The sequence below is a fragment of the Streptomyces sp. NPDC093600 genome (assembly GCF_044764755.1).
GTDB lineage: Bacteria > Actinomycetota > Actinomycetes > Streptomycetales > Streptomycetaceae > Streptomyces.
Genome location: NZ_JBIWIU010000001.1, coordinates 109190 through 221612, shown reverse-complemented (window position 1 = coordinate 221612; position 112423 = coordinate 109190). Strand labels below are relative to the sequence as shown.

Here is a 112423-nt window from a genome sequence, read left to right as displayed (position 1 = left end):
GGTGGGCGGCGCGGGCGAGGCGCTCGTGGAGCTCGGGAAGCAGCCCCTCGTCGACCTCGCCCATGAAGGCGAGGGTGAAGTGCCAGCCGGGCCGGGCGGTCCAGCGCAGCCGCTCCGCGCCGGGGATGCGGCCCAGCCGGTCGACCACGCGGGCGAGCTCGTCGGCCTGGGCGCGGGGCAGCGGGACGGCAGCGAAAAGCCTCATGGGGAAAGTCTGTCAGCCTCCCGGCGGCATGCGCCGGAGCTCCCGGCCCGACTGCCGGCGCCCCGCCCCCGCGGGCTCTACGCCGCCGTCGCCAGGCGTTCGCGCGCCACGAAGCGGACCTGCGGGTGGCCGTGGTGCCAGGCGAAGGCCATCTTCAGGCCGCCGACCCGCGCCAGGATCAGGCCGACGACGCCGGCCGCCGCCAGGGAGATCACGCCGCCCGTGGCGAAGCCGACGCGGGCGCCGTAGGTGTCGGTGATCCAGCCGAGGAGCGGCGCTCCGATCGGGGTGCCGCCGGCGAAGACCATCATGTAGAGGCTCATGACACGGCCCCGCATGACCGGGTCCGTGGCCAGCTGGACGGCCGAGTTGGCGGTGATGTTGACGGTCAGGCCGAACATGCCGATGGGGACGAGCAGCAGCGCGAAGAGCCAGAACGACGGCGAGAAGGCGGCCGCGATCTCCAGGAGGCCGAAGACCGCCGCCGCGCCCACCACCATCCGCAGCCGGGAGCTGCCGCGCCGGGCCGCGAGCAGGGCGCCCGCGAGCGAGCCGGCCGCCATGAGGGTGTTGAGGAAGCCGTACGTCCCGGCGCCGACGTGGAAGACGTCGTCGGCGAAGGCAGTCAGCCAGATCGGGAAGTTGAACCCGAAGGTGCCGACGAAGCCCACGAGGACGATCGGCCAGATCAGGTCCGGCCGCGCCGCGACGTACCGCAGCCCCTCGCGCAGCTGGCCCTTGCCGCGCGGCGCGCGCTCCACCTTGTGGAACTCGGCGGGGCGCATCAGCAGCAGGCCGGTGAGCGGGGCGAGGAAGAACAGGCCGTTGAGGAGGAACGACCAGCCACTGCCGACGGTGGCGATCAGCAGACCGGCGACGGCCGGGCCGACGAGCCGGGCGGACTGGAAGTTGGCGGAGTTCAGCGACACGGCGTTGCGCAGCTGGTCGGGGCCGACCATCTCGGAGACGAAGGACTGCCGGGTCGGGTTGTCGACGACGGTGACCATGCCGAGCAGGAAGGCGACGAGGTAGACGTGCCAGACCTGGACGTGGCCGGAGAGGGTCAGGGCGGCGAGCGCGAGTCCGCAGAGGCCGAGGGCGGCCTGGCTGATCAGGAGGATGCGCCGCTTGGGGTAGCGGTCGGCGATGACACCGCCGTACAGGCCGAAGAGCAGCATCGGCAGGAACTGCAGCGCCGTGGTGATGCCGACGGCGGCGGCGGAGCCGGTGAGGCTGAGGACCAGCCAGTCCTGGGTGATCCGGGCCATCCAGGTGCCGGTGTTGGAGACGATGGCGCCGGTGAAGAACAGCCGGTAGTTGCGTATGCGGAGTGAGGAGAAGGTCCCCCCGCGCCCGCGGGTGTCGGTGTCGGTTTTGTGGACGGGTGCGGAGTCTGCTCCGGGTCCCGTACTCAAAGTGCGTCGCCTCCTCGGCGTCGGGATGTCTACAGGGCTGCCTACAGGTGCGCGAGCTTCTCCAGGACGGGGGCGGCGGCGCGCAGCTTGGCCCACTCGTCCTCGTCCAGGCCTTCGGCGATGGTGGCCAGCCAGGCGTTCCGCTTGCGGCGGGACTCTTCGAGCATGGCCTCGGCCCGCTCGGTCTGGCTGACGACCTTCTGCCGGCGGTCGTCGGGATGCGGCTCCAGCCTGACCAGGCCCTTGGCTTCGAGGAGTGCGACGATCCGGGTCATCGACGGCGGCTGGACGTGCTCCTTGCGGGCCAGCTCGCCGGGGGTGGCGGAGCCGCAGAGCGACAGTGTGCCGAGCACCGACATCTCGGTCGGGCTCAGTGATTCGTCTACGCGCTGGTGCTTGAGGCGTCGGCTCAGCCGCATGACGGAGGAGCGGAGCGCGTTCACGGCCGCGATGTCTTCCGCGGTGCCGTGGGACAGGTCAGGCATGTTCATTAGCATAACTCATTACTCTGGCTAAATACCACCCGGAATGGGGGTGCCCACTTGTGTCACCCGAACGAGTGAGATGCATCCGGAAAGTGACGCGGCGGGCCCGTCCGTACGGCGACCCTGACGGGCATGGGATCGACCGTGCTCAGCCTGCGCATCGACGGTGAGCTGCTCGACCGGCTCAGGGGACATGCCGCCAAACGCGGAATGAGCGTCCAGGACTATGTGGTCCGGACGCTCATTCGCGATGACTTCGACGAGCGGTTCCAGACCGCCGTCGACGAGACGGAGAAGTTCTACGGGCTGACGCGGCCCACGTGACCGCGAGCGCGCTGCGGGGTACGGGCTCGGGCTACGTGAGGCCGAGCGCCGGCATCGCGTAGTAGAAGACGAACACCGCCGACACGACGTACATCGCCACCGGGACCTCGCGGCCCCGGCCCGCGGCGAGCCGCAGCACACTGAAGGCGATGAAGCCGATGCCGATACCGTTCGTGATCGAGTACGTGAACGGCATCATCACCATCGCCAGGAACGCCGGCACCGCGATGGTGAAGTCGCTCCAGTCGATGTCCTTGACCGACCCGGCCAGGATCAGGAAGCCGACCGCGAGCAGCGCGGGCGTCGCCGCCTGGGAGGGGACCATCGTCGCCAGCGGCGTGAGGAACAGCGCCACCGAGAACAGGCCGCCGGTCACCACCGAGGCGAGACCCGTGCGGGCGCCCTCGCCGACGCCCGCCGTGGACTCCACGAAGCAGGTGGTGGCCGAGGAGGAGGTCGCCCCGCCGGAGGCGACCGCCAGGCCGTCCACCAGCAGGACCTTGTTGATGCCGGGGAAGTTGCCGTCCTCGTCCACCAGTTTCGCCTCGTCGCCCACACCCAGGATCGTGCCCATGGCGTCGAAGAAGCAGGACAGCAGGACGGTGAAGACGAAGAGGCAGCCGGTCAGGACGCCGACCTTCTCGAAGCCGCCGAACAGGCTCACCTCACCGACCAGGCCGAAGTCGGGCGAGGCGACCGGGTTGCCGGGCCAGGTCGGGGTGGTCAGGCCCCAGGACGGGACGGTGGCCACGGCGTTGATCACCATCGCGGCGATCGTCATCACGACGATGGAGATGAGGATCGCGCCCGGCACCTTGCGGATGATCAGGGCGAGGGTCAGCAGGGCGCCCAGGACGAAGACCAGGACCGGCCAGCCGGTGAGGTGGCCGCCGCCGCCGAGCTGCAGCGGGACGGTGGTGTGCGCGGCGTCGGGGATACGGGAGACGAAGCCCGAGTCGACGAGGCCGATGAGCATGATGAACAGGCCGATGCCGATCGCGATGCCCTTGCGCAGGCCGAGCGGGACCGCGTTCATCACCCGCTCGCGCAGCCCCGTGGCCACCAGCAGCATCACGACGATGCCGGCGAGGACGACCATGCCCATCGCGTCGGGCCAGGACATCCGGGGCGCGAGCTGCAGGGCCACGACGGTGTTGACGCCGAGGCCGGCCGCGAGCGCGATCGGAACGTTGCCGATCACACCCATGAGGAGCGTCGAGAAGGCCGCCGTGAGGACGGTCGCGGTGACGAGCTGGCCGCCGTCGAGCTGATTGCCGTACATGTCCTTGGCGCTGCCGAGGATGATCGGGTTCAGCACGATGATGTAGGCCATCGCGAAGAAGGTGGCGAAGCCGCCACGGACCTCGCGGGCGACGGTCGAGCCGCGCTCGGAGATCTTGAAGAAGCGGTCGAGCCCCGACACCGGCCCCTGGGGGGTGCCTGGCTCGGGGGCGGTGGCCTTGGCGGCGGCCGTGGTGCTCATGTGGGGGGTTCCTCTTCGAGGGTGCTATTTGGCGGTTCGTACAAAGGAAACCCGCCAGAGGCAAACCGTTTCAGTATGAACACATGAACGAACGGGCGTCCATCTCCGCGCGTAGACCCCGCGAGCGGACACCTACACTGACTGGCATGGCGAAGTGGACCCCCAAGCACGAGGCACCGGAACCCCTTGAGGGGCCCGTCGTCGGCACCATCACCGGCGGCACGATCCTCTGGTTCGTGCTCTTCCTCGTCCAGGTCCCCTTCTACGGCTGGTTCGACGACCGCGACCTGACGTGGTGGATCTGGACCTGTCTGGCCGGCGCGGGGCTCGGCCTGATCGGCATCTGGTACGTACGCAAGCGCGAGGCGGCCATCAAGCGGGCAGAGGCGGGACGGGACCAGGAGGCGTGACCCCGAGCCCCCTGACGGCGTGCCCCCGACCCCGCTGACGGCGTGACCCGGAGCCCCCTGACACCGGGCCGCCGGGTCTCACCTACGGGCACCCCGTAGTACCGCCGGACCATCCCCCGTCCTCCCCCGGTCTGATCTTCGGGCTCTCGGCGGGTGAACGCCCCATTCCGGCCGTACCGTCGGAACCATGACTCAGCGGGCGAAGATCGATACCGGCACGGGCGGCGGCGAGAGCGCGGCGACAGCGCCTCCCGTCGTGCACCGCGCCGCCGGACTGACCTCCGCCGAGGTCGCCGAACGCGTCGCCCGCGGCGAGGTCAACGACGTACCCGTCCGCTCCAGCCGCTCCACCACGGACATCGTCCGCGGCAACGTCTCACCCGCTTCAACGCGATCATCGGCGTGCTCTGGGTGATCATGCTCTTCGTCGCACCGATCCAGGACAGCCTCTTCGGCTTCGTGATCATCGCCAACACCGCGATCGGCATCATCCAGGAGCTCCGCGCCAAGAAGACCCTCGACGGACTCGCCGTCATCGGCGAGGCGAAACCGACCGTCCGGCGCGACGGGGTCACCGCCGCCGTCTCCACCTCCGAGATCGTCCTCGGCGACCTGATCGAACTCGGCCCCGGCGACAAGGTCGTCGTCGACGGCGAGGTGGCCGAGGCGGACAGCCTGGAGATCGACGAGTCGCTGCTCACCGGCGAGGCCGACCCCGTCGTGAAGAAGCCCGGCGACCCCGTGATGTCGGGCTCGTTCGTGGTCGCGGGCGGCGGCGCGTTCACCGCCACCAAGGTCGGCCGCGAGGCGTACGCCGCCCAGCTCGCCGAGGAGGCCTCCCGCTTCACGCTCGTCCACTCCGAGCTGCGCTCCGGCATCTCCACCATCCTCAAGTACGTGACCTGGATGATGGTCCCGACCGCGATCGGCCTCATCATCAGCCAGCTCGTCGTGAAGGACACCAACCTCAAGGACTCCATCGCCCGGACCGTCGGCGGCATCGTCCCGATGATCCCGGAGGGGCTCGTCCTGCTCACCTCCGTCGCCTTCGCGATCGGAGTGATCCGCCTCGGCCGAAAGCAGTGCCTCGTGCAGGAGCTGCCCGCGATCGAGGGCCTCGCCCGCGTCGACGTCGTCTGCCTCGACAAGACGGGCACGCTGACCGAGGGCGGCATGGACGTCACGGAGCTGCGCCCGCTGAACGGCGCGGACGAGGAGTACGTACGCAAGGTCCTCGGCGCCCTCGGCGAGTCCGACCCCCGCCCCAACGCCTCCCTCCAGGCCATCATCGACGCCTACCCGGACGCCGAGGAGTGGCGCTGCACCGAGGCGCTGCCCTTCTCCTCCGCCCGCAAGTACAGCGGCGCCGCGTTCAGCGAGGGCAACGGCGAGAGCTCCTCCTGGCTGCTCGGCGCGCCGGACGTGCTCCTGCCCGTGGGAGACCCGGCCCTCGCCGAGATCGACCACCTCAACGAACAGGGGCTCCGCGTCCTGCTCCTCGCCCGGACGACCCGCGAGCTCGACTCCCCCGCCGTCGCCGACGAGGCGCGGCCCACCGCCCTCGTCGTCCTGGAACAGCGGCTGCGGCCCGACGCGGCCGACACCCTCGCCTACTTCGCCGACCAGAACGTGGCCGCCAAGGTGATCTCCGGCGACAACGCGGTCTCCGTCGGCGCGGTCGCCGGAAAGCTCGGCCTGTCCGGCGCCGAGAACACCGTCGACGCGCGGCGGCTGCCCGCCGAGCGGGAGGAGATGGCCAAGGCGCTCGACGAGGGAGCGGTCTTCGGCCGGGTCACCCCGCAGCAGAAGCGGGACATGGTCGGCGCCCTCCAGTCCCGCGGGCACACCGTCGCCATGACCGGCGACGGCGTGAACGACGTCCTCGCGCTCAAGGACGCCGACATCGGCGTCTCCATGGGCTCGGGCTCCGAGGCGACCCGGGCCGTGGCCCAGATCGTCCTCCTGAACAACTCCTTCGCCACGCTGCCGTCGGTGGTGGCCGAGGGCCGCCGGGTGATCGGCAACATCACGCGCGTGGCGACCCTCTTCCTGACGAAGACCGTCTACTCGGTGCTCCTCGCCATCCTGGTGGTCTGCTCCCAGGTGGAGTACCCGTTCCTGCCGAGGCACCTGACCCTGCTGTCCACGCTCACCATCGGCGTGCCCGCCTTCTTCCTCGCGCTGGCCCCCAACAAGGAGCGGGCGAGACCGCACTTCGTGAGGCGGGTGATGCGGTACGCGATCCCGGCCGGCGTCGTCGCGGCGGCGGCCACCTTCACCACGTATCTGCTCGCCCGCTCCCACTACACCGGCCCCGGCGCCCTCGACGCCGAGACGAGCGCGGCGACCCTGACCCTCTTCCTGGTCTCCCTGTGGGTCCTCGCGATCGTCGCCCGCCCCTACACCTGGTGGCGGCTGTGCCTGGTCGCCACGATGGCCGGCGGCTTCCTGCTGGTCCTCGTGGTGCCCTGGCTGCAGGACTTCTTCGCGCTGAAACTGGTGGGCGTGACGATGCCGTGGGCCGCGGTGGGCGTCGCGGCGGCGGGAGCGGGCGTGCTGGAGTTCGCGTGGCGCTGGATGGACCGGAAGGTCCCGGCGTGACGGGGTCCTGCCGGGTCGGCTGACGGCCGGCCGCCGGGACTCAGTCGAACCAGCGGTCCCGCGCCAGTTCCGCCGTACGGGACGGGTCCTCCAGGAGCGCCGCGACCTCGAAGCGGCGGGGCCACTGGCCCGCCGCCCAGGCGAGGCCGGCCGCCACGCCCTCCAGCGTCGCCGCGTGGATGGTGCCGTCCGGGGTCTGGCGCCAGTCCAGTTCGACGCCACCGGCGTGGAGCTCCTCGTGCTCGATGTACGAGTCCGGGGTCGCCGGGCCGAGGAGAGCGTGGACCGGGGGCGGGACGTGGTGCTCCTCGCCCACCGTGGTGACCTCGGCGTCGACGGCCTCGCTCAGACGGCGGACCTGGAACAGCTCCGCCAGGTCGGCCGCCCGGGACGGGGAGACCGGCAGCAGGGGCAGGCCGGCGGTGAGCGGCAGCAGGTCGGGGGCGTCGGCGACCAGGGCGTCGGAGGCGTCCACGACCACGAGTTCGCCGTCCACGACCGCGCGCAGCTCGTCGGGGAGGGTGACCTGGTCGGGGTCCAGGTCGGCGAGCGCGGTGTAGAGGGCGTGCAGCTGGGCGCCGCTCACCTCGCGCTCCGGGTCGGCGAGGCGGGCCAGGAGCTCGGCCGCGCCGCCCGGCTCGTCGAGGAGCGCGGCGACCGAGGTGCGTACGCCCAGGGCCCGCAGGACCTGCTCGTCCTCGAAGCCGGTCGCGTCGGCGGAGTCGTACAGGCCGATGAGCAGCGGGTCCGTGCCCGCGGCCCGCAGACCCGCCGGGCGGCGGCCGCCCAGGACCGGGTGGTCGCGCAGCCACCACGCGGTGTACGGCCGTACGGTCTCGGTCGTCCCGTCCGGCATCAGCACCCGTACTGGCTGGGTGAGCGCGTCCCGCAGCGGCGGCCGGGCGAGCAGGGCGAGCGCCTGCGGCCAGGCGTCGTCGTCGACCAGGTCCAGGTCCCGTACGGCGACGATCTCGGTCGCCACCGGGGGCACCGGGGAGTCGGGGAGCCGGTCGAGGACGTCCTCGCACCACACGTCGACCGCGTCGAGCAGTCCGGCGTCGTCGGGCTCGGCGAAGTCGCCTTCGCGGGGCTCCAGTTCGTCCGGGTCGAGGACCAGGTCGGTGGCCCGGACGAGGGCGAAGTTCGCGAGCACCCCGCAGGCGGCCAGCGGCTGCTCGCCCCAGCGTTCGGCCAGCTCGGCGTCGCAGAGGGCGAGTTCACCCTCGCGCATCACGGCGGCGAAGGGGCTTCCGGGCAGCACCAGTTCGCCCGCGGGCGCCATCTCCCCGTCTTCGTCGGGCAGCGCCAGCGCGCCGAGCCACGGCTCGTCGCCCGGTTCCAGCTCCGCGTCCCGTACGAGAGCGAGGACCGTCTCGGCCAGCTCGTCGGCGTCCAGGGTGTCGGCGTCCTCGTCCCAGATCTCCCCCGCGTCCAGGGAGGCGGCGACCGCAGCCCTGACCTGCGGCGTCGTCAGCACCGCGCGAGGCGTGGCGGGCAGGGCGCCGAGCTTCTCCAGGAGGGGGTGGGCGGCCTCGGGGTGGGCGACCTTGAGCCCGAGGCGGGTGAGGTCGGCGGGGGTGCGGTCCTGGGGCAGCAGGACGTGCCGGGGCCCGATGGTGGTCCGCACCCGCGCCGCGGGCGCGGCCTGCGCCTCCGAGTCGGTGCCGTACCCGTGCGGGCTCGCGGTGTCGTACGCGTCCGGGCTCGGGGCGCCGTACCCCTCCCGGCTCGGAGTGCCGGCCTCGGTGGGGCCCGCAAGCGGCACGGGCAGGCCGGTCAGCCGGTCCGGGTCCACGCCCGCGAGGGAGTCGTACAGCCGCCACCACCACGACGGCGCCCGGTCCACCCCGGCGAGCCGGTCGATGGCCTCCGTCAGCGGCACCCGCCCGACGCCCAGGTTGCGCAGCTCGGGCCGCCGCTCCAGGCCGGCCGGCAGCAGCGTGGGGAAGACCTCCGAGAGCACGGCGACGGTGTCCGCGCCCGCGCCCTCCACCACCTCGGCCTCCACGGGCCGCAGCGCGGGCAGCTCCTCGGAGGGGGCCGCGGGCGCCAGGAACGCCACGCGCGGCAGCCGCCGCAGGATCGCGGCGCGCAGCTCGCCGTCCAGGGCACCCTTGCCGAGCGGGCCCGGCACCAGGTCGATCGTGGCGACCGTCACCGGCTGCCAGTCGGCGAGGAGTTCGGCGTACGCGTCGGCCGCACGCTCGACCAGGAAGTCGGTGAGCGGGCCGGGCGCCGGGTGGCGCCGGGCGGTGTCCAGCGGCAGCGAGGCGATCAGCAGGGCGGGCAGGCCGAGCGGTTCGTCGGTGGGGGTCGGGGCGTGGACGACGGACGCGGTACGGGGGAACTGCGGGGCGCCCTCGCCGTCCACGGGGACGGCCCAGGTCACCGTCCAGAACGGGCGCAGCCGTTCCTCGACGGGCCGGTCCTTGAGGAGGGCCGGGTCGAGGGGCCCGTCGTGGCTGACGGTCCGCCAGCGGTGGACACCCGCCGGGGAGGCGGTGTCCTCGATGCGGACGTACCCCTCCTCCTCGGAGCGCTTGAGGACCCGTACGCCCTCGCCGGTCTCCACAACGATCTCGGCGAGGCCGGGCAGGGTGAGGAGCAGGGCGTCGTCGATGGAGTCGAGGAGCCGCTCGGCGAGGTCGACGGCGGCCGCGTCGCGCAGCGGCAGGACGACGACGGTGTCGTAACCGTCGGGGGCGGTGCCCTCGGCGGGCAGCGGAAGCCGCAGCAGGGGCACGTGGCCGTCGCGGCGGCGCAGCTCGTCGCCGAGGCCGGGGCTGTGGCGAGCGGCGTCGGCGGCCAGTTCGCGGGCCTCGGCGAGGGACCAGCGGACGCCGCCGTGGCGGCCGAGGACGGCGGGCTCGTCGCTGACCGCGAGGACGGCGGCGAAGCCGACGCCGAAGCGGCCGACGGCGGTGGTGTCGTGCTCGCGCTTGGCGGAGGCGCGCAGGGTGGACAGCGACTCGACACCCGTGGCGTCCAGCGGCGCACCGGTGTTGGCGGCCGCCAGGACGGCGGGGGCGTCGGGGCCCGCCGGGTGGAGCGTGAGGCGGAGACGGCCGGTGACGCCCGCGCGGCGGGCGGCGTCGGCGGCGTTCTGGGCGAGCTCGACGACGAGACGGTCGCGGTAACCGCCGAGGGCGAGATCCTCCTCGGCGTTGGCGTCCTCCCGGAACCGGGCGGGCCCGGCACCCCAGGCATCGAGCACGCCCCGCCGCAGCCGCGCGGTACCGAAGGGGTCGGCTCCGTCGGTCGACGTCCTGACGCTGACGCTCACGTCTGACTCCACTCTGCGGAACGGTATGGGGCTGGGGCCCGAAGGTACCGCGACCAGCGCCGGTCCCGTGCCGAGGGCCGCCCCGGCGGGACGCATGCCCGCGACGGGTGCGGGCGGGAGGGCCCGCGCCCGGCTGGGGCCTACGAGTGGCCCAGGTCCTCGGGGGTGCCGTCCGGTTCCGTGACCGAGCCGGAGTCCTTGGCCGGCCGGAGCGGGAACTCGTCCGTCGCCATCGAGTCGTGCACCGGCGGCGCCGGGCGCGGAGGCTTCGGCATGACCGCCGCCTCGGAGTGCCCGCCGCAGCCGTACGAGAGGGACACGACCCGCCCGTCCGCCGGGGAGAACTCGTTGGCGCACACGCCGAACGCCTGCTTCAGGGAGCCGGGCAGCGGCAGCAGGAACCCGCAGGACTCGCAGGAAGCCGGGGCGGCCTGCGCCATCGGCGTCTTCGCGCCGAAGGACTCCTCCCAGCGGTCCGCCGCGACATGCAGCCCGTACCGGGACAGCACGCGCGCCCGCCGCATGCCGAGCTCCTCGGCGACGGCGGCGATCGCGCCCCGCGAGGGCGTACGGGAGACGATCTCGGCGTCCTCGACGTCGAGGTGCTCCGCCATGTCCTCCGAGACGACGGAGTTCGGCGGCGGGGCGTCCTCACCGGTGTAGCCGGGCTCCAGGCGCAGGTCGTCCTGTTCCGTGGGCAGCAGGTCGCCCGGCCCCATGTCGCCGGGCCGCAGACGCTCGCTCCACGGCACCCACTCGGGTGCGAGAAGCGCGTCAGGGCCGGGCAGCAGGACGGTCTCGTCGAGGGTGACGTTCTTGGCCCGGGAGGCGCGGGTGACCGTCACCGCCCAGCGCCAGCCGCGGTAACCGGGCTCCGCGCACTCGAAGAAGTGCGTGACGACCCGGTCGCCCTCGGCGACGACCTCGACATGCTCCCCCACGATGCCGGGGGCGGCGGCCTCCTCGGCGGCCTCCCTCGCGAGGTCTACCGCCTCGGCGCACAGGCGGTCGGGGGTACGCGGGGTACGGCTTCGCGTCGTCGCAGCACTCACAGGTCTCGCTTCTCTCCTACGCCGTCTCACGGGTGCGCCGGCCGAGGAGCGGGAGCGATATCACCGGGCGGCGGGCGGAGCGGACCGGGGGGCCGCATCGACGTCCGCACCCGACATGTCTCGCGTGTCTCGGGCACACCTATCGTCATCCATTCTGCGGGATGCCGAAGAGGCGCGCGGCCGAGAACTTCCGCCGGTGGCGCGCTACGCACGCTACCCCCTCCGCCGCCCGCCGCCCACCTGCCCGTCCCAAGTGGCCCGTATCGCGGACGCCGGGACGGGCCCGAAGAGGACCGAAGAAGACCGCCGGGGGCCCGGAGAGGACCCGAAGAAGATCGCCGAGGGGGCTCGGAGAGGCCCGAAGAAGATCGCCGGGCCGCGCTTCGGTTCGTACGGGAGGGGCGTGGGGCACTATGACGGAGTGGCAGCCGCACGGTCGACCGCACGATCCCACGATCATGCCGGGCCGCTCCGGAGAGCGGGCCGGTCGGTCGGGCGCGCCCTGCACCTGCCCTTCACCGGCACGGCGAAGGGGATCCGGAAGGCGACCCACGCGCACGGCGCGGGCGAATCGGGCCTGGGCAAGCTGATCGAGCTGCACGCGGTGAACGGCGCCGGTGATGTGATGATCACCGTGGCGCTGGCTTCCACGGTCTTCTTCTCCGTACCGACGGACGAGGCACGCGGCCGGGTCGCGCTCTACCTGGCGATCACGATGGCCCCCTTCACCCTGCTCGCCCCGGTCGTCGGCCCCCTCCTGGACCGCATCCCGCACGGCCGGCGGGCGGCGATGGCGGGGGCGATGCTCACCCGGGCGGTCCTCGCCCTCACCATGTCCGCGGCGGTCGCCACGGGCGGCATCGAGCTGTATCCGGCGGCGCTGGGCGTCCTCGTGGCCTCCAAGGCGTACGGCGTGGTCCGCAGCGCGGTCGTGCCACGCCTGCTGCCGCACGGCTTCTCGCTGGTCAGAGCCAACTCCCGGGTCACGCTCGCGGGGCTCCTCGCGACCGGGATCGCCGCGCCGGTGGGCGCGGGGCTGCAGCAGATCGGGCCCGCGTGGCCGCTGTACGGAGCGTGCGCGCTGTTCCTGCTGGGCGCGTTCTGGGCGTTCCGGATGCCGCACAAGGTCGATTCGGCGAAGGGTGAGCGCCGGGCGCACCTGCTGACGCACGGCGAGAAGAAGCCGAGCCTGCGCACGGTCGGCCCGTCCGTGCTGCACGGCCTCCAGGCCAACGCGGCCCAGCGGATGCTCGCCGGGTTCCTGATCTTCTTCCTGGCGTTCCTGCTGCGCGAGCATCCGCTCGGGGACCAGAGCGCCGCGGTGTCGCTTGCGGTGGTGGCCGTGGCGGCGGGCGTCGGGAACGCGTGCGGCACGGCGGTCGGCTCGCTGCTGCGTGAACGCGGCCACGGCCCGGAAGTGATCATCGCCACGATGATCACGCTGGTGCTCGGCGCGGCGATCTGTACGGCGGTGTTCTTCGGCGGCGTGATGGTGGCGGTCCTCGGCGCGGTGGCGGGACTCACGCAGGCGCTGTCGAAGCTCTCGCTGGACGCGCTGATCCAGCGGGACGTGCCGGAGGTGGTCCGCACGTCGGCGTTCGCCCGCTCGGAGACGCTGCTCCAGATGGCGTGGGTGGTGGGCGGCGCGATCGGCATCGCGCTGCCGCTGAACGGCACGGTGGGCATGTCCGTGGCGGCGGGCATCCTGGCCCTGGGCGCCCTTCTCGCGGTCCGCGGCCTCCTCGGTGCGGCCCGCAGACCGCTCCCGCTCCGGCGCCCCGCGTGAGGCGGGTCGGGCGGTGGGGCGGGGCGGCCCGGCGGTGGAACCCGGTGGGCCGGGCCGCGGGGCCGGGCGGGACGGAAAACGCGGCGCGCCGCACCCCCGCGTGGCGCAGCTCGACACGCCCGATAGCCTTCGGGCCATGACCGTTGCGTTCTTCACCGGCTCGCGCCGCCGGGCCGCCGTCGCCCTCGGGGCCGTCTCCGCCGGGCTCCTCGTACTCTCCGCCTGCGACAAGCCGACTCCGCTCGCGACCCTGACGGTCGGGACCGACTCCGTCCACTCCGAGGCCGCCTGCTACAACGACGGCGAAGCCATCAAGGAGTCGCAGATCCAGCAGTGCCTCAACAAGAAGGCCGAGAAGACCCTCACGGTCTCCATGGACGACAAGATCCGGTTCGGCGTCGACCCGGAGATCGCCGAGAAGGGCTGGACCATCTTCCTCGGCGGCCAGGCGGCCGAGCAGGAGCCGTACAAGAAGACGTACCGGACCATTCCGGCCAGCGCCTTCTTCTCCAGCCAGACCGGCGAGGCGCCCAACGAGACCCAGGTCACCCTGGTCGAGACGGACGGCAAGAAGCTGACCGGCATCTGGCACTTCGCGCTGAAGAAGGAATCCTGATCCTCCGGTGTTCCGCCGGATCCTGATCGTGACGGCCGTGGCGGCGGAGGCGGACTCCGTCGCCCGCGGCCTCCCCTTCGGCGGCCCGGGCTCGGGCGACCACCCGCTCCCGGGCGGCTTCGTCCTGCACCGCCACGCGGACACGGCCCCGAGACCGGGCGCGGGGGCGATCGAGGCGTTCCGCTCGCCGGGCGCGGGGCACGTCGAGGCGTCCCGTACCCCGAGCGCGGGGCCGATCCCGGCGCCGGTCGCCGAGTCGCGTACGCGTGCCGCGGGCGCGGGGCCGGTCGACGGATCCCGTACGCCGGGCGCCGGGCCGGTCGAGGCGCCGTTCGCCGGATCCCGGTCCGAGCCGGGGCCCGGGGGGTCCCTCTCCGGAGCGCCCGCGTACGCCCCTCTCCGGCCCGTCGTCGACGTCCTCGTCGCCGGCGTCGGCCCGGCAGCGGCCGCCGTCGCCACCGCGACCGCCCTCGCCTGGGCCTCCCGCGAGGAGGCCCGGCCGGGAGGACCTGACGGGACGGCCCCGTGGGCCGCGACGCCCGCCCCGATCGCCGGCCCGGAGGGCCCCGCGCCCGCGCCCGGCGCGACCCCGCCGGGGGTTCCGGCTGCCGCACCTGCATCGCCTGGCTCCGCCCCCGCACCCCCGCCCCCCGGCCCGTACGACCTCGTCGTCTCCGCCGGGATCGGTGGCGGGTTCCAGCCGGGCGCGCCGCTCGGGGCGGTCGTCGTGTCCGATGTGATCGTGGGGGCCGATCTCGGGGCGCAGACGCCCGACGGGTATCTGGCCGTCGAGGAGCTCGGCTTCGGGCGGTCCGTGCACCGGGTGCCGGCGTGGCTGACCGCGCGGATCTCCGCGGCGCTCACCGGCGGCGCGCAACGCCACACCGTCGGGCCCGTGCTCACCGTCTCCACCGTCACCGGCACCGCCGAGCGCGCCGCCGAACTGGCGAGCCGTCACCCCGGCGCCGCCGCCGAGGCGATGGAGGGCTTCGGGGTGGCCGAGGCGGCCGCCGCCCACGGCGTGCCCGTCGTCGAGATCCGGGCCGTCTCCAACGCCGTCGGACCGCGCGACCGGGCCGCCTGGCGGATCGGCCAGGCCATGGACTCGCTGCGGTACACCTTCCAGCTGCTCAGCCACTCCGTCTTCGTGGAGCCCGCCCCATGACGCCCAAGCTCAAGATCGCGTACTCGCCCTGCCCGAACGACACCTTCGTCTTCGACGCCTGGGCCCACGGCCGCGTCCCCGGCGCGCCCCGGCTCGACGTGACCTTCGCCGACATCGACCTCACCAACGGGTGGGCGGAGAGCGGCTCGTCCCCGTACGACGTGCTGAAGGTCTCGTACGCCGTGCTGCCCTGGGTCCTCGACGAGTACGCGCTGCTGCCCTGCGGCGGCGCGCTGGGCCGGGGCTGCGGCCCGCTGGTCCTCACCCGCGAGCCGGGTGTCGACCTCACGGGGAAGACGGTGGCGGTGCCGAGCGAGCGCTCGACCGCCTATCTGCTCTTCCGGCTGTGGGCCGCCGACGTGGTCCCGGAGGGCGTCGGCGAGATCGTGGTCCTGCCGTTCCACGAGATCATGCCGGCCGTACGGGACGGCAAGGTCGACGCGGGCCTGGTCATCCACGAGGCCCGGTTCACCTACCAGAACTACGACCTCCACGCGCTCGCCGACATGGGCGCGCACTGGGAGGAGACCACCGGCCTGCCGATCCCGCTCGGCGCGATCATCGCCAAGCGCTCGCTGGGCGCGGACATGCTGCGGCGCCTCGCGGACGCGGCCCGCGCGTCGGTACGGATGGCCTGGGACGACCCGGCCGCCTCCCGCCCGTACGTCCTGGAACACGCGCAGGAGATGGACCCGGCGGTGGTCGACCAGCACATCGGGCTGTACGTCAACGAGTTCACCGCCGACCTCGGCGAGCACGGCTACGCGGCGGTCCGCGGTCTGCTCACGCGCGCCGCGGCCGAGGGGCTCGTACCGCCCCTCGGCCCGGACGCGCTGGCGTTCCCCCAGGACTCCTAGGCCCTCCTAGGGCCTCTCGTCCGGATCGGGCCGGGGGTCTCAGACGTCGAGCTGGTCGGCCACCGCTCGCAGCAGGCCCGCGATCTTCTTGCCCTGCACCTTGTCGGGGTACCGGCCGCGCTCCAGCATCGGCGTGATGTTCTCCAGGAGCGTCGTGAGGTCCTGGACGATGGACGCCAGTTCGTCGGGCTTACGGCGCTGCGCCGCGGCGACGGACGGGGTCGGGTCGAGGACCGTGACGGAGAGCGCCTGGTCGCCGCGCTGACCGGCCACGACCCCGAACTCCACACGCTGCCCCGGCTTCAGGGCGTCGACTCCGGCAGGGAGCACCGACGAGTGGACGAAGACGTCGCCGCCGTCGTCGCGGGAGAGAAAGCCGAAGCCCTTCTCGCTGTTGAACCACTTGACCTTGCCGGTAGGCACGTCTGTCCTCGTCCTCGTACTCGATGGGTGCGCCGGGATTCCGGCCTGGAGAGCGATACAGCGGGTCTCCCGACCCGCCGGCACCAAGGCTAATGGGCTTCCGGCTGCTGACAAGACGTCGCCGGTTTGTTCCTTCGGCCTGGGAACTACCCTGGCCGAATGCGTAATGAAACCCTTTCGGCCCCGGCGGGCGACACCGCTCCGGGTGACGGGCTCGTCCGCGCCGGTGCGATCGTCTTCATCATCGGCGCTGTCGCCACGCTGGTCACCGTCGCCCCGCTGTTCCTGGGAACCGATCCCTTCCCGCCCGTCGCGTACGCGGTGTGCATGCTGATGGGCGTCGGTTTCCTCATCGCGGGCGCCGGTCTGCTGCGCTCGATCGCGGCCCAGCGCCGTCAGGCGAGGACCGTGTCCGCTCAGGGCAGGTAGGACGCCTCCCGGGCCCGGTACCCCGCCAGCCAGGCACGGAACTCCGTCAGGTCGGGCAGGACGACGTCCGCGCCGGCGGCCCGCAGCTCCGCCTCGTCGCACGGCCCGGTGGCCACGGCCACCGACACGGCGCCCGCGCGCGCGGCGCCGCGCACGTCGCCGGTGTGGTCGCCGACGTACACCCCCGCGCCGTGCTCGCGCAGCGCCTCCGCCTTGCCCTCGGCCCACAGGCCGCCGATGACGGCGTCCGGGTCGATGCCGAGGTGGGTGAGGTGGAGCCTGGCGTGCGGCTCGTTCTTGGCGGTGACGACGATCGCCCGGCCGCCGGCCTCCCGAACGGCTTGAATCGCATCCCGGGCGCCGGGCATCGCGAGCGTCGGCGTGATCGCGTACGTCGGGTAGAGCGCCCGGTACTGCACGACCCTCTCGTCGATCTCCTCGGCCGGGAACCAGTGCGCCAGCTCGTGCTGGAGCGGCGGACCGAGCCGCGAGACGGCCAGATCGGCGTCGATCGCGACGCCCGTCTCGGCGGAGAACGCCTGGTAGGCGGCCTTGATGCCGGGGCGGGAGTCGATCAGCGTCATGTCGAGGTCGAAGCCGACGGTGAGCGCGGTCAGCGAGGCGGAAGGGGTGGAAGGGGCGGAAGTCATGCGGGCCATTGTGCCCGGATGTTCGAATCCGGCCGCTGCTTAGACTGAGCCGAGCCAAGCCTCACCTGCGTACGCACGTCTTCCGATAGGTCTCGATGACAGCCGCTCCCCCCTCCCGACGCGTTCTCGCGACCGCCGCCGCTGTCACCGCCCTCCTCCTCGCGATCCTCCTGAGCCTCGCCATGGGCGCCCGCGCCGTCGCGCCCTCCGCCGTCCTCGACGCGCTGCTGCACGGCGGCACGGGCGACGACGCCCAGGTCGTACGCGAGCTGCGGGTGCCCCGGACGCTGATCGGGCTGATGGTCGGCGCCGCGCTGGCGCTCGCCGGCACCGCGCTGCAGGGCATCACCCGCAACCCGATCGCCGACCCCGGCATCCTCGGCATCAGCCAGGGCGCCTCCGTGGGTGTGGTCATGGCCATCGCCTTCGCCGGGGTGCACACGCTGACCGGCTACGTGTGGTTCGCGTTCGCGGGGGCGGCGATCGCCTCCGTGGCGGTGTACGCGATCGCCTCCAGCGGCCGGGGCGGCGCGACGCCGGTGAAGCTGGCGCTCGGTGGCGCCGCGATCAACGCGCTGCTGCTCTCGGTGACGACCGGGATCCTGACGACCCAGGCCTCGGCGCTCGACGAGTTCCGGTTCTGGCAGATCGGCTCGATCGACGGCCGGAACACCGAGGTCGTGGGCCAGATCTGGCCGTTCCTGCTGGTCGGCGCGGTGCTCGTGGTCTCGGTCGCCCGGGGCCTGGACGCCCTCGCGCTCGGCGAGGACGTGGCGAAGGGCCTCGGCCAGCGGGTCGCGACCGTGCGGATCGTGGGCGGCGTGGGGGCGACCGTGCTGACCGGTGTGGGCGTGGCGGCGGCCGGACCGATCGCGTTCGTGGGCCTCGCGGTCCCGCACATCGCGCGGGCGATCGTCGGCGGCGACCACCGCTGGGTCCTGCCGATGGCGGCACTCGTGGGGCCGGTGATGCTGCTGGTGTCGGATGTGATCGGCCGCGTGCTGTTCCCGCCGGGCGAGGTGCCGGCGGGGGTGATGACGGCGCTGATCGGGGTGCCGTTCCTGGTGACGCTGGTGCGCCGGAAGGCGGTGCCGGCATGACGGCGACGACCTCCGTGCGTCCGGCCGGGTACGGGATCGTCCGCGCCGGGGGCGGATCGTTCCTGCTGCATCGGCGCTCGGCTCTGGTGGCCGCCGGTCTGTCGGTCCTGCTGGCCGCCGTCTGCGTCGCGTACCTCTGTGTCGGCGAGAGGTTCGTCGCACCGTCGGAGGTGCTGCGGGTGGTCTTCGGGCACCCCTCCCCGTCCGCGTTCGTCGTCGGGGACCTGCGCCTGCCGCGCCTCGCGGTCGGGCTGATGGTCGGCGCCGCGTTCGGGGTGGCGGGGGCGCTCGTCCAGACCGTCGCCCGCAACCCGCTCGCGAGCCCGGACATCATCGGCATCAGCCAGGGCGCGGGAGCGCTGACGGTCGGCGCGATGACCTTCGGTCTCGCGTCGTACACCGTTCTGCCGTACCTGTCGATCGCCGGCGGGATCGCCGCGGCGGCGCTCGTGTACGTGTTCGCGTGGCGCGGCGGGCTGCACGCGACCCGGTTCGTCCTCATCGGCATCGGCTTCGCGATCGCGCTGCGGTCGCTGATGACCCTCTTCATGACCAAGGGCGACTATCTGGTCGCCCAGCAGGCCCAGATCTGGATGACGGGCTCGCTCAACGGGCGCGGCTGGGACGAGGCTCTGCCGCTGCGCTGGACGCTGCTCGTGCTGCTGCCGGCGGTCCTGTGGGCGGCCCGCGCGCAGCGGATGGTGTCCCTGGACGACGACACGGCGACGGCGCTCGGGGTCCGGCTCGGCCGGGTCCGGCTGGGGCTCGTCCTGATCGGCGTCGTGCTGGCGTCGGTGGCCACCGGGGTGGCCGGGCCGGTGGACTTCGTGGCGCTGCTCGCGCCGCAGATCGCCCGCCGGATGACACGTACCGCGCAGATCCCGTTACTCTGCTCGGCCCTGACGGGCGCGTTCATCGTCGTCGCGGCCGACCTCCTGGGGAGGCGGCTGTTCTCGCCGACCGAGCTGCCGGTGGGCGTACTGACGGCGGCGGTCGGCGCCCCGTATCTGATCTGGCTGATCGTGCGCGGGCGCACAGGAGGAAAAGCATGAGCAGGCTGACCGCGCGCGAGCTGACCCTCGCCTACGAGGACCGCACCGTCGTCCACGGGCTGGACCTCGCCGTCCCGGACGGGAAGGTGACGGTGATCGTCGGTCCGAACGCGTGCGGGAAGTCGACGACGCTGCGGGCGCTGGGACGGCTGCTGAAGCCGGCCGGCGGGGCGGTCCTGCTCGACGGCGAGTCGCTGGCGAAGATCCCGACGAAGCGGATCGCGCGGGCGATCGGGCTGCTGCCGCAGACGCCGGTCGCACCGGAGGCGATCACCGTCGCGGACCTGGTGTCACGCGGGCGGCAGCCGCACCAGGCGTGGTGGAAGCAGTGGTCGGAGGAGGACGAGCGGGCGGTCGTCGACGCGATGGAGCGTACGGACGTGGCCGCCCTGGCCGACCGGTCGGTGGACGAGCTGTCCGGCGGGCAGCGGCAGCGGGTCTGGATCGCGATGGCCCTGGCACAGGAGACGGACCTGCTGCTGCTCGACGAGCCGACGACGTACCTGGACATCTCGCACCAGGTGGAGGTCCTGGACCTGGTGCGCCAGCTGAACCACGGGCGCGGCCGGACGGTCGTCCTGGTCCTCCACGACCTGAACCAGGCGGCGCGGTACGCGGACCACCTGGTGGCGATGAAGGCGGGCCGCGTGGTGGCGGAGGGCCCCCCGAGCGAGGTGGTGACGGCGGAGCTGGTCCGGGAGGTCTTCGGCCTGGACGCGGTGGTGGTCCCGGACCCGGTGACGGGATCCCCCCTGGTGATCCCGGGAGCACCGTGGCACGCGGATGCGGGGGCGGGGGCGGGGGTTTGAAACCGCCTCGCGGCGCGCGGGAGCGGAGGCCTCGGGGAGCCTCGCGGCGAGCGGGGCGGATGCCTCAGGGAGCCTCACCGCCAGCGTGAGCGGAAGCCTCAGGCAACCTCGCCGCGCGCGGGAACGGGAGCGGACATCCGAGGCAGCCTCACGGCGAGCGGAAGCGGACGGGCAGGCCCGAGTGGCCCCCGCGCGGGAGCGGACGCGGGTTGCCCGAGGCGGTTCCTCCGGCGCGCGGTGGCGGGCCCGGGCACCGCCGGGGCGCGCGGAGGCGGCCCCAGGCCCCCCGGCTCAGGCGTGGCGGCGGGAGCGCCAGAGGAGGAAGAGTGCCGAGGTGATCGCCGCCGTGCGCAGTACCCACGGCCAGGTCTCCGACAGTGCCGCGCCCATCGCCTCGCCGCCCGGTGCGATCGGGAGGCCCCAGCGGCCCTCGACCCGGCCCCAGAGCCAGACCGCGCCCGCCGTGAGCACGAGCCCCGGCAGGATGACGACCGCCCACCTGGCCTCCGTGCGGGAGAGCCGGCGGGAGGCGTAGGCGAGGAGCCAGCCCACCGCGAGGGCGATGAGCGAGCCGAAGGCGGCGCCCCCGAGCAGCAGCAGCGCGGCCAGCACGAGGACCGGGCTCCCGAGACGGAAGCGGCTGCGGCCCGCCGGTTCGGGCAGCGGTTCGGCGGCCGGCGCGAGGGCCTCGCGTCGCCGGAACCGTACGAGACGGGCGAAGCGGTTCCTCGGCGTCGGCTCCTCCGCCCCGGCCTCGTCGCCCTCCTCGTCCTCCTCGTCCTCGTCCTCGTCCTCAAGGGGTGGCTTCAGCAGCTCCGGGATCTCCACCCCGCCCCTGAACCCCGGCACCAGCTCGTCCCCGGGCCGCGCCCGAGGGACCTCGGTGCTCCACCAGTCCGGTTCGGTGTCGGCGGCACCGACCTCGTCCGTTCCCGCCAGATGCGGCGGGGTCGGCCACCCCTCCTCCGTACGGGGCGCCGGCACCACCGGCGGCTCCGGCGCCGTGCGCACCGGCGCGCTGCCCGCCGCCCGGTCCACCACCTCGTCGGGCGTGCCCAGCTCCCGGAGGATGCCGCGAACCGCCCCCGGAGTCTCCTCGCCGGACGTGACGCGCCGACGGTCGATCTCGTTCCGCAGGGACGCCACCAGCCGCATCCGCGCCCCCGACGGAAGCTGCCGCTGCTGAGCCAGATCGCCGACCCGGCTCAGATAGTCGAAGACAAGCTGGTCGCTCTCGATCCCCACAATGCCCCTCCACGGCCCGTACGCCCCGACGTTAGCGCCTGCGCAGGGGCTAACGTGGGGCGGATGGGGATCGGTGAGCTCGACCGGGAGGCGCACGTGCCCGCAGAAACCAGTGCCGCCGCCGCGCCGCGCACGCTCGCGGAGGCGCTGCGCGCCCGAGGCGACGAGGGGCTGGCCGCGCTGCTGCGCGCCCGGCCGGACCTCCTCTCCCCGGTGCCGAACGACCTGACCCAGCTCGCCACCCGGGCCGGTACCCGCGCCTCCGTGGTCCGGGCCCTGGAGCGGCTCGACCGGTTCACGCTCCAGACCGCCGAGGCGCTCGCCGTGGCCCCGGACCCCGCCCCGTACCCGGCGCTCCTCGCCCTGCTCACCGGCGACGACGGGGACCCGGAGATCGAGGCGGCGCTGCCGCGCGCGGTGGAGGCGCTGCGCGAGCAGGCGCTGGTCTGGGGCGAGGACGACCGGCTGCGGCTGGTGCGGACCGCGCGCGAACTCCTCGCGCCGTCGCCGCAGCACCCCTCGCCGACGGGCCTCGGGCCCACGGTCGCCGAAGCCACGTCCGGGATGTCGCCGGGCCGGATCCAGGAGATCCTCGCGGCGGCCGGGCTGCCGGCGACCCACGACCCGGTCTCGGCGGTGGCGGCGCTGACGCGGCTGTTCACCGACCGGGAGCGGATGGGCGCCCTGCTCGACACGGCGCCCTCGGAGGCGCTGGCCGTCCTGGACCGGCTGGTGTGGGGTCCGCCGTACGGCGAGGTGACGGCGAACCCGGCGCCGCCGGTGCGCTGGCTGCGCGACCGGGGCCTGCTGCTGCCCGCCTCGCCGCGCACGGTCGTGCTGCCCCGGGAGGCGGCGCTGCATCTGCGCGGAGGCCGGGCGCACCGGATGCCGGAACCGCATCCTCCGGCGCTGTCGGTGCTGCGCGAGTACCGTCCACAGGTGGTGGACAGCGCGGCGGCCGGCCAGGCGTACACCGCGCTCGCGACGGTCGAGGAGCTGCTGAAGAGCTGGAACCAGGGCGGGCCCGCGGTCCTGCGCGCGGGCGGCCTGTCGGTACGGGACCTCAAGCGGACGGCCGCCGCGCTCGACGTGACGGAGCAGGTCGCGGCGTTCTGGCTGGAGCTCTGTTACGGGGCGGGGCTGCTCGCCTCGGACGGCGAGGCGGACGAGCGGTACGCGCCGACGCCCGCGTACGACGACTGGCTGGACCTTCCGGCGGCGGAGCGCTGGGCCCGGCTCGTCTCGGTGTGGCTCACCGCGACCCGTACGGCGGGGTTGGTCGGCGGCCAGGACGCGAGGGGCCGCACGCTGTCCGCGCTGGGCCCGGACCTCGACCGCGCCGCGGCCCCGGAGGTGCGCCGCCGGGTCCTCACCCTGCAGGCCACCTTGCCGCCGGGCTCGGCGGCGGACCCGGAGACGCTGCTCGCCCGGCTGCGCTGGGAGCGCCCGCTGCGGACGGCGTCGAACGCGCCGGGTGCGGGCGGTTCGGGAGCCGGAGGTACGGGCTCGGGTGCGGGAGCCGGAGGTACGAGCTCCGGAGGTGCGGGCGGCTACGGGACCGGCACCGGCGGCCCGCGCGGCGCTCAGACCGGCGCTCACGGCCCCGCCCACTCCCCCGACCTCCGGTCCCGGATCGCGCTGTGGACCCTCACCGAGGCCGAGATGCTCGGGATCACCGGCCGGGGCGCCCTCTCCACCCCCGCCCGGGCGCTCCTCAACCTGCCCCTCGCCGAGGCGGCGCCGGAGTCGGTGACCGGTGGCGGGGTCGAGCTGTCCGTGGCCGCCGCGCGGGCCGCGACCCTGCTCGCGCCGCTGCTGCCCGAGGCCGTCGACCACGTGCTGCTCCAGGCCGACCTGACGGCCGTCGCGCCCGGCCCGCTCCAGCGGCCGCTCGCCGACATGCTCGCCGTCCTCGCGGACGTGGAATCGAAGGGTGGCGCGACGGTCTTCCGGTTCACGCCGGGCTCGGTGCGGCGGGCGCTGGACGCCGGCCGCAGCGCGTCGGACCTCCACGCGTTCCTGACGGCGCACTCCCGTACGCCGGTCCCGCAGCCTCTCGCGTACCTCATCGACGACGTGGCGCGGAGGCACGGCCATCTGCGGATCGGGGCGGCCTCGGCGTACGTGCGGTGCGACGACGACGCGCTCCTCGGCGAGATCATGGCCGACAAGCGGTCCGCGTCCCTGCGGCTGCGCCGGCTCGCGCCGACCGTCCTGGCCGCCCAGACGGAACCGGCGGCGCTGCTCGACGGGCTGCGGTCGATGGGGTACGCCCCGGCCGCCGAGTCGGCGGAGGGGGACGTTCTGATCACCCGGGCCAACGCGTACCGCACGCCCGCCCGCACCGCGCCCGCGCCCGTCCCGGAGGGGCCGCCCCTGCCCGACCCGACACTGCTGGGGGCGGCGGTCCGCGCGATCCGGGCCGGGGACCTCGCCTCGACGGCGGTACGGAAGGAACGCCCCGAGGCCGCCCCGCTCGCCGGCGGCGAACTGCCCCGCACGTCCCCGGCGGAGACCCTGGCCACGGTCCAGGCCGCCGCCATGACCGGCTCCGCGGTGTGGATCGGCTACGTCAACGCGGAGGGGGCCGCCAGCCAGCGCGTCATCGCCCCGGTCCGGGTGGAGGGGGGCTTCGTCACGGGCTACGACCACACGGCGGACGAAGTCCGTACGTACCCCCTGCACCGGATCACGGGCGTCGCGGAACTCGCGGAGGACCAGGTCTAGGACGTTGTGTCCTACGCGCGGACGTTCCCCGTCAGCAGCATGACGATCAGCACGATCCAGCCGACGGTGGCGAGCAGGAACGGGAACGCGAGCGCGAGCGCGCAGCCGGAGGCGGCGAGGCCGACGCGGGTCGCGCGGCGGCGCCGGGTGCGGGCGAGGAACCAGGTCGGCAGGATCAGCGCCAGGGAGGTCAGGAGGCTGCCGGCGAACATGAAGGAGCCGGGGGCGAAGAGGTTCTCCGCCCCGGACACGACGGCGGCGAGCAGCGGCGCCGCCACGGTCGCGACCAGCGGCGGCACCCACCACTGAGGATCCGGTGCGTCACCCCACGTCGCGGGCCGCGTCCACTGGGTCCAGGCGTTGTCGGTCATGCCCGCAGTCCATCCCGCCCCGCCCCGCCACCCCCACCGCGTACGTACTCATCCGCCCTCCGCGCGTACTCATACGCGGGGATGCGCGGTGGGGCCGGCGACGCGGGAACGTCAGCGGCTCGGGTTCACGAGCTGCCCGGGGTCCACCTTGATCACGAAACCCGGCCCCTCGACGAGCGTCGACTGCCCGGCCTCGGCCACCGTCCGCTCGACATAGCGGCCGTCCTTCAGCTCGGAGACGATCAGCGTCGGCGTCGGCTCCAGTTCGAGCCGCCACAGATGCTCGATGGCCGCCTCCGCGTAGTACGGCGGCTTGAGCAGCCGGTCGGTGCGGCGACCGGAGGATGACGGCGAGACGATCTCCACCACGAGCAGCACGTCGTCGGCATCGCACGTCACCGGGTCCTCGGCGGCGGCGGCCTCGACCACCACGATGTCCGGGATGAAGAGCCCGTCGGGCAGGACGAGATTGACGGCCTCCAGGACCTCCGCGGGAGCTCCCGCGGCCTGGATGGCGCCGTCCAGCAGAGACGCCAGCCGGAACGACGCCCTCTGGTGCTTGAATCCCGGAGCCGGAGACAGCACGAGCGCTTCCCCCGTCTTCAGTGTGGCAGGCCCCAGCGACAACGGCCGGGCGTCAGGCACACTGGACGTTTGGCCCGTGCGGAAGGGATGTACGTACGTGAACGGACCACTCATCGTCCAGAGCGACAAGACGCTGCTTCTGGAGGTCGACCACGAGCAGGCGGACGCCTGCCGTCGGGCCATCGCGCCCTTCGCCGAGCTGGAGCGGGCGCCCGAGCACATCCACACCTACCGGGTGACCCCGCTCGGGCTGTGGAACGCGCGCGCGGCCGGTCATGACGCCGAGCAGGTCGTCGACGCGCTGGTGGAGTTCTCCCGCTACCCCGTGCCGCACGCGCTGCTCGTGGACGTCGCCGAGACCATGGCCCGCTACGGCCGGCTCACCCTGTCCAAGCACCCCACGCACGGGCTCGTGCTCACCACCACCGACCGGCCCGTTCTGGAGGAGATCCTCCGGTCGAAGAAGGTGCAGCCGCTCGTCGGCGCGCGGATCGACGCCGACACGGTCGTCGTGCACCCCTCCGAGCGCGGGCAGATCAAGCAGACGCTGCTGAAGCTGGGCTGGCCGGCCGAGGACCTGGCCGGGTACGTCGACGGCGAGGCGCACCAGATCGACCTGGCCGAGGACGGCTGGGCCCTGCGCCCGTACCAGAAGCAGGCCGTCGAGGGCTTCTGGCACGGCGGCTCCGGTGTCGTCGTGCTGCCCTGTGGCGCGGGAAAGACGCTGGTCGGCGCCGGTGCGATGGCGCAGGCGAAGGCGACCACGCTCATTCTCGTGACGAACACCGTGTCCGCCCGGCAGTGGAAGCACGAGCTGGTGAAGCGGACCTCGCTGACCGAGGACGAGATCGGCGAGTACAGCGGTACGCGCAAGGAGATCCGGCCGGTCACCATCGCCACGTACCAGGTCCTCACGACGAAGCGAAAGGGCGTCTATCCGCACCTGGAGCTCTTCGACTCGCGGGACTGGGGTCTGATCGTCTACGACGAGGTGCATCTCCTGCCGGCGCCGGTCTTCAAGTTCACCGCCGATCTGCAGGCCCGGCGGCGGCTCGGTCTGACCGCGACCCTGGTCCGTGAGGACGGGCGCGAGTCCGACGTGTTCTCGCTGATCGGTCCGAAGCGGTTCGACGCGCCGTGGAAGGAGATCGAGGCGCAGGGGTACATCGCGCCCGCCGACTGTGTCGAGGTGCGGGTCAATCTGACGGAGTCGGAACGGCTCGCGTACGCGACGGCCGAGACCGAAGAGAAGTACCGTTTCTGCGCGACGACGGCGACGAAGCGGAAGGTGACGGAGGCGCTGGTGCGGCGGTTCGCCGGGCAGCAGATCCTCGTCATCGGGCAGTACATCGACCAGCTGGACGAGCTCGGGGAGCACCTGGACGCGCCGGTCATCAAGGGCGAGACGTCCAACGCGCAGCGCGAGAAGCTCTTCGACGCGTTCCGTCAGGGCGAGATCAGCGTCCTGGTCGTGTCCAAGGTCGCGAACTTCTCGATCGACCTGCCGGAGGCGACGGTCGCGATCCAGGTGTCGGGCACGTTCGGTTCACGGCAGGAGGAGGCGCAGCGCCTGGGCCGGGTGCTGCGGCCGAAGGCCGACGGGCACCAGGCGCACTTCTACTCGGTGGTCGCCCGGGACACGATCGACCAGGACTTCGCGGCGCATCGGCAGCGGTTCCTGGCGGAGCAGGGGTACGCGTACCGGATCGTGGACGCGGACGAGCTGCTGGCGGGTGACGGGCAGGCCGGCTGACCGGCCGGGGGGGCCGTCAGTCCATCAGGGCGAACAGCGGGGCGATCACGGCCAGCGTGTACTGGAGGAGGACGGCGCCCTTGCGCACGCCGTGCGCGAGCGCCGCGCGCGGCGGCACCGCGGCCAGGAGGCCGAGGACGGCACCGAGCCCCAGGGACCAGAACGCCGTGTCGACGGCCGAGCCCGCTCGGCCGTCGCCCGCGACGGCGTCGTTCAGCACGACGATCGCGGTGAGGACGAGCGAGGCGAAGAGGGCCAGGAAGCCTCCGAGGGCGGCGAAGCGCAGCGCGCGGGTGGAGGACGACGGGGCGGGCGCGCTGGATGCGGGTGCCGTGGGTGCGGTCGTGGTCGGTGCGGGTGCGGTGGGTGGCGTCATGGACCGATCACATCAGCCGTACGCGGTGGGGGCACCGGTCGGCGTACTCAGTCGGGGCCTCCCCGGTACTCAGGCCGGGGGTTCCTGACCCCCGCCTCCTCCGGGTACGCGCCGAGGACGACGACGCCGACGGCCGCGCCGCCGAAGGCGCGTATCGCCCGGAGGGCGGTGGACAGCGGGCGGACGTGGGGCCGGGCGGTGGTGTGGGCCGGGGTGAAGGTCGCTGCGGTCATACCACCATCATGAATTTCGGACATTCCGAACACATCGGCCTGGGGATGGAGTCGGGCTCCACCTTCCGTCGGAGCCCGTCCCCTACGGGTCGCCCGCCGTGGTGTCGGGGGTGAAAAACCATTCGCCTCCGTCCGCCGCACCCGTCTACAATCGCCGACTTCCCCGCCTCCCTGAGTGGAGAGCCGCCGTCCGGTCGGAAACCGGCGGCCGCCCCGTCATGTCCACATCTCCCGGAGGCACCGCCATGTCCGCTTCGGACGACCCGCTCGCGCGCGAGCGCGCCCATCTGACCGCGTCCCGCGCCGCGCTGCGCGCGATGCGCGAGGACGTGCAGGCGCTCGACATCAAGGACGTCACCGCGAACTGGGTCAACGCCGCGGTCCTGCAGGCGCAGATCGAGGAGCGGATCAAGGCGCTCGCCGACCTCTCCCACACCCCGCTCTTCTTCGGCCGGCTGGACTATCTGCACACCACGCAGGAGGGGCAGCGCTTCTACATCGGCCGCCGCCACGTCCACGACGCCGACGGCGACCCGATGGTGATCGACTGGCGTGCGCCGGTCTCCCAGCCGTTCTACCGGGCCTCGAAGAAGGACCCGCAGGACGTGGGGCTGCGGCGCCGGTTCGGCTACACGGGCGGCGAGCTCACCGCGTACGAGGACGAGCATCTCTCCGACCCGGCGGAGCTGGAGCGGACGAGCAAGCTGCTGCAGGCGGAGATCGAGCGCCCCCGCGTGGGTCCGATGCGGGACATCGTCGCCACGATCCAGCCCGAGCAGGACGAGATCGTACGGTCGGGCCTGTCCGGCACGGTCTGTGTGCAGGGCGGCCCGGGCACCGGAAAGACGGCCGTGGGCCTGCACCGGGTCGCGTACCTCCTCTACGCGCACCGCGAGCGGCTCGCCCGCACCGGCACCCTGGTCATCGGGCCGAACCGGTCCTTCCTCCACTACATCGAGCAGGTGCTCCCCGCGCTCGGCGAGTTGGAGGTCCAGCAGGCGACGGTCGACGACCTCGTCGGCCATGTCGAGGTCCGCGGCACGGACGAGGCGGCGACGGCGGTCGTCAAGGGCGACGCGCGGATGGCGGAGGTGCTGCGCCGCGCGGTCCGCTCGCACATCACCCTGCCCACCGAGCCGCTGATGGTCGTCCGCGGCTCGCGCCGCTGGCGGATCCCGGCGTACGAACTGGAGGAGATCGTCCGGGAGTTGCGGGAGCGCGACATCCGGTACGGCGCGGCCCGCGAGGCGCTTCCGCAGCGCATCGCGCACGCGGTCCTGGTGCGGATGGAGCAGGCGGGCGAGGCGCCGGACGACCGGGTGCAGGACGCGGTGGCGCGCAACGCGGCGGTGAAGGCGGTCGTGAAGGCGGTCTGGCCGGCGGTCGACCCGGCCAAGCTGGTCCTGCGGCTGCTGAGCGACGCCGACTTCCTCGCCGAGCACGCGGAGGGGGTGCTGAGCGCCGACGAGCAGAAGCTGCTGCTCTGGGCGAAGCCCGCCCGGTCGGTGAAGTCGGCGAAGTGGTCGGCGGCGGACGCGGTCCTGATCGACGAGGCGAAGGACCTGGTGGAGCGGACGCACTCGCTCGGCCATGTGGTCCTGGACGAGGCGCAGGACCTGTCCCCGATGCAGTACCGGGCGGTGGGCCGGCGGTGTACGACGGGTTCGGCGACGATCCTGGGCGACCTGGCGCAGGGCACCACGCCGTGGGCGACGGCGAGCTGGGCGCAGGCGCTGGGCCATCTCGGGAAGCCGGAGGCCGTGGTGGAGGAGCTGACGGCCGGTTTCCGTGTGCCGCGCGAGGTCATCGCGTACGCCTCCCGGCTGCTGCCGCACATGTCACCGGGGCTCGCGGCCGTCGAGTCCGTCCGGGAGAACCCCGGTTCGCTGACCGTCCGTCACACCGAGGACCTGGACGCGGAGGTGGTCGCGGCCTGCGTCGCGTCGCTCGCGCACGAGGGCTCGATCGGGCTGATCGCCGCCGACGCGCGGATCGCGCCGCTGGCGGAGGCGCTGACCGCCGCCGGTCTGACGTACCTCTCCCCGGGCGAGGAGACCACGGCCGAGTCCCGGCTGACGCTGGTCCCGGCGTCGCTGGCGAAGGGCCTGGAGTACGACTACGTGGTCCTGGACGAGCCGGCGGCCGTCGTCGACGGCGAACCGGACGAACGCACGGGCCTGCGGCGGCTGTACGTGGCACTCACCCGTGCCGTGTCCGGTCTCACCGTGCTGCACTCCGCCCCGCTGCCGGCACAGCTCGCGGAGGACCGGACCGGCTGACATCGAGACCGGTTGTCGCCTGCGCCGGACCCGCGTGGTCGCTTACCATCACCGTGTTCACAGAGCTATCAGCACGCGCGGCCGGCACTCACTGGGGGACCCGTGTCCGAACTGCTCCACATCTCGGCTGAACTCGCTCCTTACTTCGCCACCGCGGCCGGCGTCTTCGGCACGGCGCTGGCGACCACCGCCGCGCAGCGCATCACCGACGAGTCGGTGATGCGCGGGCCGGGGGTCTTCCGCAGGATCTTCCGGCGGGACGACGGTTCCGAGCCCGCGCTCGACCTGACCGACGGCCTGGAGGAGTCACGGGCCGACGAGCTGCTGAACGCCCTGGGCACGGCGGAGCGGGAGCAGCTGGCCCGTGCGCTGATCGCCTGGCTGAGGGAGCGGGACAGCGGTCTCGATCCGGACCGCCTCCTGGAGCTCGTACGGAGCGCGGCCTCCGGCACGACGCACACGACGACGTACAACGTCACGTCGCGCGGCGCCGGCTCGCTTGCGGTCGGCTCGGTCGGCGAGGGTGCCGTGTTCCACCTCGGTGGTGGCGGCGACCGGTCGAGCAGAGAGTCCTGAGCGTGTCCGGGGAGGAGTCACCGCCGCCGCACGTCACCAACGTCCAGGCGAACGGCGGGAATTCCGTCTCCGCCGGCCAGGTCGGCTCGCACGCCACGTTCAACTTCGGCACCCTGGCGAAGCCGGCGAGATGGCAGCGGTCGGTGGTCCTCGCGCTCTGCGCGTCGGTGGCGGTGGTGGGTCTGGTCGTCTACGCGTCGGTCACCTGGCCCGGCGGGCCCTGGCGCCAGTTCCTGGTGTTCCACGCCTTCGTCGTGGCCGCCTCCGCCGCCGCGCTGGCCGCGTGGGGCTTCGCACGCTCGCTGCGGACCACGCTCGCCCTCGCCTCCGTCCTCTGCTGCCTCCTGGGCCTGGTCGCCCTCGCACACGTCGACCGCAACGGCGAGATCCCGGTCGAGATCGATGTGCGGGGCGTCCAGCCGGTGGTGGGCTCCCGGGGCGGCACCCTCACGCTGGTGATGGCCCAGCCGGCGCCGGAGGACGTACGCAAGCGGCTGCGGATCGCGCTGACGGTGGCCGACGACGATCCGAGCACACCGACGTGTGTCCACAAGACGACGGCGACCCTCACGGCGCTCACCCCGGGCATCACCCCGGGCACGCTCAGGGTGCCGGCGGACGACGTCGTCGAGTTCGATCTCCACGGGCACCGGGGAGAGGTTCTCATCGGCTTCGCCGTGGAGACGGAGCCGAACTGCGCGATGAGGCTGGCGAAGGTGAGCGGAACGCTCCACAGCCGCTGAAGCGAAATCAATCGGTGCACGGCGAGGGGGGACATCACGTGAGGGCAAGCGCAGGGTTGCGGCGGCGCGGCGGGGTACGGGCCGCCGTCGCCGCCCTGGCGGCGGTCATGGCGGCCGTCGTCGCGGCCGGTTGCACGTCGCCGCCCGAGTCGATGTTCGGCGAGGGGAAGCAGGTCCGCGTCGGTACGAAGGGCGACCAGCCGGGCACGAGTTTCACGCGGCACGCCGGCGTGTACGACGGCTTCGACATCGCCGTGGCGAAGGAGGTCCTGGGCGGGGTGGGTGTGAAGGAGCCGCTCTTCACCGGGGTCCTGTCCAAGAACCGCGCCATCGACCTGCGCAAGGGGGCCGTCGACCTCGTCGTCGGGACGTACTCGATCACGAAGAAGCGCATGGCGCCGACGTCGGAGCCCAACGGCGAGGGCCTGGACTTCGTGGGCCCGTACGCGTCCACACCGCAGGGTGTCCTCGTACGGGCGGAGGAACGCGACCGCTACCACGCGCTCGACGACCTCGACGGCCGGCTGGTCTGCGTGTGGAAGGGCACGACCTCCGTGCAGGAGCTGAGCAAACCCGCCTACCGGCAGATCCGGCTCCATGAGGAGGAGGACGCGGCCTACTGCGTCAAGGCGCTGAAGGAAGGGAGGGTGGACGCCGTCTCCACCGACCAGATGATCCTCTACGGATTCATGGAGGCCGAGCCCGCGCTCACGGTCGTGCCGGGCATCGCCTTCGGCGCCACCAACGACTACGGCATCGCCATGGTCAAGGGCCACCGGGAGGACTGCGAACGGCTCCGCGAGGCCCTGAAGACGTATGTGTCCGGCAACGACTGGGACCGGGACTTCCAGAACAACCTGGACGTGATGCCGGCGGCCGAGCGCAACGAGGCCAAGCCCACGACGTCCGAGATCGACGCCGTGTCCTGCCGGGATCAGCCGGCCAACGCGAGCATCGACTGATCCCCGGACTCTGGCTTTTCGGGTCCGTCAGAACTCGGTGAGCGCCTCGGCGAGGGTGCGGCGGGCGACGGCGGCGAGGACGGGGTTGGTGACGCGGTAGTGGTGCTCCGTGACCACGCTCCAGCACAGCGCCCACCCGCGGCCGCGCGCCCAGGTCGCGTCGTCGACCTCGGCGGCCTCCCGGAACAGGGGCCGGGTCTCGGCGGTCAGGAGGGTCCAGGCGGCCATCATGTCGCAGGCGGGGTCGCCGACCCCGGCGCCGCCGAAGTCGATGACGGCGCTGAGCCGGCCGTCGCGGGTGAGCAGGTTCCCGGGGAGCAGATCGCCGTGGACCCAGACGGGAGGGCCGTCCCACTGCGGCAGCCGGAGGACGGACTCCCAGGCATCGGTCACGAAAGCGGCGTCGATCGTGCCGTCGGCGCCGAGGTCGCGGACGGCGCCCGCCATGGCCTCCCCGCCCCACTCGGTGACGTGTCCGCCGCGGAAGGAGGCGGGCCCTCCGGTCGCGTCCACGCGCCGCAGGGCCGCGCCGAAGCGGCCCAACGCCGTGGCGGCGTGGGCCAGGTCGGCGATCGGCTCGTCGAAGGCGTTGGCGCCGTCGAGCCAGCCGTACACCGACCAGGGCAGGGCGAAGCCCTCGGCCGGCACGCCCTCGCCCAGCGGTACCGGCACGGGCAGCGGGAGACGCGGGGCCAGGTGCGGGAGCCAGCGCTGTTCCTTGCCGACCTGGCGGGCGGCGCCGGGGACGCGGGGCAGCCGGACCGCCTTGTCGTCCCCGAGGCGGTACATGGCGTTGTCGGTACCGGCGGAGCGGACGGGGGTGACGGGCAGGCCGGCCCAGCGGGGGAACTGCTCGGCGACCAGCCGGGCGACGAGCGCGCTGTCGACGCGGACCTCGTCCGCGTGCGTCTCGGGAGCTGCCATGCGCGCGAGCGTAGGGGGGCGGGAGCGGGCGGGGCCAACGGATTTCGGATCATGGGGGTGGCGCGACGAGAAGGGTGTACGGATGACCAGCACAGCAGACCGGCCGGTGACGGTCGTCACCGGCGGCAGCCGAGGGATCGGGGCGGCGACCTGCGTCCGGCTCGCCTCCGGGGGACACGACCTCGTCCTCGGGTACGTGAGCGACGCCGACGCGGCCGAGAGGACGGCACGGGAGGTGCGGGCGGCGGGGGCGCGCTGTGTCGTGGTCCGGGCCGACACGTCCGTGGAGGAGGACGTGGAGCGGCTCTTCGACGCGGCGGAGGCGGAGCTGGGCGCGGTGACGGGCCTGGTGAACAACGCGGGGGTGACGGGGCCGCTGGGGCGGCTCACGGATGCCACGACGAAGAACCTGCGCCGGGTGGTGGAGGTCAACCTCCTCGGCTATCTGCTGTGCTGCCGCCGGGCGGCCCGGGACATGACCGCGCGGGGCGCCGGGGGCGCGATCGTGAACATCTCGTCCGCCGCGGCGACGCTGGGCAGCCCCGGCGAGTACGTGCACTACGCGGCGACGAAGGCGGCGACGGACGCGCTGACGGTGGGCCTGGCCAAGGAGCTCGGCCCGCAGGGCATCCGCGTCAACGCGGTCGCGCCGGGCACGATCGAGACGGACATGCACGCGACGATGGGCGACCCGGACCGCCCGGCGAAGGCCGCCCTGACCACCCCCCTCGGCCGCCCGGGCCGCCCCACCGAGATCGCGGCGGCGGTGTCCTGGCTCCTCTCCCCGGACGCCTCGTACACGACGGGCACGGTCCTCCGGGTGGCGGGCGGGCGGTGAACCGGGCGGGCACGGGCCGCTGAACCGAGCGCGCGGCCGCTGAAGGGCGCGCGGCCGCTGAACCCGGCGCCGCGCGAACCCCGCCCGCCCTCGCGCCCGCTGAACCGCGCCCGCCCGCACGGCCGTTGGGGCCCCGCCCGCCCTCGCGCCCGTGGGCCCCGCCCGCACCGAGGCGCGCGGGGTCCTGGGCGCTACGCGTCCAATGCCTCGCGCCAGGTGCTCACCGCGGTCGCCGTGACCGGGGAGGTCCAGCCGTGGGGGCGGGCCGCGCCGCCGATGTGGAAGGCGGTGAGGCCGGCCGCCCGGAGTTCCGGCAGGTGGTCCAGGCGCAGGCCGCCACCGACCAGGATCTGCGGCTCGTAGCCCGGCTCGCCCGAAGCCGCCCTCGCGGCCTCCGCCTTGAGGACCGCGAGGCCGTCGTCGACGCCGGTCGGCGCGCCGGCCGTGAGATAGGTGTCCAGGCCCGGCAGGTCCGCGAGCTGCTTGCGCAGGGCGTCGCGGTCGGCCGCCCGGTCGATGGCCCGGTGGAAGGTCCAGCGGCAGCCGTCCAGGACCGCGACCAGCCGCTCGACGGCCACCAGGTCCGGGTCCCCGTGCGGCGTCAGGAAGCCGAGGACGAACTCGTCCGCGCCCGCCGCCCGGAGCTCCGACGCCCGTGCCACCAGCGCGTCGATCTCCCCGGAGCCCCCCGCCGCGAAACCGTCGTGGAGCCGGAGCATCACCCGCAGCGGGATGTCCACCTCGGCACGGATCGCCCGGAAGCCGGCCAGGGACGGAGTGAGCCCGTCCGCCGCCATGTCGGTGACCAGTTCGAGCCGATCCGCCCCACCGGCCTGGGCGGCGACCGCGTCCCGCTCGTCGAGGGCGATCACCTCAAGGACTGCACGGTTGCTCATCGAGCCCATTCCTCCATGAATGACGGCTACAGGTCTAGTCCAATGACCAGCCTAGCCGTGCGAGTGACCGTCCGCATCGTGCGTGGCGCTCCCGGCCGGCGTCGGCGCCGTCGCGTGGCCCGGCCCCGCGTGGACCGTGAAGGCCGCCGTCCGCACCTTCCCGCCGTGCTGGAAGTCGAGGAACAGACGGTACGTGCCCGGGCTCGGCGCCGTCGCCGTGAACGAGACGTCCGGACCGGGACCGCCCTCGTTGGGGTGGACGTGCAGATAGGCGAGGTCGCCGTCGCGCAGGGCGACGAGGTGGCCGTACGCGCCGAGGTAGGGCTCCAGGTCGGTGACCGGCTTGCCGCCCTTGCTGACCGTGAGCTTCAGCTCGCCGGCCTTCCCGGGAGCGAGGGTGCCGCCCAGCGTGACCTGGTAGCCGTCGACCGTCGCGGTCGGCGCGGCGGCCGGCAGCGGCCGCGGCGCGTACGCGCCCGGCACGGACAGGTCCACGCCCAGGGTGATGCCCTTCGCGCCCGCGGCCGCCGGCTTGAAGTCGGCGAAGGCCTTGTAGCCGCCCGCGGCGGGCAGGTCGACCGGCGTCGACCAGGTCCCGTCGGCCGCCCGCACCGGGTGCAGATGGCGGTAGACCGTCAGGTCGCGCGAGGCCACGATGAAGTGGAGCTCCTTGCCGTGCTCCGTCTTGTACGCGGTGACCTTCCGGCCGCTCCCGTCCTTGATCGAGAACTTCAGGACACTCTTGCCGACGGCCGGCCTCGGCGTCTCCAGGGCCAGCGTGTAGCCGCCGTCCGAGACCTGGAGGCCCCCGGCCGCCGGGGCGGCGGCGCCGGCCTCGTGACCGGCGTGGCCGTCCCCCGCCCCGCCCGGCTCGGCGGCCGCGTGCTCGCCGTGGTCGGCCTTCTTCGGCTCCCCCACGGGTCCGACGCCCTTGCCGACCCCGTACGCGGTCCCGAAGGTCGCCGCGAGTGCGGCGGCAAAGGCGGTGATCTTCACTCCGGTGTTCATGGCAGCTCTCCCGTACATGGGTGACCGTTCCGTCCGATGCACTTCACGATACCCCCAGGGGGTATCAAGTCAAGTCGCGGTGCCCCTTGCACGCGATACCGCCGGGGGGTATACATTGATCCTAGCCAGATACCCCCCGAGGGTATGAAGGACCACCGACTCCACCGATCGAGGAGGAACCCATGTCTTCCTGCTGTACTCCTGACGGCAGCTGCTCGACCAACGCCGGCGAGGCCACGACCGCCACCGCCGTCGCGGACAGCACCACCACCGTCTACGCCGTGACCGGCATGACCTGCGGCCACTGCAGGACCGCCATCACCGCCTCCGTCAGCGCGCTGGACGCCGTCCTCTCCGTGGACGTCGACGTCGCCGGCGGCCTGGTGACCGTCACCACCGGCGGGGAGCCCGACGACGCCGCCATCGCCGCCGCGATCGACGACGCCGGCTACGAGCTCACCGGCCGCGCCTGACCGGCGCGCCCCACCCACCCCGGCCGCCGGGGCCCGTGCCTCCCAACACCCCCGGGCCCCGGCCCCCGCGCTCGACTGATCAAGGCCGGCCGCCACGAACAAGGCGAGTGAGCCGAAGGGCGCGCGGCTGCCGAAAGGGAGAACGCGCGCAGGTCCCGAGGAACGAGGGACCGAGCACGATCGACTGTCGGCAGACGCATAAAGCGCCCGGAGGCGAACCGAGCCTCGAAAGAGAAAGGTGTCTCATGACTACGACGACCCCCGGCGCCGCCCAGGTCGAGCTCGCCATCGGCGGCATGACCTGCGCTTCGTGCGCGGCCCGTATCGAGAAGAAGCTCAACCGCATGGACGGGGTCGAGGCCACCGTCAACTACGCCACCGAGAAGGCGAAGGTCACCTTCGACGCGGACGCCGACATCTCGGTCGCGGATCTGATCGCGACCGTGGAGGCGACCGGTTACACCGCCGCCGAGCCGCAGCCGGAGCGCACGGCCGCGGCGGGCGAGGAGGGGCCCACCGACGAGGAGAAGGCCGACGAGGAGCTGCGGCCGCTGAAGCAGCGGCTGATCACCGCCGTCGCGCTCGCCGTCCCGACCATCGCGATGGCGATGGTCCCGGCGCTGCAGATCGAGTACTGGCAGTGGCTCAGCCTCACCCTCGCCGCGCCCGTGGTCGTCTACGCCGCCTGGCCGTTCCACCGGGCCGCGTGGACCAACGCCAGGCACGGCGCGGCGACGATGGACACGCTGATCTCGGTCGGCACCATCGCCGCGTTCCTGTGGTCGCTGTGGGCGCTGTTCTTCGGCACGGCCGGTACGCCCGGGATGACGCACCCCTTCGAGTTCACGATCGCCCGCACCGACGGCGCCGGGAACATCTACCTGGAGGCGGCGGCCGGTGTCACCGCCTTCATCCTGGCCGGCCGGTACTTCGAGGCCCGCTCGAAGCGGAAGGCGGGCGCGGCGCTCAAGGCGCTGATGCAGCTGGGCGCCAAGGAGGTGACGGTCCTCAGGAACGGCCGCGAGATCACCGTACCGACCGCCGAACTGGCCGTCGGGGACCGCTTCCTGGTCCGCCCGGGCGAGAAGATCGCCACCGACGGGACCGTGGTCGAGGGCTCCTCCGCCGTCGACGCCTCCATGCTCACCGGCGAGTCCGTGCCGGTCGAGGTCGGTGTCGGGGACTCGGTCACCGGCGCCACGCTGAACGCCGGCGGCCGTCTGGTCGTCGAGGCCACTCGCGTCGGCGCCGACACCCAGCTGGCCCGCATGGCGAGGCTGGTCGAGGACGCGCAGAACGGCAAGGCCGCCGCCCAGCGCCTCGCGGACAAGATCTCGGCCGTCTTCGTGCCGATCGTCATCGCGCTCGCGCTCGGCACGCTCGGCTTCTGGCTCGGTACCGGCTCCGGTCTGACGGCCGCCTTCACCGCCGCCGTGGCCGTACTGATCATCGCCTGCCCGTGCGCCCTGGGCCTGGCCACCCCGACCGCCCTCATGGTCGGCACCGGCCGCGGCGCGCAGCTCGGCATCCTGATCAAGGGGCCTGAGGTCCTTGAGACCACCCGCAAGGTGGACACCATCGTCCTGGACAAGACCGGCACCGTCACCACGGGCCGGATGACGCTCATCAAGGTCCACACCGCCGCCGGTACGGACGAGACGGACGTGCTGCGGCTCGCGGGCGCCCTGGAGCACTCCTCCGAGCACCCGATCGCCCAGGCCGTCGCCACCGGCGCCGCCGCCAGGGTGGGCACGCTGCCCACGCCGGAGGACTTCGCCAACATCCCCGGCCTCGGTGTCCAGGGCGTCGTCGAGGGCCACGCCGTCCTCGTCGGCCGCGAGAAGCTGCTCACCGAGTGGGCCATGGAGCTGCCGGCGTCGCTGAAGGCCGCCAAGGACGAGGCGGAGAAGGCGGGGAAGACCGCGATCGCGGTGGCCTGGGACGGCGAGGCCCGGGCGGTCCTGGAGGTCGCCGACGCCATCAAGGAGACCAGCGCCGAGGCCATCAGGCGGCTGCGCGCGCTGGGCCTGACGCCGATCCTGCTGACCGGGGACAACAAGGCGGTCGCGGAGTCGGTCGCCGCCGAGGTCGGCATCGACGAGGTCATCGCGGAGGTCATGCCGCAGGACAAGGTCGACGTGGTCAAGAGGCTGCAGGGCGAGGGGCGTTCGGTCGCCATGGTGGGTGACGGTGTCAACGACGCCGCGGCGCTAGCCCAGGCCGACCTGGGGCTGGCGATGGGCACGGGCACGGACGCCGCCATCGAGGCCGGCGACCTCACTCTCGTACGCGGGGACCTGCGGGCCGCCGCCGACGCGATCCGGCTCTCCCGCAGGACGCTCGGCACCATCCGCTCCAACCTGTTCTGGGCCTTCGCCTACAACGTCGCCGCCCTGCCGCTCGCCGCGGCCGGACTGCTCAACCCGATGATCGCGGGCGCCGCCATGGCCTTCTCCTCGGTCTTCGTGGTCGGCAACAGCCTGCGCCTGCGCGGCTTCCAGGCCGCGGACCGCTGACATTCCCGCCGACATCCCCGCGGACATCCGAGGAGGCCGCCGTGGCCGGTTACGTACAGCACAAGGAAGACGTCATCAGGCGCCTGAGGCGCATCGAGGGTCAGGTCAGGGGGGTGCAGCGGATGGTCGACGAGGACGTCTACTGCATCGACGTCCTGACCCAGGTCTCCGCGATCAACGCGGCCCTCCAGTCCTGCGCCGTGGCCCTCCTGGACGAACACCTCAGCTGCTGTGTCACGGAGGCGATCGCCCAGGGCGGGGACCAGGCGAAGGTGAAGGTGGGCGAGGCGTCCAAGGCCATCGCCCGGCTGATCAGGACGTAAGCCTCCTTACGGGGGTCAACCGCCCTTGTGCGAAGGGCAGTCGGCGGACAGTCGGACGCTCAGGCGAAGACAGAGCCCGAGCGCCCGGCGGAGGAGCACCAGCTCCACCGAACCGGGCAGACCGGGGCCGCAGACCTTCGCGCAGGGGCCGTTCCTCATGAGGGTCGACATTCCGCCATAGTACCCCTAGGGGGTATATCGACACCGGGATGGCGGACCGTACGATGAGCCGCCCGAGGGGGAGGGGATGCGCGTGCGCCGGCTGGGAGAGCTGGAGGCCGAGATCATGGACCGGCTGTGGGCCTGGCGACGGCCCGCCACGGTCCGCGAGATCGTCGACGACATAAACCTGGGTCGCCGGGTCGCCTACACGACGGTGATGACGGTGGCGGACATCCTCCACCGCAAGGGCTGGCTGCGCCGCGAGAAGGCAGGGCGCGCCTGGCTGTACGAACCGGTGCGCACCCGCGAGGAGTACACCGCTGCCCTGATGCAGGACGCCCTCGGCGACAGCGCGGACCGGCCGGCGGCGCTGCTGCGCTTCGTGGAGACCATCTCCGACGAGGACATGGAGGCGCTGGACGCGGCCCTCCGCGCGGCACGCGGCACCCGCCCGGACGGCGGTGCCGCGTGAACCATCACGCCCTACCCCCGCTCGGACTCGCGCTGTCCTCCGGGCTCCTGGTCCCCTGGCTCCTGGTGCGGGCCCGCTGGACCCAGCAGGTGCCCCGGCTCGCCCTCGCCGTCTGGGCCGTGAGCGGCGCGGCGTTCGCCGCCTCGGCCGCCCTGCTCCCCGCCCAGCTCGTCCTCTCCGGCGAGAGCAGCCACCGGCTGAGCGACATGGTCCTCGGTCTGCGTCCGCCCTCCCCCGCCGACGTCCTCGACCTGACCGGCCGCGAATACGTGGCCCTCTCCCTGGCCCTCGCCGTCCTGGCGCTGCCCGCCGCCGGTTTCGTACGGGAGCTGCTGCGGGCCCGGCGGGCGCGGTTACGGCACGCGGGCGTCCTGCGTCTGGTCGGGCGTTACGACCCGGCGCTGCGGGCGACCGTGCTCGACCACGCGCGGCCCGCCGTGTACTGCCTTCCGGGCCGGTCGCGCCGGGTCGTCGTCTCCTCCGGCGCCGTGGACACGCTCACCGCGCCCCAGTTGGCGGCCGCGCTGGCGCACGAGCGGGCGCACATCGCCGGTCGGCACCATCTGCTGGTGGCGGCGGCGGAGTCGTTCGCGGCGGTGTTCCCGCGCCTGCCGCTCGCGCGGCACGGAGGCACGGCCGTACCGCTGCTCCTTGAGATGACGGCGGACGACCGGGCGCTGCGGCGCTGTACGCGGGACGCGCTGGCCACCGCGCTGTACGCGCTCGCCTCGGGGCAGGCGCCGCGCGAGGCGTTCGCGGCGGGCGGCCCGTCGGCGGCGCTGCGGATGCGGCGCATCCTCACGCCGTACAGCGCCGGGCATCCGGTCCTGCGGGGGCTCGCGACGATCGCCGCGGCCGCTCTCGCGGTGACGCCGCTGATCGTCGCGTGTTGTTCCTTCCCCGGCTAATTGGCCCGGCCACTACGCAATTACTAAGTGAATTCGTAGATTTCGCATCGGTCACACCGCTCCGAATTCCCGGCTATCTTGGGTATGTTGGCGTTCAGGCTCGGCACGTCGAAGGGTACGAACCAATGCAGCTGGCTGACGTGCGGACGGCTGCGGCCGCCGACGCGACGACGATATCCAGGCTGCTGGCGGACGTCATTCGGAGCAGCTACGCCGGAATACTCGGAGAAATCCCCGCGCGCCGGCTGGTCTCCACGCAATGCGCCCTTCCCCGTATCCGTGCGGAAATTGAAATTCCGGGTGGCGCGCCGGGCTGGCTCGGCTGGCTGGTCGCCACCGACACGGACGGCACGATCGTGGGCGCGGCCGCCGGCGGGGTCCCGATGCCGGGCGAGGGCGAGCTGTACGCGCTGGGCGTGGCGGAGGGGTCGCGGCGGCGCGGAGTCGGGACGGCGCTGCTCGCGGCGGCGACGGACCGGATGCGGGGGTTCGGCGCGCGGGAGATGCGCGTGACACTCCCGGCGGCCGAGGACCCGGCCCTGCCGTTCTACGAGAACCAGGGCTTCGGCCCCCTGACCCCGACGCGCTGGAGCCGCGGGCTCTGACGGGGTCTCAGGCTCAAGGGCTCGAAGCCCCTCCCGGCCCAGCCGCCCGTGGCCGATGTACGCCATCGCGTGTTCACGCCGTCCGATCCGCTGGATCACCCGGCCGCGGCCCCGCCAGGATGGACGCAGCGGCGCGGGCCCGGCGGCACGGGTGCCTCGCCCGGACGGCATGGACCGAGCGAGCCCCTGGAGGAGCGATGCACACACCGAGCGGCACTTCCCTGCCCGTCGTGCCCGCGGCGCTCGCGTCGGTCCTGCCGTCCCGATACGACAGCGCGCCCGGCTTCCCCGCCCCCGGGGCCGGGATCCGCGTCACCTCCGACCACCTCCCGGGCCTGGAGTCCGTCGCCCCCGGCGACGAGGACTCCGTCTGGCTCCACGACGCCCTCCTCGGCCCGCACAGCGCCGACATCGTCCGCTATCTCAGCCTCGCGCGCGCCACCGGCGGGCCCGTCCTCGATCTCGGTTCCGGCGCCGGCCGGCTCGCCGTCCCGTTCGCCCGGCACGGCTTCGCCGTCGAGGCCGTCGACCGGGACCCCTCCGCTCTTGAGCGGATCGACAGCTGGGCCCGGCGCATCGGTCCGCACGTCGCCGAGCTGATCGTGACCACCCGGGCCGACCTCGGCGACCTCCGGCTGCACGGCAGTTACCGCCTCGCCCTGCTCGCCGGGGCCATGGTGTCGGCCGTCCCCCCGAGGGCCCGCCCCGGGCTGCTGCGCGAGATCGCCGCGCACCTCGACACCGGCGGAGCCCTCGCCCTGGACTACACCTCCCACCTCCTGCCCGGACTGATCGCCGAGCCGCAGCGCACCTGGGCCTTCCAGGTGCCCCGGTTCGACGGCATCGACGAGTGGGTGGTGGCCCGGCAGGTCTTCGACCTGGGGGCGATGAGCGAGCGGATCACCTACTACGCCGCCCGCACCGGCAAGCTCTCCACCGAGCGGGCCGTCCTCACCACCGACAAATGGCTCGTCGACCCCGAACGCCTGGCGGCCGAACTCCACTCCGCGGGCCTGCACATCGAGGGCCGGCGGCGGCACCGCATCGACGAACGCACCGAGAGCGTGCTCCTGGTCTGCCGCCCGGACGACTGACGCGGACCAGTGCCTCACGCGTCCGAAGCGGGCGCCCTGACGGCGCGGTCGGCCAAGAGGTACGATGCCTACAAAAGTTTGAGCCGACCAGGCGACGGCGGGCGGGCGGAGAAGATGGCGGGCGTGGACGAGCTGACAGGACGCGAGGCGGTCATCCAGCGCCTGCGCGACGTCGGCCTGCGGGTCACGGGCCCGCGCCTGGAAGTGCTCACGGTGCTCGCGTCGGGCGGCCATCTGGACGTCGAGGCGATCACGGCCACGGCCCGCGAACGGCTGGGCACGCTCACCAGCCAGGCGGTGTACGAGATGCTCCGCCACTTCCAGGAGACCGGCCTCGTCGGCAAGTTCGACCGGCCCGGTCTGCCGGCCGTCTTCGAGATCGCGGGCCCCCCGCACCAGCACGCCCTGTGCGTGCGGTGCGGCCGCGTCGAGAACGTCGACACGGAGGCCCCGCGCCCGCCGCGCGGCACGCTGCGGGACTGGCGGATGAACGACGCCGAGATCGTCTTCAAGGGGCTGTGCCCCGACTGCGCCCGGTCCGCCCCCGCCCCCTGAGGCACCCCGCGCGAGGCGCGCGCAAGGCCCCGGCCGGGGCAGGGCCCGTACCGCCGAGGCCGGAGGGTCCTCCCGGGCGGGAGCGGACCGAGGCCGGATCAACACCGTGCGTCGCGTTCGATTTTGTGGCAGGGTCTAGCGGGGCGCTTCAACGGGATCCGCGAGGATCCGAGGGGAGTCTGCGGCGCTGTGACCAAATACGCCACCGGGACACGTACGGGAAACGATCACGCCCTCGCCGTCTACCTGGAGCTCCGTGCCCGCCCCGCCTCCGCCTTCGACGAGGTCGCGGACGGACTCGAACTCTCCGCCGAGGAGCGGGAGCGATGTCGCGGTGAACTCGCCACCCTCGGTCTGATCGAGCCGGACGACCCGGCCGGGACCCGCGTGCCCACGGTCGTCGACCCGGACATCGCGCTGGTCCGCCTCCTGCAGTGCGAGTGCGACCGGCTGGAGAACCGGCTCGCCGAGACCAGCCGGGCCCACACCAGCCTGGAGACCCTGGCCGGGCCCTTCCTCCGGGCCGGTACCGCCCCCCGCTCCGAGGTCGACGTCGAGATCGTCTCCGACCCGGAGACCATCCGGCGTGAACTCGCCGGTCTGACCGATTCCGTACGCTCCTGCCTGCACTCGATGCACACCGGTTCCGTCCGGCGCGAGGACATGGCCGACGAACTGGAGGGCGACCGGCGGAAGATCGAGCGCGGGGTGCGGGTCCGCGCCATGTACAGCCGGCGGGCCGGTGCGGTGCCGGAGATGGCGCAGCACCTGCGGGAGCGGGCCGCGCTCGGGGTGGAGCTGCGCTTCTCCGCCGTCGTCCCGATGAACATGGTGCTGGCCGACGAGAACTTCGCCCTGCTGCCCACCGATCCGCACGATCCCGACTCGTCCGCGATCCTGGCGCGCGGCCCGGGTCTCGTCCGGTCCTACCTCGCGCTCTTCGCGTACTGCTGGCACGCCGCCACCCCGTACGGCGACGAGGACCAGGCCGAACGCGGCGGTGGCGACGGGCTGTCCGAGCAGCAGCGGGTGGCCCTGCGGATGCTCGCCTCGGGCATCAAGGACGAGCAGATCGCGAAGAACCTCGGCGTGTCGCTGCGTACGGTCAGCCGGCTGCTCTCCGAGGTGATGCACGAACTCGGCGCGGCGAGCCGCTTCGAGGCGGGGGTGAAGGCGGCCCGGCTGGGCCTCCTGGACGGGGACGCACGCGACCCGGGCGTGTGAGCCGGGACGTCGGGGCGGCGGGACGAAGCGAAGATCGGTACGAGGACATCCGTCCCGCCGTGTGGCAGGGTGAGACGGGGAGACGCGGATCAACGAGGGGGGTCACTTCGCCATGGCCACGACGGGCGACGCCACCGGCAGACACGGAGCCGACGTGTTGCTGACCCTCTATCAGGAGCTGCGCGCCCGTGGTGTGTCGAGCTTTCACGAGGCATGTGGGGAGCTTCGGCTCGCGCCGGAGGAGTACGAGCGGTGCCGGGCCGAACTGACCTCGCTCGGGCTGATCGTGCCGACGACCAGCACCCACGCCACGATCAATGACGTACGGGACGCCAACTGGCGCCCCGACACGGACACGGTGGCCACCGTCGATCCGGAGATCGCGCTCCTGCGGCTGCTCGACCGCGAACGCGAGCGGCTGCGCGAGCACCTGGCCGAGGCCGACAAGGCGTACAGCACCCTGGAGACGCTGGCGGGGACCTTTCTGCGGGCCGGCTCGCTGACCCGCTCCGAGATCGCCGTCGAGGCCATCACCGACTACCGCCGGATCCAGCAGGCGCTCGAGGACATCATCGACGTCATGCAGGAGGACTCGGCCTCCATGTATCCGAGCGGGCCCACCCGGCAGATCCCCGAGCGGATCCTGAGCCGGGACCGCCGGCAGCTGGGCAACGGCGTGCGTGTCCGCGCCATCTACCACACGAAGGACGCCGGGGAGCCGGAGCTGGCCGACCTGTTGAGCCGGCGCGTGGCGCTCGGGGTGGAGGTGCGGCTCGCCCCCGTCATCCCGATGAACATGGTCATCGCCGACCAGCAGTACGCCATGGTGCCGATCCGGCCCGACGAGCCGCGCGAGGGGGCGATCCTGGCCCGTGGACCGGTCCTCGTCCGCTCGTATCTGAGTCTGTACGAGCACTGCTGGCACACCGCCTCCCCCTACGGGCACGACGTGGCCCCCGAGCGGGGCGGCGACGGGCTGTCGGAGCAGCAGCGGGCGGCGCTGCAGATGCTCGCCACGGGAATGAAGGACGAGAAGATCGCCCGGAATCTCGGGGTGTCCCTGCGGACCGTGAGCCGTATGCTCTCGGAACTCATGCAGGAATTGGGCGCGTCGAGCCGGTTCGAGGCCGGGGTGCGCGCGGTGCGCCTCGGCTGGCTGGACTGAGCGAACCCGGCGTGCGCCGAAATGGAAAGCGGCGAAAAGGAAAGCCCCGCGATCACCGTGCGGTGATCGCGGGGCTTTCTCCGTGGCCGGCTGATTGCCGCTGACTCCCCAGCCGAATTCAGCTCGTCCCGGTTCAGTTGGTCGGCGCGACCGGGGAGGGCGAGGGGGTGTTCGGCCAGTCGACCTCGGCGCCGGACGCCTGCTGGGGGACGGAGGCAGAGGTGGTGCCGGGGGCGGCGGCCAGGGCCGCACCGCCCGCGACGGCCATGCACGCCACAGCAGCCAGGGCGAACTGGCGGACGCTCTTGCGGATACCCGAGATACGCACAGCAGACATGTTTCCTCCAGGAGTTGGAATGTGAATTCCGTCTTCTGGGGGCCCGTGCCGCCGGGCGCTCCCTGAAGACATCTCTATTCTGGCCCGCCCCCGGAAACCGATCCAGAGTTTGTCTCTGCGTGGACTCGCCATGGCGTGGATGCGTCAACACGCCCTCAATGCACGCCGCTCGCAACGGAATTACTCGATCCGGAGCGTCCCATATCTTTGGTCGAACCAAAAGTGGTGCTAGACTTGTGCTACGGCCTTCTCGTTCCTCCAGGAGAGAGAGGCCGCCGGGGCAGGGGCGTGCCGCCGCCCCTGCCCCACCCTCAAGGCGTCCCGCCGCGCGGCCTCGTACACCTCGATCGTCCGCGCGGCGGAAGTACGCCAGCTCATCCCCCGGGCATGGCGGACCGCCGCCTCCCCCATCGTCACCCGCGCCGCCGGCTGCCCGGCCAGCCACAACAGCCGGCGGGCGTACTCCACCGGGTCGTGACCGGGCACGAGCAGCCCCGTCACCCCGTCCCACACCGCCGTCGGCAGCCCGCCGACCGCGGCCGCGAGCACCGGAGTCCCGCACGCCTGCGCCTCAAGTGCCACCAGGCCGAAGGACTCGCTGCGCGAGGGCACCACCAGCACGTCCGCCGCCCGGTACCAGTCCGCGAGCCGCTCCTGCGGTACGGGTGGGCAGAGCCGCAGCACGTCGGCGACGCCCAGCTCGTGCGCCAGCCGCCGGACCGTGCCCTGGCGGGACGCCCCCGAGTGGCCGCCGATCACCGGCACGACCAGCCGGTGGCGGAGACCGGGCGCGAGGCACAACAGCTCCGCGACCGCCCGTACGAGCACGTCGGGGCCCTTGAGCGGCTGGATGCGGCCCGCGTAGAGCGGCACGAAGGCGTCGGCGGGCAGCCCGAGTCGGGCACGCGCCGCCGCTCTGCCGTCGGCGGGACCGAAGGTCCGCAGGTCCACGCCCGGGGGGACGACCGCCGTGCGCGGTTCCTCCGCCCCGTACAGGGACCGCAGCGCCTCGGCCTCGTCGACGGTATTGGCGATCAGCCGGTCCGCCGACCCCACCACCTGGCGCTCGCCCCGGACGCGCAGCTCCGGCTCGGGGGTGTCGCCCTCGGCCAGGGCCGCGTTCTTGACCTTGGCGAGGGTGTGGGCGGTGTGCACCAGCGGTATCCCCCAGCCGACGGAGGCGATCCGGCCGGCCTGGCCGGAGAGCCAGTAGTGGGAGTGGACCAGGTCGTAGCGGCGCCGCTCCTTGAGCAGGGCCAGCGAGAACGGCACGACCAGGTCGGGCATGGCCTCCTTGGGGAGGGCCTGGCGGGGGCCCGCGTGCAGGTGCCGGACCCGGACGCCCGGCGCGAGATCGACCCGCTCGGGGCGGCCCTCGCCCCGGCAGCGGGTGAACAGGTCGACCTCGACGCCCTGTTCGGCCAGGGCGCGGGAGAGCTCGACCATATAGACGTTCATCCCGCCGGCATCCCCGGTACCGGGCTGGTGGAGCGGGGAGGTGTGGACGCTGAGCATGGCGACGCGCAGGGACACGGGGGGCTCCTGTGAGGGGCGGGCCGCGTGTCCCCGCGCGTCGCGCGCACGGCCACGCGGCAGGGATGGGGACTTACTTGTTCTACTGAGGTACTTAGTTGCTTAGTAGTTCAGGTCCTCAGAAACCGAAGACCGGACCCGACGGCGGGGCGAGCCGGGTTCCCGGCAGCGGGCCGGTCAGCGCGTGCCAGTCGACCGGCCGCCCCGGCTCGACCTGGAGCGCGGCCGCGAGGCGGCCCGCGCCCTCCGGCATCACCGGCCGCGCCCATGCCGAAAGCGCCGACGCGAACGCCAACTGGGCGGCGAGCGCCGGGAGGTGCCGGCAGGAGGTGGTCGGCCGGCAGCGCTCGTGGGCGTTGACGTGGCCGAAGTCGGCCACCGAGCGGACCATCTCGTCGAGGACGGCGACCGCGCGGCGCGGGTCGAAGGCGTCCGGACCGTAGGCGTCCCGCAGATCGTCCACGGCCCGGTGCAGCCGCCGCTCCAGGATCTCCCAGCCGGTGCCGCCGGGCAGCGCCTGCGGGGCGCGGCCGGCGCACTCCTCCCGTACGGACGAGAACAGCCGCGACAGCCAGCTGTTCCAGGACTCGTCCAGCTCCTGCCGTGCGGCGGCGAGCCGGTCGCGGGAGAAGACCGTACGGCGGCCCGTCGGACGGGCCTGGAGGACGTGCCGCCGCAGCGTGTCGGAGCCGTACTCGGTGAGCAGGTCCAGCGCCCAGACGTTGCCCTCCTGGACGCCCTCCTCGATGACGTACGACTCGTTGACGCAGAACTCCTGCGGCAGCTTGACGTCCTGGGCGAGGAGCAGCACGGGCAGCAGCACGGCGTGGCAGAAGGCGTGCCCGAAGCCGCAGAAGTGGATGGCGCGGCCGGGCAGCGGACCCTTGGTGTCGTAGCCGAACAGATGCATCGCCGCGGCTTCGAAGCAGCCGTCGATACGGTGGTCGGGGAAGCCCTCGACCGGCACCGCGAGACCCCACTCGGCCGGGTGGCCGACCGCGATGTCCGGCAGCCCGTCCTCGACGAGCGACTCGCACAGCGCGGCGAGCCGCGGCGGGAGCCCGGCCGTCGCCCAGTAGTCGGCGAGCGTGTCGCGGAACGGCTCCAGCGGGACGTACAGCCGGCGGCAGCGCTTGGGGAGCGCCGGGGTGTCGCAGAGCGAGCAGCGCGGCGCGATCAGATCGCCGCCGTCGTTGGGGCGGGCGCACTCGTGGCACATCCCGCCGTCGCTGGCCGCGCCGCAGTGCGGACAGGCGCCGGTGACGTGGGCGCCGTACAGCCACCGCTCGCAGGGTTCGCAGTAGGGCAGCAGCCGGGTGCGCGGGGCGATGACGCCCTGGGCGTAGAGGCGGCTGAAGAGCTCCTGCACCCAGCGGCCGTAGCCGCGGTCGCGGCGGGGCCGGACGATGTGGTCGAACTCCACGCCGGAGCGCAGCCAGTCGGCGGTGATCGCCGCGCGGTAGCCCTCGGCGACCTCCTCGGGCTTGCGGTGGTGGCGCAGGGCGCGGACCTCGACGGAGCTGGCGTGGTCGGCGGTGCCGGTGGTGAACCGTACGGCTTCGCCCTCGGCGCGCAGGTACCGGGTGAGGACGTCGGCGGCGACGTACGGCCCCGCGAGATGGCCGATGTGCAGTTCGCCGTGGGTGGCGGGAGGGGTGGCGGTGATCCAGACGGGCGTGCTCATGGGGACCTCCTGAGCGTCAGCGAGGTTCGAAGTGGAAGCTGCGGATGAAGCAGTCACGCGGCTGTTCGACGGCATAGACGATGCATTCGAAGAGCGCCTGGGTGGTGAGCTTCTCGTCGGGTGCTATTCCGTCCGGGTTGGCTCCGTCCCATTCGGCGACGCGTGGATCGGAGATGGAGAAATCCGGCGGGTAGAGGGAGAAGACGCGGACTCCGGAGGGGCGCAGCCGCCGGGAGAGAATGTCGGCGAAACCGGCCTGCGCGCTCTTCGCCGCCCAGAACGCCTCGTGCGCGGCGCCCGCGGTGGCGGCGGAGGCGCCCTCGGCGTCCCGCACCGCGACCATGTTGACGATGTCCGGGCGCAGCGAGCCGCGCAGCAGCGGCAGGAAGTGCTTCACCATCAGGACGGTGCCGCCGGCGGTCGACTCGATCGTCTCCACGATCTGGTCGTCGCTGGCCGCCTCCAGGTCCATGCCGTCGAGCCACCGTGCGCCGTTGTTGACCAGCAGGTCGACCCGGTCGGTGCGTTCACCGACCTGGGCGGCGAACTCCCGGATCTCGGCGGGCCGGCTCAGGTCGCAGCCGAAGGCGTGGATACGGTCACGGGCGGAGCCCATGACTTCGGTACGGGTGCGCTCTGCGGCCTCGACGGTGCGGGCCGACACATAGACCTCGGCGCCCAGATGCGCGAATCCGACGGCGAGCGCGCGGCCGAAATAGCGGGACGCTCCGGTCACGACGACACGCAGGTTCTCGAATTTCATGCTCGTCTGCTCTCCCCTGCCCGATGGGCGAATGCGGTCGGAATTCAGCGTGGCAGAGGAAACGGCGCGCAAGTCCGCTGAGAGCGGTGCGCGTTCACGCCGTTGCGTGGATACGCCAAGGCAGTTCGAGGCGTTCGAGCACGGTCGCGCGCTTGTGGTGGACGGCGACGTGGTGGGCGCCGCAGGAGACGGTGACCGGGCCGCCGGGGGTGGCCACGGGGCCGTCGAGGCGCGGTACGACGGTGCCTTCGGCGTACGCGGCGGCGGCGAGGGCGGCGGCTCCGGTGAGCGCGAGCCGGGGGTGCCAGCCGCCGACGGTGAGGGAGCGGACGGCGGTGCGCCCGCCGCCCGCGGTGAACATGGCGATCTTCGGCAGCGCGGAGTGCGGCGGGTGCCCGAGCCGGCGTGCGGCGTGCGCGCGCAGGGCGAGGAGCCGGCGCAGCGTCGCGTTCCCGGCCCGGAACAGCGCGTCGTCGGAGTGGATGCCGAGGTGCGCGGCGTCGACGAAGACGTACGGATTGCCGTACCGCACGAGGGAGACGGGCACCCCGCCGAGGACGTCGACGGGCCGCCCGGTGGGGAAGGTGCCGGGGGCGTCGGGTGCCTGGGGGAAACGCAGGGTGTACGGCGGGGGGGTGGGGACGTCGGGGCGGGCCTCCGTTCGGCCCTCCGGGCGGCACTGGACGTCGTCGCCCGTGGTGACCGCGTGCACGGTGAGGGGCCCGGGGCGTGCGGCGGCGACCACGCAGGCGAGCAGGGAGTGGCCGCAGCCGGTGCGGAAGTCGAAGCCGCCGTCGGGCAGGGCCTGGACGAAGCGGTAGTCGAGGTCGCTGCCGGGCCGGGCGGAGGGCCCGTACAGCGCGATCTTGCTCAGCCGCGCGTACGGCGTCCCGGCGAGGGCCCGCCGCAGGGCGACCAGCTCTCCGCGCGAGGCCAGGGCCCCACGGGGGAGCCGGTCCAGCTCGACGACGAGCGTGGGACCGGGCGCGTCCTCGGCCCGTACGACGGTGGCGACGACCCCGCTCCCCGACCCCGCTCCCCCGTGCGCCGCCCGCGCGGGCGTCACGCCGCACAGCCGACCGGGATCCGCATGCCCTGGACGACGTCGGTCCACAGCTCGTGCACCGCGAGCCCCCACAGGGCCAGCGCGTCGCGCTGCGAGGGGTGTTCGAGCTGGCGGGCGAGGAGCTTGCGGACGCGGTCGGCACGGACCTTGCCACCGAGGACCAGACGGGCCGGGGAGAGCAGTTCGCGGACCGTGTCGAGCAGCGGACCGCCCGGGGCCAGCATGGCCGCGATCGGCAGGGTGAAGGGCTGCTTGGGCCGGTTCAGGACCGGCGCGGGCAGCAGGTCGCGGCCCGCCTCGTACAGGGCGCGCTTGCCCCGCCGCGCCTCCGGCGGCAGCGAGCGCGCGTACGCCACGACGCCCGGCTGGCAGAACGGCAGTCGCGCCTCGACCCCCCAGGCCATCGAGAGGTGGTCCACGCGCCGCAGGTGGTAGGCGGGCAGCCGCCATCGCGTCTCGAACGCCGTCATCGCCGTCAGCCGGTCCGCCCCCACCGCCTCCGCCGACCGCAGCTCCTGCTCGATCCGGTCGGCGGCCGAGCCCTGCTCGGCGATGTACGCGCGGTACGCGGGCGTGTAGAGGTGCTCGCGCAGCATCCGGGGGGCCGCCGACAGCGCGTCCGCGTAGGCCCCCGCCCAGTCCGCGCCCGGCGGTGCGTCCAGTGCGGCGCGCATCCGGTCGTACCCGCCGAAGAGTTCGTCGGCGCCGTCGCCCGTGAGCGCGACCGTGAAGCCGTTCTCCCGTACTGCGCGGAACAGGGCGTAGGTGGAGAGCGCGATGGGGTCGGCGTTGGGCTGGCCGAGGTGGCGGACCGTACGGGTCAGGAGGGAGCCCAGCTCGTCGGGGTCGATCGTGACCTCGTGGTGCGTGGTCCGGGCCCGGCGCGCGACGGAACGGGCGTACGCGGCCTCGGAGTCGGGCCATGTGCCGCGGTAGGTGAGGTGGAAGGTGTGCGGCGGGGGCGCGTCCGCCTCGCGCGCGTACTCGGCGGCGAGGGCGGTGACGAGCCCGGAGTCGAGGCCGCCGCTGGTGATCGCGCAGACGGGCACCTCGGCGCGGGCGAGCCGCCGCACCTCGCGCCGCAGCACGTCCTGCGCGTCGCCCACCGGGGCGGCCGGCTGCAGTGCCCTGCGCCGGACGACGGGCGCGCACCCCGGCCGGACGACGGCGGTGGCGCCGGGCGGCAGCACGTCGATGCCGTCGAGCGCGGTGCGGGCGGAGAACGGCGTACGGGTGGCGAGGACGGTGTCGAGGGCGTCCTCGCGCGGGGAGATCCGTACGCCCTCGAAGGCGAGGAGGGCCGGGATCTCGGAGGCGAACCGGATCGAGCCGCCGTGGGCGTCGTGCGGGTCGTGGTGGAGGTGGATCGGTTTCATGCCCATGTCGTCGACGGCGAGGACGAGCCGGGTGTGCCCCGGCCGGAGGTCGAGGACCGCGACGGCGAACATGCCGTCGAGGTGCTCGGCGAAGGCGGGCCCGTACTCGGCGTAGAGGGCGGGGAGCACATTGCCGTCGCAGCGGTCGGGGAAGCGGTGGCCACGGGCGGCGAGGTGCCGGCGCAGCTCGGTGTGGTTGTAGATCTCGCCGTTGAGGACGGCGAGGATCCCGGGCAGGTGCGGCAGCCGGTAGGGCTGCTGCCCGCCGCAGGGGTCGGTGACGGCGAGCCGGTCGCACCCGAGCGACCAGCCGGGCCCGCTGAGCACTGCGTGCTCGTCGGGGCCGCCGTGGCGCTGGCGGGCGGAGACCGCCGCGAGCTCGGCCGGCTCGGGGCGGGCCGCCCCGGCGGCGAAGGAGCCGAAAATCCTGCACATTGCCGGTCGCCTCCGGTTCGTCCGCGGCCGCCGGTGATCCGGACCCGGCCGCACGTCTCATGTCGCACCCAATGATTTGAATCTACCAACTATTTGGGTGGCGCGTAAGTGCCATGTCCGGTTCACGCCACGAGATGGCCTTGCGACGCCCCCGCCACCCCAACAGGCTGGGCCCATGGAGGACTTCGCGACCGATCAGACAGACCGCAGCGCTCCCGCATCCCTGCTGGTGGTGGCCGCGCACCCGGACGACATCGAGTTCTGCGTGAGCGGCACGGTGATGCAGTGGGTCGAGCGCGGCACCCGCGTCACGTACTGCATCGTCACGGACGGCGGCGCCGGCGGTTACGACGAACAGCTCCCGCGCCAGGCGATGGCGGACCTGCGCCGCGCCGAGCAGGTCCACTCCGCCAAGCTCAGCGGCGTCGCGGACGTCCGCTTCCTCGGCTACCCCGACAGCTTCGTCGAACCCAGCGTGGAACTCCGCCGCGACCTGTGCCGGGTCATCCGGGAAGTGCGCCCGCAGCGGGCGATCATCCCCTCCCCCGAGATCAACTGGGCCCGCGTCGCCGACCTCCACCCCGACCACCGCGCGGTCGGCGACGCCTGCCTGCGCGCCGTCTACCCCGAGGCGCGCAACCCCTTCGCCCACCCGGAGCTGCTGAAGGAGGAGGGCCTGGAGCCGTGGATCGTCCACGAACTGTGGCTGATGACGGGCCCGACGCCCAATCAGTACGTCGACGTCACCGGCGTCTTCGACCGCAAGGTCCAGGCGCTGCGCATCCACACCTCCCAGACCGCCCACTTCGACGACCTGGCAGGGCTGCTACGGGAGTGGCTCAGCGAGCACGCGACGGCGGGGGGCCTGCCGGCGGGGCGGATGGCGGAGGCGTTCCAGATCGTGCACATCGACTGAGCTTGTTCTTTAACCCTGCAACCGCTGTAGGGCGATAAGAGTCTTCTCGCGGCGGACGGTTTTGCCCACGGGTGCCGCAGGCCCCGGGCCAGCGGGCGGGCGAGCCGGAGCTGGGTGTATGCGGAGGTGGTCAGCCAGGTCCCCCGTCCGGCACATGGCCATGTGGGCGAAGCAGTTCGAGACGCTGTTCGAGGCGTGAGGGCCGCTCAGTCGGGCATCGCGACGGTGAGGTCCACCTCGACCAGCTGTCCTGCGAAGCCCAGCTGCGCAACCCCCAAGAGCGTACTGGCGGACGTGAAGGCCGGCCCGAGGGCGGAAGCGGTAAGCCGGTGCCAGGCGAGGCCCAGGTCCTCCCTGTCATCGCTCCGCACATAGATCACCGAACGCACCACGTGCTGCGGCTGAGCGTTCACCGCCGTAAGGGCAGCCAGTGCATTCACGACAACCTGATCGACTTGCACCTCGAGGGAGCCCGGGCCGACGACAGAGCCGCCCTGGTCGAGGGGGCACTGCCCCGCCAGATAGGCCGTTCGGCCGGTCTCCACCACGGTGATGTGGTGGTAGCCCGGCGTCTCATGCAACTGATCGGGGTTGATGCGGCTGATCTTCGCTGTCATGCCGCGAGTCTGACCAGTCTGCCGCCGACACGCACCCAAATTTCCCCCACCGCGCGACCGTCCGAAGCGGCGCCAGGTCGATGAACAAGCTGAGTACGGGGGGGGCGGGGTCCGGGGGGCGGGGGGCACTGTTTGATCGACGGCGGTCAGAATCAGGCGCATGCAGTCATACACTCCTGCTTCCTCCGCCACCCCCTGGCCCCGGGCGGCCGTTCCCGATGACGCGCCGGCGGTCGGCCGGGCCATGGCCGCCGCGTTCGACGACGACCCGATGATGCGGTGGCTCTTCCCCGACGAGGCCGGTCGCGCCGACGGGCTCGGCCGGTACTTCACGACCCTCTTCGCCCGCCAGTACCAGCCGTACGGCTTCTGCGAGGTCACCGGGGACGGTGCCGGCGCCTCGTTCTGGGTCCCGCCCCGGGCACGCGAGAAGGCGGTCCCCGACCAGGAGACCATAGGCGCCCTGACCGACATCCTCGGCCCGAGCGCGGCCCGCCTGCGCGCGGGCGTCGAACTCGCCGCCGCGCACACCCCGGAGCGTCCGCACTGGTACCTCGCCCTGCTCGGCACCGACCCGACCCTCCGGGGCCGGGGCCACGGGGCGGCCCTCCTGCGCTCCGGCCTCGCCCAGGCCGACGCCGAAGGCGCCCCGGCCTACCTGGAGTCCTCCAAGGAGGCCAACCTCGCCTTCTACGCCCACTTCGGCTTCACGGAGACCGGCCGCCTCCAACTCCCGGACGGCGGCCCCACCCTCTGGCAGATGTGGCGCGAACCGGCGACCGGCGACGCGCGGGCCTGAGACTCCCGGGGCAGCCACCGAGACCGCGGCCGCGGCCGCTCAGGAACTCAGGGGCAGACGCCCGCCGGCCGGGAGCCCGGCAGCTCACACCAGACCGTCTTACCGCCGGGCCCCTGCTCCACCCCCCACCGCGTCGACACGGCCTCCAACAGCGCCAGCCCCCGCCCCGACTCGCACCCGCCGGTCGCCTCCCGCAGCACCGGCCACACGCGCGGGTCGGGGTCGGTCACCTCGACGCGGGTCCGGCCGTCGGCCGTGTCCGACACATGGAGGGTGACCGGAGTGCCCTCGCCGACATGGACGATCACGTTGGTCAGCAACTCCGAGACAAAGAGCTGTAGATCGGGACAGCCCTCACCCCCGTACCGCTCCCGCAGCACGGCGCGCAGCTCCGGTACCGCCTTGGGCAGGGCCAGCAACTCCAGCCGCAGGGACGACCGGCTCACCCTTCGGCCGCCTGCCGCAGCGCGCCCGCGAGTTGGCGGGCGGTCGCCACGTTGCAGTTGCCGAGCGCGATCAGCGGCGGGCGGACCGAAGACCCGGCGAGGGTGACCACGTCGACGCCGAGCGACGGCAGAGTGATGCCGTGAGCTGCGAGGGCGGCGCGGAGGGCGTCGATGTCGGGGCGGATGTCGTACGCGTCGTCGTCCATGAGGAGCCGTACACCTTTCGTTGCGTGCTGTGACGAACCCCTCACACGCTGCCGCGTCCAGGCCTACCTTGAAAGGGTTTCCCGCTCCACGGCGCAAGGTGCGAGAGGCGGTCAATCGTGGCTGCACGCAGGGAGATCGACGGCTCGGCGAGCGTCCCCCAGTTCTACGGAAAGGAGCTCCGCTTCAAGAGGGAGGAGGCGGGGCTGACGCTGGAGAAGCTGGTGGACGGGAGCTTCTACGGCCCGACGTACCTCAGCGAGATCGAGCACGGCAAGCGCCGCATGCCGCTGGAACTGGCGCGGCACGTGGACAGGCTGCTGGGCACGGACGGCTCCTTCGAGCGCCGGTGCGAGGACGTACGCAAGGCGAGACAGGGAGCGCACGCCGCCTACTTCGCGGCCATCGCCGAGGCGAAGAAGCGGGCCCAGGTCATCGATGAGTGGGCCAACACCCTCATCCCTGGCCTCCTTCAGACCCGGTCGTACGCCCAGACCCTCATCCACTCCACCAACCCGCAGGACTCGCCCGAGAGGGTCGAGGCGAAAATCCAGACCAGGCTGAAGCGGGCCACGCTCTTCGAGGCCCCTGACAACCCCGAGTACTGGGTCATCCTGCACGAGTCGCTGCTGCGCAACGCGATCCTGCCGGACACGGAAATGGCCGAGCAGCTCGACCACATCGCCACGCTGGCGCACCGTCGTCGAATCACTCCACAGGTCCTGCCGTGGAACGGCCCGACTCGCGCTTTCATGGCTCTGCCGCTCAAGTTCATGGAATTCGGTGACGAGCCACCGCTGATGTACACCGAGGGCCCGTATCACGGTCAAACGGTCGACGATCCGGCCCTCGTGAAGCAGTACCGCAAGGCATACGATCGGCTGAGGGCCGCTGCGTTGCCGCCAGAGGCGTCCCTCGCCCTGATCGAGCAGGCGGCTGAGGACTACCGACATGGCCAGCACCGACCTTGACCTGCGCACCGCTGTCTGGCGCAAGAGCAGCTACAGCAACGGCGACGGCGGCGACTGCCTGGAAGTCGCCGTGCAGTTCGCTTCTTGGCGTAAGAGCAGCTACAGCAACTCGTCCGGCGGCAACTGCCTGGAAGTCGCCACCGAACACCCCGGCCTCGTCCCCGTCCGGGACTCCAAGCGTCCCCACGGCCCCGTCCTCGTGCTCACCGCCGCCGCCTGGACCCCGTTCGTCGACGCGGTCAAGGCGTCGGCGACGACCCCGTAGCCGACGCCTCCGCGCAGGCGGTCACGCCACCAGGTGCACCGCCAGCGCCGTGATCAGTGTGCTCGATGCCAGGGCCGTCGTGAGGCGGGCGCGGGGGCCCGCCAGGGTGTGGCCGAGGAGGGTGCCGCCCGTTGCCAGGAGGAGTTGCCAGCTGGCGGAGGCGGCGAGGGCGGCCAGGACGAAGGCGGTCTGGTCGACGGCCGTCGTCGGGGCCGAGGGGCCCGTGGCGAGGATGAGGGCCGCGAAGTAGATCACGGTCATCGGGTTGAGGATCGTGATGCCGAGGAAGGTCAGATAGGCGCGCAGGGGCGTGGGGAGGCTGTCGTCGTCTCTCCCCGCGAGCGTCCGCGCGCGGTACGCGCGCAGCGCCGTCCATGCCGAGCGGGCCGCCAGCGCCACCAGGACGAGCGCCGACGCCCAGCGCAGCGGGGTCATGACGGGGGCGAGCAGCGGGACGAGGGCCGAGCCGCCGGCGACCGCGGCCAGGGCGTAGACACCGTCCGCCGTGGCGACGCCGAGCGCCGCGGCCGCTCCCGTACGCCAGGTGGTGCGGGCCGTGACCGCCACCAGGTAGGCGCCGACCGCGCCGACCGGGATCGCGATGCCGTAGCCGGCCAGCAGGCCGGCCACCACCGCGGCCGTCACGCGACGGCGGGGATCGCGCCTCCAGGGGTGCCGGACCGCTGCTGTCGGTGGTAGCGGGCGCCGTCCTTCGTACGGGAGAGTAGACCACCGGTCACCAGATAGCGGCGCAGGGCCGGGAAGTCGTCGTGGACGGTCAGCAGCACCTCGTTGACCTCGCGCTCCGTGTAGGAGCGGGCGGGCTCGAAGAGCGTGTCGGCCAGGTGGGCGAGGAGCTGCTCCCGGCGGGCCGGCCTGCGCGGGATCGCCTTCAGCCGTCCGGCGGGGGAGAAGAGGTCCGCCACAGGGCGGGAGACGGAATGGGAAGTCATACGCCGAAGAGTGGCGCCCGGGCCCGGTCCCCGGCAAAGGATTTTCCCGACCGGGAGGGTTACGCCTGCCCACCCGCGCGCCCCGCCCCGCTAGCGCGTCACCACGCGCGACGCCTCGTAGACCTTCGGGCGGGCCGCCGTCATTCCGGAGGACTCCAGGATCGGCAGCGCCTTCTCGCTGAACGCGCGGAACGCGTCCGCCGACTCCCACAGGTCCACCACGATCCAGCCGTCGTCGGTCTTGCCCCCGGCGTGGGCGATGAAGCCCTCGGCAGGCCACCACGGCGCGCCGGTGAGCTTCTCGCTGTTCTCCTCGTACTGCTCCTGCGTGACGCCCGGCATCTCGATGACGACGATGACCGCCATGGTGGCACTCGCTCTCCGGTCGGGGGCTCGGTGCTCCTCAGTCGAACAGCCCGCCAGGAGCACCGCACCAGGGCCGCCGCCATCCGGACCACGGCCTGAGGGCCCCGCGCCGGAACCACCCTCCCCCGGTCAGCGGTAGATGAGCAGTTCCTGCTCGGTCGCGCCCCACAGTTCGTACCGCGTACGCACCAGCGGGCGGCCCGAGTAGAGGCGGATCAAGGTCGCCGCGTCGCCCGTGTAGCGGGCCGGCGGGCGGTCGGGGACTTCGTTGCCCAGGACGACCGGGGACGGGTGGTCCTCAAGGGCCGCCACCAGGCGAGGCGTCTCGCGTCTGCGGCTGGTCACCGCCAGCAGCGGGAGCGCCAGTTCCAGGCTGGCCGCCCCGCAGTACGCGCCCGGTTCGCCGAAGGCCTCCCGGACGTCGCCCGCGTGGACCCACTCCCCCAGCGCGACCGCGTCCAGCGTCCCGTCCGCCGTCTCCGCGATCACGGGCCCCGCCTCGGAGAAGCCCCGCTCCAGCTCGTCCAGGATCCGGCCCAGCGGCCACGACTCGCGCTCGGCGACGTCCGCCGCGTTCGCCTCCGGCAGGAAGACGCCCTCTTCCAGGCGGCCCTCGACGATCCGGACGAGCGCGGCCCCGCAGTGGGCGAGCACCTGCCGGGCCGTCCAGCCCGGACAGGCGGTCCGCGACTCGAACGCCGCCTCCGGCGTGCGCCGCAGCAGCGGCATCAGCGCGTCCCGTTCCGCGCGCAGCAACCTGTCCGGCAGCCAGGGATCACGTACGTACGTCATCAGTAGCGGTAGTGGTCCGGCTTGTACGGGCCCTCGACCGGGACACCGATGTACGCGGCCTGCTCCGGGCGCAGGGTCGTGAGGTTCACGCCCAGCGCGTCGAGGTGCAGACGGGCGACCTTCTCATCCAGGTGCTTCGGGAGCACGTAGACGTCGGTCGGGTACTGCTCCGGCTTCGTGAACAGCTCGATCTGCGCCAGCGTCTGGTCCGCGAACGAGTTCGACATCACGAACGAGGGATGACCCGTCGCGTTGCCCAGGTTCAGCAGCCGGCCCTCCGACAGCACGATCACGACCTTGCCATCCCTGAACGTCCACGTGTGGACCTGCGGCTTGACCTCGTCCTTCACCACACCCGGGATCGCGGCCAGGCCGGCCATGTCGATCTCGTTGTCGAAGTGGCCGATGTTGCCGACGATGGCCTGGTGCTTCATCCTGGCGATGTCCGACGCCATGATGATGTCCTTGTTGCCGGTCGTGGTGATGAAGATGTCCGCCGTCTCCACCACATCGTTCAGCGTCGCCACCTGGTAGCCGTCCATCGCCGCCTGCAGCGCGCAGATCGGATCGATCTCCGTCACGATCACCCGCGCACCCTGGCCGCGCAGCGACTCCGCACAGCCCTTGCCGACATCGCCGTAACCGCACACCACCGCGGTCTTGCCCCCGATGAGGACGTCGGTGGCGCGGTTGATGCCGTCGATCAGCGAGTGACGGCAGCCGTACTTGTTGTCGAACTTCGACTTCGTCACGGCGTCGTTCACATTGATCGCCGGGAACAGCAGCCGGCCCTCGCGGTGCATCTCGTACAGGCGGTGGACGCCGGTGGTGGTCTCCTCGGTGACACCGCGGATCTCGGACGCCAGCGCCGTCCAGTCCAGGGACGACCGGCCCAACAGCTCAAGGACGCACCGCAGTTCGTCGTCGTCCGCCGTCGACGGGTCCGGGACCGCCCCCGCCTTCTGGTACTCCACACCCTTGTGGACGAGGAGGGTGGCGTCACCTCCGTCGTCCAGGATCATGTTCGGCCCCACGGCGTCCGGCCAGGTCAGGGCCTGCTCCGTACACCACCAGTACTCCTCCAGCGTCTCGCCCTTCCAGGCGAACACCGGGATACCGGCGGCGGCGATCGCCGCGGCCGCGTGGTCCTGCGTGGAGTAGATGTTGCAGGACACCCACCGCACCTCGGCGCCGAGGGCGACCAGGGTCTCGATGAGGACGGCCGTCTGCACGGTCATGTGCAGGGAGCCCGTGATCCGGGCGCCGGCGAGGGGCTGCTGCTCGGCGTACTCGCGGCGGATCGACATCAGGCCCGGCATCTCGTGCTCGGCCAGCGTGATCTCCTTGCGGCCGAAGGCGGCCAGGGACAGGTCGGCGACCTTGTAGTCCGTGAACTCAGGCATGGACTCAGACATGGGCAACGCTCCTCGAAGCTTGAATCGTTCGGTGGATTTCCAGTGCCGCCGTGGACTTGTTCAGCGTGATGTAGTGCAGGCCCGGCGCCCCTTCGTCGAGCAGCCGCAGGCCCATCGCCGTCGCGTACTCGACGCCGGTCCGGTACGCCGCCGCCGGGTCGTCCCTGGCCGCCTCCAGCCGGTGCGCCAGGTCCTCCGGGAACGCGGCGTCGCTCAGCTCGGCGAACCGGCGGATCTGGCGGACGTCCGTGGCCGGCATGATCTCCGGGATGATCGGGGTGTCGCAGCCGGCCGCCGCCACCCGGTCCCGCAGCCGCAGATAATCCTCCACGTCGAAGAACATCTGCGTGATGGCGTAGTCGGCACCGGCCCGGCACTTCGCCACGAAGTGCGCGAGGTCGCTCGCCGGATCCGACGACCGGGGGTGGCCCTCGGGAAAGGCCGCCACCCCGATCCGGAAGTCGCCCAACGACCGCACCAGATCGATCAGTTCATAGGCGTACGTGAAGCCCTCCGGGTGCGGGGTCCACGCGCCGCGCGGATCGCCCGGCGGGTCGCCGCGCAGCACGAGCACGTCCCGTACCCCCGCGTCCGCGTACGCGCCGACGATGGCGCGCAGCTCCGCCACCGAGTGCCCGACCGCCGTCAGATGCGCCACCGGCCGCAGGGTCGTCTCGGCCACGATCCGCTTGGTGACGTCGATGGTCCGGTCGCGGGACGAGCCGCCGGCGCCGTACGTCACGGACACGAAGTCCGGGCGCAGCGCCTCCACCCGCCGGATCGCGTCCCACAGCGTGCGCTCCCCGCGCTCGCTCTTCGGCGGGAAGAACTCGAACGAGAAGGTGGGGCCCCCGCCGGCGCTCACCGTCGACCTCCCGCGTTGAAGTAGCTCGCCTCCGGGTGGTGGACGACGATCGCGTCCGTCGACTGCTCCGGATGCAGCTGGTACTCCTCCGACAGCTCCACGCCGATCCGCTCGGGCCGCAGCAGCTCGGCGATCTTCGCCCGGTCCTCCAGGTTCGGGCAGGCCGGATAGCCGAGCGAGTACCGGCAGCCCTGGTACTCGGTGCGCAGCATGCCCTCGATGCCCGACGGCTCCGAGGCGCCTGCGATGCCCCACTCCTGGCGGACCCTCGCGTGCCAGTACTCGGCGAGCGCCTCGGCCAGCTGCACGGACAGGCCGTGCAGTTCGAGGTAGTCGCGGTACCGGTCGGCGGCGAAGAGCTTCGCGGTCTCCTCGCCGATCCGGGAGCCGACCGTGACGACCTGGAGGCCGACCACGTCCACCTCCCCCGCGTTCTCGGCGCGGAAGAAGTCGGCCAGGCAGAGGCGCCGGCCGCGCTGCTGGCGCGGGAAGGTGAAGCGGGTCCGCTCGCCCCCGCCCTCGTCCAGGATGATCAGGTCGTCGCCCTTGGACACGCAGGGGAAGTAGCCGTGGACGACGGCCGCTTCGAGGAGCCGGCCGGTCTGGATCCGGTCCAGCCAGCCGCGCAGCCGCGCGCGGCCCTCCGACTCGATGGTCCCGGTGTCCTTCAGGCCCCACTGCCCCTTGAACAGGGCGCCCTCGTCGAGCCAGGAGGCGTACTCGGCGAGCTGGATGCCCTTGACGACCCGGGTGCCGAGGAACGGCGGCTCGGGGACCGGATTGTCGGCGGCCACGTCCGAGCGGCCGGCCGGTTCGGGCTCGCGCACCTCAAGCAGCGGCGTCTCCCGCCTGGGCACCCGCCGCTGCTTCAGCTCCGGCAGTACGGCCCCGGGCACGCCCCGCTTGATCCCCATGAGCGCGTCCATGAGCCGCAGGCCCTCGAACGCGTCGCGGGCGTAGCGCACCTCGCCCTGGTAGATCTCGTGGAGGTCCTGCTCGACGTAGGCCCGGGTCAGGGCGGCGCCGCCGAGGATGACGGGGAAGTCGGCGGCCAGGCCGCGCTGGTTCAGCTCCTCCAGGTTCTCCTTCATGATCACCGTGGACTTGACCAGCAGGCCCGACATGCCGATGACGTCGGCGCGGTGCTCCTCGGCCGCCTCCAGGATCGCGGAGACCGGCTGCTTGATGCCCAGGTTGACCACGTTGTAGCCGTTGTTGGACAGGATGATGTCCACGAGGTTCTTGCCGATGTCGTGGACATCGCCCCGGACGGTCGCCAGGACGATCGTGCCCTTGCCCTCGTCGCCCTCGACCTTCTCCATGTGCGGTTCGAGGTACGCCACGGCCGTCTTCATCACCTCGGCGGACTGGAGCACGAACGGCAGCTGCATCTGCCCGGAGCCGAACAGCTCACCGACCGTCTTCATCCCGTCCAGCAGGATGTCGTTGACGATCTCCAGGGCGGGACGCCCGGCCAGCGCGGCATCGAGATCCGCCTCCAGGCCGTTCTTCTCGCCGTCGACGATCCGGCGCTTGAGGCGCTCCTCCAGCGGCAGCGCGAGGAGTTCCTCGGCCTTCCCGGCCCGCAGGGACGTGGCCGTCGCGCCCTCGAACATCTCCAGGAAGCGTTGCAGCGGGTCGTAGCCCTCGGAGCGCCGGTCGTGGATCAGATCGAGCGCCACCTGGACCTGCTCGGGCTCCAGGCGGGCGATGGGCAGGATCTTCGACGCGTGCACGATCGCCGAGTCGAGCCCCGCCTTCACGCACTCGTCGAGGAAGACGGAGTTCAGCACGATCCGCGCCGCCGGGTTGAGGCCGAAGGAGATGTTGGACAGGCCCAGCGTGGTCTGGACGTCCGGGTGGCGCCGCTTGAGCTCGCGGATGGCCTCGATGGTGTGGATGCCGTCCCGCCGGGACTCCTCCTGCCCGGTGCAGATGGTGAAGGTCAGCGTGTCGATGAGGATGTCCGACTCCCTGATCCCCCACTTCTCCGTCAGATCGGCGATGATCCGCTCGGCGACGGCGACCTTGTGCTCGACCGTACGGGCCTGGCCCTCCTCGTCGATCGTCAGCGCCATCAGCGCCGCCCCGTGCTCCTTCGCCAACGCCGTGACGCGTGCGAACCGCGACTCCGGCCCGTCCCCGTCCTCGTAGTTGACGGAGTTGATGACAGCCCGCCCGCCGAGCTTCTCCAGGCCGGCCCGCAGCACGGCGATCTCCGTCGAGTCCAGGACGATCGGCAGCGTGGAGGCGGTCGCGAACCGCCCGGCCAGCTCGGCCATGTCCGCGACGCCGTCGCGGCCGACATAGTCCACACACAGGTCGAGCATGTGCGCGCCCTCGCGGATCTGGTCGCGGGCCATCTCGACGCAGTCGTCCCAGCGGCCCTCCAGCATGGCCTCGCGGAACCTCTTCGAACCGTTGGCGTTGGTCCGCTCACCGATCGCCAGGTACGACGTGTCCTGGCGGAAGGGGACATGGCTGTACAGCGAGGAGGCGCCCGGTTCGGTGACCGGCGCGCGGGCCGGCACGGCCGCTCCCCGGACGCGCTCCACGATCCGGCGCAGATGCTCCGGGGTCGTACCGCAGCAGCCGCCGACGAGCGCCGGGCCGTACTCCCGTACGAAACGCTCCTGGGCGTCCGCGAGTTCGGCCGGGGACAGCGGGTAGTGGGCGCCGTCCGACGTCAGCACGGGCAGACCGGCGTTGGGCATGACGGACAGCGGCACACGGGCGTGCTGCGACAGGTACCGCAGGTGCTCGGCCATCTCCGCCGGGCCGGTGGCGCAGTTGAGCCCGATCATGTCGATGCCGAGCGGCTCCAGGGCGGTGAGCGCCGCCCCGATCTCCGAACCCAGCAGCATCGTGCCCGTGGTCTCCACGGTCACCTGCACGATCAGCGGCAGGTCGAGCCCGCACCACTCCAGGGCCCGGCGGGCGCCGACGACGGCCGCCTTGGTCTGGAGCAGGTCCTGCGAGGTCTCGATCAGCAGGGCGTCGGCGCCGCCCCGGATCAGCCCCTCGGCGTTCTGCTGGTAGGCGTCCCGCAGCGGCTCGTACGTGGTGTGGCCGAGCGTCGGCAGCTTGGTGCCGGGGCCCATGGAGCCGAGGACCCAGCGGGGCCGGCCGTCCCGCGCCGTGTGGGCGTCGGCGGAGCTCCGGGCGATCCGGGCGCCGGCCTCCGACAGGTCGTACACCCGGTTCTCGATGCCGTACTCGGCGAGCGCCGCCAGATTGGCCCCGAAGGTGTTCGTCTCGACGCAGTCCACGCCGACGGCGAAGTAGGCGTCGTGGACGGAGGCGACGATGTCCGGGCGCGTGACGTTCAGGATCTCGTTGCAGCCCTCCAGGTTCTGGAAGTCGTCCATCGTCGGGTCGGCGGCCTGGAGCATCGTGCCCATCGCCCCGTCGGCCACCACGACCCGGGTGGCGAACTCGTCGCGCAGCGAACCCCGCGCCGACCGCCTCATGACAGTCCTCTCAGATGGGTCACCAGCGAGGCCGTGCACCCGACCCCGTACGTCGTCCTGATCCGGTCGAGGAGCGGGTCCCGGTGCAGCCGGTACTCCTGCGTCCCCACGTAGTCGAGTACGGTCGCCGCGACCGCGCAGCCCAGCTGCGCCGCACACCGCTCCGGCACGCCCCACAGCGTCCCGGCGAGGAACCCGGCCCGGAAGGCGTCCCCGACCCCGGTCGGGTCGACGACCCCCGGCACCCGGACCGCCGGCACGGCCAGCGGCTCCCGGCCTTGGCCGCGCACCCGGACACCGGCCTCGCCGTGCGTGGTGAGCCAGGTGCCGACCCGGCGCAGGACTTCCGCCTCCGACCAGCCCGACCTCTCCAGGAGGAGCGCCGTCTCGTACTCGTTGGTGAACAGCCAGCGCGCGCCGTCCACCAGCTCCCGCACCTCGTCCCGGCCGAGCCGCGCCAGCTGCTGCGACGGGTCGGCGGCGAACGGGACACCCAGGTCGCGGCAGACGCGGGTGTGCCGCAGCATCGCCTCCGGGTCGTCCGGGGAGACCAGGACCAGCTCCAGGCGCCCGGTCCGGGCGACGACGTCCCGCAGGTCGATCTCGCGGGCCTCCGCCATCGCCCCGGCGTAGAAGGTGGCGATCTGGTTCTGCGCCCGGTCGGTGGTGCAGACGAACCGGGCGGTGTGGAGCGACTCGCTGACCCGCACCGAGTCGGTGTCCACACCGTGGTCCTTCAGCCAGACCCGGTACGGCTCGAAGTCGGAGCCGACCGCACCCACGAGCACCGGGCGCAGGCCGAGCACGCTGAGTCCGAAAGCGATGTTCGCTGCCACTCCACCGCGCCTGACCTCCAGGTTGTCGGCGAGGAACGACAGGGAGACCCGGTCCAGCCGGTCCGCGAGCAGCTGCTCGGTGAACCAGCCGGGGAAGGTCATCAGATGGTCGGTCGCGATGGATCCCGTGACAGCGATACGCATTCTCAGACCCCTTCGTCCTTTTGCGCGGCCTTCTTCAGGGCCTCCACCCGGTCCGTGCGCTCCCAGGTGAAGTCGGGGAGCTCGCGGCCGAAGTGGCCGTACGCCGAAGTCCGGGCGTAGATCGGCCGCTTCAGGTCCAGGTCGCGGATGATCGCCGCCGGCCGCAGGTCGAACACGCTCGACACGGCGTCCTGGATCGCCTCGTCGGACAGAGTGCCCGTGCCGAAGGTCTCCACGAACAGACCGACCGGCTCCGCCCTGCCGATCGCGTACGCGACCTGCACCTCGCACCGCCGGGCGAGCCCGGCCGCCACGACGTTCTTGGCGACCCAGCGCATCGCGTAGGCGGCGCTGCGGTCGACCTTGGACGGGTCCTTGCCGGAGAACGCGCCGCCGCCGTGGCGGGCCATGCCGCCGTACGTGTCGATGATGATCTTCCGGCCGGTGAGTCCGGCGTCGCCCATCGGGCCGCCGACCTCGAAGCGCCCGGTCGGGTTCACGAGCAGCCGGTAGCCGTCGCTCTCCAGGTTGACGCCCTCCTCGGCGAGCGCCTTCAGCTCCGCCTCGACGACGAACTCCCGGATGTCCGGCGCCAGCAGACCTTCGACGCTGATGTCGGCGGCGTGCTGGGACGACACCACCACCGTGTCCAGCCGGACCGGCCGGTCGCCGTCGTACTCGATGGTGACCTGCGTCTTGCCGTCGGGCCGCAGATACGGGACCGTCCCGTTCTTGCGGACCTCCGTCAGCCGCCGCGCCAGCCGGTGGGCCAGCGCGATCGGCAGCGGCATCAGCTCGGTGGTGTCGTCGCAGGCGTAGCCGAACATCAGGCCCTGGTCGCCCGCTCCCTGCGCGTCCAGCTCGTCCGAGCCGCCCTCGACCCGGTTCTCGTACGCCGTGTCGACCCCCTGGGCGATGTCCGGCGACTGGGCGCCGATGGACACCGACACCCCGCAGGAGGCGCCGTCGAAGCCCTTGGCGGACGAGTCGTAGCCGATGTCGAGGATCGCCTCGCGCACCAGCTTCGCTATCGGGGCGTACGCGGTGGTGGTCACCTCGCCGGCGACATGGACGAGACCCGTGGTGAGCAGGGTCTCCACCGCCACCCGCGACGACGGGTCCTCGGCCAGCAGCGCGTCGAGGATGGTGTCGCTGATCCGGTCGGCGATCTTGTCGGGGTGGCCCTCGGTCACCGACTCCGAGGTGAACAGGCGCCGGCTCATGCCTGGCCCACCTCCGCACGCGCGCCGGCGAAGAAGTGGGACTCGATCGCGGCCAGCGTCCGGATGGAGTCGACCTCGAGGGTCTCCATCTGGATCGACTGTCCGCTCTCCTGCTCCAGCAGGAAGACGAACTCGACGAAGGACAGCGAGTCGATGAGCCGGTTCTCGATCAGGTCCAGGTCGGCCGCGATGTCGTCGCGCTCCGGGTGACGCTCGAGGATCCAGTTCTTCACCTGCTGCAGGCCGTCGGCCATGGTGGGACTCCTTAGTGATGGTGTACGGAAGGGGTGGGGGGCGCGACGATGATCGGTGCGGCCACCGCGACCGCGTAGTCCACGTCGTGGCTGATGGACACGGTGATCTCGGTGATCCCGGACTCGGCGGCCATCTCGGCGGCCGACCGGTGCAGCTCCACCAGCGGCCAGCCGCCTTCGGAGCGCCGTACGACGATGTCCGGCCAGGGCAGGAACCTGCCCCTGACCCGGAGGGTCTTGAAAGCCGCTTCCTTGGCCGCGATCCGCCCGCACAGGCTCAGGAGGTCGAGCCCGGAGGAGGTACGGCAGTCGGCGAGTTCGCCGGGGGTGAGCATCCGCTCGAAGAACGTCTCGCCGTACTCGGTGAGAAGCCTGCGGACACGGTTGACGGACACGATGTCCATGCCGAGGTTCGCCCAGCCCAGGCCGCCCGCCGGCGGGGCGACGGGACGGGCCGGCACGTCAGATCACCGGCCCGGCCGCCACGCTCGCGTCGGCCCGCATGCGGGCGTTCGCGTCGAGGACCGCCTGCGTCGCCGCCTCCCAGTCGCCGTGCCGGCGGGTCAGCGCGGACAGCCAGCGCTCCAGGCCGAAGGCCACGCAGCTGGTGAACGCGGGCCCGCCGCTCGACGCGAGCGTGATGTCGCAGCGCTCGCCGAAGAAGTTGCGGTGGGTGTTGACCGACGCGATCGCCAGATCCTCGTACAGGAACTCGTACTTCACCGGCGTGAGCCGCTGCAGCAGCGCCTTGGAACCGCCCTTGTCGAAGAACGGGTCGCAGGCCGCCTCCCTGCGCAGCGGAAGGTCGAGCGCCTCCGCGAAGGCCTGGACGCGGGCGGTGAAGTCCGTCAGATGCGTCTCGGCGTGCTCGCGCGCCCCGATGGCGACGATCTCGCGCATACGGAAGCCGAGCTGGCGCCGCATGCCTTCGTAGTGGGTCTCCTTGCGGAAGCACCAGGAGCAGACGGTCACCAGGGTGTCGTCGGCGACCCGCCGGCCCTGATGGTCCAGGTAGACGGCGTAGCAGGACGCCGAGGGCAGTCCGAGCGCGGCGGGTTGCAGCGCGTCGCACGGAAAGCAGCCGGTGTCGGAACAGAAGGACGAGGTCTCGCGGCGCTCCAGGTCGAGCGGGGCGGCGACGACGGCCTGGTGGGGGAAGTTGTCGTAGTAGTCGAGCCGGGCCAGGTCGGCGGCCGGCAGCAGCGGGGGCATGGTCATCGGGCGGGCGCCCGCGGACACGCCCCAGCTCTCGAAGGTGTCGTCGAGGAGCCGCAGCAGCGCGGTCGCCTCGGGGCCGAGAGACGGCAGGCCCCTCGTCTCCCCGGCGCTCGCGGGGGTCGTCACGGTCATGGTGGATTCACCTCTCGGGTGATCTCTCGGATGATCTGCCGATCCGGGCTCAGACGACGGGCAGGACGTCGTCCGAGAAGATCCCGGTCTTCAGGAAGAAGGCGAGCGGCTTGCGGATCGCCTTGCGCTCGTACGGGCGGCGGCGCTCGTCGGCCACCAGCGCGTTGCGCAGGGCCAGCGGGTCCGCGATGCCGGCGTCCCGGTACACATGCGGGTTGTACAGCGAGTTGATGCTGAAGACGACGTACCGCTTGAGATACGTCTCCACCTCCGCCACACGCTCGGCGGGCACCGCCTCCCGCATCCGGGCGAAGAGCAGGGAGACCAGTTCGCGGCCGAAGGCGATGTGGCGGGACTCGTCCTGGTGGTGGATGCGGTTGACCTCGCGGATGGTGTGGCACAGGGAGTCGTCCTGCGCCATCCGCGTGTTGTAGTGGTCCACCAGCTCCTCGAAGAACAGGATCCGGGCGAAGACAAGGAAGTTCTCCACCTCCGGCTCCCAGGCGGAGTCGGCGCGCATCGCGGTGGAGCCGTAGATCTTGTCGCCGTAGCGGCGGCAGAACTCGGCGAAGAACCACATGTGCTCGTTCTCCTCACCGATGAAGTGGTGGAAGAAGTCCGAGGGCACCTCGAAGCCGGGCATGTGGATCCGGCCGACGACCTCGATGAGCAGCTCGCGGATGCCGTGCACGTTGAGGCTGTAGAAGTTGATGGACTCCCACTTGGAGAGGCGCTGAATGGTTTCCTCACCCAGCTCGTCGTAGTACGGGGTGCCGTACACGGTGAGCAGTTCGGGCGTCATCCAGAGCTGTTTCTCCTCCAGCTTCTCGGGCCAGTCGAACTGCTGGTAGGGGTTGTAGTACTCCTCGATGGAGCGGGAACTGAGCCGCTCCAGGACTTCCATGAACCGATCGGTGACGGGCAGGGGGGCGGCGACGCCCATGACGAACTCCTCTTTTCTTTGGGGCTCGGTTCGCCTCCGGGCGCCTTGTGCGTGCGTCGACGGGCGAACGTGCTCGGTCCCTCGTTCCTCGGGACCTGAGCGCGTTCTTCCTTTCGACGCCCGCGGCGCCCTTCGGCTCACTCGCCCTCAGGCGCACGGGGCGGACGGGAAGGCACTCGGGGTGCGGGACCTGGGGCCTTCAGGGCCGGACTTCGTAGACCGCGTTGACCGGGGTCTCGGTGGCGCGGCGCCAGCGGGTGAAGCCGGCCTCCTCCGCGATCGCGCGGAACGCCTTCTCGCCGGAGTGGTTGCCGAGCGCGTGCGGGCCGCGCTGGGCGACCGCCACGGGCAGGCACATCACGGCCGACAGGGCCATGAACATGCGGGCGGCGGGCGTGTTCGTGTCGATGTCGTCCGGTGAGACGTTCGACTCGACGAGCATCCAGGTGCCGTCGGCGTCCAGCGACTTGTGGACGTGCTGGGCGGCGGCCACCGGATCGCCCATGTCGTGCAGGGCGTTGAAGAAGCACACCAGGTCGTAGCCGGTGCCGGGGTAGTCGTCGGCGGAGGCGACCTCGAAGACGACCCGGTCGGTCAGGCCGGCCTCCTCGGCGAGCTGCCGGGCGATGGCGATGGCCTCCTCCGAGTAGTCGAAGCCGTGGACGGTGGCCTGCGGGAACGCCCTGGCGATCAGCAGGGTGGTGTGGCCGACACCGCAGCCGACGTCCGCGACGGTGCCGCCGGCGGCGAGCTTGCCGGTGACGTCGTGGAGGGCGGGCAGCCAGTCCGGGACGAGCTTGTGCTCGTACGTGGGCTGGAAGAAGGAGCCCATGCCCGTGTCGAGGGCCGCGTCGTGCTCGGCCCAGCCGACGCCGTCGCCGGTGCGGTAGGCGTCGACGAGCAGGTCCTCGGTGGCGTACAGCGCCTTGAGCGCGGTGAAGAACCCGGCGGCGAAGGTGACGGCCTTCGGGTCCGCGAGCACCTCGACGTGGTCGGCGGGCAGGGTGTACGTCGCGGCGCTCGGATGGCGCTCGACGTAACCGGCGGAGAGCTGGGCGTGCAGCCACTCCTCGATGTACCGCTCGTCGGTGCCGGTCCTGCGCGCCAGCTCCGCGGCGGTGAGCGGACCGTTCTCGGCGAGGCACTTGTAGAGGCCGAGCCGCTCGCCGAGGGCGACGGTCAGACCGCGGACGGCCGCACCGGCGTCGGTGATGACCTTCTGGTGGAAGTCGTGGGCGCTCATGCGGCCTTGTCCCCCTCGTACGTCGGCAGGTCACAGGTGAACAGGAAGGAGCGGGGCACGCGCGGGACGGTGCGCGGCGGGACCGGGTACGGCCAGCGGCCGAAGTCGGCGCCGTCCTCACCGGGCTGCCTGACCTCGCGCACGTCCCAGCCGCAGGCGGCGAGCAGCGCCTCGGGCTCCTCGGTCCCGAAGAGCCACGGGTTGCCGTCCTCGCGCAGGGCGTTCAGGAACGGCCGGGCGAGCGGGTTCTCCAGGGCGGCCCTGGAGATGACGTCGCCGAGCAGCACGGAGCCGGGCGCGGCGTGTGCGGACAGCGTCGAGAGGAGGGTCCGTACGGCGTCCTCCGGGAGGAAGAACAGCAGTCCCTCCACCACCCACAGGACGGGCTCGTCGCTCTTCCATCCGGCCTCCTTCAGCGGGCCGGTCCAGTCCTGGGTGAGGTCGACCGGGACGGTGATCCGGGTACGGCCGGCGGGCGCCGGTTCCTGGCCGAGCATCTCCGCCTTGGCCTCCAGGAGGGCCGGGCGGTCGAGCTCGTAGACGGTGACGCCGTCGGGCCACGGCAGCCGGTAGAAGCGGGTGTCCATGCCGGCGGCGAGGAAGACCACCTGGCGGATGCCGCGCTCCTCCACCGCCTTGACGACGGCCCGGTCCAGGTAGGTGGTGCGGATGGCGAGGAACGGCACGGTGCCGCCCCCGGCGTAGCGCTCGAGCAGTTCGAAGCCGATCGTGTCGGCTACGGTGCGCGCGTAGGGATCGGCGAACAGCCGGTCCTCGCGCTCGGTCTCCAGGGCGCGCGCGGCGGCGGTCCACTGGGCGGTGCGGGATACGGCCTCCACAGGAGGTCCCCCTTCGTTCGGGTGTCGGAGATTCGGACGGCCGTGTTCAGCCTTTGGACGGCCGTGTTCGGACGGCCGTGTTCAGCCGGGCGTCTGGTGTGTCAGGCGCTCGCGACCGGTGCGCGGCTCTTCGTACGGGCGCACGCGACGGGGTCCTCGGCCGCGGGCATCGACGACAGATGGCCGGCGTCGGAACCGGCGGGGCGCCGTCGGAAGATGCTGTGCAGGATCATGCTGAACACGGCCGTCCCGTCGGCGGCCACCAGCGTGCACCGCGGTTTGACGGTGCCGGTGGCGGGGTTGAACGGCGACGGGGTGGAGCCAAGGATCTCCACCCGGGCGGTGAGGACGTCCCCGGGGCGTACGGGGCGCAGATAGCGGACCTCGTCGATCCCGGGCGATCCCATGCAGGCGCTGTAGGCGAGCAGGCCGTCCACATAGCGCCGCATGAACATCGCCTGCGTGTGGAAGCCGCTCGCGATAAGCCCGCCGAACTGCGAGCGGGCCGCGAGGTCGGGGTCCGTGTGGAAGGGCTGCGGATCGAAGCGCCTGCCGAACTCCAGCACCTCCTCCGCGGTGACGGTGACGGTGCCCAGTTCATGGACATCGCCGGGCCGGAAGTCCTCGAAGTAGCGCATCGCGCGCCCCCCTTGACCTGAAAAAGTGGTCGTTCCCTGGCATCACCCAATCTACGAATGGCTCGTTTATTTTGTCAACCCAAAAGAAGACTCATATGCCCCCAGCCGCCCGGCCGTTCACCCCCGCCGGCACCGAGCGCGCGCTCGAAGTCGCTCCACAGGTCCTCCACCCCCTCGATGCCGACGGACACCCGCACCAGACCGGCGCCGATGCCGGCCGCGGCGAGCGCGTCCGCGTCGAGCTCGCGGTGCGAGGTGGACGCGGGATGGGTCACCAGCGTCTCCACACCACCCAGGGAGAGCGCGAGCCGGGCGATCCGCACCCGCTCGATGAACGCCCGGCCCGCCTCCCGGCCCCCCGCCAGCTCGAAGGAGAGCAGCCCGCCGCCCCCGGAGAGCACCGTGCGGGCCGTTCCGTACGAGGGGTGGCCGGCGAGCCACGGGTAGTGGACGGCGGACACGTCCGGGCGGGCGGCGAGCCGTTCGGCGAGGACGGCGGCGTTGGCGCAGTGTTCCCGCATCCGCAGCGGCAGCGTCGCGATCCCGCGCAGGGTCAGCCAGGCGGCGAACGGGTCGGCGCAGGCGCCGAGTTCGACCGTGCGCGGCCACACCGCCCGGCGCAGCTCCCCGTCCGCGAAGACGGCCGCGCCGCCGAGGACGTCGGAGTGGCCGGAGAGGTACTTGGTGGTGGAGTGGACGACGATGTCGGCGCCGAGCTCCAGCGGCCGGCACAGCACGGGCGAGGCGAGCGAGTTGTCGACCACGCTGGTGATCCCGAGCCGGCGGGCGGCTGCGAGCATCCCGGGCAGGTCGGGCACCTGGCCGGTCGGATTGGCGATCGTCTCCATCACCAAGAGCCGGGTGCGGGGCTTCCGCGCGGCCTCCTCGAACTCGGCGGCGTCGTCGCCGGAGACATGGCTGACCTCGATCCCGTACCGCTCGGCCAGATCGGAGAGGACCGCGTAGGTCCCGCCGTACAGGCACCGCTGCGCGACGACGTGGTCGCCGGGGCGCAGCAGGGCGAGCAGCACTCCGCTGATCGCGCCCATGCCGGACGCGAAGGCGATGGCCGAGTCGCCGCCCTCAAGCCCGGCGAGGGTCTTCTCCAGGGCGCGTACGGTCGGATTGCCGCGGCGGCTGTAGACGTACCGGCCGTCGGGCCCCGCCATGGCCTCGGCGAGCGCGTCGGCCGAGTCGAAGGCGAAGGCCGACGACTGCACGAGCGGCACCGACAGCGGCCGGCTGCCGGGGTCGGGCGGCTCGTTGACGACGTGGACGGCCCGCGTACTGATGTCGTGTGGATCTCGCATGCCGACTCCCTTTCCAAGATGCGGAGATGTGCCGAATGACGGAGAAGGGGCCGCCCGACGTCCGTCGTGGACGTCGGGCGGCCCCTGGGCGAGCACGGTGAACGCACCGCGTGCGTCACACGGAGACCTTGTCGGCCTGCGGGGCGGGGGCTGCCGGGTCGGCCAGGAGGGCCTTGTCGCTCTTCATCACGAGGAGCGTGACGACCCCGCCGACCGCGGCGATGATCGCGGCGCCGATGAAGGCGGCCGAGAAGCCGTCGGTGAGGGCGGGCAGGTCGCCGAGCTGGTCGGCGCCCTGCGACATGGCGACGGCGGTCAGCGCGGCGAGGCCGAGCGCCGAGCCGACGTTGTAGGTGGTGTTGACGATGCCGGAGGCGAGACCGGCCTGCTCCTGCGGGGCGCCGGACATGGCGGCGATCATCGCCGGGATGTAGGCGAGGGACATGCCGAGCGCGGCGACGAGCGAGGCCGGCAGGACGTCGACGAGGAAGGTGCCGGTCGGCGGGACGGCCGCCAGCCAGACCAGACCGGCCGCGAGGACCAGCAGTCCGCCCGCGACGAGCGGCTTGGCGCCGAACCGGCCCATGAGGCGGGCGGTGATGGCCGTCATGAAGATCATCAGCAGGACGGTCATCGGGAGCAGCGCGGCACCGGACTCGAAGGCGCCGTAGTTCAGCACCTGCTGCAGGTAGAGGTTGAGGAAGTACCACATCGGGATCCAGGCGGCGCCGAGCAGCGTCATGGCCAGGTTGGCCGAGCCCAGGCGCGGGACCCGCCAGACGCTGAGCGGCATGAGCGGCTCGCGGACGGCCTTCTGGATCACGAAGAAGAGGATGAGCAGCACGGCGGCGCCGGCCAGCTGGAGGACGGTGCCGGTGGAGCCCCAGCCGACCTCGGGGGCGCGGACTACGGCGAAGACGGCGAGCGCGAGACCGGCGGTGACGGCGACGGCGCCCAGGACGTCGACGGAGCCGCGGCGGGACTCGACGTTCGGGAGCAGCTTGGTGGCGGCGAGGGTGGCGAGGCCGATCGGGATGTAGATGATGAAGACCCACTGCCAGCTCATCCACTCGGTGAACACGCCGCCGAGGAACACGCCCGCGGTGCCGCCGGCGGGGGCCGCGGCGCCGTAGAGCGCCATCGCCTTGCCGAGCTCCTTCGGGTCGTGCATGAAGAGCATCATCAGCAGCGTCATGGCGGAGGGCGCGATGAGCGCACCGCCGACGCCCTGGACGGCGCGGCCGACGATCTCGACCCAGGCGGTCTGCGCGGCGGCGGCGAGGACCGAGCCGACGATCATGACGGCCCAGCCGGAGACGAAGATCTTGCGCGCGCCGACGAGGTCGGAGAGGCGTCCGCCGAGGAGCAGCAGCCCGCCGAAGACGATGACGTAGGCGTTGAAGATCCACTGGAGCTCGCTCTGCGAGAAGCCGAGGTCCTTCTGCATCTCGGGGAGAGCGACGCCGATGATCGAGGTGTCCATGATGACCATGAACTGGGCGGCGGCGAGCACGACAAGTGCCCACCAGCGCCGGGGATTGACGGTTGACATTGCCCTGCTCCTTCTCTCGCACATACCCCTAGGGGGTACCTTCGCGGAGCACCGTAGCATACCCGTGGGGGGTATGTAAGGGCGGGATGAGGAGCGGCTTGGAAGGCGGCCTTCCGGGGCGCGGGCGGCACAATGCGCTGCATGACCGCCTACGAAGAACACGAGCGGGAGCAGGACCTCCTCGACCGCTGGACCTCGACGCTGCTGGCCGCCAGGGCGGGCCGCGAGGGCCCGGACCCGGCTCCGTACGGCCGGAACCTGCTCGCCCGCTGGGCCGAGCCGCAGCGCAGGTACCACACGGTCGACCACCTGCGGGCGGTCCTCGACCGCATCGATGAAATCCCTTCGGCGGGCGCGGAGTTGGAGCTGGTCCGGCTGGCCGCCTGGTTCCACGACGCGGTCTACCGCCCCGAGCGCTCGGAGAACGAGGAACGCTCGGCGGCCCTGGCCGAGAAGGCCCTCACGGAGGCGGGCCTCCCGGCCCGCGACGTGACGGAGGTGGCCCGCCTGGTCCGCCTCACCACCACCCACGACCCGGCCCCCGGCGACACCAACGGCGAGATCCTCTGCGACGCCGACCTCGCGATCCTGGCGACCGACCCGGATACCTACGAGGGGTATGCGGCCGCGGTCCGCGAGGAGTACGCCTTCGTCCCGGACGACGCCTTCCGCGAGGGCCGCGCGACGGTCCTGCGCCAACTGCTGGCCCTGCCGGCGCTGTACCGGACGCCGTACGGAGCGGCGACGTGGGAGGCGAGGGCGCGGCGGAACGTGGTGGCGGAGTTGGAGGGGCTGGGGGCGTAGGCGGGGCGGGGCGGGGCGGGGCGGCAACTTGACGGAGACGGCCAGGTCACGGCATCGGGCGTACCCGGGGCGGCCGGTCGGGGTGGCCCACACTCGGAGGGCGGCCGGGGGGTGGGAGGGCCAGGCGCACCCGCTTTGTTCGTGCCCGGCTCCGTACAGCGTCTGCGGGTCAGAACTGCGCGGTAGTGGTGTGGGGCGGCCGGGCTGTGCTCAGCGACTGACGGCCGGTGGGCGGTGGGGCTTCATGCCCCGCTGGTCACTGCCGGTGGGTGGAATGGGCGGGTCGGGCGAACCACAAGCGCGCCGGTGCCCGAGCCAAAGGGCGCCCGGCCCGCGCCGCATCTGCCAGAGAGTCGGGCCGCCGTCCGGGAGATGGGCATCGGCGTGGGCGAGGCCGGGCGGCCGCGCGCGCAGGCGGGCCCTGACCGAGCCGTACGTCCAGATCCGGGCGCCTCGGTCAGTGGGCGGGCTCGTCACCTTCGGCGGCAGTACCGGACGGCAGAGGGTCGACGACGAACGTTCCCAGCCCGACCTCACCCCGCGTCCAGCCTTGTTCCCGTACGTGCCGCATCGCTTTCGCCGCTGTCGCGTTCACCACGCCGAACTCCTGGGCGATCTCCAGAGTGGACGGCACACGACTTCCGGGCGGGTAGGCCCCATCCTCGATGCGTCGGATGATCTCCGCTGCGATCTGTCTCCACAGCGGCCGGGTGCGATCAAGGTCCATGGAATCAGCGTGGGTGACCACAGGTTTCTGCGCATCCGTAGATAACCGTGGATAACTACGGTTAGAGTGGCGCCCGACACAGAAACGCCCCCAGGGCGGCCGGGCAAGGGCCGCTCCCCAGGGGCTGACCGAAGAACGGAGCTTCGGCTATGCGAGACCTTATCGCCGCGCTGGTCGCCTGGTTGCCAGGCGTACTGGCGCCTGGTTCCGGGCGGCGTCGCGCAGGCGCTGCGCCCGTCACCCCCGCTTCCGTCCGGCGGACGCAAGGCGCCCGCCCGACCCGCGCCCACGCCCGGCAGGTGCAGGCTCGCGGACAGATCGCGCGGCCCCGATCCCCGTACGGGCTCGTGGAGAGGATCGACGGGGAGGGCACGGCTCTCATCCGCCCGTACCTGGTCGAGTGCGAGCGGCAGGAGGAACGCGCCCGTCAGCGGTGGCGGCGCCTCAGCCTGGTCATGGCGGCGGACTTCGGCATCGACCTGGACAGCCGGGACGTGCATGGAGCAGGGGTGGCCTGGTGAGCGAGAAGACGCCCAGCGCACCACCGCGCAAGCCCGTGCGCATGTGCGTGCGCTGCGGCCACATCACGGACACACCCGTACTCGTCGGCGAGGTGCACCAGAACTCCGGGCCCGGCTGGAACGTCTACGCGTGCCCGGAGTGCGCGCCGCACTTCCCGCCGCCGCCCGATGTGCTCGACCTTCTCCAAGGAGGCGGCGGGCACACGTCATAGTGCTGCGCTGCGGCACCGCGGATGCCGGGCCCGCCGCTGTGCGGCATCTGCGGACCGCGGTCTCCAGGCGCCCGCGCGGGAGCGTGACAGCCCCGCCCGGGCGCCTGGCGCACTCACCGCACCCCTTCGCACAGGCCCCGTCTTGCCGTCCCGCATCTCGCCGTCCCGCATAGCGAAACAGCGGCCCCGAGGGGAATGTCAGGCATAAACAACCTGTTGACCCATGTCATGCCGTCACTCGCCGCCGAGCCCACGTCACCCACGCCCGCACCCGCCCGTATGCCCCTGGCCGTCTACATCCTCGGCCTCTCCGTCTTCGCGCTCGGGACGAGCGAGTTCATGCTGTCCGGGCTGCTGCCGCCCATCGCCGACGACATGAACGTCTCCATCCCCCGCGCGGGGCTGCTCATATCCGCCTTCGCCATCGGCATGGTCATCGGCGCACCCCTGCTCGCCGTCGCCACCCTTCGGCTCCCCCGCAAGACCACCCTCGTCGCCCTGATCACCGTCTTCGGTCTCGGCCAGGTCGCCGGAGCGCTCGCCCCCAACTACGCCGTGCTCTTCGCCTCCCGCGTCGTGAGCGCCCTCGCGTGCGCCGGGTTCTGGGCCGTCGGAGCGGCCGTGGCCATCGCCATGGTGCCGGTCGGCGCCCGCGCCAAGGCGATGGCGGTCATGATCGGCGGTCTGTCGATCGCCAACGTCCTCGGGGTGCCCGCGGGCGCCTTCCTCGGGGAGCACCTCGGCTGGCGTTCCGCGTTCTGGGCGGTCGGCGCCGCCTCCGCCGTCGCGCTCGTCGGCGTCGTGACCCGTATCCCGCACATCCCCCTGCCGGAGACCAAGCCCCGTCTCAAGCGGGAGCTGGTGATCTACCGCGACCGGCAGGTGCTGCTCTCCGTCGTGATCACCGCGCTCGCCGCGGGCGGCGTCTTCTGCGCCTTCTCGTACCTCGCCCCGGTGATCACCGACGTCGCCGGCATCGACACCCGCTGGGTCTCCGGCATCCTCGGCCTCTTCGGCATCGGCGCGCTGATCGGTACGTACATCGGCGGCCGCGTCGCCGACGCGCACCTCTTCGGGGTGCTGCTCAGCGGCATCACCGCCTCGACGCTCTTCCTGGTCGCCCTGGCCCTCTTCGCCTCCAGCCCGGTCGCCACGGTCCTGCTCGCCTTCCTGCTGGGCGTCTCGGCCTTCTACACCGCCCCGGCCCTCAACGCCCGCATGTTCAACCTGGCCGGCGCCGCCCCGACGCTCGCGGGCGCCACCACCACCGCCGCCTTCAACCTGGGCAACACCGGCGGCCCCTGGCTCGGCGGCACGGTCATCGACGCGGACCTGGGCTTCGCGGCGACGGCGTGGGCGGGCGCGGCGATGACGGCCGTGGCCCTGGCGACGGTCGCACTGGCCCTCCGCCTGAGCAGGCGTACCGGCAGCAGCCACATCGTCGCCTCCTCGGCACCGAGCACGGAGGGCACCGAGAGCACGGCGGCGACGAGCATGGCCCGCGTGGACTGACCCGTCACCCCCTATGCGCCCGGATCCGCATGTCGGGATGTGTGCGACGATCATCCGTCGCACACACCCTTGGGGGGTTCATGCCAACGGCATCGGCGTCCGGAAGACGCTCCGTATCCACCGTGCTCACCTGTCTCTTCGCCGTCCTCGGCACGCTCCTGCTCCCGGTCGGGTCCGCCACCGCGCAGACCGCCACCACGCGGCCCGCCGCCGAGCAGCTCGCCGCCGAGGAGTGCGCGGCCGTCTCCGAGGGCCGGTACGCGGGTGAGTTCACCGCTCCCGGCCAGACCGCCTGCCTGGAGCTGCCCAGCCCGCAGGGCGCCCGGATCGCCGCGCTGACCTCGCGCGGCGGTGAGGGGATCGCCGTCGCCGTCGCCGTCGCCGACGCGAACGGCACCGCGCAGTGCACGGAGAGCGCGCTCTCCAACGGTTCGTGCGCCCTCACCGGCGCGGCGCCGTTCCGCGCGACGGTCCGCGCCACCGACTCCGCGGCGACCGGCTCGTACGGCGTCCACTTCGTCCGTACGGACACACCGCAGGCCGACTGCCCGGTGCTGCCCGCCGGTTCCTTCGCCGACGACACCGCCGCCGTACGGCTGGAGACCGGCGACGGCGTCTTCTCGCACTGCCTGACCATCCCGGCCGACGCGCACTCCACCGCGGAGCTGTTCCGGTTCCGGTACGCCTTCCCGGACGAGCGGGACCTGTTCCCGGACTGGGTGGTCCGCCTGGTCGACACCGACGGCAACGGCCCGCAGTCCTGCTACACCCACCCCATGCCCGGCCAGCAGCTGCGCACGGACATCCTCAGCAGCTGCAAGCTCGCCGAGGGCAAGGCGTACACCGTCCTCCTCGAAGGCCAGAACGCGCCCGCCACGCACACTCTCGTCCACCGCGACGTGACCGCCGCGGCCCAGGGCTGCGCCGCCTCCGCCGCGACCGCCATCGGTGCCCCTGCCGTCCAGGCATCCTCGGGCGAGAACGGCACGCTGCGCTGCCACCGCATCACCACCGACGCGGCGACGGACCGGCTGGTCGTCAACGCACGCGACACGGGGAACGTCACCCACACCCTCGTCATGAACGACCAGGGCGACACCCAGTGCTGGCTCGAGGCGCACGCGTGCGAGGTCACCGGCTCCACCAGCTACCAGGTCGTCACGCAGGCGCCGGAGGACTGGACCCTCCCGGAGTCGTACCGCCTCGACGCCTGGCGGGTCGCCACCGCCGCCGGGCTCGCGCCCGAGTGCCCCAGGGTCACCAGCTCGGTCGCCACCGGGTACGGCCCGGTGACCGGCACGCTCTCCGAGGAGCGCACCGCCGCGTGCGCGGTACTGCCGACCGTGGCCGGTGACCGGTTCACGGCCCATGTCACGGCCACCGACGGCGGCACGTCCACCGCGGAGCCCGCGCTCTACGGCAGCCAGGGGCAGCGCCTCACCGGCTCCACCCACCAGGCCGACGGCCAGAGCCTCTTCGTGCTCTCCCTGCCGGAGGCCACCGACCGGACCGCGTACAGCGCCAAGCTCACCTGCACCAACCAGCCGTGTGGCGCCGAGGACGCGTCGGTCGGCGCGGTGACCCCGACCAGCGCCCAGAGCGGTACGGTCGCGACGCTCACCGTGCGGGGCACCGCGCTCTCCATGGGCACCACGGTCCGGCTGTCCGGCGGCCCCGCGCCGCTGACGGCCACCACCGTCTCGGTCTCCGAGGACGCCCGGACCCTGAAGGCGACGGTGGACCTGCGCAAGGCCCCGGCCGGCACGTGGAGCGTCAGCGTCCTCGCGTACGGACGGGAGTACCCGAGCGGCTCGCTGACGGTGACTCCGCCCGCGACCGGTCTCGGCAGGTACAAGCCGATCACCCCGACCCGGCTGATGGACACCCGCAGCGGGCTCGGCGTCCCCAAGGGCAAGGTGGGCCCGGGCGGCACCGTCACCCTCCAGGTGACGGGCAAGGCGGGCATCCCGACGGCCGGGGTCACCGCCGTCGTTCTCAACGTCACCGCCACCGCCCCGACGGCGGGCAGCTTCGTCTCGGTCTACCCGGACGGGACGACCCGCACGAGCGCGTCCAACCTCAACTTCACGGCGGGTCAGACGATCCCCAACCTCGTCGTCGTACCGGTCGTCAACGGCAAGGTCAGCTTCTACAACCGCGCCGGATCGGTCGACCTCCTCGCCGACGTGGCCGGTTACTACACGACGGACGGCACCGGCTCCACGTACCAGCCGATCACGCCCACCCGGCTCATGGACACCCGTAGCGGTCTCGGCGTCCCCAAGGCCAAGGTCGGCCCCGCCGGCACCGTCACCCTCCAGGTGACGGGCAGGGCGGGCATCCCGGCGACCGGGGTCACCGCCGTCGTCCTCAACGTCACGGCCACCGGCCCGACGGCGGGCAGCTTCGTCTCGGTCTACCCGAACGGCACCACCCGCACGAGCGCGTCCAACCTCAACTTCACGGCCGGTAAGACCATCCCGAACCTGGTGGTCGTCCCCGTCGTCAACGGCAAGGTCAGCTTCTACAACCACGCGGGGTCGGTCGACCTCCTCGCCGACGTCGCCGGTTACTACACGACCGACGGCACCGGCTCCACGTACCAGCCGATCACGCCCACCCGGCTCATGGACACCCGTAGCGGTCTCGGCGTCCCCAAGGCCAAGGTCGGCCCCGCCGGCACCGTCACCCTCCAGGTGACGGGCAGGGCGGGCATCCCGGCGACCGGCGTCACCGCCGTCGTCCTCAACGTCACCGCCACCGCCCCGACGGCGGGCAGCTTCGTCTCGGTCTACCCGAACGGCACCACCCGTACCAGCGCGTCCAACCTCAACTTCACCGCGGGCCAGACGATCCCCAACCTCGTCGTCGTACCCGTCGTCAACGGAAAGGTCAGCTTCTACAACCGGGCGGGGACGGTCGACCTCCTCGCGGACGTGGCCGGTTACTACACGTCGTAGCGCGGGAGGCTCTCCCCAGGCGCCGGCCGGCCCTTCGGCCGGCGCAGTCCCGCCTCCGTGATCCTTCGTACGAGCTCCTTGGAGCCGACCTCGATCGCGCCCGCCGCCACCGCGTCCGCGTACCGGTCCGACGGGATGTCGTAGTGGTCGCGTTCGAAGGCGCGGGGCGGGGCGCCGATCGAGGCGGCGAAGGCGTGGAGCTCCTCGTGCGAGACATCGCTGACGAGGTGCGACCACATGCGCCCGTGGCCCGGCCAGGTCGGCGGATCGATGTACAGGGCCATGTCAGCCCCTCACCGCGCCGAGCGCCGCCATCCCGCGCGCCCTCGCCGCCGTCACATGCGGCGCCGCCCCACGCGCCCCCGCCCCGCCCGGCGCCGTCACTTCAGCCCGCCGACCGGGGCCACGACCACGCCCGCCTTGCCGCAGACCCAGTGCGGGTCCGGGCCCAGTTCCGGTTCGACGTCCAGCGCGTGCGGGTCGCCCGACGAGCAGACCGGGCAGAGCGGCCAGCGGCCGTACCGCTCCAGGAGCGCGTCCTGGACGTCCTGCGCGACCAGCCCCGCGACGTACGTGATGCCCTCGGGCCACTGCTGGGCCCACCAGCGCCGGTGCGTCACCGCGTCCTCGACCATCGAGACGACCTCGGCCGCGGCCACCTCGCGCGCGGCCAGATCGGCGAGGACCCGGGCACGGGCGGTATGCAGGGCCTGCTCCAGAGGGTCGATGTCGTCCATGGACTCATTGTCACCCCACCAGCCTCACCGGCGAAGGCGCCCACCGCATCCGGTGGCGGACGAGGTCTTGACGCTCCCTGGGCCCGAAAATATCTTTCAGGTGTGACCAATGACGTGAAGGAAAGTTTCACCAGCGGCGCCAGAGCGTCCGTACCGGGCCCGTCCGCGCCCACCGGGGGCGGCGGCTCCGGCCCGCACGGAGCGCCCGCGCCCGCCGCCCTCGCGGCCAAGGTGCGCACCCTCGCGCCGTCCATGACCCGCTCCATGCAGCGGGTCGCCGAGGCCGTCGCCGGCGACCCGGCCGGCTGCGCCGCGCTCACGGTCACCGGTCTCGCCGAGCTCACCGGTACGAGCGAGGCGACCGTCGTCCGCACGGCGCGCCTCCTCGGCTACCCCGGCTACCGCGACCTGCGCCTCGCCCTCGCCGGCCTCGCCGCCCAGCAGCAGTCGGGACGGGCCCCGTCCGTCACCGCCGACATCGCCGTCGACGACCCGATCGCCGACGTCGTGGCCAAGCTCGCCTACGACGAGCAGCAGACCCTCGCCGACACCGCGGCCGGACTCGACACCGTCCAGCTCGGCGCCGCCGTCACCGCCCTCGCCGGCGCCCGCCGCATCGACATCTACGGCGTCGGCGCCTCCGGCCTCGTCGCCCAGGACCTCGGCCAGAAACTCCTGCGGATAGGGCTCCTCGCCCACGCGCACAGCGACCCGCACCTCGCCGTCACCAACGCCGTACAGCTGCGCTCCGGCGACGTCGCCATCGCCATCACCCACTCCGGGTCGACCGGCGACGTCATAGAACCGCTGCGCGTCGCCTTCGACCACGGCGCCACCACGGTCGCGATCACCGGCCGCCCCGACGGCCCCGTGACGCAGTACGCCGACCACATCCTCACCACCTCCACCGCCCGCGAGAGCGAACTGCGCCCCGCCGCCATGTCGTCCCGTACGAGCCAACTCCTGGTGGTGGACTGCCTGTTCACCTGCGTCACGCAGCGTACGTACGAGACGGCGGCCCCCGCCCTCGCGGCCTCGTACGAAGCGCTCGCCCACCGGCACTCCCCCCGCACCCGCTGAACGTCCACAGCACCGAAAGAGCAGCACGTGTCTTCTACGTACTCCGAGCTTCAGGCGCAGCTGGCCACCCTCACCACCGAGGCGTTCCGCCCGGAACTGGCCGAGATCGACCGGCTTCCCACCGCCGAGATCGCCGCGCTGATGAACGGCGAGGACCGGACCGTCCCCGCCGCCGTCGCCACCCAACTGCCCGTCATCGCCGCCGCCATCGACGCGACGGCCGAACGGATGGCCCGCGGCGGCCGGCTGATCTACGCCGGCGCGGGCACGGCGGGCCGGCTGGGCGTCCTCGACGCGAGCGAGTGCCCTCCGACCTTCAACACCGACCCGGCGGAGGTCGTGGGACTGATCGCGGGCGGCCCGACGGCGATGGTGAAGTCGGTCGAGGGCGCCGAGGACTCGCGCGAGCTCGCCGCCGGTGACCTGGCGGAACTCGGCCTGACCGCCGACGACACGGTGGTCGGGATCTCCGCCTCCGGCCGTACGCCGTACGCCGTCGGCGCCGTCGAACACGCCCGCGCGGCGGGCGCGTTGACCATCGGCCTGTCCTGCAACGCCGACAGCGCCCTTGCGGCCGCCGCCGAGCACGGCATCGAGGTCGTCACCGGCCCCGAACTCCTCACAGGATCCACCCGGTTGAAGGCGGGCACGGCCCAGAAGCTGGTCCTCAACATGATCTCGACGATCACGATGATCCGGCTCGGCAAGACGTACGGAAACCTCATGGTCGACGTCCGCGCCTCCAACGAGAAGCTCCAGGCCCGCTCGCGGCGGATCGTCTCCCTCGCCACCGGCGCGCCCGACGAGCAGATCGAGGCCGCGCTCGACGCCGCCGACGGCGAGGTGAAGACCGCGATCCTGATGATCCTCGCCGGCATCGACGCCGAGGCCGCCGGCCGGCGCCTCACCGACTCCCACGGCCATCTGCGCGCGGCGCTGCACGCCCCGGCCGGCTGAGCGCTCCTCTCCCCCCACCCCCGCACAGCGAGGCACGACCGCACATGAGCACAGACGACAAGAACCGCGCCATCGCCGCCGCGATCCTCCCGCTCGTCGGCGGCGCGCGGAACATCGACTCCGTGGCCCACTGCATGACCCGGCTCCGGCTGGGGCTGCGGGACCGCTCGCTCGTCCAGGACCAGGCGCTGCGGGCCCTGCCCGCCGTCCTGGGTGTGGTGGAGGACGACACGTACCAGATCGTCCTCGGCCCGGGGACGGTGGCGCGGGTGACGCCGGAGTTCGAGGCGCTGGTGGCCGCGGCTGCCGTCCCGGATCTGGCGTCGCGAGGCGCGGCGATCAAGGCGTCCCAGAGGGAACGCAACGCCACCCCCTTCAAGCTCTTCCTCCGCCGGATCGCGAACATCTTCGTGCCGCTGATCCCCGCCCTGATCGGCTGCGGCATCATCGCCGGGCTCAACGGCCTGCTGACCAACCTCGGTCTGCTTCCCGCCGTCACCCCCGCGCTCGCGGCGATGGCGAGCGGCTTCATGGCGCTGATCGCGGTCTTCGTCGGCTACAACACGGCGAAGGAGTTCGGGGGTACGCCGATCCTCGGGGGCGCGGTCGCCGCCATCATCGTCTTCCCGGGCGTCGCGAAGATCGACGCGTTCGGCCAGACGCTCTCGCCCGGCCAGGGCGGCGTGCTCGGCGCGCTGGGGGCGGCGGTGCTGGCCGTGTACGTCGAGAGGTGGTGCCGCCGCTGGGTGCCGGAAGCCCTCGACGTCCTGGTCACGCCGACGCTCACGGTCCTGGTCTCCGGCCTGGTCACGCTCTTCGGCCTGATGTTCGTCGCCGGTGAGGTCTCCACCGCCATCGGCGACTTCGCCGACTGGCTGCTCGCGCACGCGGGCGCGGGCGCGGGTTTCGTCCTCGGCGGGCTGTTCCTCCCGCTGGTGATGCTGGGCCTGCACCAGGCGCTGATCCCGATCCACACCACGCTCATCGAGCAGCAGGGCTTCACCGTCCTCCTGCCCATCCTCGCGATGGCGGGCGCGGGCCAGGTCGGCGCTGCGATGGCCGTCTACGTCAAGCTCCCCCGCAACGGCTCCATCCGCCGCACCGTCAGGTCCGCCCTGCCGGCCGGCCTCCTCGGCGTCGGCGAGCCCCTGATCTACGGCGTCTCGCTCCCCCTCGGCCGCCCGTTCGTGACGGCCTGCGTCGGCGGCGCGTTCGGCGGCGGCTTCGTCGGCCTCTTCAACATGCTGGGCGACAAGGTCGGCTCCACGGCCATCGGTCCGTCCGGCTGGGCCCTCTTCCCGCTCCTGGACGGCAACGCGGGCGTGGGCGGGACGATCGCGATCTACGCGGGCGGCCTGCTGGTCGGCTATGCGACGGGCTTCGTGGCGACGTACTTCTTCGGCTTCAGCCGGGCGCTCCTGGAGGAGTTCGACGTGGAGACGGAACCGGAGCCGAAGCCGGAGGCCGCGCCGGCCACCACGGGCCCGCCTGCCCAGGAACCGGCGAAGGTCTGACACACGCCACGGCGAGGGCCGCCCCCGGCACGGAGCCGGAGGCGGCCCTCAGCCGCTTCGTCGTCCCGTCGGAATCAGCCCACGAAATAGCCGGAGACGTCGCCGACGAGGTGGACCATCCCGTTGTGGTTGTAGAGCGTGACGGCCCCGTGCACGCCCAGCGGCACCATGGTGAGGTTCGGCACCGTCTGCCCGGCCCCGGCGTTCAGGGTCGACGCGCTGGTGCGGGCCGTACCCGCCGGGAAGACCGAGACGAAGGTCGGACTCGAGACGTTCGTCACCGTCACGTTCATCACCACGGCCGAGACACCGGCTGCCGGAACGCCCACCTCGCCCGCGATCCCGAGGTCGGCCTGGCGGGGCCCTTGCAGAGGGTTGTACAGACCGAGTTCGATCCTGCTGTCCATCACACGCGCCGGCGTCACCGCCTGGAAAAGGGCCCCGGTGCCGCTGGTCGTGTAGTAGCCGGAGACGTCCGCGAGCAGATCCACGGACCCGTTGTGGTTGTAGAAGCGGACCTTGCCGTTCACCACCGGGACGACGACCAGGTTCGGCCGGGTCTCGTTCGCCACGAGGTTCAGGTTCGACGCGCTGGTCCGGGCCGTGTCGTCGGGATAGACCGAGACGAAGGTGGGCGCGGTGACGTTCGTCGCCGTCACGTTCATCACGACTGCCGACACCTCCGAGGAGGGCACCCCGTTCCGGCCGGTGACCTGGAGCGTCACCGTGCCCGCGGGCCCGACCTTCCCCTTCCGTACGCCGACACCGGAACGGGTGTCCATGGCCCGGACCGGCACCAACGGCTTGAAGCGGGCGCCCTGCGCGTTGTCGGTGTAGTAACCGGCGACGTCCGCGAGCAGGTCCACCGTGCCGGCCCTGTTGTAGAAGCTGACCCTGCCGCCGCTGACCGGCACCACGACCAGGTTCGACACGGCCCGGCCGGGTACGACGTTGAGGTTCGAGGCACTCGTCCGCGCCTCGCCGGCGGGGTGCGCCGACACAAAGGTCGGGTTGCTCGCGCCGACCGCCGTCACGTTCAGCACGACGGCCGAAACCCCCGTGGCGGGCACGCCACCGCTCCCCGCCACCTGAAGGGTGACTGTCGCGCCGGGCCCGACCTTCGCCTTGCTCACTCCGAGACCGCTGCGGGTGTCCATCACCCGGGTCGGCGGCACCGGCCGGTATCCGCCGGAGGCGCCCTTCACGGTGAACTCTCCGTTCACCCGCACCGCGGGGCCGCCGTTCAGCGGCTGGGCGGTCGCCGTCCAGGTGTACGCACCGTTGGGCACGCGCACGCCGGCCGCGTCCTTGCCGTCCCACCCGGCGGTGAAACGGCCGGCGACCTCACCGCCCGTGAACTCCCGTACGACCGCACCGGTGGCCTTGTCCGCCAGGGCGACCCGCCACGAGGCGGCGGGCTTCGACAGCCACCAGGCGCCCTCCCACAGCGTCCCGGCCTCGCTGTTCCAGACCGGCTCGGTGAACCGGTCCATGACAGCGAGCGGCCGGTCGGCGATGCCGCGCAGGGTGACGACGTGCAGGGTCTGCTTCGTGTCGACGTAGGCGAGGGAGTCGGTCAACGGATCGACATACGAGCTGAAGGCCGAGAGCTTCGTCAGCTCCGTGGTCAGCGTCTCGACGACGGGGGCGCCGGAGCGCACGTCGATCACTCGCAGCTTCCCGACACCCGATGTCTCGGTGTCCAGCCGCGCGACGACGAATCCCTGGCCGAGGCTGTTCTCCTCGGCCAGGGGGCTGATCAGCCCGCCCACGGGAATCCGCTGCTTCGTCACCAGGTTGACGACGACGCTGCCCTGACCGCCGTACATGCAGTTGACCATCGCCCACTCACCGGCCACCCGGAACCTCTCCACCTTGCAGGTGGTGCCCGTGTCGACCGATTCGGAGACGGCACCCGTGGCCAGATCCACGCCGATGAGCCCGGTGTCCTTCATCCTCCACAGCGTGCCGCCCCACAGGGCGGACGTGAGGACCTCGGGGTCCGACTCCACCCACACGACCTTGCCCGTGTCGATGTCGAACACGATGTTCTTGCCGTCCCGCGTCAGGGCGTGGAGATGGTGCCCCGAGCCCGTGCGGATCGAGTGCGGGCGAACGGCAGGGGCCGAGAGCCGCCACACCTTCGCGTCCTTGCCGGTGCGCGCCTCCCGCACCCGGACGACCGTCACACAGTCGACGCAGGTCCCGGCGTCCTCGGTGTCGAGAAGGACCAGTCGGCCGTCTCCCATCGTGTATCCCGGCTCGCAGTACCCGCTGCCGTCCGGCACGGGGCAGGACCAGGAGGACTCGGGCTCCGCCGACAGCGGTTCCGTCAGAGAGATCTGTCGGGCCTGGGCCGTACGCGTGGCGCCATCGTCCTCGATGTAGGCCAATTCCCCCTGGGACAAGCGCAGATTGCTCCGCTTCGCGGGATTCGGCGAGATCCGCTCGATCTGCTCGGCTCGCAGCACGCCCGTCGGGTCGAGGGTGATCCGCTGAAGGCCCCAGTGGCTGGAGTCCGTGCCACCGACCGCGTACAGGCTGCCGTCCGCACCGGCGACCAGCGACGCCCAGGCACTCGGAAGCACCGTCACCGCCTCGCCGCTCGTCATATGCACGGCACGCAGGGGACGTCTCTTGGAACCGCCGTCGTCGTCGAGGGCCACGACCAGCCAGTCACCGAGCGTCTGGACCCCCTTCGGCTCCTCGTCCCAGGGGAGGGACACCTGGCGGGTGGTCTTGCCATCCGCACGGGAGACCAGGCGTACCGGCTCGCCCCGGTATTCGTCGTAGTGAGCGAGCCAGTCCGGGGTGAGTGAGTAGAGCGGGTAGGAGGGCCTGACGGGGTCGGGCGGCGTGGGACGGAAGACGGCCGGAGCGAAGTCGACCAGACCGTAGCCGTACCGCTCGCCGTCCCAGTACTTGAGGAAGGCGCTCTCCCCGTCCTGGGCGAGCACGGTGGGCGCCTGGGGCATGCCCACCGGCAGCTCGACCTCGGCGTCGGCCGGGGCTCCCTCCCCGACTCCGAGGAGGTGCAGACTCGCTTCCGTGCCGTCGGCGCCAGGAACCCAGGTGAGCACCTGGTTCGCGGTGTGGGCGTGCGTCCAGTGGTGCCCCTCGGGACGGTTCCGCACACGCACCGATCCGGTGACGAGATCGCGTATCTCGTACGTGTCGTGGCCGAGGCATGCGGAGGTGTCACCGTTGGGGAACGGGGTGTGCGCGGGCGGGCATCCGGGGTCGGCGACCGAGGTGCCGGCCGCCGGATTCCACCACTGCGGGCCCTTCTCCTCGGACCACCACTGCACACCGGTGCCCGCACTGTCCACCTGGGCCGCAGCGGGCTTCACGTGCGGCGGCGCCGGAAGGGTCACCTCGCTCGCCACGAGACTCGTATCGGCGCCCGCCTCGGCGGCGGCGGGCCCCGCCCCCGCGACGAACAGCCCGGACAGACCGAGCAGCGCGCTCAGCCCGAGCGCGAGGGTGGACGTTCTTGCACGACGCGCCACGAAGGGCCCTCCCAGAAATCACGGCAGACAGAGGGAGGACGGACATCACGCGGGCCCCCCGGCCCCTCCCCCTCAGCAAGTGGCCCGACCTTAGCAACCCCCAAGTGGCGCATCAGCAGCTGAGTCACCCCCTTCGCGGCCCCTGCCCGGCGGGCCGACGGGCTGGGGGCAATCACCCCCCGGGCCCGGCTTCTCGCGCTCGACGGCCCTCGCTCACATCGTCCGCAGGTACTCCGCCAAGCGGTCGTACTCTTCCCTGACCCCCGCCTCCATCCCCGTCGCCAGTGCCTGGTCCCGGCTCTCGGTGGACGGCCAGAGCGAGGTGCTCGTCAGGGCCGTGCCGCCGTGCGGGGTGGCGTCGAAGGTCAGGGTGACGTGGACCGGCGGGCCCGGCATGAGTTCGAAGTGCTCGGTGTAGACGAGGCGTTCGTTCGGGACGATCTCCTCGTACGTTCCCGAGAACACGATGTCCTGTCCCTCGGGTGAGGTCTGGCCCCAGCGCCAGGCTCCCCCGGCCCGGAGGTCGATGTCGCAGACGGTCGTCGTCATCGCGGCCACGCCGTACCAGTGGCGGACGTGTTCCGGGCGGGTCCAGGCTTCCCAGACGCGTTCCGGCGGGGCGTCGAAGGTGCGGGTGATGACCAGTTCCCGGTCCGATGGTGTCGTCAGCAGCGTGATCATGGGATCGCTCCCGTCTCCCGGCCGAAATCGCAGGACTCCCGGACGCCCCCCTCTTATCATGATCACACCGGCACAGCCATCAAGCGAGTGAACGTGTTCAACGCGCAACCGCTATGGTGCTGCCACGCGCCGCGTCGATCAACGCGCCGCCTTACGACCTGTGGGGGGTCCCCTTTGCTGCGCTCCAAGCGCACGTTGCCGCATGCCCTCGTGCGCGCGGCGACCGTCTTCGTACTCTCGGCAGGCGTCGCCCTGCCCGCCGTCGTCGCGGCGCCGACCGCGTACGCGGCGACCGTCAGCCACACCGCGACCCTGGACGACGGCCGGCTGACCGTCGGACTGCCCGGAAACGCGCTCTGGGTGAAGGTGAGCGTCCTCGCCTCCACCGCCCCGGACACCGCCGTCCTCGTCTCGACCGACGAGCTGACCTCGACCGGCTACAACGCCTGGACGACCGACGCGCCGCTCCAGCTTCCCGAGGGCACCGCCCTCGGGACCTACCCCGTCGCCGTGGAGTACCGCATGCCCCACGGTGTCGTGGAGCGCTGGACCGGCGGCACCTTCGGCTACAAGCTGCACACCGGTGTCAGCTCGGCCGCCTTCGACCGCGGCACCACCAGCTTCGACCGGCGCGGCGTCGTCCTGTCCGGCACGGCCACCACCTGGAACCCGGCGACCGGCGAGCGCACTCCCGCCGCCGAGGGCACCTCGGTCAAGGTCACGCTGAACCTGCGCGACGCCTACTCCGCGGTGCGGAGCACCACAGCCCTGGCCACCACCGGGGCCGACGGCGCCTTCGCGCTGCCCGTCACCCCGGACGCCGAGATCACCGGCGGTTCCGCGGTGGTCCACTCCACGGCGGCCGACGTCGACCCGGACGACGCCCGCCCGCTGCCCACCGTGGGCGTCGAGAAGCTGACGTACCGGATCACCTCCGACACCGACAGGTACCGCGTCCACGCGGGCACCGACGTCAAGGTGACCGGCCGCGTGGAGCGCCTGACGGAGGAAGGCTGGCAGCCCTTCGCCGGTGCTCCGGTGGTCTCCACCGGCAGCGAGCCGCTGTCGTACGACACGGCCCTGCGGAACCAGATCGGCTCCGGCACCACGCTCGCGGACGGCTCCTTCACCTTCGCGGCCCGGCCCGCGTACTCGACGACCGGCGTCTACACCGGCCTGCGCCCCTCCGTGTACTACGGCAAGGGCAACGACCGTCCGTACGACGTGGCCGGGATCGCCGTCCCGCAGCAGTTCTCGTACGCCGACGCCCGCATGACCCTGGACGAGTACGGCAAGCTCACCGCGACCGGCCGGCTGCACACCACCGCCTCGGTGACCTGCTACGACAAGCCCGACTGGGTCGCCCTCCAGGCCTCCCTGGACAACGGCCGCACCTGGCGCAACATGGCGTCCCAGGCCACGCAGTACTGCAGCTCCTACTCGTTCGAGGTGTGGGGCCACACCAACGCCCTGTACCGGATCTACCACCCGGAGACGGACCGTTTCGTCACCAAGACGAGCACCCCGGTCCGCCTGGGCCGCACGCCCACCCGGATCGTCAACGTCACCATCACCCCCTCCCGACCGCGGGTCAACGGCACCATGACGGTCAAGGGTCTGGTGCAGCAGAAGGTGAACGGTGTCTGGAAGGCCATGCCGGGCGCGCGCCTGACGCTGCTCGCCAAGCCCAAGGGTGACCCGACCTGGTACTGGGCCAAGAAGGACGTGCCGACGAACTCGTACGGCAACTTCGGCTTCAGCACCGTCAACTACGGCGACGCCACCTGGATCCTCGTCCTGCAGTCCAAGAACGGTTACTTCTACAGCGAGTCGAGGACGATCTATGTCGATGCGCTCTGATCTCCGACGGCTCTCCGCCGTCTCCCTCGTCACGGCGCTCTCCCTGGGCATCTCCCTGGGCGCCGCGACGACCCCCGCCCTCGCCGAGGACCCCGCCCCCGCGCCCACCCCGGTGGGCGTCGGCCGGGCCGTCACCCAGGACGACCAGCGCGGCTCCTTCAAGGTGAACGCCTGGACGGACGCCCCGCAGGCCACGGTCACCGCCGTCTCCGCCAAGGTCCGGCAGGGCGACACCGTCCTCGCCGACGTCCCGGCGCTGATCCAGTCGACCCCGGGCACCTTCACCCTGCCCGCGGACGCCACGCTCAAGCTGACCGAGGACGGCGGCACCGTCCCGTCCCTCGGCAAGTACGCCATCGACGTCACCGCCACCGACTCGCTCGGCAACACGGTGACCCGCGCGAACGCCGGCACGCTGAACTTCACCCTGCGGCCGCTGCTCACCTTCGCCGTCGGCAAGCCCGGCTGGAACGACCCGTACATCCGCCCGCAGGGCAAGCTGAACGGCGTCCAGCCCGGCTCCGGCGACGTCGTGCCGCTGCCGAACCGTTCGGTCTCGTACCAGCGTTCCACGCCGGACGAGGGCCCGGCCCAGTCCGCGGTCACCACGGACACCGGCGAGTTCGCGGGCGCCCCGATCCCGGCGACGCGGCCCGGCGAGATGTACACGGCTACGTTCAGCGAGAACACCAACGAGGTCCACGGCACCGCCTCCGACCGGCGCTCCTTCTGGGAGTGGCAGTCCCGGAGGATGACGGTCACCGCCACCGCCGACAAGACGCGTGCGGTGAGCGGCGAGGTCGTCACCATCACCGGCCGGGTCACCGACCCGGAGAACGGCGGGGCCCCGCTCGCGGACCAGCCGGTGCGGGTGCGCCTGGGCGCGCCGCGCGACTACTACCACGAGGTCATCTCGTTCCCGCAGACCGTGCGGACCGATGCGGACGGCGTCTACACGGCGAAGCTGGTCGCCGCCGCCGGCCCGAACGCCTCGGGCTGGACGGTCGAGTCGGCCGACCTGTTCCAGTCCTTCTCGCCGGTCCACGGCTCGCTGGTCATGCCGCTGGACTCCCGTACCTACGTCGTCGGCTACAAGCTCGGGACGGACGCGCGCTTCACGGTGTACGGCCAGTTCCGCTCCCCGTACGAGCGCTGGTCGGGCAGCTCGTCCCAGCAGACGGTGCTCCTGGAGCAGTCCCCGGACGGGCAGACGGGCTGGAAGAAGGTCGCCTCGACCAACTTCTACTCCAACGTGCGCAACATGTTCGGCATCGCCACCTGGAACAAGGGCGGCTGGTTCCGGCTCCGGCACCTCACCTCCGACCAGTACGCGGAGTCCGTGAGCAAGCCGTTCTACATCGTCCGCACGGACAGCCGGGTCGTGGGCGTCAACGCGTCTCCCGAGCCGGTCCGCAAGGGCTCGGCGATCACGGTGACGGCCTCGCTCCAGCACCACACCGACGGTGCCTGGCGGGGTCTCGGCCATCAGCCGGTGAGCGTGTGGTTCAAGCCGTGGGGCGGGAAGACCTGGAAGCAGGTCGCCACCGGCAAGTCCGCCTGGAACGGCGCGGTCTCGCTGAAGACCACGGCGTCCGCCGACGGCTGGTACACGGTCCGGTACTACGGTGACGGGACGCACTTTCAGGCGTTCGGCGGCGAGGACTGGATCGACGTCCGCTGATCCATCCCCCTTACCCGCCTGGTACGACTGAAGGGCGGCACCCCCGTGGGGGTGCCGCCCTTCGGCGTCCGGCAGAACCGCTGATCCTCGAAGGATCAGAAGTCCATGTCACCGCCCGGCATGCCGCCCGGAGCGGCCGCGGAGGCCTTCTCCGGCTTGTCGGCGATGACGGCCTCGGTGGTCAGGAACAGCGCGGCGATGGAGGCCGCGTTCTGCAGCGCGGAACGCGTCACCTTCGCCGGGTCGATGATGCCCTCGGCGATGAGGTCGACGTACTCGTTGGTCGCGGCGTTGAGGCCGTGGCCGACGGGCAGGTTGCGGACCTTCTCCGCCACGACGCCGCCCTCGAGGCCGGCGTTGACGGCGATCTGCTTCAGCGGGGCCTCAAGGGCCAGCTTCACGATCGCGGCACCGGTGGCCTCGTCGCCCGTGAGGTCGCCCTCGAGCTTCTCGAATACCGAGGAGGCCTGGAGCAGGGCCACGCCACCACCGGCGACGATGCCCTCCTCGACGGCCGCCTTCGCGTTGCGGACGGCGTCCTCGATGCGGTGCTTGCGCTCCTTGAGCTCGACCTCGGTCGCGGCACCGGCCTTGATGACCGCAACACCGCCGGCGAGCTTCGCCAGGCGCTCCTGCAGCTTCTCGCGGTCGTAGTCGCTGTCCGAGTTCTCGATCTCGGCGCGGATCTGGTTGACGCGGCCGGCGACCTGGTCGCTCTCGCCCGCGCCGTCCACGATGGTGGTCTCGTCCTTGGTGATGACGACCTTGCGGGCGCGGCCCAGCAGGTCCAGGCCGGCGTTCTCGAGCTTGAGACCGACCTCCTCGGAGATGACCGTGCCGCCCGTGAGGATGGCGATGTCGTTCAGCATGGCCTTACGACGGTCGCCGAAGCCCGGAGCCTTGACGGCGACGGACTTGAAGGTGCCGCGGATCTTGTTGACGACCAGGGTCGACAGGGCCTCGCCCTCGACGTCCTCGGCGATGATCAGCAGCGGCTTGCCCGACTGCATGACCTTCTCCAGGAGCGGGAGCAGGTCCTTCACGGAGGAGATCTTGGAGTTGACGATCAGGATGTACGGGTCGTCCAGGGACGCCTCCATACGCTCCATGTCGGTGGCGAAGTACGCCGAGATGTAGCCCTTGTCGAAGCGCATACCCTCGGTGAGCTCCAGCTCCAGACCGAAGGTCTGGGACTCCTCGACGGTGATGACGCCTTCCTTGCCGACCTTGTCCATCGCCTCGGCGATGAGCTCGCCGATCTGGGTGTCGGCGGCGGAGATGGAGGCCGTGGAGGCGATCTGCTCCTTGGTCTCGACATCCTTCGCCTGCTCCAGCAGGGCGGCGGAGACGGCCTCGACGGCCTTCTCGATGCCGCGCTTCAGAGCCATGGGGTTGGCGCCGGCCGCCACGTTGCGCAGGCCCTCGCGGACGAGCGCCTGGGCGAGGACGGTCGCGGTGGTCGTACCGTCACCGGCGACGTCGTCCGTCTTCTTGGCGACTTCCTTGACCAGCTCGGCGCCGATCTTCTCGTACGGGTCCTCGAGCTCGATCTCCTTGGCGATGGAGACACCATCGTTGGTGATCGTGGGGGCGCCCCACTTCTTCTCGAGGACGACGTTCCGGCCCTTGGGGCCAAGGGTGACCTTGACGGCGTCGGCGAGCTGGTTCATCCCGCGCTCGAGACCGCGCCGTGCCTCCTCGTCGAACGCGATGATCTTGGCCATGTGAAGTGGTCCTCCCGGACATGGGGTGGATAACGCTCCAGGACCGCGCCGACGCCCGCGACGGACGGCCTGCGGACCCGGCGGTTCCTTGCCCCACCTGGCCGCGGGCCTCGTCTGCCCGATCCTCGTAAGCACTCTCACCTTCAGAGTGCTAACGCCAATGATTAGCACTCGCCCTAGGAGAGTGCAAGCGCCTCCCACAGATCGGGAGGCCCCGCGAGCCGTCCGGGAACGCACGAGGGGCCCGCATCCCGGTCAGGATGCGGACCCCTCGGCGTGAGTGCGTACGTGGTGGCCGATCGCGCCGTGCTCAGACGGCGAGCTTGACCATGTCCGCCTGCGGACCCTTCTGGCCCTGCGAGATCTCGAACTCGACTCGCTGACCCTCTTCAAGGGTGCGGTAACCGTCCATCTGGATCGCGCTGTAGTGGACGAAAACATCCGCACCACCGTCGACCGCGATGAAGCCGTACCCCTTCTCCGCGTTGAACCACTTGACGGTGCCCTGAGCCATGCCTAACTCCCCTATTACTGGCCCTTGCGCGGGACCGCACTTCGCGGACCCGGGTCAGACCCTGCGCCGGAACGCGTCGACCGCGGCTGAATGTATCTGCCCAACTGCCCTCTGCAACAGGTCAATCGGACGAGAATTCTGGGCACGCCGGAAAGGAGAATAAGGGAGGATTCACTGATTTCCGGGGCAAGTCGGGCCCGTCAAAGTGCGCAGAAGGTACACAACACTCGAACACTTTGGCTGCTTCTTGTCGCGCGTCGACGCATTCTCATATGCGTCCGGCATGAGCAGCGGAGGGGGCTTCCCCAACTCTACCGTGCTCAACCATGCAGAATTGCCCCCTCCGTTTCTGGCGGAGAGGGCAATTCGGGGAATCGCGGTGCGTCAGCAGCCGCCGGCGACGGCCGGGATGATCGACACGCCCGCACCGTCCGGCGTCGCCGTCTCCAGGCCCTGCTCGAAGCGGACGTCGTCGTCGTTCACGTAGACGTTCACGAAGCGGCGGAGCTTGCCCTGGTCGTCCAGGACGCGGGCCGCGATGCCCGTGTGGTTCTTCTCCAGGTCGGCGATGACCTCGGAGAGGGTCGCGCCCTCCGCCGGGACCTCGGCCTGGCCGCCCGTGTACGTACGGAGGATGGTGGGGATGCGGACCTTGACGCTCATCGGGGTTCTCCAGTCTCTCAGTCGGCTCAGTGGGCCAGGCCGGCGTCGCGGAACGCGTCGAGGCTCGGGCGGATGGTGGCGGTCGCCTGCGAGGTGTCGGCCACCGCGTCCAGGGTCTTGAGGCCGTCGCCGGTGTTGAGCACGACGGTGGTCAGCGACGGGTCGATGAGACCGGCCTCGATCAGCTTCTTCGTCACGCCGACCGTGACCCCGCCCGCCGTCTCGGCGAAGATGCCCTCGGTGCGGGCCAGGATCTTGATCGCCTCGACGACCTGCTCGTCGTTCACGTCCTCCACGGCCCCGCCGGTGCGGCGGGCGATGTCGAGGACGTACGGGCCGTCGGCCGGGTTGCCGATGGCGAGCGACTTGGCGATGGTGTTCGGCTTCTGGGGCCGTACGACGTCGTGGCCGGCCTTGAAGGCGGCCGACACCGGGGAGCAGCCCTCGGCCTGGGCGCCGAAGATCTTGTACGGCTTGTCCTCGACGAGGCCCAGCTTGATGAGCTCCTGCAGCCCCTTGTCGATCTTCGTGAGCTGGGAGCCGGAGGCGATCGGGATCACCAGCTGGTCGGGGATGACCCAGCCGAGCTGCTCGCAGATCTCGTACGCGAGGGTCTTGGAGCCCTCGCCGTAGTACGGGCGCAGGTTGACGTTGACGAAGCCCCAGCCCTCGCCCAGCGGGTCGCCGATGAGCTCGGAGCAGAAGCGGTTGACGTCGTCGTAGTTGCCCTCGATGCCGACGAGGTCGCCGCCGTAGACGGCGGCCATGACGACCTTGCCCTGCTCCAGGTCGTGCGGGATGAACACGCAGGAGCGGAAGCCGGCGCGGGCGGCGGCGGCGCCGACGGCGCCGGCCAGGTTGCCGGTGGAGGAGCAGGACAGGGTGGTGAAGCCGAAGGCGCGGGCGGCTTCGAGGGCCTGGGCGACGACGCGGTCCTTGAAGGAGTGCGTGGGGTTGCCGGAGTCGTCCTTGACGAAGAGCCTGCCGGGCTCGACACCGAGCTCGCGCGCGAGGTTGTCGGCCTGGACGAGCTTGGTCCAGCCCGGGTTGAGGTTCGGCTTGTCGGCGACGTCGGCCGGGACGGGGAGCAGCGGGGCGTAGCGCCAGATGTTGGCGGGGCCGGCCTCGATCCGCTTGCGCAGCGCCTCGGGGTCACCGGTGGGGAGGTCGTAGGCGACTTCGAGCGGGCCGAAGCACAGCTCGCAGGCGAAGATCGGGCCGAGCGGGAAGACTTCACCGCATTCGCGACAGGAAAGCCCGGAAGCGGGACCGAGATCGACCGTGCTCTGGGCGTTCGGCGTGTTCTCGGTGTTCGCGACAGTCTGTACAGCCATTGGAGGCGAGGCCCTTTCTCCTCATCTTTCCCATGGCGAATTTCGCCATGAGACGGATTTGGCACCTTCCCTAGCCGGGGACCTCGCTGGCGCGCTGTGTCGCGGACGAGAACCGACTGGAGGGTTGCCGGGGCTTCAACGGGCCGTTTCCCTCTGCCCCTCTGGATGAGCGGTATTCGGTTGTGGAACGCGGGCGGCACCCCGACATGCGTCGGGCGTCCGCGTTGTTCAAGACTGTAACCGAAGGCATGGACGGTTGAGATGGTCGTCCGAACCGCGAGATGGAGATCACCTTGCTGGATGAAGTGGAGCGCTGGCTGGCCCGGCGGTCCTGGTCCGCGTCCGACCGTCCGCTGGAGCGGATCCTCGCGGCCAAGCGGGGGACGACGGTCAGCGTCGTGCTGCCCGCGCTGAACGAGGAGGCGACGGTCGGCGCGATCGTCTCCGTGATCCGCCGCGAGCTGATGTCCGACGCGGTCCCGCTCGTCGACGAGCTGGTGGTGATCGACTCCGGTTCCACCGACCGTACGGCCGAGGTCGCGGCGGCGGCCGGGGCCCGGGTGGTGGCGCGCGACGAGATACTGCCCCGGATACCGGCCGCCCCCGGCAAGGGCGAGGTGCTGTGGCGCTCGCTGATGGTGACCGGTGGGGACGTCGTCTGCTTCGTCGACGCGGATCTGCGGGACTTCTCCGCCGACTTCGTCTCCGGGATCGTCGGCCCGCTGCTCACCGAGCCGGACGTGCACCTCGTCAAGGCGATGTACGACCGCCCGCTGGGGGACGCGCCCGGCCAGGGCGGCCGGGTGACGGAGCTGGTGGCCCGCCCGCTGCTCAATCTGCACTGGCCCCTGCTGGCCGGTTTCGTCCAGCCGCTGGGCGGCGAGTACGCGGCGCGGCGCTCGCTGCTGGAACAGCTGCCGTTCCCCGTCGGTTACGGCGTGGAGCTGGGTCTGCTGGTCGACGCGCTGCACACGGTGGGCCTCGACGCGCTCGCCCAGGTCGACGTCGGGGTGCGCAAGCACCGCCATCAGGACGGGCAGGCGCTCGGCCGGATGGCGGCGGCGATCTACCGGACGGCGCAGCTGCGGCTGTCGCGCGGGCATCTGGTGCGGCCCCGGCTGACGCAGTTCGAGCGGGACGAGACGGGCGGCGGGAAGGGGTTCGCGCCGCGGACGTACGCGGTGGACACGGAGGAGCGGCCGCCGATGCTGGAGATCGCGGAGTACGCGCGCCGCCGGGTGGCGTAGCCGCGTGGCGGAACGTCGGATGATCATGTTTCCTGCCTAGATTTCCCTTTCATGAGGTCTGCGCATCAGAGGTTCACGCATCGAAGGGGAGCCCTGCTGGCGGTCGCCGGTCTCCTCGCCGGGTCGCTGCCCCTCATGGCGGCCGCTCCTGCCACGGCCGAGGTGATCGGGCCGCTGGGCGAGCGGACGGGCCGGGTGCAGCCGGTGTGGGCGACCCCGGCGCCGACGCTCCGCCCGGCGCGGCCCGCCCCGCACGGCCCCGGCGGCTCGATGGCCCAGACCGGCGCGCACGGTGAGCGGCTGTGGCTGCTCGGCGGACTCGCGCTGGCCCTCGCGGGCACGGGCGCGGTGGCGAAGGCGGCCCTGCGCGGCCGCCGTGGCGACTGAGCGCCGACCTCGTATACGTACGTTTGAGCGTTTACGGGACGGGCTAGGTTCGGCACATGGCTTCAGTACTGGTGGCTTCGAACCGCGGTCCCGTCTCGTACGTACCGCGCGAGGACGGCTCGGGCGCGCTCGACGCCCGTCGGGGCGGAGGTGGACTCGTCTCCGGCCTCTCGGCGGCTCTCGCCGGGCAGCCGGAGGCGCTCTGGGTGTGCGCGGCGCTCTCGGACGGGGACCGGGAGGCCGTGCGCACGGGCGTCTCGGAGCCCGGCGTCCGCATGCTGCCGGTCGATCCGGTGGTCTACGACGGGGCGTACAACGGCATCGCGAACTCGGTGCTGTGGTTCCTCCACCACCATCTGTACGACATCCCGGTCGCGCCGGTCTTCGACGCGGAGTTCCGGCGCATGTGGGAGGCGTACCGCGGCTACAACCGCGCCTTCGCGGAGGCCCTGGCCGCGGAGGCGGCGGAGGGTGCGGAGGTCCTGGTGCAGGACTACCACCTGGCGCTGGTGCCGGGGCAGTTGCGGGAGCTCCGGCCCGACCTGCGGATCGCGCACTTCACGCACACGCCGTGGGCGTCGCACGAATATCTGCGCATGCTGCCGGAGGACATCCGCGAGGAGCTTCTGTGGGGGATGCTCGGCGCGGACGAGCTCGGCTTCCACACCTGGGCGTGGGCGTCGGCGTTCATCAGCGGCGCGCACATCGACAGCGCCGGCGGGACGGCGGCCGGCTCCTCGCCGAGCGGTGACCCGTGGCGCGGAGTGCACCACCGCAAGGCCGGTGGGCCCGTGCGGAACACGCGGGTGCGGGTGTACCCACTGGGTGTGGACGGGGACGAGCTGCGGGCGCTGGCGCACCGGCCGGAGGTGGACGACCGGCTTGCCGCGCTGCGGGCGGAGGTCGGCGACCGGAAGACGATCGTCCGGGTGGACCGTACGGAGCTGTCGAAGAACGTGGTGCGCGGTCTGCTCGCCTACCGCGAGCTGCTGCGCGAACGGCCGGAGTGGCGCGGCCGGGTCGTCCACCTGGCCTCGGCCTACCCGTCCCGCCAGGACCTGGCGGTCTACCGCGACTACACGGCGGCGGTGGCGCGGCTGGCCGAGGAGATCAACACGGAGCTGGGCACGGAGGACTGGCAGCCGGTGCTCCTGTCCGTGAAGGACGACTTCGCGCGCTCGCTCGCGGCGTACCGGATGGCGGACGTGGCGCTGATCAACCCCGTGCGGGACGGCATGAACCTGGTGGCCAAGGAGATCCCCGTGGTGTCCGAGGCGGGGTGCGCGCTGGTGCTGTCGACCGGGGCGGGGGCGTACGAGGAGCTGCGTGAGGACGCGCTGACGGTCAATCCGTACGACGTGTCCGAGACCGCGCGGGCCCTGCACGAAGCGCTGACGACGGGCCCGTCCGAGCGGGCCGACCGAACCAAGCGCCTGGCGGCCAAGGCGACGGCGCTGCCGCCGCGGCGGTGGTTCCTGGACCAGCTGGAGGCCCTGCGCGAGCCGCGCTGACGAGCCCGGCCGGACTTCCTGGGCGCGCCCCCGCCGTGTCGGCGGGGGCGCGCCCTTCGCGTCTCAGCCTTCGCGTCTCAGCCCGCCTCGCGTACCGCCTCGGCCAGGTCCGCGAGGAAGCGGACCACGGCCGCCGGGCCCGGGACCGAGAGGTCGGCGCGGTCGGAGACCTCGGTGACCTCCGCGGAGCCACTGCACACCAGCAGACCCGGGGTGCCGTCCGAGCGGAGCTTCTCCACGGCCGCGTAGGCCGGAAGGTCGCCCAGGTCGTCACCCGCGTACAGGACGGAACCGGCGCCCACCTCCCGTACGTACTCCGCGAGCGCCACCCCCTTGTCCATGCCCGGCGGGCGCAGCTCCAGGACCATGCGGCCGGGTTCGAGGACCAGACCGTGGCGGGCCGCCAGATCACCGAGGGGGCCCTTGAGGGCCTCGAAGGCGCCCTGGGGGTCGGAGGCGCGGCGCGTGTGCACGGCGACCGCGCGCCCCTTCTCCTCGATCCAGGTGCCCGGCCACGCGCCGACGCGGGCCAGGAAGCCGGGGAGTTCGGCGCGGACGGCGGCGACGCCCGGGTGCGGTGGGGCGGCCTGGACGGTGCCGGTGACCGCGTCCCAGCGTTCGGCTCCGTAGTGGCCGAGGACGACGAGGTGTTCCAGGCCCGGGACGCCCGCGAAGCCGCCGTACCGTACCGCCACACCCGCCGGGCGGCCGGTCACCACCGCGATCGAGGCGATCCGTGGGGCCAGTGCGGCGAGGGCGGGGACGGCGCCGGGGTGGGCGCGGGCCTGTTCGGGGTCGGGGACGATCTCGGCGAGCGTCCCGTCGAAGTCGAGGGCGACGACGGCCTTCTCGGGCCGCGCGAGAAGCGCGGCCAGGCCGTCGCGGCCGGCGGGCGTGGTCGGGTGCGGAAGACTGACCATAGGACGACCCTACCCAGGCAGGCTCAGCGGCGCTGCTCCTTCTCCGCACGCACGCGGCGCAGGCGGTTGACCGTCACGGGGTCGTGGGCGAGGGCACGCGGATCGTCGAGGAGCGCGTTGAGCAGCTGGTAGTAGCGGACGGGCGACAGGCCGAGCCGCTCACGGACGGCCCGCTCCTTGGCGCCGGGCCCGGGCCAGGACCGGCGCTCCAGCGCGAGCACGGCCCGCTCCCGCTCCCCGAGGCCGCGCTCCTGGGCCTCGGGCTCGTCACCGGAGCCGGGGGACGCGTCCCCGAGCCCGGGGCCACCGGCGCTCCGTCCCTCACCGGAGTCGGGGCCACCGGCGCTCTGTCCCTCACCGAGGCCGCCGCCACCGGCGTCCGGCTCCTCGCCGCGGAATGCGTCCGGCTCCTCGCCGCGCCCCGTCCCCGGCCCTTCATCGTTGGTCATACGACCCAACTTATTCCGCGCTCTCGGCGGCCGTCGCGTCCCGGGCGATCTTCCCGAGCACCTCCGACGGCTTCGCCCCGGGCGCCACGGCCTTGCCGATGTTCTGCTTGATGTTCTCGCTGACCGCCGCCCAGGACGTCTTGCCGACCGGCGGCAGCTGCGAGCCGGGCAGCTCCTTCAGGAACTCGCGCAGGTTCCGGTGCTCGGGCTCGGCCTCCATCGTGGCGTACGCGCTGACGGTCGGCGGCAGCAGATCGTTGTCCCCGGCGAACTTGAGAACGTTGTCGTCGCTGAAGACGAAGTCCAGGAAGTCGCCGATCCGCTCGCGGTGGCCGTTCTGCTTGAAGCCCATGATCCAGTCGGCGACGCCCATGGACGCCTTGGCCTTGCCCTCCACCCCGGGCAGGGCGATCTTGCCGACCTTGACGCCCTTCTTCTCCGCCTCCTGCATCAGGGACGGGTGACCGTTGAGCATGCCGACCTCGCCCCGCGCGAACGCGGCGAAGGCGTCCTTGCGGTTGAGCTTCCCGGGCGCGACCGGGCCCGTCAGACCCTTCTCGACGAGGTTCGTGCGCAGCCAGTCGAAGGTCTTCACGTTCTGCTCGGAGTCGATCTTGTAGCGGTCGGTGGCGTCGGTGTATCCGTCGCCACCGCTGAGCAGCCACATCATGGTCTCCGCCTGCGCCTCCTCCGGGCCGAGCGGCAGGGCGAAGGGGTACGGGACGTCGTCGCTCTTCAGCTTGCGCGCGGCGGCGGCGAGCTCGGCCCAGGTCGTCGGCGCCTTGGTGACACCGGCCTCCTCGAAGAGCTCCTCGTTGAAGAAGAGCAGCCGGGTGGAGGCGGCGAAGGGCAGACCGTACTGCGTCCCCTTGGTCTCTCCCGCGGCGGTCAGCGGGGCGAGGAAGTTGGCCTGGACGGGGATGGAGAGCAGCTCGTCGGCGGAGTAGAGGGCGCCCGCGGCGGCGTAGTCGGCGTACGCGCCGATCTGCGCGATGTCGGGCGCCTGGCCGGCCTTCACCATCTCGGCGACCTTGCGGTCGACGTCGTTCCACGACTCGATCTGGACGTCGACCTTCACCCCGGGGTGCTCGGCCTCGTACGCGGCGGTGAGCCCGTCCCAGTACTTCCTGGTGCTGTCGCCGCCGGTGAGGTCGTAGTCGGCGGCGACCAGCTTGAGGGTCACGTCGCCGGTCTCGCCGCCGGTGAGGCCGCAGCCGGAGAGCGCCGCGGTCAGGCCCAGCGCGGCGATGGTCGCGGTCAGTCCAAGGAGTCGCCGCTGCACAGCGTTGTCCCACCCTCTGCTCGTCGTCGAGCTGTGATTTTCACAGAAGGAAAAGCATAAGGTCTACACCACTGGGGTATCGCTCCGGCATCGACCGATGCCAGTTCGCCGGTCCGCTCAGCCGTGCCCGGAAGCCTCTCTCCCGGCCTCCGGCCGCAGCCGGAAGCCACTCTCACGCTTTTGTATGCCCGCCCAACAATCCCGCCGAGTGGACTAGACCTTTCTGCGGTTCGCGGGCGACACTGTCCCCCGTGAGACACGTCATCGCCCTCGATGTGGGCGGCACCGGCATGAAGGCCGCCCTCGTCGGGGCGGACGGCACCCTGCTCCACGAGGCGCGCCGCGCCACCGGACGGGAGCGCGGCCCCGAGGCCGTCGTCGAGACCATCCTCGGTTTCGCCGCCGAGCTGCGCGCCCACGGCCTGGAGCGGTACGGACAGCCCGCCGCGGCCGCCGGCGTCGCCGTCCCCGGCATCGTCGACGCCGAGAACGGCATCGCCGTCTACGCCGCCAACCTCGGCTGGCGCGACGTCCCGATGCGCGCCCTGCTCAGCGAGCGCCTCGACGGAATCCCCGTCGCCCTCGGCCACGACGTCCGCACCGGCGGCCTCGCCGAGGGCCGCATCGGGGCTGGAAACGGCGCCGACCGCTTCCTCTTCGTCCCGCTCGGCACCGGCATCGCCGGCGCCATCGGCATCGGCGGATCGATCGAGGCCGGCGCCCACGGCTACGCCGGCGAGATCGGCCACATCGTCGTCCGCCCCGGCGGCACCGAGTGCGGCTGCGGCCAGCGCGGCTGCCTGGAGCGGTACGCCTCCGCCTCCGCGGTCACCCTCGCCTGGGCCGCCGCCTCCGGCGACCCCGACGCGGACGCCGCCGACTGCGCCAAGGCGGTCGAGTCCGGCGATCCCACCGCCGTACGGATCTGGCAGGACGCCGTCGACGCCCTCGCCGACGGCCTGGTCACCGCGCTCACCCTGCTGGACCCCCGCACGCTCATCATCGGTGGCGGTCTCGCCGAGGCCGGGGAAACCTTGTTCACACCCCTGCGGACCGCGGTGGAGGAGCGGGTGACCTTCCAGAAGCTTCCCGCCATCGTCCCGGCGGCCCTGGGGGACACCGCCGGATGCCTGGGCGCGGGCCTTCTCGCCTGGGACCTGCTCTCGCTCGACAGCCCCACCCGCAACGAGTCCGACTCGGAGGTATCCGCCTGATGGCCGATCGCACAGTTCTCGCCGGCGCGCGCGTCGTGCTGCCGACCGGAATCATCGAGAACGGACGCGTGATCGTCGAGGGCGGCCGCATCGTGGGCGCGGGCGCCTTCGAGAGCGGAGCGGAAGCCCCCGCCGGCACCCGGGCCCTCGATCTGACCGGCCACTGGGTCGTCCCCGGCTTCGTCGACACGCACAACCACGGCGGCGGCGGCGCCTCCTTCACCTCCGGCACGGTCGACGAGGTCCTCAAGGGCGTCCACACCCACCGCCTGCACGGCACCACCACGACCGTGGCGTCCTTCGTCACCGGCGACATGGACTTCCTCGGCCGCCGCGCGGGCCTCCTGTCCGAGCTGGCCGAGCAGGGGGAAATCGCCGGCCTCCACTTCGAGGGGCCGTTCATCTCCCCGTGCCGCAAGGGCGCGCACGACGAGACGCTGCTGCGCGACCCCGACCCGGCCGAGGTCCGCAAGCTGATCGACGCGGGACGCGGCCAGGCCAGGATGGTGACGCTCGCCACCGAGCTGCCCGGCGGCGTCGACTCCGTACGCCTGCTCGCCGAGCACGGCGTGATCGCCGCGATCGGCCACACCGACGCGACGTACGAGCAGACCGTCGAGGCCATCGACGCGGGCGCCACCGTCGCCACGCACCTCTACAACGCGATGCCCGGTCTCGGCCACCGCACGCCCGGGCCGATCGCCGCGCTCCTGGAGGACGAGCGGATCACGGTCGAACTGATCAACGACGGGACGCATCTGCACCCGGCCGCCCTGGAGCTGGCGTTCCATCACGCCGGCCCGGACCGGGTCGCCTTCATCACGGACGCGATGGACGCCGCCGGCTTCGGCGACGGCCGCTACATGCTCGGCACGCTGGAGGTCGAGGTGAAGGACAGCGTGGCGCGGCTCGTCGAGGGCGGCTCCATCGCGGGCTCCACCCTCACCCTGGACCGGGCGTTCAAGCGCGCCGTGACCATCGACCGGCTGCCGGTCGAGTCCGTCGTCCGGGCCATCTCCGCCAACCCGGCCCGCCTGCTCGGCATCGACGACAGGGTCGGCTCGCTGGAGCCCGGCAAGGACGCCGACCTGGTCGTCCTCGACGAGGAGTTCGACCTCAAGGGCGTGATGCGCAAGGGCGCCTGGGTGGTCGAGCCCCGACCGGCCTGATCCGGCCCGGCCGGAACGCGAGGCGGTCGACCGGGGGTCTGGGCCAACCGCCTTCCTTTTGGCATGATCGGGGCGCGATCGGGAGCTTCTACGGGGTACGGGGGTACGGCAGGTGATTCTCACGGTCACCCTCAACACGGCACTGGATCTCACCTATCGGGTGCCGGCCCTCACCCCGCACGCCTCCCACCGCGTCACCCAGGTGATCGAACGCCCCGGCGGCAAGGGCCTCAACGTCGCCCGCGTCCTGGCCGCCCTCGGCTACGAGACGGTCGTGACCGGGTTCGCGGGCGGCCCGACCGGCGAGGTCCTGCGGGCCCGTCTCGCGGATCTGCCGCTGACCGACGCGCTGGTCCCGACCGCCGGACCCACCCGCCGTACCGTCGCGGTGGTCGACGCGGCGAGCGGCGACACCACCCAGCTCAACGAACCCGGCCCCACCATCGGCCCGGCCGAGTGGGCCGCCCTCACCGGCCGGTACGCCGAACTGCTGCGGGGCGCCGACGCGGTGGCCCTGTGCGGCAGCCTGCCGCCCGGCATCCATGTCGGCGCGTACGCGGAGCTGGTCAGACTCGCCCGGGGCGCCGGGGTCCCGGTCCTGCTCGACACCAGCGGCGAGCCGCTGCGGCGCGGTATCGCCGCCCGCCCCGACCTGGTGAAGCCGAACGCCGACGAGCTCGCCCAGCTCACCGGATCCCGTGAACCGCACCGGGCCACCCAGGACGCCCGGCGGCGCGGAGCCCGCGCGGTGGTCTCCTCACTCGGCCCGGAGGGCATGCTGGCCGCCACCCCCGACGGGGTGTGGTGCGCGGCTCCCCCGGCCCCGGTGCGGGGCAACCCGACCGGCGCCGGCGACTCGGCCGTCGCGGGTCTGCTCTCCGGCCTGGTCGACGGGCTGCCGTGGCCGGACCGCCTGGCCCGCGCGGTCGCCCTCTCGGCAGCGACGGTGCTCTCCCCGGTGGCGGGCGAGTTCGACCGCTCGGCGTACGAGGAGCTGCTGCCCCGCGTGACGGTGAAGGAGCAGGCCGAGGCGGCCTGAGCCTCTAACTGGACTGCAGCTAATCCCGCTCATGGGGCACTGTTAGGGATCACCTGCGCATACCAGTTCCGCAGCGCGAACGGATCAGATCGCGGCGTAACGGACAAGAATCGTAGGACAATTCTCGCCATTCTTAACTTTTTCGATCTGAAACCTAGACATCGAGCGAACAGATGCTCGAAGATCGAAATGTTTCGCGAATTGACCTTCGAGGGAGCTCTGAGTGCGCAGGAATCTTATGACCGCCGCTGGAACCATAGCCGCCGCCTTCGCCCTTTCCGTCTCTATGTCCGGTTCGGCCTATGCAACGGTGGGCACTGCCGGCTGCGGCACGACCGGCGCCTATGGCGACATGTACTTCAGCAATTACCATGGCCCGGCCGCCACGATTAATATCAAGTTTAGCCTGAGCGACACTTTGGCCGACGGAAACAGTGTCCGTTTGCGCCTGGTCTCACAGGACGTCAGCGGGATAATTCGCTACTGGTCGTGGCGCACCAACTCGCAGGGAAGCGGTACCACGAGCAGATGGGAGACGACAGCCGCGGACAGTAGGGGGCTTCACAAAATCGGGCTTGAGGTAGCTCGCTTCAACAGCAACGGAACCTACCGGAACGGCTGCTTCGACTGGGCGTACTGACACGAGGGAAAGCCATAGGCGGCGCAGAGCGCGCCGCCTATGGCTCAGCTTGTTGCAGCTCCGCTAGACCCCTGTCGGTTACCCGTTCACGTGGCCAGCCTTCAGCGACACCTGATCAAGGATCGCGTCACAGGCATCTCCCTGCTCACAGGAAATCTTGAGAGCGTTCTGCCCCTTGGTGAGATTCACGAAGGCATAGGTCTTTGTCCAGCCTTTCTCCCAATCCCCATCTGCAGCCTTCGCGAAGTTGGACATGTTGAGGGAGCGTGGACTCCCTCCGTTCACGGTGAGGGTAGTCTTCGCGTCCCGACCCGGGACGCTGTACGTGACGAACAGCGTGTACTCGCCTCCGTTCGGGACGTCGGCAGACCAGGTCACCGAACCGCCCACCCCGTTGAAGTTCACATACGCGCCGTCCGCGCCCTCCGCGCCCTTGATGTCCTTGGCGAGCAGCGCCGCACCGCCCAGCTTGAGCGTGGCCGCGTCCTGCTGCGGCAGCTCGGGCGGGGTCTCGCCTGCGGAGGGCTCCGTGCTCGGGCTCTCCTGGACCTGCTCGGAGCCGCCGGTCGGCGTGCCGCCCGCGTTGGAGCCGTCGGCGTTCTTGTCGCCCGTGTTGTTGAGGACGGCGGCCGTGATTCCGATCACGACGACCGCGACGACCGCGATCGCGCCGATCAGCAGGCCCTTGGTGTTGGGGCCGCGGCCGCGCTGGGGCGGCATCGGGGACTGGCGGGTGCGGTCGCCGCCCGGGTAGGTCTCGGGCGCCGCGTACTGCGGGTTCGGCCGACCGTACTGCTGCTGGCCGCCGTAGTTCTGCTGCTGCGGCACATGCGCCTGGGCGGGTGCGCCGTACTGGCGCTCGCCGACCGTCCTGACCTGGTTGTACGAGGTTCTGGGGACGCCGGGCTGCGCGGCCGGGCCGGGGTAGCCGTAGCCACCGCCCTGGGGCGGCTGTGCGCCTGCCGCCTGGCCGTCCGCGTACAGGTAGCCGAACGGATCGTCGTCCTCGGGCGTGTTCGCGCCGTCGTTACCGGCAGCCATCCCTGGTCACTCCTATCCATGCTCGCCAGCCGTCGCCGACCGGCCGAGCCTACCTCGAACGAGGAACGCTTCGATCCGTTCCTTGACAGGCCGGTGATCGTCCGGGAAGTGACCGACGGGTAAAGAAATGGGCTATCCGGCGCGCCGGTGGATCTTGGCGCGGGAGCGCTTCTCGATGTACATCCGCTGGTCGGCGGAGTTCAGGACCTCTTCGACGCTCATGCCGCACTCGGCCCAGCCGATGCCGAAGCTGGCCCCGACCCTGACCGCCCGCCCGTCGACCCGGATCGGCGGAATGATGGCGTTCCGCAGCCGAACGGCCAGGTCAGCGGCGTCGGCGGCACCGAGCCCGTCGGCGAGGACGACGAATTCGTCACCCCCGAGCCGGGCGACGGTGTCTCCGTCGCGTACGCCGGTGGTGAGCCGGCGGGCGACCTCGATGAGCACGGCGTCCCCGGTGTGGTGCCCGAAGCGGTCGTTGATCGACTTGAAGCCGTCGAGGTCGCAGAAGAGGACGGCGAGCCCCTTCGTCCCGTCGTCGACCTCACCACCCGGCGGGGCGACGGCGTGGACGTGGTGGTCGTACGGGCCTCCGGTGGCGGCGCCGGGCGCCGGGTCGAAGCCGAAGCCGTGCTCGTGGCCGTACGGGGAGTCGTAACCGGCGTCGGGATCCCCCACCTCGCCCGCGCGGGCGGCGTGCGGGCGTTCGCAGATCCGGGCGCTGAGCCGGGAGCGCAGCTCGGCGCTGTTGGGCAGGCCGGTGAGGGCGTCGTGGGAGGCGCGGTGGGCGAGCTGCAGCTCGTGGCGTTTGCGCTCCTCGATGTCCTCGACGTGGGTGAGGAGGAACCGGGGGCCGTCGGCGGTGTCGGCGACGACGGAGTTGCGCAGGGAGACCCAGACATAGGTGCCGTCGCGGCGGCCGAGGCGCAGCTCGGCGCGGCCCCCTTCGGCGGAGGTGCGCAGCAGGGTCCCTATGTCCTCGGGGTGGACCAGGTCGGCGAAGGAGTAGCGGCGCATGACGGAGGCGGGCCGGCCGAGGAGGCGGCAGAGGGCGTCGTTGGTGCGCAGGAGCCGGCCGTGCTGGTCGCCGCCCATCTCGGCGATGGCCATGCCGGAGGGGGCGTACTCGAAGGCCTGCCGGAAGGACTCCTCGCTGGCGCGCAGGGCCTGCTGCTCGCGTTCGAGGCGGACGAGGGCGCGCTGCATGTTTGCTCGCAGGCGTGCGTTACTGATCGCAATCGCCGACTGGGAGGCGTACATCTGGAGCGCTTCCCGGCCCCAGGGGCCGGGGTGGCGGCCGTTGCGGGGCCGGTCGACGGAGATCACGCCGAGGAGTTCGCGGCCGGAGCCCGGGGCGCCTCCCGCATGGGCGGAGCGCACGCCGGGGGCGTACATCGGGGCGTAGAGGCGGTCGTGGGGGTGCCACTCGTCCTCGAAGCGGGGGGCCGGGCCTTCGGTGTGCCACTGCGGCACGTCGTCCTCGATGAGGACCCAGCCCTCGGTGTGCGGGATGAACCGCAGGTCACCCCAGGCGACGCCCATGGAGAGGCGGCGTTCCCAGGATTCGCGGGAGCCGACGCGGCCGGTGATCAGGGCTTCGGCGGCGGCGCTGCCGGCGAAGGCGGCGACGACGAGGTCTCCGTCGGGGCGGACGAGGTTGACGCAGGCCAGCTCATAGTTGAGACCGGCGACGATGCCGTCGGCGACGGTCTGCAAGGTGTCCGCCAGACTGCGCGCTGTATTGAGGTCGGCCACGACCTGATGCAGCTGCCGCAGGGTCGCAAGGCGGACGTAGGGCTCCGACTCGGTCTCCATCGCTCGCTCTCCCCGAGACCTCGACAGCAACTCCAGGGTTCTCATCGGCTCACTTACTGCACTGTCTCCGCCACTGAATCACAGCGAGCTGTGCACCCGGTACACAGGGTCAACAAATACTGGGCTCTGTGACTCAAGTCACAATAGGGTCTGGAGGGTTGGCGGGTCTGCTGGAAAGCGCTCCCGTTCTTTCTTGAACGCAAACGAACGGACGACCGATCCGGCGGGTCCCGTAGCGGCGGGCAGTACGGACACGACCTAGGACCGGCGGCGGGCCCGTTCTGGTCCCGGGGCCCGATGCGGGGCGGAGCGGGCCGCGACTAGCGTGCGAGGTGTGCTGCAGAAGACCCTCACCCCGCCTCCCCCGGCCATCCCTCATGCTGAGGGGGTGAGCAACGACGAGTTCCGGGCGGCGATGTCCCGGCTGGCGGCGGGCGTGGTGCTGGTGACGGCCCACGACCCGGACGACGGCCCACGCGGTGAGGACGTCGGGATGACGGCGACCGCGTTCATGTCGGTGTCCCTCGACCCGCCCCTGGTCCTGGTCAGCCTCCGCAACGGCTCCCGGATGGACGACCTGCTCGCCGAGGTCCCCGTCTGGGCGGTCTCGGTCCTCTCCGAGAGCCAGCGCCACGTCGCGGGCCGGTTCGCGATGAAGGGCCGGATCAGCGACCGTCTCCTCTTCGAGGACGTGCCGTACACGCGCGGCGAGGAGAGCGGCGCGCCCCTGATCGGCGGCGCGCTCGCGACGCTGGAGTGCCGTACGGAGAACCGCGTCGTGGCCGGCGACCACACCCTGGTCATCGGCCGCGTCCTGACGGCCGCCTTCCCCTCGTCCGACGGCGCCCCGCTGACCTACTTCAAGGGGAAGTACCGCCACCTGGCCTGACGCGCCCGCCGCAGCGCCGGGCGAGCCCCCGGGAGCGTCCGAAGGCTCCCGTCAGCCCCAGTCGCGGCCCTGGCGGCCGCGCTTCGTCTCCGCGCGCTGCTTCTTCACGCGCAGCCGGCGCTCGTTGATGCCCCGGGGGATCTTCGTCGCCCGGCGCGGCTTCGGCGGCGGGGCCGTGGCCTCGGCGAGGAGCGCGGCGAGGCGGATCGCCGCCGTCTCGCGGTTGCGCCACTGCGAGCGGTGCTCCGACGCCCGTACCGTCAGCACCCCGCCCACCAGACGCGACGCCAGCCGTTCGAGCGCCCGCGCCTTCCAGACCTCCGGCAGCGCCTCCGTGCGCGCCAGGTCGAAGCGGAGCTCCACCTGCGAGTCGCTGGTGTTGACGTGCTGCCCGCCCGGCCCCGACGACCTGGAGAAACGCCACATCAGCTCGGCCTCGGGAAGCGAGACGGAGCCACGGATGACATACGGACCGGACATGCCGTCCATGTTCCCCGGAGCGGGCCTCGCACGTCACCCCGTTTTCGCGGCCGGTCCTCCCGGCCGAAGTCCCACCGCGCCGCCGCCGATGGAACCGGCGGGGGCCTCTCGGCGTTATCCCGTGTGACGACGACAGTCGACGACATCACGACGAAAGGGACTTCCCATGGCTGTAAGCCTGTCCAAGGGCGGCAACGTCTCCCTGACCAAGGAGGCTCCGGGCCTGACCGCCGTCACCGTGGGCCTCGGCTGGGACGTCCGTACGACCACCGGCACCGACTTCGACCTCGACGCCTCGGCCATCGGCGTCGACGCGGCCGGCAAGGTCGCCTCCGACGCGCACTTCGTCTTCTTCAACAACAAGTCCACCCCGGACCAGACCATCGTCCACACCGGTGACAACCGCACCGGCGAGGGCGGCGGCGACGACGAGCAGATCAACGTCAACCTCGCCGCTCTGCCGCCGAACGTCGACAAGATCGTCTTCCCGGTCTCCATCTACGACGCGGTCAACCGCTCGCAGAACTTCGGCCAGGTGCGCAACGCCTACATCCGCATCATCAACCAGGCCGGCGGCACCGAGCTCG

The 112423-nt window shown here is 72.2% G+C and carries 108 protein-coding genes, 2 pseudogenes and 1 riboswitch (2 of these 111 cut by a window edge); of the genes and pseudogenes, 51 read left to right on the top strand and 59 right to left on the bottom strand.

Going from position 1 to position 112423, the window contains the following annotated elements; translation table 11 throughout:
* The 3 genes from thpR to ACIRB4_RS01120 all read right to left on the bottom strand — a co-directional run.
* Positions 1-205: the start of an RNA 2',3'-cyclic phosphodiesterase gene (gene thpR / locus ACIRB4_RS01130; RefSeq protein WP_403287705.1), read on the bottom strand. Its footprint begins 365 nt before the window's first position; the window shows 205 of its 570 coding nt (coding positions 1-205); its start codon is at positions 203-205; the stop codon falls past the left edge of the window.
* Positions 206-282: 77 nt separating this feature from the next.
* Positions 283-1620 (bottom strand): MFS transporter, encoded by a 1338-nt coding sequence (locus ACIRB4_RS01125; protein WP_403287704.1) that lies wholly within the window; start codon positions 1618-1620, stop codon positions 283-285.
* A gap of 41 nt (positions 1621-1661) precedes the next feature.
* Positions 1662-2105 (bottom strand): MarR family winged helix-turn-helix transcriptional regulator, encoded by a 444-nt coding sequence (locus ACIRB4_RS01120; RefSeq protein WP_403287703.1) that lies wholly within the window; start codon positions 2103-2105, stop codon positions 1662-1664.
* Positions 2106-2237: 132 nt separating this feature from the next.
* On the opposite strand from ACIRB4_RS01120, the gene ACIRB4_RS01115 reads away from it, so the two are divergent.
* Positions 2238-2429, top strand: coding sequence for a ribbon-helix-helix protein, CopG family (locus tag ACIRB4_RS01115; RefSeq protein ID WP_403287702.1), 192 nt, complete (start codon positions 2238-2240; stop codon positions 2427-2429).
* A gap of 31 nt (positions 2430-2460) precedes the next feature.
* Here the strand turns inward: ACIRB4_RS01115 and ACIRB4_RS01110 are convergent, their stop codons facing one another.
* Entirely contained in the window at positions 2461-3912 is a 1452-nt protein-coding gene (locus ACIRB4_RS01110; protein WP_403287701.1) for an NCS2 family permease, read from the bottom strand.
* Positions 3913-4058: 146 nt separating this feature from the next.
* On the opposite strand from ACIRB4_RS01110, the gene ACIRB4_RS01105 reads away from it, so the two are divergent.
* Positions 4059-4322 (top strand): DUF2530 domain-containing protein, encoded by a 264-nt coding sequence (locus ACIRB4_RS01105; RefSeq protein ID WP_403287700.1) that lies wholly within the window; start codon positions 4059-4061, stop codon positions 4320-4322.
* A gap of 187 nt (positions 4323-4509) precedes the next feature.
* A pseudogene (locus ACIRB4_RS01100) lies at positions 4510-6923 on the top strand (HAD-IC family P-type ATPase).
* 40 nt (positions 6924-6963) lie between these two features.
* On the opposite strand, the gene ACIRB4_RS01095 reads toward ACIRB4_RS01100, so the two are convergent.
* Positions 6964-10218, bottom strand: coding sequence for a sacsin N-terminal ATP-binding-like domain-containing protein (locus ACIRB4_RS01095; RefSeq protein WP_403287698.1), 3255 nt, complete (start codon positions 10216-10218; stop codon positions 6964-6966).
* Positions 10219-10346: 128 nt separating this feature from the next.
* Positions 10347-11258, bottom strand: a complete 912-nt coding sequence (locus ACIRB4_RS01090) for a DUF3027 domain-containing protein (protein WP_403287696.1) — start codon at positions 11256-11258, stop codon at positions 10347-10349.
* A gap of 421 nt (positions 11259-11679) precedes the next feature.
* Here ACIRB4_RS01090 and ACIRB4_RS01085 point away from each other — a divergent pair, with 421 nt between their 5' ends.
* The 4 genes from ACIRB4_RS01085 (at position 11680) to ACIRB4_RS01070 (ending at position 15682) form a co-directional block, all read left to right on the top strand.
* Positions 11680-13044 carry an MFS transporter gene (locus ACIRB4_RS01085; protein ID WP_403287695.1) on the top strand — a complete coding sequence of 455 codons (1365 nt, stop codon included), beginning with the start codon at positions 11680-11682 and terminating at the stop codon, positions 13042-13044.
* Between the two features lie 136 nt (positions 13045-13180).
* The gene (locus ACIRB4_RS01080; RefSeq protein WP_403287694.1) at positions 13181-13660 is read left to right on the top strand and encodes a DUF2771 domain-containing protein; all 480 of its coding nucleotides are present in this window, start codon (positions 13181-13183) and stop codon (positions 13658-13660) included.
* A 235-nt stretch (positions 13661-13895) separates the two neighbouring features.
* Positions 13896-14825 (top strand): futalosine hydrolase, encoded by a 930-nt coding sequence (locus ACIRB4_RS01075; protein ID WP_403288630.1) that lies wholly within the window; start codon positions 13896-13898, stop codon positions 14823-14825.
* Complete coding sequence (locus ACIRB4_RS01070; protein WP_403287693.1) at positions 14822-15682, top strand: 1,4-dihydroxy-6-naphthoate synthase; 861 nt, start codon at positions 14822-14824, stop codon at positions 15680-15682. Before ACIRB4_RS01075 ends, ACIRB4_RS01070 begins: the two co-directional genes overlap by 4 nt.
* A gap of 39 nt (positions 15683-15721) precedes the next feature.
* On the opposite strand, the gene ACIRB4_RS01065 is transcribed toward ACIRB4_RS01070, so the two are convergent.
* Complete coding sequence (locus ACIRB4_RS01065; protein ID WP_391143746.1) at positions 15722-16105, bottom strand: cold shock domain-containing protein; 384 nt, start codon at positions 16103-16105, stop codon at positions 15722-15724.
* A 159-nt stretch (positions 16106-16264) separates the two neighbouring features.
* On the opposite strand from ACIRB4_RS01065, the gene ACIRB4_RS01060 reads away from it, so the two are divergent.
* The gene (locus ACIRB4_RS01060) at positions 16265-16534 is read left to right on the top strand and encodes a hypothetical protein (protein WP_403287692.1); all 270 of its coding nucleotides are present in this window, start codon (positions 16265-16267) and stop codon (positions 16532-16534) included.
* Here the strand turns inward: ACIRB4_RS01060 and ACIRB4_RS01055 are convergent.
* Positions 16522-17193 (bottom strand): HAD family hydrolase, encoded by a 672-nt coding sequence (locus ACIRB4_RS01055; RefSeq protein ID WP_403287690.1) that lies wholly within the window; start codon positions 17191-17193, stop codon positions 16522-16524. The genes ACIRB4_RS01060 and ACIRB4_RS01055 overlap by 13 nt on opposite strands.
* 86 nt (positions 17194-17279) lie before the next feature.
* Here ACIRB4_RS01055 and ACIRB4_RS01050 point away from each other — a divergent pair, with 86 nt between their 5' ends.
* From ACIRB4_RS01050 to ACIRB4_RS01040, 3 genes are read left to right on the top strand one after another with little or no spacing between them, the layout of a single operon-like run.
* Positions 17280-18284: a FecCD family ABC transporter permease gene (locus ACIRB4_RS01050; protein ID WP_403287689.1), complete on the top strand. Its 1005-nt coding sequence runs from the start codon at positions 17280-17282 to the stop codon at positions 18282-18284.
* Positions 18281-19336 (top strand): FecCD family ABC transporter permease, encoded by a 1056-nt coding sequence (locus tag ACIRB4_RS01045; protein ID WP_403287687.1) that lies wholly within the window; start codon positions 18281-18283, stop codon positions 19334-19336. The genes ACIRB4_RS01050 and ACIRB4_RS01045 overlap by 4 nt, the downstream gene beginning before the upstream one ends.
* On the top strand, positions 19333-20145 hold the full coding sequence (locus ACIRB4_RS01040; RefSeq protein WP_403287686.1) for an ABC transporter ATP-binding protein: 813 nt from the start codon (positions 19333-19335) through the stop codon (positions 20143-20145). Before ACIRB4_RS01045 ends, ACIRB4_RS01040 begins: the two co-directional genes overlap by 4 nt.
* A gap of 291 nt (positions 20146-20436) precedes the next feature.
* Here the strand turns inward: ACIRB4_RS01040 and ACIRB4_RS01035 are convergent, their stop codons facing one another.
* Positions 20437-21390: a hypothetical protein gene (locus ACIRB4_RS01035; RefSeq protein WP_403287685.1), complete on the bottom strand. Its 954-nt coding sequence runs from the start codon at positions 21388-21390 to the stop codon at positions 20437-20439.
* A gap of 63 nt (positions 21391-21453) precedes the next feature.
* Between ACIRB4_RS01035 and ACIRB4_RS01030 the strand changes: the two genes are divergently transcribed.
* Positions 21454-24117 (top strand): helicase-associated domain-containing protein, encoded by a 2664-nt coding sequence (locus tag ACIRB4_RS01030; RefSeq protein WP_403287683.1) that lies wholly within the window; start codon positions 21454-21456, stop codon positions 24115-24117.
* An 11-nt stretch (positions 24118-24128) separates the two neighbouring features.
* On the opposite strand, the gene ACIRB4_RS01025 is transcribed toward ACIRB4_RS01030, so the two are convergent.
* Together ACIRB4_RS01025 and ACIRB4_RS01020 are read right to left on the bottom strand one after the other, a co-directional pair.
* Positions 24129-24488, bottom strand: a complete 360-nt coding sequence (locus ACIRB4_RS01025; protein ID WP_403287682.1) for a hypothetical protein — start codon at positions 24486-24488, stop codon at positions 24129-24131.
* Positions 24489-24599: 111 nt separating this feature from the next.
* The gene (locus ACIRB4_RS01020) at positions 24600-25187 is read right to left on the bottom strand and encodes a Uma2 family endonuclease (protein WP_403287681.1); all 588 of its coding nucleotides are present in this window, start codon (positions 25185-25187) and stop codon (positions 24600-24602) included.
* On the opposite strand from ACIRB4_RS01020, the gene ACIRB4_RS01015 reads away from it, so the two are divergent.
* Complete coding sequence (locus tag ACIRB4_RS01015; RefSeq protein ID WP_403287680.1) at positions 25171-26826, top strand: DNA repair helicase XPB; 1656 nt, start codon at positions 25171-25173, stop codon at positions 26824-26826. The two genes, ACIRB4_RS01020 and ACIRB4_RS01015, sit on opposite strands and share 17 nt — an antisense overlap.
* A gap of 16 nt (positions 26827-26842) precedes the next feature.
* On the opposite strand, the gene ACIRB4_RS01010 is transcribed toward ACIRB4_RS01015, so the two are convergent.
* Positions 26843-27202 carry a hypothetical protein gene (locus tag ACIRB4_RS01010; protein ID WP_403287679.1) on the bottom strand — a complete coding sequence of 120 codons (360 nt, stop codon included), beginning with the start codon at positions 27200-27202 and terminating at the stop codon, positions 26843-26845.
* A 47-nt stretch (positions 27203-27249) separates the two neighbouring features.
* Entirely contained in the window at positions 27250-27435 is a 186-nt protein-coding gene (locus ACIRB4_RS01005; RefSeq protein WP_403287678.1) for a hypothetical protein, read from the bottom strand.
* A gap of 245 nt (positions 27436-27680) precedes the next feature.
* Between ACIRB4_RS01005 and ACIRB4_RS01000 the strand changes: the two genes are divergently transcribed.
* From ACIRB4_RS01000 to ACIRB4_RS00985, 4 genes are all read left to right on the top strand, one after another.
* The gene (locus ACIRB4_RS01000) at positions 27681-29714 is read left to right on the top strand and encodes a HelD family protein (protein ID WP_403287677.1); all 2034 of its coding nucleotides are present in this window, start codon (positions 27681-27683) and stop codon (positions 29712-29714) included.
* A 102-nt stretch (positions 29715-29816) separates the two neighbouring features.
* Positions 29817-30290: a hypothetical protein gene (locus ACIRB4_RS00995; protein WP_403287676.1), complete on the top strand. Its 474-nt coding sequence runs from the start codon at positions 29817-29819 to the stop codon at positions 30288-30290.
* 2 nt (positions 30291-30292) lie between these two features.
* On the top strand, positions 30293-31033 hold the full coding sequence (locus ACIRB4_RS00990) for a hypothetical protein (RefSeq protein WP_403287674.1): 741 nt from the start codon (positions 30293-30295) through the stop codon (positions 31031-31033).
* A gap of 38 nt (positions 31034-31071) precedes the next feature.
* Positions 31072-31995 (top strand): transporter substrate-binding domain-containing protein, encoded by a 924-nt coding sequence (locus ACIRB4_RS00985; protein ID WP_403287673.1) that lies wholly within the window; start codon positions 31072-31074, stop codon positions 31993-31995.
* Between the two features lie 27 nt (positions 31996-32022).
* Here ACIRB4_RS00985 and ACIRB4_RS00980 read toward each other — a convergent pair whose 3' ends face one another.
* A complete protein-coding gene (locus ACIRB4_RS00980; protein WP_403287672.1) occupies positions 32023-32919 on the bottom strand; it encodes an aminoglycoside phosphotransferase family protein in 897 nt (298 codons plus the stop codon).
* An 82-nt stretch (positions 32920-33001) separates the two neighbouring features.
* Here ACIRB4_RS00980 and ACIRB4_RS00975 point away from each other — a divergent pair, with 82 nt between their 5' ends.
* The gene (locus ACIRB4_RS00975; protein ID WP_403287670.1) at positions 33002-33757 is read left to right on the top strand and encodes an SDR family oxidoreductase; all 756 of its coding nucleotides are present in this window, start codon (positions 33002-33004) and stop codon (positions 33755-33757) included.
* Between the two features lie 191 nt (positions 33758-33948).
* On the opposite strand, the gene ACIRB4_RS00970 is transcribed toward ACIRB4_RS00975, so the two are convergent.
* Complete coding sequence (locus tag ACIRB4_RS00970) at positions 33949-34653, bottom strand: copper homeostasis protein CutC (protein WP_403287669.1); 705 nt, start codon at positions 34651-34653, stop codon at positions 33949-33951.
* A 51-nt stretch (positions 34654-34704) separates the two neighbouring features.
* On the bottom strand, positions 34705-35661 hold the full coding sequence (locus ACIRB4_RS00965) for a hypothetical protein (protein ID WP_403287668.1): 957 nt from the start codon (positions 35659-35661) through the stop codon (positions 34705-34707).
* 182 nt (positions 35662-35843) lie between these two features.
* On the opposite strand from ACIRB4_RS00965, the gene ACIRB4_RS00960 reads away from it, so the two are divergent.
* From ACIRB4_RS00960 to ACIRB4_RS00950, 3 genes are all read left to right on the top strand, one after another.
* Entirely contained in the window at positions 35844-36134 is a 291-nt protein-coding gene (locus tag ACIRB4_RS00960; RefSeq protein ID WP_403287666.1) for a heavy-metal-associated domain-containing protein, read from the top strand.
* Between the two features lie 245 nt (positions 36135-36379).
* A complete protein-coding gene (locus ACIRB4_RS00955; protein WP_403287665.1) occupies positions 36380-38650 on the top strand; it encodes a heavy metal translocating P-type ATPase in 2271 nt (756 codons plus the stop codon).
* A gap of 41 nt (positions 38651-38691) precedes the next feature.
* Positions 38692-38973 carry a metal-sensitive transcriptional regulator gene (locus tag ACIRB4_RS00950; protein ID WP_356891538.1) on the top strand — a complete coding sequence of 94 codons (282 nt, stop codon included), beginning with the start codon at positions 38692-38694 and terminating at the stop codon, positions 38971-38973.
* Positions 38974-38988: 15 nt separating this feature from the next.
* Here ACIRB4_RS00950 and ACIRB4_RS00945 read toward each other — a convergent pair whose 3' ends face one another.
* A complete protein-coding gene (locus ACIRB4_RS00945; RefSeq protein WP_403287664.1) occupies positions 38989-39144 on the bottom strand; it encodes a hypothetical protein in 156 nt (51 codons plus the stop codon).
* Positions 39145-39226: 82 nt separating this feature from the next.
* On the opposite strand from ACIRB4_RS00945, the gene ACIRB4_RS00940 reads away from it, so the two are divergent.
* The 7 genes from ACIRB4_RS00940 (at position 39227) to ACIRB4_RS00910 (ending at position 45158) form a co-directional block, all read left to right on the top strand.
* Positions 39227-39607: a BlaI/MecI/CopY family transcriptional regulator gene (locus ACIRB4_RS00940; RefSeq protein ID WP_403288628.1), complete on the top strand. Its 381-nt coding sequence runs from the start codon at positions 39227-39229 to the stop codon at positions 39605-39607.
* Complete coding sequence (locus tag ACIRB4_RS00935; RefSeq protein WP_403287663.1) at positions 39604-40515, top strand: M56 family metallopeptidase; 912 nt, start codon at positions 39604-39606, stop codon at positions 40513-40515. Before ACIRB4_RS00940 ends, ACIRB4_RS00935 begins: the two co-directional genes overlap by 4 nt.
* A 125-nt stretch (positions 40516-40640) precedes the next feature.
* The gene (locus tag ACIRB4_RS00930) at positions 40641-41120 is read left to right on the top strand and encodes a GNAT family N-acetyltransferase (protein WP_403287662.1); all 480 of its coding nucleotides are present in this window, start codon (positions 40641-40643) and stop codon (positions 41118-41120) included.
* A 197-nt stretch (positions 41121-41317) separates the two neighbouring features.
* Positions 41318-42214 carry an SAM-dependent methyltransferase gene (locus ACIRB4_RS00925; protein ID WP_403287661.1) on the top strand — a complete coding sequence of 299 codons (897 nt, stop codon included), beginning with the start codon at positions 41318-41320 and terminating at the stop codon, positions 42212-42214.
* A 78-nt stretch (positions 42215-42292) separates the two neighbouring features.
* Complete coding sequence (locus ACIRB4_RS00920; RefSeq protein ID WP_403287660.1) at positions 42293-42769, top strand: Fur family transcriptional regulator; 477 nt, start codon at positions 42293-42295, stop codon at positions 42767-42769.
* A gap of 189 nt (positions 42770-42958) precedes the next feature.
* Positions 42959-43993: a LuxR C-terminal-related transcriptional regulator gene (locus ACIRB4_RS00915; protein WP_403287658.1), complete on the top strand. Its 1035-nt coding sequence runs from the start codon at positions 42959-42961 to the stop codon at positions 43991-43993.
* Positions 43994-44105: 112 nt separating this feature from the next.
* Complete coding sequence (locus ACIRB4_RS00910) at positions 44106-45158, top strand: LuxR C-terminal-related transcriptional regulator (RefSeq protein ID WP_403287657.1); 1053 nt, start codon at positions 44106-44108, stop codon at positions 45156-45158.
* A gap of 133 nt (positions 45159-45291) precedes the next feature.
* On the opposite strand, the gene ACIRB4_RS00905 is transcribed toward ACIRB4_RS00910, so the two are convergent.
* From ACIRB4_RS00905 to asnB, 6 genes are all read right to left on the bottom strand, one after another.
* A complete protein-coding gene (locus tag ACIRB4_RS00905) occupies positions 45292-45495 on the bottom strand; it encodes a hypothetical protein (protein ID WP_403287656.1) in 204 nt (67 codons plus the stop codon).
* A gap of 228 nt (positions 45496-45723) precedes the next feature.
* The gene (gene mshA, locus ACIRB4_RS00900; protein ID WP_403288627.1) at positions 45724-47010 is read right to left on the bottom strand and encodes a D-inositol-3-phosphate glycosyltransferase; all 1287 of its coding nucleotides are present in this window, start codon (positions 47008-47010) and stop codon (positions 45724-45726) included.
* 136 nt (positions 47011-47146) lie between these two features.
* Positions 47147-48712, bottom strand: a complete 1566-nt coding sequence (locus ACIRB4_RS00895; RefSeq protein WP_403287655.1) for a class I tRNA ligase family protein — start codon at positions 48710-48712, stop codon at positions 47147-47149.
* Positions 48713-48728: 16 nt separating this feature from the next.
* Entirely contained in the window at positions 48729-49475 is a 747-nt protein-coding gene (locus ACIRB4_RS00890; protein WP_403287654.1) for an SDR family oxidoreductase, read from the bottom strand.
* Between the two features lie 94 nt (positions 49476-49569).
* The gene (locus ACIRB4_RS00885; RefSeq protein WP_403287653.1) at positions 49570-50541 is read right to left on the bottom strand and encodes a PrpF domain-containing protein; all 972 of its coding nucleotides are present in this window, start codon (positions 50539-50541) and stop codon (positions 49570-49572) included.
* Positions 50538-52352: an asparagine synthase (glutamine-hydrolyzing) gene (gene asnB, locus ACIRB4_RS00880; protein ID WP_403287652.1), complete on the bottom strand. Its 1815-nt coding sequence runs from the start codon at positions 52350-52352 to the stop codon at positions 50538-50540. Before asnB ends, ACIRB4_RS00885 begins: the two co-directional genes overlap by 4 nt.
* A 175-nt stretch (positions 52353-52527) precedes the next feature.
* Between asnB and ACIRB4_RS00875 the strand changes: the two genes are divergently transcribed.
* Positions 52528-53268, top strand: coding sequence for a PIG-L deacetylase family protein (locus tag ACIRB4_RS00875; protein ID WP_403287651.1), 741 nt, complete (start codon positions 52528-52530; stop codon positions 53266-53268).
* 206 nt (positions 53269-53474) lie between these two features.
* Here ACIRB4_RS00875 and ACIRB4_RS00870 read toward each other — a convergent pair whose 3' ends face one another.
* Entirely contained in the window at positions 53475-53885 is a 411-nt protein-coding gene (locus ACIRB4_RS00870; protein ID WP_403287650.1) for a RidA family protein, read from the bottom strand.
* Positions 53886-54045: 160 nt separating this feature from the next.
* Here ACIRB4_RS00870 and ACIRB4_RS00865 point away from each other — a divergent pair, with 160 nt between their 5' ends.
* Positions 54046-54684, top strand: coding sequence for a GNAT family N-acetyltransferase (locus ACIRB4_RS00865; protein WP_403287649.1), 639 nt, complete (start codon positions 54046-54048; stop codon positions 54682-54684).
* Between the two features lie 47 nt (positions 54685-54731).
* Here the strand turns inward: ACIRB4_RS00865 and ACIRB4_RS00860 are convergent, their stop codons facing one another.
* Together ACIRB4_RS00860 and ACIRB4_RS00855 are read right to left on the bottom strand one after the other, a co-directional pair.
* The gene (locus ACIRB4_RS00860; protein ID WP_403287648.1) at positions 54732-55130 is read right to left on the bottom strand and encodes an ATP-binding protein; all 399 of its coding nucleotides are present in this window, start codon (positions 55128-55130) and stop codon (positions 54732-54734) included.
* A complete protein-coding gene (locus tag ACIRB4_RS00855) occupies positions 55127-55336 on the bottom strand; it encodes a hypothetical protein (RefSeq protein ID WP_403287647.1) in 210 nt (69 codons plus the stop codon). Before ACIRB4_RS00855 ends, ACIRB4_RS00860 begins: the two co-directional genes overlap by 4 nt.
* Before the next feature lie 117 nt (positions 55337-55453).
* Between ACIRB4_RS00855 and ACIRB4_RS00850 the strand changes: the two genes are divergently transcribed.
* Together ACIRB4_RS00850 and ACIRB4_RS00845 are read left to right on the top strand one after the other, a co-directional pair.
* A complete protein-coding gene (locus ACIRB4_RS00850; protein WP_403287646.1) occupies positions 55454-56305 on the top strand; it encodes a helix-turn-helix domain-containing protein in 852 nt (283 codons plus the stop codon).
* Positions 56286-56570: a DUF397 domain-containing protein gene (locus ACIRB4_RS00845; protein ID WP_403287645.1), complete on the top strand. Its 285-nt coding sequence runs from the start codon at positions 56286-56288 to the stop codon at positions 56568-56570. The genes ACIRB4_RS00850 and ACIRB4_RS00845 overlap by 20 nt, the downstream gene beginning before the upstream one ends.
* Positions 56571-56591: 21 nt before the next feature.
* Here ACIRB4_RS00845 and ACIRB4_RS00840 read toward each other — a convergent pair whose 3' ends face one another.
* From ACIRB4_RS00840 to ACIRB4_RS00755, 18 genes are all read right to left on the bottom strand, one after another.
* Entirely contained in the window at positions 56592-57215 is a 624-nt protein-coding gene (locus ACIRB4_RS00840) for a LysE family transporter (protein ID WP_403287644.1), read from the bottom strand.
* Positions 57212-57523 carry a DUF2087 domain-containing protein gene (locus ACIRB4_RS00835; RefSeq protein ID WP_403287643.1) on the bottom strand — a complete coding sequence of 104 codons (312 nt, stop codon included), beginning with the start codon at positions 57521-57523 and terminating at the stop codon, positions 57212-57214. Before ACIRB4_RS00835 ends, ACIRB4_RS00840 begins: the two co-directional genes overlap by 4 nt.
* A 90-nt stretch (positions 57524-57613) precedes the next feature.
* Positions 57614-57889: a hypothetical protein gene (locus ACIRB4_RS00830; RefSeq protein ID WP_403287641.1), complete on the bottom strand. Its 276-nt coding sequence runs from the start codon at positions 57887-57889 to the stop codon at positions 57614-57616.
* 129 nt (positions 57890-58018) lie between these two features.
* Positions 58019-58681 carry a maleylpyruvate isomerase family mycothiol-dependent enzyme gene (locus ACIRB4_RS00825; protein ID WP_403287640.1) on the bottom strand — a complete coding sequence of 221 codons (663 nt, stop codon included), beginning with the start codon at positions 58679-58681 and terminating at the stop codon, positions 58019-58021.
* Positions 58681-60096 (bottom strand): adenosylhomocysteinase, encoded by a 1416-nt coding sequence (ahcY, locus tag ACIRB4_RS00820; RefSeq protein ID WP_403287639.1) that lies wholly within the window; start codon positions 60094-60096, stop codon positions 58681-58683. The genes ACIRB4_RS00825 and ahcY overlap by 1 nt, the downstream gene beginning before the upstream one ends.
* A complete protein-coding gene (metF, locus tag ACIRB4_RS00815; RefSeq protein WP_403287638.1) occupies positions 60089-60961 on the bottom strand; it encodes a methylenetetrahydrofolate reductase [NAD(P)H] in 873 nt (290 codons plus the stop codon). The genes ahcY and metF overlap by 8 nt, the downstream gene beginning before the upstream one ends.
* Positions 60958-64431 (bottom strand): methionine synthase, encoded by a 3474-nt coding sequence (gene metH, locus ACIRB4_RS00810; RefSeq protein ID WP_403287637.1) that lies wholly within the window; start codon positions 64429-64431, stop codon positions 60958-60960. Before metH ends, metF begins: the two co-directional genes overlap by 4 nt.
* Complete coding sequence (locus ACIRB4_RS00805; RefSeq protein ID WP_403287636.1) at positions 64428-65411, bottom strand: carbohydrate kinase family protein; 984 nt, start codon at positions 65409-65411, stop codon at positions 64428-64430. Before ACIRB4_RS00805 ends, metH begins: the two co-directional genes overlap by 4 nt.
* Before the next feature lie 2 nt (positions 65412-65413).
* A complete protein-coding gene (gene metK / locus ACIRB4_RS00800) occupies positions 65414-66634 on the bottom strand; it encodes a methionine adenosyltransferase (protein WP_403287635.1) in 1221 nt (406 codons plus the stop codon).
* Positions 66631-66888: a phosphopantetheine-binding protein gene (locus tag ACIRB4_RS00795; RefSeq protein WP_403287634.1), complete on the bottom strand. Its 258-nt coding sequence runs from the start codon at positions 66886-66888 to the stop codon at positions 66631-66633. The genes metK and ACIRB4_RS00795 overlap by 4 nt, the downstream gene beginning before the upstream one ends.
* 11 nt (positions 66889-66899) lie before the next feature.
* Positions 66900-67349 (bottom strand): holo-ACP synthase, encoded by a 450-nt coding sequence (gene acpS, locus ACIRB4_RS00790; protein WP_403287632.1) that lies wholly within the window; start codon positions 67347-67349, stop codon positions 66900-66902.
* A 1-nt stretch (position 67350) separates the two neighbouring features.
* On the bottom strand, positions 67351-68238 hold the full coding sequence (locus ACIRB4_RS00785; RefSeq protein ID WP_403287631.1) for a hypothetical protein: 888 nt from the start codon (positions 68236-68238) through the stop codon (positions 67351-67353).
* 49 nt (positions 68239-68287) lie between these two features.
* Complete coding sequence (locus ACIRB4_RS00780) at positions 68288-69181, bottom strand: diiron oxygenase (RefSeq protein ID WP_403287630.1); 894 nt, start codon at positions 69179-69181, stop codon at positions 68288-68290.
* Between the two features lie 199 nt (positions 69182-69380).
* Positions 69381-70424, bottom strand: coding sequence for a class I SAM-dependent methyltransferase (locus ACIRB4_RS00775; RefSeq protein ID WP_403287629.1), 1044 nt, complete (start codon positions 70422-70424; stop codon positions 69381-69383).
* On the bottom strand, positions 70421-71263 hold the full coding sequence (locus ACIRB4_RS00770; protein WP_403287628.1) for a class I SAM-dependent methyltransferase: 843 nt from the start codon (positions 71261-71263) through the stop codon (positions 70421-70423). The genes ACIRB4_RS00775 and ACIRB4_RS00770 overlap by 4 nt, the downstream gene beginning before the upstream one ends.
* 101 nt (positions 71264-71364) lie before the next feature.
* Positions 71365-71901, bottom strand: coding sequence for a MaoC family dehydratase (locus ACIRB4_RS00765; protein WP_403287627.1), 537 nt, complete (start codon positions 71899-71901; stop codon positions 71365-71367).
* Between the two features lie 74 nt (positions 71902-71975).
* Positions 71976-73211: a trans-sulfuration enzyme family protein gene (locus tag ACIRB4_RS00760; protein WP_403287625.1), complete on the bottom strand. Its 1236-nt coding sequence runs from the start codon at positions 73209-73211 to the stop codon at positions 71976-71978.
* 115 nt (positions 73212-73326) lie between these two features.
* A complete protein-coding gene (locus tag ACIRB4_RS00755; protein ID WP_403287624.1) occupies positions 73327-74763 on the bottom strand; it encodes an MFS transporter in 1437 nt (478 codons plus the stop codon).
* A 141-nt stretch (positions 74764-74904) separates the two neighbouring features.
* On the opposite strand from ACIRB4_RS00755, the gene ACIRB4_RS00750 reads away from it, so the two are divergent.
* The gene (locus tag ACIRB4_RS00750; RefSeq protein ID WP_403287623.1) at positions 74905-75567 is read left to right on the top strand and encodes a hypothetical protein; all 663 of its coding nucleotides are present in this window, start codon (positions 74905-74907) and stop codon (positions 75565-75567) included.
* Positions 75568-76024: 457 nt separating this feature from the next.
* On the opposite strand, the gene ACIRB4_RS00745 is transcribed toward ACIRB4_RS00750, so the two are convergent.
* Positions 76025-76294, bottom strand: a complete 270-nt coding sequence (locus tag ACIRB4_RS00745; RefSeq protein WP_403287622.1) for a GntR family transcriptional regulator — start codon at positions 76292-76294, stop codon at positions 76025-76027.
* A 347-nt stretch (positions 76295-76641) separates the two neighbouring features.
* On the opposite strand from ACIRB4_RS00745, the gene ACIRB4_RS00740 reads away from it, so the two are divergent.
* The 4 genes from ACIRB4_RS00740 (at position 76642) to ACIRB4_RS00725 (ending at position 81499) form a co-directional block, all read left to right on the top strand.
* A complete protein-coding gene (locus ACIRB4_RS00740; protein WP_403287621.1) occupies positions 76642-76815 on the top strand; it encodes a hypothetical protein in 174 nt (57 codons plus the stop codon).
* Positions 76812-77027, top strand: a complete 216-nt coding sequence (locus ACIRB4_RS00735; RefSeq protein ID WP_403287620.1) for a hypothetical protein — start codon at positions 76812-76814, stop codon at positions 77025-77027. Before ACIRB4_RS00740 ends, ACIRB4_RS00735 begins: the two co-directional genes overlap by 4 nt.
* Before the next feature lie 279 nt (positions 77028-77306).
* A complete protein-coding gene (locus tag ACIRB4_RS00730) occupies positions 77307-78539 on the top strand; it encodes a Cmx/CmrA family chloramphenicol efflux MFS transporter (protein WP_403288626.1) in 1233 nt (410 codons plus the stop codon).
* 122 nt (positions 78540-78661) lie between these two features.
* Positions 78662-81499 (top strand): hypothetical protein, encoded by a 2838-nt coding sequence (locus ACIRB4_RS00725; RefSeq protein WP_403287618.1) that lies wholly within the window; start codon positions 78662-78664, stop codon positions 81497-81499.
* Here ACIRB4_RS00725 and ACIRB4_RS00720 read toward each other — a convergent pair.
* Together ACIRB4_RS00720 and ACIRB4_RS00715 are read right to left on the bottom strand one after the other, a co-directional pair.
* The gene (locus ACIRB4_RS00720) at positions 81487-81783 is read right to left on the bottom strand and encodes a DUF4031 domain-containing protein (RefSeq protein ID WP_403287617.1); all 297 of its coding nucleotides are present in this window, start codon (positions 81781-81783) and stop codon (positions 81487-81489) included. The genes ACIRB4_RS00725 and ACIRB4_RS00720 overlap by 13 nt on opposite strands.
* A gap of 96 nt (positions 81784-81879) precedes the next feature.
* Positions 81880-82236: a hypothetical protein gene (locus tag ACIRB4_RS00715; protein ID WP_403287616.1), complete on the bottom strand. Its 357-nt coding sequence runs from the start codon at positions 82234-82236 to the stop codon at positions 81880-81882.
* Between the two features lie 102 nt (positions 82237-82338).
* On the opposite strand from ACIRB4_RS00715, the gene ACIRB4_RS00710 reads away from it, so the two are divergent.
* Genes ACIRB4_RS00710 through ACIRB4_RS00700 form a run of 3 tightly spaced genes read left to right on the top strand, consistent with a single transcriptional unit; the run spans position 82339 to position 85787 of the window.
* A complete protein-coding gene (locus ACIRB4_RS00710; RefSeq protein ID WP_403287615.1) occupies positions 82339-83316 on the top strand; it encodes a MurR/RpiR family transcriptional regulator in 978 nt (325 codons plus the stop codon).
* Positions 83317-83343: 27 nt separating this feature from the next.
* Positions 83344-84273 (top strand): N-acetylmuramic acid 6-phosphate etherase, encoded by a 930-nt coding sequence (gene murQ, locus ACIRB4_RS00705; protein ID WP_403287614.1) that lies wholly within the window; start codon positions 83344-83346, stop codon positions 84271-84273.
* A gap of 44 nt (positions 84274-84317) precedes the next feature.
* Positions 84318-85787, top strand: coding sequence for a PTS transporter subunit EIIC (locus tag ACIRB4_RS00700; protein ID WP_403287613.1), 1470 nt, complete (start codon positions 84318-84320; stop codon positions 85785-85787).
* A gap of 74 nt (positions 85788-85861) precedes the next feature.
* Here ACIRB4_RS00700 and ACIRB4_RS00695 read toward each other — a convergent pair whose 3' ends face one another.
* Together ACIRB4_RS00695 and ACIRB4_RS00690 are read right to left on the bottom strand one after the other, a co-directional pair.
* Complete coding sequence (locus tag ACIRB4_RS00695) at positions 85862-89296, bottom strand: FlgD immunoglobulin-like domain containing protein (protein ID WP_403287612.1); 3435 nt, start codon at positions 89294-89296, stop codon at positions 85862-85864.
* Between the two features lie 213 nt (positions 89297-89509).
* Entirely contained in the window at positions 89510-89977 is a 468-nt protein-coding gene (locus ACIRB4_RS00690) for an SRPBCC family protein (protein ID WP_403287611.1), read from the bottom strand.
* A 210-nt stretch (positions 89978-90187) separates the two neighbouring features.
* Between ACIRB4_RS00690 and ACIRB4_RS00685 the strand changes: the two genes are divergently transcribed.
* Positions 90188-91837: a hypothetical protein gene (locus ACIRB4_RS00685; protein WP_403287610.1), complete on the top strand. Its 1650-nt coding sequence runs from the start codon at positions 90188-90190 to the stop codon at positions 91835-91837.
* Positions 91827-93518, top strand: coding sequence for a hypothetical protein (locus ACIRB4_RS00680; RefSeq protein WP_403287609.1), 1692 nt, complete (start codon positions 91827-91829; stop codon positions 93516-93518). The genes ACIRB4_RS00685 and ACIRB4_RS00680 overlap by 11 nt, the downstream gene beginning before the upstream one ends.
* Positions 93519-93613: 95 nt before the next feature.
* On the opposite strand, the gene groL is transcribed toward ACIRB4_RS00680, so the two are convergent.
* From groL to thrC, 4 genes are all read right to left on the bottom strand, one after another.
* Positions 93614-95242 carry a chaperonin GroEL gene (gene groL, locus ACIRB4_RS00675; RefSeq protein ID WP_403287608.1) on the bottom strand — a complete coding sequence of 543 codons (1629 nt, stop codon included), beginning with the start codon at positions 95240-95242 and terminating at the stop codon, positions 93614-93616.
* Positions 95243-95552: 310 nt separating this feature from the next.
* The gene (locus ACIRB4_RS00670; RefSeq protein ID WP_005315736.1) at positions 95553-95756 is read right to left on the bottom strand and encodes a cold-shock protein; all 204 of its coding nucleotides are present in this window, start codon (positions 95754-95756) and stop codon (positions 95553-95555) included.
* A gap of 384 nt (positions 95757-96140) precedes the next feature.
* Positions 96141-96419 (bottom strand): MoaD/ThiS family protein, encoded by a 279-nt coding sequence (locus ACIRB4_RS00665; RefSeq protein ID WP_361857748.1) that lies wholly within the window; start codon positions 96417-96419, stop codon positions 96141-96143.
* 26 nt (positions 96420-96445) lie between these two features.
* Positions 96446-97753 (bottom strand): threonine synthase, encoded by a 1308-nt coding sequence (gene thrC / locus ACIRB4_RS00660; protein WP_403287607.1) that lies wholly within the window; start codon positions 97751-97753, stop codon positions 96446-96448.
* 18 nt (positions 97754-97771) lie between these two features.
* Positions 97772-97925: riboswitch (SAM riboswitch) on the bottom strand.
* 121 nt (positions 97926-98046) lie between these two features.
* On the opposite strand from thrC, the gene ACIRB4_RS00655 reads away from it, so the two are divergent.
* The 3 genes from ACIRB4_RS00655 to ACIRB4_RS00645 are packed head-to-tail and all read left to right on the top strand — an operon-like array spanning position 98047 to position 100898.
* Positions 98047-99000 (top strand): glucosyl-3-phosphoglycerate synthase, encoded by a 954-nt coding sequence (locus ACIRB4_RS00655; protein WP_403287606.1) that lies wholly within the window; start codon positions 98047-98049, stop codon positions 98998-99000.
* Between the two features lie 51 nt (positions 99001-99051).
* Positions 99052-99387: a hypothetical protein gene (locus ACIRB4_RS00650; protein WP_403287605.1), complete on the top strand. Its 336-nt coding sequence runs from the start codon at positions 99052-99054 to the stop codon at positions 99385-99387.
* Between the two features lie 56 nt (positions 99388-99443).
* A complete protein-coding gene (locus ACIRB4_RS00645) occupies positions 99444-100898 on the top strand; it encodes a trehalose-6-phosphate synthase (RefSeq protein WP_403287604.1) in 1455 nt (484 codons plus the stop codon).
* A 77-nt stretch (positions 100899-100975) separates the two neighbouring features.
* Here ACIRB4_RS00645 and otsB read toward each other — a convergent pair whose 3' ends face one another.
* The 3 genes and pseudogenes from otsB to ACIRB4_RS00630 all read right to left on the bottom strand — a co-directional run bounded on the left by otsB (position 100976) and on the right by ACIRB4_RS00630 (position 103549).
* Entirely contained in the window at positions 100976-101818 is an 843-nt protein-coding gene (otsB, locus tag ACIRB4_RS00640; RefSeq protein WP_403287603.1) for a trehalose-phosphatase, read from the bottom strand.
* A 23-nt stretch (positions 101819-101841) separates the two neighbouring features.
* Positions 101842-102069, bottom strand: a pseudogene (locus ACIRB4_RS00635) (DUF3263 domain-containing protein); the annotation flags it as partial.
* Between the two features lie 208 nt (positions 102070-102277).
* Positions 102278-103549: an ABC transporter substrate-binding protein gene (locus ACIRB4_RS00630; RefSeq protein WP_403287602.1), complete on the bottom strand. Its 1272-nt coding sequence runs from the start codon at positions 103547-103549 to the stop codon at positions 102278-102280.
* 251 nt (positions 103550-103800) lie between these two features.
* Here ACIRB4_RS00630 and ACIRB4_RS00625 point away from each other — a divergent pair, with 251 nt between their 5' ends.
* The 4 genes from ACIRB4_RS00625 to ACIRB4_RS00610 all read left to right on the top strand — a co-directional run bounded on the left by ACIRB4_RS00625 (position 103801) and on the right by ACIRB4_RS00610 (position 107611).
* A complete protein-coding gene (locus ACIRB4_RS00625) occupies positions 103801-104763 on the top strand; it encodes an ROK family protein (RefSeq protein ID WP_403287601.1) in 963 nt (320 codons plus the stop codon).
* A complete protein-coding gene (gene nagA, locus ACIRB4_RS00620; RefSeq protein ID WP_403287600.1) occupies positions 104763-105932 on the top strand; it encodes an N-acetylglucosamine-6-phosphate deacetylase in 1170 nt (389 codons plus the stop codon). Before ACIRB4_RS00625 ends, nagA begins: the two co-directional genes overlap by 1 nt.
* A gap of 112 nt (positions 105933-106044) precedes the next feature.
* On the top strand, positions 106045-106971 hold the full coding sequence (locus ACIRB4_RS00615; RefSeq protein WP_403287599.1) for a 1-phosphofructokinase family hexose kinase: 927 nt from the start codon (positions 106045-106047) through the stop codon (positions 106969-106971).
* A 223-nt stretch (positions 106972-107194) separates the two neighbouring features.
* Positions 107195-107611, top strand: a complete 417-nt coding sequence (locus ACIRB4_RS00610; RefSeq protein ID WP_403287598.1) for a hypothetical protein — start codon at positions 107195-107197, stop codon at positions 107609-107611.
* Positions 107612-107689: 78 nt separating this feature from the next.
* On the opposite strand, the gene ACIRB4_RS00605 is transcribed toward ACIRB4_RS00610, so the two are convergent.
* A complete protein-coding gene (locus tag ACIRB4_RS00605; RefSeq protein ID WP_403287597.1) occupies positions 107690-108652 on the bottom strand; it encodes a CBM35 domain-containing protein in 963 nt (320 codons plus the stop codon).
* Positions 108653-108784: 132 nt separating this feature from the next.
* Positions 108785-110467, bottom strand: coding sequence for a diguanylate cyclase CdgB (cdgB, locus tag ACIRB4_RS00600; RefSeq protein ID WP_403287596.1), 1683 nt, complete (start codon positions 110465-110467; stop codon positions 108785-108787).
* A gap of 415 nt (positions 110468-110882) precedes the next feature.
* On the opposite strand from cdgB, the gene ACIRB4_RS00595 reads away from it, so the two are divergent.
* The gene (locus tag ACIRB4_RS00595) at positions 110883-111356 is read left to right on the top strand and encodes a flavin reductase family protein (protein ID WP_403288625.1); all 474 of its coding nucleotides are present in this window, start codon (positions 110883-110885) and stop codon (positions 111354-111356) included.
* Between the two features lie 51 nt (positions 111357-111407).
* Here ACIRB4_RS00595 and arfB read toward each other — a convergent pair whose 3' ends face one another.
* Positions 111408-111845 carry an alternative ribosome rescue aminoacyl-tRNA hydrolase ArfB gene (gene arfB / locus ACIRB4_RS00590; RefSeq protein WP_403287595.1) on the bottom strand — a complete coding sequence of 146 codons (438 nt, stop codon included), beginning with the start codon at positions 111843-111845 and terminating at the stop codon, positions 111408-111410.
* Between the two features lie 157 nt (positions 111846-112002).
* Between arfB and ACIRB4_RS00585 the strand changes: the two genes are divergently transcribed.
* Positions 112003-112423, top strand: the 5' portion of a protein-coding gene (locus ACIRB4_RS00585) for a TerD family protein (RefSeq protein ID WP_356891921.1). Its footprint extends 155 nt past the window's final position; the window shows 421 of its 576 coding nt (coding positions 1-421); it begins with the start codon at positions 112003-112005; the stop codon falls past the right edge of the window.

What these genes read in the sequence shown, in the direction of transcription:
- ACIRB4_RS01120 (WP_403287703.1), bottom strand. Translation starts at nt 2,105, where the DNA reads ATGCCTGACCTGTCCCACGGCACCGCGGAAGACATCGCGGCCGTGAAC.
- ACIRB4_RS01115 (WP_403287702.1), top strand. Translation starts at nt 2,238, where the DNA reads ATGGGATCGACCGTGCTCAGCCTGCGCATCGACGGTGAGCTGCTCGAC.
- ACIRB4_RS01110 (WP_403287701.1), bottom strand. Translation starts at nt 3,912, where the DNA reads ATGAGCACCACGGCCGCCGCCAAGGCCACCGCCCCCGAGCCAGGCACC.
- ACIRB4_RS01105 (WP_403287700.1), top strand. Translation starts at nt 4,059, where the DNA reads ATGGCGAAGTGGACCCCCAAGCACGAGGCACCGGAACCCCTTGAGGGG.
- ACIRB4_RS01080 (WP_403287694.1), top strand. Translation starts at nt 13,181, where the DNA reads ATGACCGTTGCGTTCTTCACCGGCTCGCGCCGCCGGGCCGCCGTCGCC.
- ACIRB4_RS01070 (WP_403287693.1), top strand. Translation starts at nt 14,822, where the DNA reads ATGACGCCCAAGCTCAAGATCGCGTACTCGCCCTGCCCGAACGACACC.
- ACIRB4_RS01060 (WP_403287692.1), top strand. Translation starts at nt 16,265, where the DNA reads ATGCGTAATGAAACCCTTTCGGCCCCGGCGGGCGACACCGCTCCGGGT.
- ACIRB4_RS01055 (WP_403287690.1), bottom strand. Translation starts at nt 17,193, where the DNA reads ATGGCCCGCATGACTTCCGCCCCTTCCACCCCTTCCGCCTCGCTGACC.
- ACIRB4_RS01050 (WP_403287689.1), top strand. Translation starts at nt 17,280, where the DNA reads ATGACAGCCGCTCCCCCCTCCCGACGCGTTCTCGCGACCGCCGCCGCT.
- ACIRB4_RS01045 (WP_403287687.1), top strand. Translation starts at nt 18,281, where the DNA reads ATGACGGCGACGACCTCCGTGCGTCCGGCCGGGTACGGGATCGTCCGC.
- ACIRB4_RS01040 (WP_403287686.1), top strand. Translation starts at nt 19,333, where the DNA reads ATGAGCAGGCTGACCGCGCGCGAGCTGACCCTCGCCTACGAGGACCGC.
- ACIRB4_RS01030 (WP_403287683.1), top strand. Translation starts at nt 21,454, where the DNA reads ATGGGGATCGGTGAGCTCGACCGGGAGGCGCACGTGCCCGCAGAAACC.
- ACIRB4_RS01025 (WP_403287682.1), bottom strand. Translation starts at nt 24,488, where the DNA reads ATGACCGACAACGCCTGGACCCAGTGGACGCGGCCCGCGACGTGGGGT.
- ACIRB4_RS01020 (WP_403287681.1), bottom strand. Translation starts at nt 25,187, where the DNA reads ATGAGTGGTCCGTTCACGTACGTACATCCCTTCCGCACGGGCCAAACG.
- ACIRB4_RS01010 (WP_403287679.1), bottom strand. Translation starts at nt 27,202, where the DNA reads ATGACGCCACCCACCGCACCCGCACCGACCACGACCGCACCCACGGCA.
- ACIRB4_RS01005 (WP_403287678.1), bottom strand. Translation starts at nt 27,435, where the DNA reads ATGACCGCAGCGACCTTCACCCCGGCCCACACCACCGCCCGGCCCCAC.
- ACIRB4_RS01000 (WP_403287677.1), top strand. Translation starts at nt 27,681, where the DNA reads ATGTCCGCTTCGGACGACCCGCTCGCGCGCGAGCGCGCCCATCTGACC.
- ACIRB4_RS00980 (WP_403287672.1), bottom strand. Translation starts at nt 32,919, where the DNA reads ATGGCAGCTCCCGAGACGCACGCGGACGAGGTCCGCGTCGACAGCGCG.
- ACIRB4_RS00975 (WP_403287670.1), top strand. Translation starts at nt 33,002, where the DNA reads ATGACCAGCACAGCAGACCGGCCGGTGACGGTCGTCACCGGCGGCAGC.
- ACIRB4_RS00970 (WP_403287669.1), bottom strand. Translation starts at nt 34,653, where the DNA reads ATGAGCAACCGTGCAGTCCTTGAGGTGATCGCCCTCGACGAGCGGGAC.
- ACIRB4_RS00965 (WP_403287668.1), bottom strand. Translation starts at nt 35,661, where the DNA reads ATGAACACCGGAGTGAAGATCACCGCCTTTGCCGCCGCACTCGCGGCG.
- ACIRB4_RS00960 (WP_403287666.1), top strand. Translation starts at nt 35,844, where the DNA reads ATGTCTTCCTGCTGTACTCCTGACGGCAGCTGCTCGACCAACGCCGGC.
- ACIRB4_RS00955 (WP_403287665.1), top strand. Translation starts at nt 36,380, where the DNA reads ATGACTACGACGACCCCCGGCGCCGCCCAGGTCGAGCTCGCCATCGGC.
- ACIRB4_RS00945 (WP_403287664.1), bottom strand. Translation starts at nt 39,144, where the DNA reads ATGTCGACCCTCATGAGGAACGGCCCCTGCGCGAAGGTCTGCGGCCCC.
- ACIRB4_RS00930 (WP_403287662.1), top strand. Translation starts at nt 40,641, where the DNA reads ATGCAGCTGGCTGACGTGCGGACGGCTGCGGCCGCCGACGCGACGACG.
- ACIRB4_RS00925 (WP_403287661.1), top strand. Translation starts at nt 41,318, where the DNA reads ATGCACACACCGAGCGGCACTTCCCTGCCCGTCGTGCCCGCGGCGCTC.
- ACIRB4_RS00910 (WP_403287657.1), top strand. Translation starts at nt 44,106, where the DNA reads ATGGCCACGACGGGCGACGCCACCGGCAGACACGGAGCCGACGTGTTG.
- ACIRB4_RS00905 (WP_403287656.1), bottom strand. Translation starts at nt 45,495, where the DNA reads ATGTCTGCTGTGCGTATCTCGGGTATCCGCAAGAGCGTCCGCCAGTTC.
- mshA (WP_403288627.1), bottom strand. Translation starts at nt 47,010, where the DNA reads ATGCTCAGCGTCCACACCTCCCCGCTCCACCAGCCCGGTACCGGGGAT.
- ACIRB4_RS00895 (WP_403287655.1), bottom strand. Translation starts at nt 48,712, where the DNA reads ATGAGCACGCCCGTCTGGATCACCGCCACCCCTCCCGCCACCCACGGC.
- ACIRB4_RS00890 (WP_403287654.1), bottom strand. Translation starts at nt 49,475, where the DNA reads ATGAAATTCGAGAACCTGCGTGTCGTCGTGACCGGAGCGTCCCGCTAT.
- asnB (WP_403287652.1), bottom strand. Translation starts at nt 52,352, where the DNA reads ATGTGCAGGATTTTCGGCTCCTTCGCCGCCGGGGCGGCCCGCCCCGAG.
- ACIRB4_RS00875 (WP_403287651.1), top strand. Translation starts at nt 52,528, where the DNA reads ATGGAGGACTTCGCGACCGATCAGACAGACCGCAGCGCTCCCGCATCC.
- ACIRB4_RS00870 (WP_403287650.1), bottom strand. Translation starts at nt 53,885, where the DNA reads ATGACAGCGAAGATCAGCCGCATCAACCCCGATCAGTTGCATGAGACG.
- ACIRB4_RS00865 (WP_403287649.1), top strand. Translation starts at nt 54,046, where the DNA reads ATGCAGTCATACACTCCTGCTTCCTCCGCCACCCCCTGGCCCCGGGCG.
- ACIRB4_RS00855 (WP_403287647.1), bottom strand. Translation starts at nt 55,336, where the DNA reads ATGGACGACGACGCGTACGACATCCGCCCCGACATCGACGCCCTCCGC.
- ACIRB4_RS00845 (WP_403287645.1), top strand. Translation starts at nt 56,286, where the DNA reads ATGGCCAGCACCGACCTTGACCTGCGCACCGCTGTCTGGCGCAAGAGC.
- ACIRB4_RS00835 (WP_403287643.1), bottom strand. Translation starts at nt 57,523, where the DNA reads ATGACTTCCCATTCCGTCTCCCGCCCTGTGGCGGACCTCTTCTCCCCC.
- ACIRB4_RS00830 (WP_403287641.1), bottom strand. Translation starts at nt 57,889, where the DNA reads ATGGCGGTCATCGTCGTCATCGAGATGCCGGGCGTCACGCAGGAGCAG.
- ACIRB4_RS00825 (WP_403287640.1), bottom strand. Translation starts at nt 58,681, where the DNA reads ATGACGTACGTACGTGATCCCTGGCTGCCGGACAGGTTGCTGCGCGCG.
- ahcY (WP_403287639.1), bottom strand. Translation starts at nt 60,096, where the DNA reads ATGTCTGAGTCCATGCCTGAGTTCACGGACTACAAGGTCGCCGACCTG.
- metH (WP_403287637.1), bottom strand. Translation starts at nt 64,431, where the DNA reads ATGAGGCGGTCGGCGCGGGGTTCGCTGCGCGACGAGTTCGCCACCCGG.
- ACIRB4_RS00805 (WP_403287636.1), bottom strand. Translation starts at nt 65,411, where the DNA reads ATGCGTATCGCTGTCACGGGATCCATCGCGACCGACCATCTGATGACC.
- metK (WP_403287635.1), bottom strand. Translation starts at nt 66,634, where the DNA reads ATGAGCCGGCGCCTGTTCACCTCGGAGTCGGTGACCGAGGGCCACCCC.
- ACIRB4_RS00795 (WP_403287634.1), bottom strand. Translation starts at nt 66,888, where the DNA reads ATGGCCGACGGCCTGCAGCAGGTGAAGAACTGGATCCTCGAGCGTCAC.
- ACIRB4_RS00785 (WP_403287631.1), bottom strand. Translation starts at nt 68,238, where the DNA reads ATGACCGTGACGACCCCCGCGAGCGCCGGGGAGACGAGGGGCCTGCCG.
- ACIRB4_RS00780 (WP_403287630.1), bottom strand. Translation starts at nt 69,181, where the DNA reads ATGGGCGTCGCCGCCCCCCTGCCCGTCACCGATCGGTTCATGGAAGTC.
- ACIRB4_RS00775 (WP_403287629.1), bottom strand. Translation starts at nt 70,424, where the DNA reads ATGAGCGCCCACGACTTCCACCAGAAGGTCATCACCGACGCCGGTGCG.
- ACIRB4_RS00765 (WP_403287627.1), bottom strand. Translation starts at nt 71,901, where the DNA reads ATGCGCTACTTCGAGGACTTCCGGCCCGGCGATGTCCATGAACTGGGC.
- ACIRB4_RS00760 (WP_403287625.1), bottom strand. Translation starts at nt 73,211, where the DNA reads ATGCGAGATCCACACGACATCAGTACGCGGGCCGTCCACGTCGTCAAC.
- ACIRB4_RS00755 (WP_403287624.1), bottom strand. Translation starts at nt 74,763, where the DNA reads ATGTCAACCGTCAATCCCCGGCGCTGGTGGGCACTTGTCGTGCTCGCC.
- ACIRB4_RS00750 (WP_403287623.1), top strand. Translation starts at nt 74,905, where the DNA reads ATGACCGCCTACGAAGAACACGAGCGGGAGCAGGACCTCCTCGACCGC.
- ACIRB4_RS00745 (WP_403287622.1), bottom strand. Translation starts at nt 76,294, where the DNA reads ATGGACCTTGATCGCACCCGGCCGCTGTGGAGACAGATCGCAGCGGAG.
- ACIRB4_RS00730 (WP_403288626.1), top strand. Translation starts at nt 77,307, where the DNA reads ATGCCCCTGGCCGTCTACATCCTCGGCCTCTCCGTCTTCGCGCTCGGG.
- ACIRB4_RS00720 (WP_403287617.1), bottom strand. Translation starts at nt 81,783, where the DNA reads ATGGCCCTGTACATCGATCCGCCGACCTGGCCGGGCCACGGGCGCATG.
- ACIRB4_RS00715 (WP_403287616.1), bottom strand. Translation starts at nt 82,236, where the DNA reads ATGGACGACATCGACCCTCTGGAGCAGGCCCTGCATACCGCCCGTGCC.
- ACIRB4_RS00700 (WP_403287613.1), top strand. Translation starts at nt 84,318, where the DNA reads ATGAGCACAGACGACAAGAACCGCGCCATCGCCGCCGCGATCCTCCCG.
- ACIRB4_RS00690 (WP_403287611.1), bottom strand. Translation starts at nt 89,977, where the DNA reads ATGATCACGCTGCTGACGACACCATCGGACCGGGAACTGGTCATCACC.
- ACIRB4_RS00680 (WP_403287609.1), top strand. Translation starts at nt 91,827, where the DNA reads ATGCGCTCTGATCTCCGACGGCTCTCCGCCGTCTCCCTCGTCACGGCG.
- groL (WP_403287608.1), bottom strand. Translation starts at nt 95,242, where the DNA reads ATGGCCAAGATCATCGCGTTCGACGAGGAGGCACGGCGCGGTCTCGAG.
- ACIRB4_RS00670 (WP_005315736.1), bottom strand. Translation starts at nt 95,756, where the DNA reads ATGGCTCAGGGCACCGTCAAGTGGTTCAACGCGGAGAAGGGGTACGGC.
- ACIRB4_RS00665 (WP_361857748.1), bottom strand. Translation starts at nt 96,419, where the DNA reads ATGAGCGTCAAGGTCCGCATCCCCACCATCCTCCGTACGTACACGGGC.
- thrC (WP_403287607.1), bottom strand. Translation starts at nt 97,753, where the DNA reads ATGGCTGTACAGACTGTCGCGAACACCGAGAACACGCCGAACGCCCAG.
- ACIRB4_RS00650 (WP_403287605.1), top strand. Translation starts at nt 99,052, where the DNA reads ATGAGGTCTGCGCATCAGAGGTTCACGCATCGAAGGGGAGCCCTGCTG.
- ACIRB4_RS00645 (WP_403287604.1), top strand. Translation starts at nt 99,444, where the DNA reads ATGGCTTCAGTACTGGTGGCTTCGAACCGCGGTCCCGTCTCGTACGTA.
- otsB (WP_403287603.1), bottom strand. Translation starts at nt 101,818, where the DNA reads ATGGTCAGTCTTCCGCACCCGACCACGCCCGCCGGCCGCGACGGCCTG.
- nagA (WP_403287600.1), top strand. Translation starts at nt 104,763, where the DNA reads ATGGCCGATCGCACAGTTCTCGCCGGCGCGCGCGTCGTGCTGCCGACC.
- ACIRB4_RS00605 (WP_403287597.1), bottom strand. Translation starts at nt 108,652, where the DNA reads ATGGCTGCCGGTAACGACGGCGCGAACACGCCCGAGGACGACGATCCG.
- cdgB (WP_403287596.1), bottom strand. Translation starts at nt 110,467, where the DNA reads ATGGAGACCGAGTCGGAGCCCTACGTCCGCCTTGCGACCCTGCGGCAG.
- ACIRB4_RS00595 (WP_403288625.1), top strand. Translation starts at nt 110,883, where the DNA reads ATGTCCCGGCTGGCGGCGGGCGTGGTGCTGGTGACGGCCCACGACCCG.
- arfB (WP_403287595.1), bottom strand. Translation starts at nt 111,845, where the DNA reads ATGGACGGCATGTCCGGTCCGTATGTCATCCGTGGCTCCGTCTCGCTT.